The sequence below is a fragment of the Kineococcus rubinsiae genome, assembly GCF_011839805.1.
Taxonomy (GTDB): domain Bacteria; phylum Actinomycetota; class Actinomycetes; order Actinomycetales; family Kineococcaceae; genus Kineococcus; species Kineococcus rubinsiae.
The window spans coordinates 1-102,182 of sequence record NZ_VWPY01000011.1 but is presented as its reverse complement, the minus strand read 5'-3'; the positions used below and the strand labels follow the sequence as shown (position 1 = coordinate 102,182).

The 102,182-nt window shown below is 75.0% G+C and carries 99 protein-coding genes, 3 tRNA genes, 1 other RNA gene, 1 pseudogene and 1 riboswitch; of the genes and pseudogenes, 61 read left to right on the top strand and 43 right to left on the bottom strand.

Annotated features, from left to right (window positions below; genetic code table 11):
* Window positions 1–174: 174 nt before the first annotated feature.
* Window positions 175–723 (bottom strand): RNA polymerase sigma factor, encoded by a 549-nt coding sequence (locus F1544_RS08785; protein ID WP_167584307.1) that lies wholly within the window; start codon window positions 721–723, stop codon window positions 175–177.
* A 96-nt stretch (window positions 724–819) separates the two neighbouring features.
* Between F1544_RS08785 and F1544_RS08780 the strand changes: the two genes are divergently transcribed.
* Window positions 820–1,182, top strand: coding sequence for an HIT domain-containing protein (locus F1544_RS08780; protein WP_167584305.1), 363 nt, complete (start codon window positions 820–822; stop codon window positions 1,180–1,182).
* A gap of 30 nt (window positions 1,183–1,212) precedes the next feature.
* On the opposite strand, the gene F1544_RS08775 is transcribed toward F1544_RS08780, so the two are convergent.
* From F1544_RS08775 to F1544_RS08765, 3 genes are all read right to left on the bottom strand, one after another.
* Window positions 1,213–1,635, bottom strand: coding sequence for a VOC family protein (locus F1544_RS08775; protein WP_167584303.1), 423 nt, complete (start codon window positions 1,633–1,635; stop codon window positions 1,213–1,215).
* An 87-nt stretch (window positions 1,636–1,722) separates the two neighbouring features.
* The gene (locus F1544_RS08770) at window positions 1,723–2,808 is read right to left on the bottom strand and encodes an alkene reductase (RefSeq protein WP_167584301.1); all 1,086 of its coding nucleotides are present in this window, start codon (window positions 2,806–2,808) and stop codon (window positions 1,723–1,725) included.
* Between the two features lie 73 nt (window positions 2,809–2,881).
* Window positions 2,882–3,760 (bottom strand): aminotransferase class IV, encoded by an 879-nt coding sequence (locus F1544_RS08765; protein WP_208971518.1) that lies wholly within the window; start codon window positions 3,758–3,760, stop codon window positions 2,882–2,884.
* A gap of 88 nt (window positions 3,761–3,848) precedes the next feature.
* Here F1544_RS08765 and F1544_RS08760 point away from each other — a divergent pair, with 88 nt between their 5' ends.
* A complete protein-coding gene (locus F1544_RS08760) occupies window positions 3,849–5,045 on the top strand; it encodes an AI-2E family transporter (RefSeq protein WP_167584297.1) in 1,197 nt (398 codons plus the stop codon).
* Window positions 5,046–5,098: 53 nt separating this feature from the next.
* On the opposite strand, the gene F1544_RS08755 is transcribed toward F1544_RS08760, so the two are convergent.
* On the bottom strand, window positions 5,099–5,689 hold the full coding sequence (locus F1544_RS08755; protein ID WP_167584295.1) for a TetR/AcrR family transcriptional regulator: 591 nt from the start codon (window positions 5,687–5,689) through the stop codon (window positions 5,099–5,101).
* A 61-nt stretch (window positions 5,690–5,750) separates the two neighbouring features.
* Here F1544_RS08755 and F1544_RS08750 point away from each other — a divergent pair, with 61 nt between their 5' ends.
* Window positions 5,751–6,650 (top strand): oxidoreductase, encoded by a 900-nt coding sequence (locus F1544_RS08750; RefSeq protein ID WP_167584293.1) that lies wholly within the window; start codon window positions 5,751–5,753, stop codon window positions 6,648–6,650.
* A 78-nt stretch (window positions 6,651–6,728) separates the two neighbouring features.
* A complete protein-coding gene (locus F1544_RS08745; RefSeq protein WP_167584291.1) occupies window positions 6,729–7,769 on the top strand; it encodes an NAD(P)-dependent alcohol dehydrogenase in 1,041 nt (346 codons plus the stop codon).
* Window positions 7,770–7,805: 36 nt separating this feature from the next.
* On the opposite strand, the gene F1544_RS08740 is transcribed toward F1544_RS08745, so the two are convergent.
* Window positions 7,806–8,249 carry a MarR family winged helix-turn-helix transcriptional regulator gene (locus F1544_RS08740; protein WP_167584289.1) on the bottom strand — a complete coding sequence of 148 codons (444 nt, stop codon included), beginning with the start codon at window positions 8,247–8,249 and terminating at the stop codon, window positions 7,806–7,808.
* A gap of 60 nt (window positions 8,250–8,309) precedes the next feature.
* On the opposite strand from F1544_RS08740, the gene F1544_RS08735 reads away from it, so the two are divergent.
* Window positions 8,310–8,678, top strand: coding sequence for a VOC family protein (locus F1544_RS08735; RefSeq protein ID WP_167584287.1), 369 nt, complete (start codon window positions 8,310–8,312; stop codon window positions 8,676–8,678).
* Between the two features lie 32 nt (window positions 8,679–8,710).
* Here the strand turns inward: F1544_RS08735 and ppk2 are convergent, their stop codons facing one another.
* Window positions 8,711–9,511 carry a polyphosphate kinase 2 gene (gene ppk2, locus F1544_RS08730; RefSeq protein WP_167584285.1) on the bottom strand — a complete coding sequence of 267 codons (801 nt, stop codon included), beginning with the start codon at window positions 9,509–9,511 and terminating at the stop codon, window positions 8,711–8,713.
* A gap of 314 nt (window positions 9,512–9,825) precedes the next feature.
* Between ppk2 and F1544_RS08725 the strand changes: the two genes are divergently transcribed.
* From F1544_RS08725 to F1544_RS08685, 9 genes are all read left to right on the top strand, one after another.
* Window positions 9,826–10,908 carry a PhoH family protein gene (locus F1544_RS08725; protein WP_167584283.1) on the top strand — a complete coding sequence of 361 codons (1,083 nt, stop codon included), beginning with the start codon at window positions 9,826–9,828 and terminating at the stop codon, window positions 10,906–10,908.
* Between the two features lie 7 nt (window positions 10,909–10,915).
* On the top strand, window positions 10,916–11,452 hold the full coding sequence (gene ybeY, locus F1544_RS08720) for an rRNA maturation RNase YbeY (protein ID WP_167584281.1): 537 nt from the start codon (window positions 10,916–10,918) through the stop codon (window positions 11,450–11,452).
* A 7-nt stretch (window positions 11,453–11,459) separates the two neighbouring features.
* The gene (locus F1544_RS08715; protein ID WP_167584339.1) at window positions 11,460–12,887 is read left to right on the top strand and encodes a hemolysin family protein; all 1,428 of its coding nucleotides are present in this window, start codon (window positions 11,460–11,462) and stop codon (window positions 12,885–12,887) included.
* Window positions 12,880–13,836: a GTPase Era gene (gene era, locus F1544_RS08710; protein WP_167584279.1), complete on the top strand. Its 957-nt coding sequence runs from the start codon at window positions 12,880–12,882 to the stop codon at window positions 13,834–13,836. The genes F1544_RS08715 and era overlap by 8 nt, the downstream gene beginning before the upstream one ends.
* A gap of 4 nt (window positions 13,837–13,840) precedes the next feature.
* Window positions 13,841–15,937 carry a phage holin family protein gene (locus tag F1544_RS08705; protein WP_167584277.1) on the top strand — a complete coding sequence of 699 codons (2,097 nt, stop codon included), beginning with the start codon at window positions 13,841–13,843 and terminating at the stop codon, window positions 15,935–15,937.
* The gene (locus F1544_RS08700; RefSeq protein WP_208971517.1) at window positions 15,934–16,824 is read left to right on the top strand and encodes an MBL fold metallo-hydrolase; all 891 of its coding nucleotides are present in this window, start codon (window positions 15,934–15,936) and stop codon (window positions 16,822–16,824) included. Before F1544_RS08705 ends, F1544_RS08700 begins: the two co-directional genes overlap by 4 nt.
* 29 nt (window positions 16,825–16,853) lie before the next feature.
* Window positions 16,854–16,962: riboswitch (SAM riboswitch) on the top strand.
* 64 nt (window positions 16,963–17,026) lie between these two features.
* The gene (locus tag F1544_RS08695; protein ID WP_373368066.1) at window positions 17,027–17,833 is read left to right on the top strand and encodes an ABC transporter ATP-binding protein; all 807 of its coding nucleotides are present in this window, start codon (window positions 17,027–17,029) and stop codon (window positions 17,831–17,833) included.
* A gap of 106 nt (window positions 17,834–17,939) precedes the next feature.
* Window positions 17,940–19,001 (top strand): aliphatic sulfonate ABC transporter substrate-binding protein, encoded by a 1,062-nt coding sequence (locus F1544_RS08690; protein WP_308469956.1) that lies wholly within the window; start codon window positions 17,940–17,942, stop codon window positions 18,999–19,001.
* Entirely contained in the window at window positions 18,998–19,807 is an 810-nt protein-coding gene (locus tag F1544_RS08685) for an ABC transporter permease (protein WP_167584275.1), read from the top strand. Before F1544_RS08690 ends, F1544_RS08685 begins: the two co-directional genes overlap by 4 nt.
* 36 nt (window positions 19,808–19,843) lie before the next feature.
* Here the strand turns inward: F1544_RS08685 and F1544_RS24195 are convergent, their stop codons facing one another.
* Window positions 19,844–20,605, bottom strand: coding sequence for a trans-aconitate 2-methyltransferase (locus tag F1544_RS24195; protein ID WP_167584273.1), 762 nt, complete (start codon window positions 20,603–20,605; stop codon window positions 19,844–19,846).
* Between the two features lie 57 nt (window positions 20,606–20,662).
* Between F1544_RS24195 and F1544_RS24190 the strand changes: the two genes are divergently transcribed.
* The 5 genes from F1544_RS24190 (at window position 20,663) to F1544_RS08655 (ending at window position 26,245) form a co-directional block, all read left to right on the top strand.
* A complete protein-coding gene (locus tag F1544_RS24190) occupies window positions 20,663–20,845 on the top strand; it encodes a hypothetical protein (RefSeq protein WP_167584272.1) in 183 nt (60 codons plus the stop codon).
* 238 nt (window positions 20,846–21,083) lie between these two features.
* The gene (gene leuA / locus F1544_RS08670) at window positions 21,084–22,823 is read left to right on the top strand and encodes a 2-isopropylmalate synthase (protein ID WP_167584270.1); all 1,740 of its coding nucleotides are present in this window, start codon (window positions 21,084–21,086) and stop codon (window positions 22,821–22,823) included.
* 149 nt (window positions 22,824–22,972) lie between these two features.
* The gene (locus F1544_RS25795; RefSeq protein ID WP_167584268.1) at window positions 22,973–24,571 is read left to right on the top strand and encodes a GGDEF domain-containing protein; all 1,599 of its coding nucleotides are present in this window, start codon (window positions 22,973–22,975) and stop codon (window positions 24,569–24,571) included.
* Between the two features lie 4 nt (window positions 24,572–24,575).
* Window positions 24,576–25,334, top strand: a complete 759-nt coding sequence (gene recO, locus F1544_RS08660) for a DNA repair protein RecO (RefSeq protein ID WP_167584266.1) — start codon at window positions 24,576–24,578, stop codon at window positions 25,332–25,334.
* Window positions 25,335–25,378: 44 nt separating this feature from the next.
* Entirely contained in the window at window positions 25,379–26,245 is an 867-nt protein-coding gene (locus F1544_RS08655) for an isoprenyl transferase (protein WP_167584264.1), read from the top strand.
* 53 nt (window positions 26,246–26,298) lie between these two features.
* Here F1544_RS08655 and ppc read toward each other — a convergent pair whose 3' ends face one another.
* The 3 genes from ppc to F1544_RS08640 all read right to left on the bottom strand — a co-directional run bounded on the left by ppc (window position 26,299) and on the right by F1544_RS08640 (window position 30,217).
* Window positions 26,299–29,160, bottom strand: a complete 2,862-nt coding sequence (gene ppc, locus F1544_RS08650; RefSeq protein WP_167584262.1) for a phosphoenolpyruvate carboxylase — start codon at window positions 29,158–29,160, stop codon at window positions 26,299–26,301.
* 236 nt (window positions 29,161–29,396) lie between these two features.
* Complete coding sequence (locus F1544_RS08645; RefSeq protein ID WP_167584260.1) at window positions 29,397–29,678, bottom strand: HU family DNA-binding protein; 282 nt, start codon at window positions 29,676–29,678, stop codon at window positions 29,397–29,399.
* A 134-nt stretch (window positions 29,679–29,812) separates the two neighbouring features.
* Window positions 29,813–30,217: a Fur family transcriptional regulator gene (locus F1544_RS08640; protein ID WP_167584258.1), complete on the bottom strand. Its 405-nt coding sequence runs from the start codon at window positions 30,215–30,217 to the stop codon at window positions 29,813–29,815.
* Between the two features lie 181 nt (window positions 30,218–30,398).
* Here F1544_RS08640 and F1544_RS08635 point away from each other — a divergent pair, with 181 nt between their 5' ends.
* The 7 genes from F1544_RS08635 (at window position 30,399) to F1544_RS08605 (ending at window position 37,940) form a co-directional block, all read left to right on the top strand.
* Window positions 30,399–31,790, top strand: a complete 1,392-nt coding sequence (locus F1544_RS08635; protein ID WP_167584256.1) for a glycine--tRNA ligase — start codon at window positions 30,399–30,401, stop codon at window positions 31,788–31,790.
* A gap of 109 nt (window positions 31,791–31,899) precedes the next feature.
* On the top strand, window positions 31,900–32,871 hold the full coding sequence (locus F1544_RS08630) for an ABC transporter ATP-binding protein (protein ID WP_167584254.1): 972 nt from the start codon (window positions 31,900–31,902) through the stop codon (window positions 32,869–32,871).
* Entirely contained in the window at window positions 32,868–33,665 is a 798-nt protein-coding gene (locus F1544_RS08625) for an ABC transporter permease (protein WP_167584252.1), read from the top strand. Before F1544_RS08630 ends, F1544_RS08625 begins: the two co-directional genes overlap by 4 nt.
* A 44-nt stretch (window positions 33,666–33,709) precedes the next feature.
* Complete coding sequence (locus tag F1544_RS08620; protein WP_167584250.1) at window positions 33,710–34,867, top strand: sensor histidine kinase; 1,158 nt, start codon at window positions 33,710–33,712, stop codon at window positions 34,865–34,867.
* On the top strand, window positions 34,864–35,472 hold the full coding sequence (locus tag F1544_RS08615; RefSeq protein ID WP_167584248.1) for a response regulator transcription factor: 609 nt from the start codon (window positions 34,864–34,866) through the stop codon (window positions 35,470–35,472). Before F1544_RS08620 ends, F1544_RS08615 begins: the two co-directional genes overlap by 4 nt.
* Window positions 35,473–35,541: 69 nt before the next feature.
* A complete protein-coding gene (locus tag F1544_RS08610; RefSeq protein ID WP_208971514.1) occupies window positions 35,542–36,870 on the top strand; it encodes an HNH endonuclease in 1,329 nt (442 codons plus the stop codon).
* Window positions 36,867–37,940, top strand: coding sequence for an NAD(P)/FAD-dependent oxidoreductase (locus F1544_RS08605; protein ID WP_167584246.1), 1,074 nt, complete (start codon window positions 36,867–36,869; stop codon window positions 37,938–37,940). Before F1544_RS08610 ends, F1544_RS08605 begins: the two co-directional genes overlap by 4 nt.
* 12 nt (window positions 37,941–37,952) lie before the next feature.
* On the opposite strand, the gene F1544_RS08600 is transcribed toward F1544_RS08605, so the two are convergent.
* Complete coding sequence (locus F1544_RS08600; RefSeq protein WP_167584244.1) at window positions 37,953–38,951, bottom strand: LacI family DNA-binding transcriptional regulator; 999 nt, start codon at window positions 38,949–38,951, stop codon at window positions 37,953–37,955.
* A 300-nt stretch (window positions 38,952–39,251) separates the two neighbouring features.
* On the opposite strand from F1544_RS08600, the gene F1544_RS08595 reads away from it, so the two are divergent.
* From F1544_RS08595 to F1544_RS08565, 7 genes are all read left to right on the top strand, one after another.
* Window positions 39,252–40,295 (top strand): substrate-binding domain-containing protein, encoded by a 1,044-nt coding sequence (locus F1544_RS08595; protein WP_167584242.1) that lies wholly within the window; start codon window positions 39,252–39,254, stop codon window positions 40,293–40,295.
* Window positions 40,296–40,324: 29 nt separating this feature from the next.
* On the top strand, window positions 40,325–41,350 hold the full coding sequence (locus F1544_RS08590; RefSeq protein WP_167584240.1) for an ABC transporter permease: 1,026 nt from the start codon (window positions 40,325–40,327) through the stop codon (window positions 41,348–41,350).
* On the top strand, window positions 41,347–42,129 hold the full coding sequence (locus tag F1544_RS08585) for an ATP-binding cassette domain-containing protein (protein ID WP_167584238.1): 783 nt from the start codon (window positions 41,347–41,349) through the stop codon (window positions 42,127–42,129). The genes F1544_RS08590 and F1544_RS08585 overlap by 4 nt, the downstream gene beginning before the upstream one ends.
* A complete protein-coding gene (locus F1544_RS08580) occupies window positions 42,126–42,530 on the top strand; it encodes a universal stress protein (protein ID WP_167584235.1) in 405 nt (134 codons plus the stop codon). The genes F1544_RS08585 and F1544_RS08580 overlap by 4 nt, the downstream gene beginning before the upstream one ends.
* A gap of 62 nt (window positions 42,531–42,592) precedes the next feature.
* Window positions 42,593–43,096: an ATP-binding transcription factor AbmR gene (abmR, locus tag F1544_RS08575; RefSeq protein ID WP_167584232.1), complete on the top strand. Its 504-nt coding sequence runs from the start codon at window positions 42,593–42,595 to the stop codon at window positions 43,094–43,096.
* A 16-nt stretch (window positions 43,097–43,112) separates the two neighbouring features.
* Complete coding sequence (dusB, locus tag F1544_RS08570; protein ID WP_167584229.1) at window positions 43,113–44,309, top strand: tRNA dihydrouridine synthase DusB; 1,197 nt, start codon at window positions 43,113–43,115, stop codon at window positions 44,307–44,309.
* A complete protein-coding gene (locus tag F1544_RS08565; RefSeq protein ID WP_167584226.1) occupies window positions 44,302–45,558 on the top strand; it encodes a deoxyguanosinetriphosphate triphosphohydrolase in 1,257 nt (418 codons plus the stop codon). The genes dusB and F1544_RS08565 overlap by 8 nt, the downstream gene beginning before the upstream one ends.
* Before the next feature lie 125 nt (window positions 45,559–45,683).
* Here F1544_RS08565 and F1544_RS08560 read toward each other — a convergent pair whose 3' ends face one another.
* From F1544_RS08560 to F1544_RS08550, 3 genes are all read right to left on the bottom strand, one after another.
* Entirely contained in the window at window positions 45,684–46,406 is a 723-nt protein-coding gene (locus tag F1544_RS08560; protein ID WP_167584222.1) for a DUF4190 domain-containing protein, read from the bottom strand.
* A gap of 77 nt (window positions 46,407–46,483) precedes the next feature.
* Window positions 46,484–47,089: a CoA-binding protein gene (locus F1544_RS08555; RefSeq protein WP_308469955.1), complete on the bottom strand. Its 606-nt coding sequence runs from the start codon at window positions 47,087–47,089 to the stop codon at window positions 46,484–46,486.
* Window positions 47,086–48,432 (bottom strand): O-acetylhomoserine aminocarboxypropyltransferase/cysteine synthase family protein, encoded by a 1,347-nt coding sequence (locus F1544_RS08550; protein ID WP_167584219.1) that lies wholly within the window; start codon window positions 48,430–48,432, stop codon window positions 47,086–47,088. The genes F1544_RS08555 and F1544_RS08550 overlap by 4 nt, the downstream gene beginning before the upstream one ends.
* Before the next feature lie 54 nt (window positions 48,433–48,486).
* On the opposite strand from F1544_RS08550, the gene dnaG reads away from it, so the two are divergent.
* The 3 genes from dnaG to F1544_RS08535 all read left to right on the top strand — a co-directional run bounded on the left by dnaG (window position 48,487) and on the right by F1544_RS08535 (window position 51,369).
* A complete protein-coding gene (gene dnaG, locus F1544_RS08545) occupies window positions 48,487–50,373 on the top strand; it encodes a DNA primase (RefSeq protein WP_167584216.1) in 1,887 nt (628 codons plus the stop codon).
* 146 nt (window positions 50,374–50,519) lie between these two features.
* Window positions 50,520–50,592: transfer RNA gene (locus F1544_RS08540), tRNA-Asn, on the top strand.
* Between the two features lie 93 nt (window positions 50,593–50,685).
* Window positions 50,686–51,369, top strand: a complete 684-nt coding sequence (locus tag F1544_RS08535) for an HNH endonuclease family protein (protein ID WP_167584213.1) — start codon at window positions 50,686–50,688, stop codon at window positions 51,367–51,369.
* Between the two features lie 10 nt (window positions 51,370–51,379).
* Here F1544_RS08535 and F1544_RS08530 read toward each other — a convergent pair whose 3' ends face one another.
* Genes F1544_RS08530 through F1544_RS08520 form a run of 3 tightly spaced genes read right to left on the bottom strand, consistent with a single transcriptional unit; the run spans window position 51,380 to window position 54,039 of the window.
* Window positions 51,380–52,387, bottom strand: coding sequence for a 1-aminocyclopropane-1-carboxylate deaminase (locus tag F1544_RS08530; RefSeq protein WP_167584211.1), 1,008 nt, complete (start codon window positions 52,385–52,387; stop codon window positions 51,380–51,382).
* Window positions 52,388–52,415: 28 nt separating this feature from the next.
* Entirely contained in the window at window positions 52,416–53,069 is a 654-nt protein-coding gene (locus F1544_RS08525) for a GntR family transcriptional regulator (RefSeq protein WP_167584209.1), read from the bottom strand.
* A 52-nt stretch (window positions 53,070–53,121) separates the two neighbouring features.
* On the bottom strand, window positions 53,122–54,039 hold the full coding sequence (locus F1544_RS08520; protein ID WP_208971513.1) for a MurR/RpiR family transcriptional regulator: 918 nt from the start codon (window positions 54,037–54,039) through the stop codon (window positions 53,122–53,124).
* Between the two features lie 110 nt (window positions 54,040–54,149).
* On the opposite strand from F1544_RS08520, the gene F1544_RS08515 reads away from it, so the two are divergent.
* The 4 genes from F1544_RS08515 (at window position 54,150) to F1544_RS08500 (ending at window position 57,481) form a co-directional block, all read left to right on the top strand.
* Window positions 54,150–55,580, top strand: coding sequence for an MFS transporter (locus tag F1544_RS08515; protein WP_167584205.1), 1,431 nt, complete (start codon window positions 54,150–54,152; stop codon window positions 55,578–55,580).
* The gene (locus F1544_RS08510; protein WP_208971512.1) at window positions 55,577–56,128 is read left to right on the top strand and encodes a hypothetical protein; all 552 of its coding nucleotides are present in this window, start codon (window positions 55,577–55,579) and stop codon (window positions 56,126–56,128) included. Before F1544_RS08515 ends, F1544_RS08510 begins: the two co-directional genes overlap by 4 nt.
* On the top strand, window positions 56,125–57,354 hold the full coding sequence (locus F1544_RS08505; RefSeq protein ID WP_167584203.1) for a metal-dependent hydrolase family protein: 1,230 nt from the start codon (window positions 56,125–56,127) through the stop codon (window positions 57,352–57,354). Before F1544_RS08510 ends, F1544_RS08505 begins: the two co-directional genes overlap by 4 nt.
* Before the next feature lie 53 nt (window positions 57,355–57,407).
* A tRNA-Ile gene (locus F1544_RS08500) sits at window positions 57,408–57,481 on the top strand.
* Between the two features lie 215 nt (window positions 57,482–57,696).
* Here F1544_RS08500 and F1544_RS08495 read toward each other — a convergent pair.
* Together F1544_RS08495 and ilvA are read right to left on the bottom strand one after the other, a co-directional pair.
* Window positions 57,697–57,957, bottom strand: a complete 261-nt coding sequence (locus F1544_RS08495) for a glutaredoxin domain-containing protein (RefSeq protein WP_167584201.1) — start codon at window positions 57,955–57,957, stop codon at window positions 57,697–57,699.
* A gap of 40 nt (window positions 57,958–57,997) precedes the next feature.
* Window positions 57,998–59,320 carry a threonine ammonia-lyase IlvA gene (gene ilvA / locus F1544_RS08490; RefSeq protein WP_167584199.1) on the bottom strand — a complete coding sequence of 441 codons (1,323 nt, stop codon included), beginning with the start codon at window positions 59,318–59,320 and terminating at the stop codon, window positions 57,998–58,000.
* Between the two features lie 134 nt (window positions 59,321–59,454).
* Between ilvA and efeU the strand changes: the two genes are divergently transcribed.
* Genes efeU through F1544_RS08470 form a run of 4 tightly spaced genes read left to right on the top strand, consistent with a single transcriptional unit; the run spans window position 59,455 to window position 63,226 of the window.
* A complete protein-coding gene (gene efeU / locus F1544_RS08485; RefSeq protein ID WP_167584197.1) occupies window positions 59,455–60,297 on the top strand; it encodes an iron uptake transporter permease EfeU in 843 nt (280 codons plus the stop codon).
* Between the two features lie 47 nt (window positions 60,298–60,344).
* Complete coding sequence (efeO, locus tag F1544_RS08480) at window positions 60,345–61,502, top strand: iron uptake system protein EfeO (protein WP_308469954.1); 1,158 nt, start codon at window positions 60,345–60,347, stop codon at window positions 61,500–61,502.
* Window positions 61,503–61,549: 47 nt separating this feature from the next.
* Window positions 61,550–62,812: an iron uptake transporter deferrochelatase/peroxidase subunit gene (efeB, locus tag F1544_RS08475; protein WP_167584195.1), complete on the top strand. Its 1,263-nt coding sequence runs from the start codon at window positions 61,550–61,552 to the stop codon at window positions 62,810–62,812.
* A 39-nt stretch (window positions 62,813–62,851) separates the two neighbouring features.
* The gene (locus F1544_RS08470) at window positions 62,852–63,226 is read left to right on the top strand and encodes a VOC family protein (RefSeq protein ID WP_167584193.1); all 375 of its coding nucleotides are present in this window, start codon (window positions 62,852–62,854) and stop codon (window positions 63,224–63,226) included.
* Window positions 63,227–63,236: 10 nt separating this feature from the next.
* On the opposite strand, the gene F1544_RS08465 is transcribed toward F1544_RS08470, so the two are convergent.
* The 4 genes from F1544_RS08465 to F1544_RS08450 all read right to left on the bottom strand — a co-directional run bounded on the left by F1544_RS08465 (window position 63,237) and on the right by F1544_RS08450 (window position 66,375).
* Entirely contained in the window at window positions 63,237–64,094 is an 858-nt protein-coding gene (locus F1544_RS08465) for a hypothetical protein (protein WP_167584191.1), read from the bottom strand.
* Between the two features lie 143 nt (window positions 64,095–64,237).
* A complete protein-coding gene (locus F1544_RS08460; RefSeq protein WP_167584190.1) occupies window positions 64,238–65,077 on the bottom strand; it encodes an aldo/keto reductase in 840 nt (279 codons plus the stop codon).
* A 169-nt stretch (window positions 65,078–65,246) separates the two neighbouring features.
* On the bottom strand, window positions 65,247–65,891 hold the full coding sequence (locus tag F1544_RS08455) for a hypothetical protein (RefSeq protein WP_208971510.1): 645 nt from the start codon (window positions 65,889–65,891) through the stop codon (window positions 65,247–65,249).
* A gap of 67 nt (window positions 65,892–65,958) precedes the next feature.
* Window positions 65,959–66,375 (bottom strand): hypothetical protein, encoded by a 417-nt coding sequence (locus tag F1544_RS08450; RefSeq protein WP_167584188.1) that lies wholly within the window; start codon window positions 66,373–66,375, stop codon window positions 65,959–65,961.
* Window positions 66,376–66,678: 303 nt separating this feature from the next.
* On the opposite strand from F1544_RS08450, the gene F1544_RS08445 reads away from it, so the two are divergent.
* Window positions 66,679–67,191, top strand: coding sequence for a DUF3145 domain-containing protein (locus F1544_RS08445; protein WP_167584186.1), 513 nt, complete (start codon window positions 66,679–66,681; stop codon window positions 67,189–67,191).
* 76 nt (window positions 67,192–67,267) lie between these two features.
* On the opposite strand, the gene F1544_RS08440 is transcribed toward F1544_RS08445, so the two are convergent.
* From F1544_RS08440 to F1544_RS08420, 5 genes are all read right to left on the bottom strand, one after another.
* Window positions 67,268–68,518, bottom strand: coding sequence for a beta-ketoacyl-[acyl-carrier-protein] synthase family protein (locus tag F1544_RS08440; RefSeq protein ID WP_167584184.1), 1,251 nt, complete (start codon window positions 68,516–68,518; stop codon window positions 67,268–67,270).
* Window positions 68,519–68,660: 142 nt separating this feature from the next.
* Window positions 68,661–68,906 carry an acyl carrier protein gene (locus tag F1544_RS08435; RefSeq protein ID WP_166605810.1) on the bottom strand — a complete coding sequence of 82 codons (246 nt, stop codon included), beginning with the start codon at window positions 68,904–68,906 and terminating at the stop codon, window positions 68,661–68,663.
* 126 nt (window positions 68,907–69,032) lie between these two features.
* On the bottom strand, window positions 69,033–70,109 hold the full coding sequence (locus F1544_RS08430; RefSeq protein ID WP_167584182.1) for a beta-ketoacyl-ACP synthase III: 1,077 nt from the start codon (window positions 70,107–70,109) through the stop codon (window positions 69,033–69,035).
* On the bottom strand, window positions 70,106–71,071 hold the full coding sequence (locus F1544_RS08425) for an ACP S-malonyltransferase (RefSeq protein ID WP_167584180.1): 966 nt from the start codon (window positions 71,069–71,071) through the stop codon (window positions 70,106–70,108). Before F1544_RS08425 ends, F1544_RS08430 begins: the two co-directional genes overlap by 4 nt.
* A gap of 175 nt (window positions 71,072–71,246) precedes the next feature.
* On the bottom strand, window positions 71,247–72,449 hold the full coding sequence (locus F1544_RS08420; protein WP_308469953.1) for a PucR family transcriptional regulator: 1,203 nt from the start codon (window positions 72,447–72,449) through the stop codon (window positions 71,247–71,249).
* A 279-nt stretch (window positions 72,450–72,728) separates the two neighbouring features.
* On the opposite strand from F1544_RS08420, the gene F1544_RS08415 reads away from it, so the two are divergent.
* Window positions 72,729–73,406, top strand: a complete 678-nt coding sequence (locus F1544_RS08415; protein ID WP_208971509.1) for a tetratricopeptide repeat protein — start codon at window positions 72,729–72,731, stop codon at window positions 73,404–73,406.
* A gap of 99 nt (window positions 73,407–73,505) precedes the next feature.
* Here the strand turns inward: F1544_RS08415 and aceE are convergent, their stop codons facing one another.
* Window positions 73,506–76,259 carry a pyruvate dehydrogenase (acetyl-transferring), homodimeric type gene (gene aceE, locus F1544_RS08410; RefSeq protein ID WP_167584317.1) on the bottom strand — a complete coding sequence of 918 codons (2,754 nt, stop codon included), beginning with the start codon at window positions 76,257–76,259 and terminating at the stop codon, window positions 73,506–73,508.
* A gap of 107 nt (window positions 76,260–76,366) precedes the next feature.
* On the bottom strand, window positions 76,367–77,251 hold the full coding sequence (fdhD, locus tag F1544_RS08405) for a formate dehydrogenase accessory sulfurtransferase FdhD (protein ID WP_167584178.1): 885 nt from the start codon (window positions 77,249–77,251) through the stop codon (window positions 76,367–76,369).
* Window positions 77,252–77,446: 195 nt separating this feature from the next.
* On the opposite strand from fdhD, the gene F1544_RS08400 reads away from it, so the two are divergent.
* From F1544_RS08400 to F1544_RS08375, 6 genes are all read left to right on the top strand, one after another.
* On the top strand, window positions 77,447–77,875 hold the full coding sequence (locus tag F1544_RS08400) for a DUF3052 domain-containing protein (protein ID WP_167584176.1): 429 nt from the start codon (window positions 77,447–77,449) through the stop codon (window positions 77,873–77,875).
* An 11-nt stretch (window positions 77,876–77,886) separates the two neighbouring features.
* Entirely contained in the window at window positions 77,887–78,336 is a 450-nt protein-coding gene (locus F1544_RS08395) for a redoxin domain-containing protein (RefSeq protein ID WP_208971508.1), read from the top strand.
* A 46-nt stretch (window positions 78,337–78,382) separates the two neighbouring features.
* A tRNA-Val gene (locus F1544_RS08390) sits at window positions 78,383–78,455 on the top strand.
* Window positions 78,456–78,511: 56 nt separating this feature from the next.
* Window positions 78,512–79,396, top strand: a complete 885-nt coding sequence (locus tag F1544_RS08385; RefSeq protein WP_167584174.1) for a Nif3-like dinuclear metal center hexameric protein — start codon at window positions 78,512–78,514, stop codon at window positions 79,394–79,396.
* Window positions 79,397–79,404: 8 nt separating this feature from the next.
* Entirely contained in the window at window positions 79,405–80,148 is a 744-nt protein-coding gene (locus F1544_RS08380; RefSeq protein ID WP_167584171.1) for a zinc ribbon domain-containing protein, read from the top strand.
* Complete coding sequence (locus tag F1544_RS08375; protein ID WP_167584136.1) at window positions 80,145–81,275, top strand: bifunctional RNase H/acid phosphatase; 1,131 nt, start codon at window positions 80,145–80,147, stop codon at window positions 81,273–81,275. Before F1544_RS08380 ends, F1544_RS08375 begins: the two co-directional genes overlap by 4 nt.
* A 9-nt stretch (window positions 81,276–81,284) precedes the next feature.
* On the opposite strand, the gene F1544_RS08370 is transcribed toward F1544_RS08375, so the two are convergent.
* From F1544_RS08370 to F1544_RS08360, 3 genes are read right to left on the bottom strand one after another with little or no spacing between them, the layout of a single operon-like run.
* A complete protein-coding gene (locus F1544_RS08370) occupies window positions 81,285–81,848 on the bottom strand; it encodes a hypothetical protein (RefSeq protein ID WP_167584169.1) in 564 nt (187 codons plus the stop codon).
* Window positions 81,849–81,871: 23 nt separating this feature from the next.
* Window positions 81,872–83,020, bottom strand: coding sequence for an ArsB/NhaD family transporter (locus F1544_RS08365; RefSeq protein WP_167584167.1), 1,149 nt, complete (start codon window positions 83,018–83,020; stop codon window positions 81,872–81,874).
* A 1-nt stretch (window position 83,021) separates the two neighbouring features.
* A complete protein-coding gene (locus F1544_RS08360) occupies window positions 83,022–83,777 on the bottom strand; it encodes a YaaA family protein (protein ID WP_167584165.1) in 756 nt (251 codons plus the stop codon).
* Between the two features lie 39 nt (window positions 83,778–83,816).
* Here F1544_RS08360 and rnpB point away from each other — a divergent pair.
* Window positions 83,817–84,202, top strand: an RNA gene (gene rnpB, locus F1544_RS08355) — RNase P RNA component class A.
* Between the two features lie 26 nt (window positions 84,203–84,228).
* On the opposite strand, the pseudogene F1544_RS26835 reads toward rnpB, so the two are convergent.
* From F1544_RS26835 to F1544_RS08340, 3 genes and pseudogenes are all read right to left on the bottom strand, one after another.
* Window positions 84,229–84,636, bottom strand: a pseudogene (locus F1544_RS26835) (RidA family protein); the annotation flags it as partial.
* Window positions 84,637–84,698: 62 nt separating this feature from the next.
* Window positions 84,699–86,039 (bottom strand): NtaA/DmoA family FMN-dependent monooxygenase, encoded by a 1,341-nt coding sequence (locus F1544_RS08345; protein WP_167584163.1) that lies wholly within the window; start codon window positions 86,037–86,039, stop codon window positions 84,699–84,701.
* Entirely contained in the window at window positions 86,036–87,229 is a 1,194-nt protein-coding gene (locus F1544_RS08340) for an LLM class flavin-dependent oxidoreductase (RefSeq protein WP_167584160.1), read from the bottom strand. Before F1544_RS08340 ends, F1544_RS08345 begins: the two co-directional genes overlap by 4 nt.
* A gap of 250 nt (window positions 87,230–87,479) precedes the next feature.
* Between F1544_RS08340 and F1544_RS26245 the strand changes: the two genes are divergently transcribed.
* A complete protein-coding gene (locus F1544_RS26245) occupies window positions 87,480–88,904 on the top strand; it encodes an AAA family ATPase (RefSeq protein ID WP_167584158.1) in 1,425 nt (474 codons plus the stop codon).
* A 15-nt stretch (window positions 88,905–88,919) separates the two neighbouring features.
* Here F1544_RS26245 and F1544_RS08330 read toward each other — a convergent pair whose 3' ends face one another.
* From F1544_RS08330 to map, 6 genes are all read right to left on the bottom strand, one after another.
* Entirely contained in the window at window positions 88,920–90,398 is a 1,479-nt protein-coding gene (locus tag F1544_RS08330) for a glycosyltransferase family 39 protein (protein WP_167584156.1), read from the bottom strand.
* Between the two features lie 144 nt (window positions 90,399–90,542).
* Window positions 90,543–92,150, bottom strand: a complete 1,608-nt coding sequence (locus tag F1544_RS08325; RefSeq protein ID WP_208971507.1) for an alkaline phosphatase D family protein — start codon at window positions 92,148–92,150, stop codon at window positions 90,543–90,545.
* A 106-nt stretch (window positions 92,151–92,256) separates the two neighbouring features.
* Window positions 92,257–93,252, bottom strand: coding sequence for an LLM class F420-dependent oxidoreductase (locus F1544_RS08320; RefSeq protein ID WP_167584311.1), 996 nt, complete (start codon window positions 93,250–93,252; stop codon window positions 92,257–92,259).
* Window positions 93,253–93,345: 93 nt separating this feature from the next.
* Window positions 93,346–94,101 (bottom strand): polyphosphate--glucose phosphotransferase, encoded by a 756-nt coding sequence (gene ppgK, locus F1544_RS08315; RefSeq protein ID WP_208971521.1) that lies wholly within the window; start codon window positions 94,099–94,101, stop codon window positions 93,346–93,348.
* Between the two features lie 229 nt (window positions 94,102–94,330).
* Complete coding sequence (locus F1544_RS24170; RefSeq protein ID WP_167584152.1) at window positions 94,331–94,522, bottom strand: PspC domain-containing protein; 192 nt, start codon at window positions 94,520–94,522, stop codon at window positions 94,331–94,333.
* A 91-nt stretch (window positions 94,523–94,613) separates the two neighbouring features.
* Window positions 94,614–95,486: a type I methionyl aminopeptidase gene (map, locus tag F1544_RS08305; RefSeq protein WP_167584150.1), complete on the bottom strand. Its 873-nt coding sequence runs from the start codon at window positions 95,484–95,486 to the stop codon at window positions 94,614–94,616.
* 97 nt (window positions 95,487–95,583) lie between these two features.
* On the opposite strand from map, the gene F1544_RS08300 reads away from it, so the two are divergent.
* The 7 genes from F1544_RS08300 (at window position 95,584) to F1544_RS08270 (ending at window position 101,903) form a co-directional block, all read left to right on the top strand.
* Window positions 95,584–95,763 carry an SPOR domain-containing protein gene (locus F1544_RS08300; RefSeq protein WP_167584148.1) on the top strand — a complete coding sequence of 60 codons (180 nt, stop codon included), beginning with the start codon at window positions 95,584–95,586 and terminating at the stop codon, window positions 95,761–95,763.
* Between the two features lie 166 nt (window positions 95,764–95,929).
* Window positions 95,930–97,192 (top strand): toxic anion resistance protein, encoded by a 1,263-nt coding sequence (locus tag F1544_RS08295; protein WP_167584146.1) that lies wholly within the window; start codon window positions 95,930–95,932, stop codon window positions 97,190–97,192.
* A gap of 8 nt (window positions 97,193–97,200) precedes the next feature.
* Window positions 97,201–98,094, top strand: coding sequence for a hypothetical protein (locus tag F1544_RS23425; protein ID WP_208971504.1), 894 nt, complete (start codon window positions 97,201–97,203; stop codon window positions 98,092–98,094).
* 8 nt (window positions 98,095–98,102) lie between these two features.
* Window positions 98,103–99,092: a hypothetical protein gene (locus F1544_RS08285; RefSeq protein ID WP_167584144.1), complete on the top strand. Its 990-nt coding sequence runs from the start codon at window positions 98,103–98,105 to the stop codon at window positions 99,090–99,092.
* Window positions 99,093–99,119: 27 nt separating this feature from the next.
* Window positions 99,120–99,926 carry an AIM24 family protein gene (locus F1544_RS08280; protein ID WP_167584142.1) on the top strand — a complete coding sequence of 269 codons (807 nt, stop codon included), beginning with the start codon at window positions 99,120–99,122 and terminating at the stop codon, window positions 99,924–99,926.
* Between the two features lie 114 nt (window positions 99,927–100,040).
* Complete coding sequence (locus tag F1544_RS08275) at window positions 100,041–100,616, top strand: TerD family protein (RefSeq protein WP_167584140.1); 576 nt, start codon at window positions 100,041–100,043, stop codon at window positions 100,614–100,616.
* A gap of 150 nt (window positions 100,617–100,766) precedes the next feature.
* Window positions 100,767–101,903, top strand: a complete 1,137-nt coding sequence (locus tag F1544_RS08270; protein WP_167584138.1) for a DUF475 domain-containing protein — start codon at window positions 100,767–100,769, stop codon at window positions 101,901–101,903.
* Window positions 101,904–102,182 lie beyond the last annotated feature (279 nt).

Sequence of the window (102,182 nt, the reverse complement as noted above, 5' to 3'; positions counted from 1 at the left end):
CGACGGCCGTCCAGGCCCGCGAGGCGCGGCGCCGGGCGCGGGCCCGGCCGCGGATCTCGCCGAGCCGGTCACCCGGGGCGGCGGCGTCCGCCCGGGCGGCCATGGCCTCGCGCAGCGACCGCACGGTCGGGTCCTCGTCGCCGGGCAGCGGGCCGGCCGGGGTCGTGTCCTTGCTCATGAGCGCTCCTCGGTGGTCGCCACGGCGGCCCGCAGGGCGCTGAGGCCCCGGTGCGCGTGGGTCTTGACGGCTCCCCGGCTGATGCCCAGGGACTCGGCGATCTCCTGCTCGGAGAAGTCGGCGTGGTAGCGCAGCACGAGCACCTCGCGCTGGCGCGGGGCCAGCGCGTCCAGGGCCGCGAGGACCGTGCGGTGCTCGGCGGAGCGCACCGCACGCTCCTCCGGGCCCTCGGGCTCCGGGTCGGGCAGCGGCCGGCGGCGGTCCTCGACCTCGCGATGGCGCAGCACGTCGCGGGCCCCGTTGACGACCGACTGCCTTAGGTACGCGACGGCGCTCGCGCGGTCGTCCAGGCGGCCCCAGCGGCGGTGCAGCGCGACGAAGGCGTCCTGCACGACCTCCTCCGCGCTGGCGCCGTCCTTGACGAGCAGCAGGGCGAGGCCGACCAGGCGCCGCCAGTGGGAGGCGTACAGGACGGTCACGGCCGTGTCGGCGTCCCAGGCGCGAGGGTCCTCGCCGGGTGCCGCCGCGGCGGCCCGGTCACTCACGTCGTGCTCTCGCAGGTGTTGCACCACGGTAGGACGGGCGACGGTCACTCACGGTTGACATCCAACCCGAGGAGATCACGACTACCCTCGCCGGGCATGAGCGGCACCCGGGCGGAACGCGCCCCCGACGACCTGTTCCTGCGCATCGTCGCGGGGGAGGTGCCCGCCGAGATCGTGCACGCCGACGACCTCGTCGTCGCCTTCCGCGACGTGAACCCGCAGGCGCCCCTGCACGTGCTGGTGATCCCGCGGGAGCGCTACGAGACCGTCGCGGACCTCGCGGCCGCGGCCCCCGCGACGTTGGCCCGCCTCGTCGCGGTGGCCCAGCAGATCGCGGACGCCGAGTCCGGCGGGGAGTTCCGCCTCGTCTTCAACAGCGGTGCGGGCGTGGGGCAGTCGGTCTTCCACGTGCACGGCCACGTCCTGGGTGGACGCGACTTCACCTGGCCGCCCGGCTGACCCCACGCCGTCACACCTTGCGCCGCAGGGTCAGTCCCGCGCGGCGGACAGCTCCAGAGCGATGCCGTCGGGGTCGCGGAACTCCAGGATGAGCATGCTCCCGAGGTCCTTGACGCCCTCGTGCGGGGCGCCGACCTCGTCGAGCAGCGCGACCGCGGCGTCGAGCTCGGCGGGCGAACCCACGGTGAGGGACAGGTGGTCGAGCCCCACCCGGTCCTCGGAGAAGCCGTCGCCCTCGGGGGCCACGGGGCGCAGGCCCAGCAGGCCGCCGGGGACGGCGTAGATGATCCCGCCGAAGAGGAACCCGAGGGAGGCGCGGGTGGCCTCGTCGGCGTCCGCGGGGACCTCGAAGGCCACGGGCCAGCCGAAGAGCCGGTCGTAGAAGGCGCGCGAGGCGGCGAGGTCGGTGACGGTCAGCCTGACGTGGTTGAAGCCGGTCGTCGTGATGGTCATGGGCGCACCCTCGCACGCGCACCCCGCCCACGCGCGGGGGCCCGCCACCGCTGCACGCGGTGACGGGCCCCAGCCGGTGCGGGTCGCTCAGGCGTCCTGGTGGGCGTCCTCGAGGAACGGGTAGTCGGTGTAGCCGGTCGCGCCCTCGGCGTAGAACGTCGAGGGGTCGGGCTGGTTCTCGGCGTGCTGACCCTCCCAGCGCTCGACCAGGTCGGGGTTCGCGATGGCCATGCGCCCCACGGCGACGGCGTCCGCGACGCCGTCGGCCACGAGGGCCACGGCCTCCTCGCGGCTCGTGACGACGCCGAACCCGCTGTTGGCCATGAGGGGGCCGTTGAAGCGGCGGCGCAGCTCCTGCACCAGCTCCCCGGCCGGCTCGGCGTGCAGGACGCTGAGGTAGGCGAGGTTCAGCGGGGCCAGGCCGTCGACGAGCGTGCCGTACGTGGCCAGCACGTCGGCGGGGTCCTTCTCGAAGGCGTCCTGGATGTTGTGCGCGGGCGAGATGCGCACGCCGACGCGGCCCCCGCCGATCTCGGCGGCGATGGCCGTGGCGGCCTCGAGCGTCAGGCGGGCCCGGTTCTCCGGGGTCCCGCCGTAGACGTCGTCGCGCTGGTTGGCGGCGGGGGAGAGGAACTCGTGCAGCAGGTAGCCGTTGGCGCTGTGCAGCTCGACGCCGTCGAAGCCGGCGTCCACGGCGCGGCGCGAGGCCGCGACGAGGTCGCGCACCGTGGCGCGGACCTCCTCGGTGCTCAGCGCGTGCGGCACCGGGAAGGGCAGCTTCTCCGTCGCGGTGTGCACCTCGCCCTGGATGGCGATGGCGCTCGGCGCGACGATCCGCCCGCCCGTGATGTCGGGGTGGGAGACGCGGCCCGCGTGCATGACCTGCAGGACGATCCGCCCGCCGCGGGCGTGCACGGCGGCCGTGACGGCGCGCCAGCCCTCGACCTGCTCGTCGGTGACGATGCCCGGCTGGCCGACGTAGCCCTGCGACTCGTGCGACGGGTAGGTGCCCTCGGCGACGATGAGGCCGAAGCTCGCGCGCTGGGCGTACTGCTCGGCCACGACGGGACCGGGGACGCCCTGCTCGCCGGAGCGCAGTCGCGTGAGCGGGGCCATGACGACCCGGTTGGGCAGCTGCAGGTCGCCGAGGGCGACGGGGGAGAACAGGTTCACGGTGCGGGGGCCTTCCGTCTGGAGCAGGTGGTCGTCTCTTCAACCACCTGGGCCGCCGGACTGTTCCGCGGGCTCAGCCCTCGAGCCAGGACCGGACCGACGCGGTCACCTCGGGCCGGCGCGGCAGCACGCGGCCGTCGAGGGTGGCGACCTCGACCGCGCCGCGGACGCTGGAGACCAGCCAGAGCGCGTCCGCGCCCTGCAGGTCGGCCACCGTCGCGGTGCGCTCGGCGGTCGGGTGGCCCGCCGCCTGCGCGCCCGCGAACACCGCCCGCTGGGTGGTGCCCGCGAGGATCCCCGTGGCGCCCGGCGGGACGGTCCGCAGCTCCGAGTCCGCGAGCCACAGCGCCGTCGCGGTGGGGCCCTCGAGGACCTCACCGGCGGGGGTGGTGAACAGGACGTCCTGGGCGCCGCGGCGGGCGGCCTCGCGCAGCGCGGCGGTGTTCACGGCGTAGGACAGCGTCTTCGCGCCGCCGAGCAGCCACGGCGCGGCGGCGTGGGCGGCGAGCGCCGTGCCGCGGTCGAGGGTGACGACGTCGACGCCCGTGGCCCGCTGGGTGACGATCTCCGCCGCGACGGGGCGCAGGGTCGCGAGGCCCGTCGGCCCGCCGCCCGGGGTGCCGCGGGTCAGCAGCAGCCGCAGGGCGGCCTCCTGGCCGTCGGCCAGCTCGGTGCAGACCTCCTCGGCCAGGGCGGTCCACGCGTCGCGGTCGGGCCGCGGCAGGTCCAGCGCCCGGGCGGAGCGCTCGAACCGGTCCAGGTGCGCCGCCAGGTGCAGCAGGCGCGGCGGGGTCCCGCCCAGCACGCGCAGCGTCTCGAAGCAGCCGTCCCCGCGGCCCAGGCCCAGGTCGTCGGCGCCGACGACGGCCGCGTCCCAGGCCACCTCGCCGGTCCCCAGGACCGCCGTCCGCCGCCGCACGCCCGTCTGCACCGTCTCGTCTCGAAGGATCACGGGCCCATCCTGCTCGACGCGACGGTCCGCTGCGCAGGAACGGGTCTCGACTCGCGGGCGCCGTCGTCCCCCCTCACCATCGTCCTTCGTGAGCGAGAGCACAGGAACCCCCCGCGACGTGACGGCCCTCGGCGGCATCTCCGACGAGCGGGCACCGTCCTCGGGCACCGTCCGCACCATCCTGACCACCATCGGCCTGCTGCTGGCGACCGCGCTGGTCCTGTACGTCGTCCTGCAGACGCTGCAGGTGATCACCTGGATCATCGTGGCGGCGTTCTTCGCGGTCGCCCTGTACCCCGTGGTCGGCTGGGTCGAGCGGAGGCTGCTGGGCGGCAGGCGCCGCTCCCTGGCCACGCTGATCGTCTTCGTCGTGATCGTGCTGCTGCTGGCGGCGGTCGGCACCGTCTTCGTCGTCCCGCTGGCGCAGGAGGGCACGAAGTTCGCCGGTCAGCTGCCGCAGCTGGTCGACGACGCGCGCGCCGGCCGTGGCCCGGTCGGGGACCTGCTGCAGCGCACCCACGCCCTGACCTACGTGCAGGACAACCAGGACCGGATCCGGTCCTTCGCCACGGGCCTGACCACCCCCGCGGCGGGCGTCCTGAGCGGCGTCGCGACCGGGGCCGCCGGGGCCGCGTCGATCTTCGTGCTGGCGTTCCTCATGGTGCTGGAGGGTCCCAAGGTCGTCGACGGGTTCACGAACCTGTTCCACCCGCCGACCGCCCTGCGGCTGCGCCACGTCGGCGCGGACTGCGCGAAGTCCGTCACCGGGTACATCTCGGGGAACCTGCTCATCAGCGCGATCTGCGGCGTCCTCACCTACGTCGTGCTGAAGATCGCCGGGGTCCCGTTCGCGGGGCTGATCGCGCTCTTCGTCGCGATCGCCGACCTGATCCCGCTGGTGGGCGCGACGATCGGCGCCGTCGTGGCCGTCGTCGCGGGCCTCGTGCACTCCGTGCCGGCGGGGATCGCGGTCCTGGTGTTCTTCCTCGTCTACCAGCAGCTGGAGAACCACCTGCTGCAGCCGCTGATCTTCTCCCGCACGGTGAAGCTGAACCCGCTCACCGTCATCGTGGCGATCCTGCTGGCCGTCGAGCTCGCGGGCATCCTCGGTGCGCTGCTGGCCATCCCGATCGCGAGCATCGCCCAGGTCATCGCCCGCGACGTGTGGGACCACCGCCGCGGCCGCCCGAAGGCCGAGGTCACGGTGGGGGAGGACGAGCGGCCGGTGGACGCCGGGCCGGCGGAAGCCCGGCTCCCGGGCGCGGGCGCGCACCCGGCCCGCTGACGCGGACCGCTCAGCCGAGGAGTTCCAGCGGAGGCCGGTCAGCGGGGGGTCGTTCAGCGGGGTGCGGCGCCGCGCAGCCCGGCCGCGCAGACCCCCTCGATCAGCTCACCGCGCCGCTCCGCCGGCAGGACGCCCGCGGTGAGCAGGGACGCCAGGCCGTGCAGCCCGGCGTACAGGGGGATGCCGACGTCCTCGCCGTCGCCCGCGGCCAGGGCCCCGCAGGCCTGGCCCTCGGCGACCAGGCCGAACAGGGGCCGGAAGGCCGCGTCGGCGGCGACCGCGACCGCCTCCGCCCCCGGCCGCTGCTTGCCGCGGAACATCAGCGCGAGCAGCTCGGCGTGCTCGGTCGCGAAGTCCACGTAGGCCGTGGCGACGCGGACGTAGCGGGCGGCGAAGGCGTCGTCGTCGGGGAGGAGGGCCCCGCGCAGCTGGACCCCGAGGCGGGCGAAGCCCTGCTCCGCGAGCGCGTCCAGCAGGGCGTCGCGGTCGGCGAAGTGCCGGCGCGGGGCGGCGTGGCTGACCCCGACCTCGCGGGCCAGCTCGCGCAGCGACAGGGCGTCGACCCCCTGCTCGACCACCGTGCGCTCAGCACGGTCCAGGAGCTCCTCGCGCAGGTTGCCGTGGTGGTACGCGCGGGTGGCCATGGGCCCAGGGTAGCGAGATGTTGCCGTTGACTGCTTTGTAGACGGTGGCTACATTGAGGTCATGCCCTCTCCCGCGTCCTCCCACCCCGTCCTCCCCGACCTCAGCGGCCGCACCGCCGTCGTCACCGGCGCGAACTCCGGCCTCGGGCGCATCACCGCCCGCGAGCTGGCCCGCGCCGGCGCCCACGTCGTCCTCGCCGTGCGCGACCCGGCCCGCGGCCGGGCGGCGACCCACGACTTCCCCGGCTCCTTCGAGGTCCGCCGCCTCGACCTGGCGGACCTCGCCTCCGTCCGCGAGTTCGCGGCCGGGTGGTCCGGCGACCTGCACCTGCTCGTCGACAACGCCGGGATCATGGCGGTGCCGCAGGGGCGCACGGCGGACGGCTTCGAGTCGCAGTTCGGCACCAACCACCTCGGCCACTTCGCCCTGACGAACCTGCTGCTGCCGCACGTGCGCGAGCGCGTGGTCGTCGTCTCCTCCGGGCTGCACCGCTCCGGCCGGATCGACCTGGCGGACCTGAACTTCGAGCACCGCCGCTACTCGCCGTACGCCGCCTACGGCCAGTCGAAGCTCGCCAACCTGCTGTTCGTCCTGGAGCTGCAGCGCCGTCTGTTCGAGGCGGGCTCGCCCGTGCTGGTGACCGCGGCGCACCCGGGCTGGGCGGCGACCAACCTGCAGTCCCGCACCGGCAACCCGGTCACGGGCGCGCTGATGCGGGTCGGCAACCGGTTCCTCGCGCAGAGCGAGGAGGGCGGTGCCCTGCCCACGCTGCACGCCGCGACGGCGGACGTCCCGCCCGCCGGCTACGTCGGCCCCTCGGGGTTCCAGGAGATGCGCGGCATGCCCACGCTGGTGGGCCGGTCCGCGGCCGCCGCCGACGGTGCCGTGGCCCGGGAGCTGTGGACCCGCTCGGAGGCGCTGACGGGCGTGAGCTTCCCGCTCACCCCGGTCGCCGGCTGAGCGCCGGCCTGGCGCCCGCGCGTGCGGCGGGGCCCTCCCGGTGGGAACCTCGCGGCACCCCGAGGCGAGGAGCAGGCCGTGCGCGCAGTCCAGTACCGGGAGATCGGTGCCCCGCCCGAGGTCGTCGAGGTCGAGAGGCCCGTGCCCGGGCCGGGGCAGGTCCTGCTCGAGGTGACCGCCGCGGGCATCTGCCACTCCGACGCGTTCGTCATGGGCCTGCCCGCGGAGCAGTACACCTACGGCCTCCCGCTGACCCTGGGGCACGAGGGGGCGGGGCGCGTCGCCGAGCTCGGCCCCGGCGTGCAGGGGCTCGAGATCGGCACGTCCGTCGTCGTCTACGGCCCCTGGGGCTGCGGGACGTGCCACGCCTGCGCGCAGGGCCGGGAGAACTACTGCCCGCGCGCCGCGGAGCTCGGGATCCAGCCGCCCGGGCTGGGGGCGCCCGGGGCGCTCGCGGACCTCCTGCTCGTGGACTCCGCGCGCCACCTCGTCCCGATCGGGGACCTCGACCCCGTCGCCACCGTCCCGCTCACCGACGCCGGCCTCACGCCGTACCACGCGATCAAGCGGTCCCTGCCGAAGCTGCGGGCGGGCTCGACGGCCGTCGCCATCGGCACGGGTGGGCTGGGGCACCTGGCCATCCAGCTGTTGCGGCACCTGTCGCCCGCCCGCGTGGTCGCGCTCGACGTCAGCGAGGAGAAGCTGGCCCTGGCCACGGCCGTCGGCGCCCACGACGTCGTGCTGTCCACCGCGGACGCCGCCGCGGAGGTGCGGGCCCTGCTCGGGGGCCGCGGCGCGCAGCTGGTCCTCGACTTCGTGGGCGTGGACCCGACCATCGCGACGGCCCTGGCGGTGGCCGACGTGGACTCCGACGTGACGATCGTCGGGATCGGCGGGGGCACCGCGCACCTCGGCTTCGGCACCGTCCCGTTCGAGGCTTCGGTCAGCGTGCCCTACTGGGGCAGCCGTTCCGAGCTCATCGAGCTCGTGGAGCTCGCCCACGCCGGGGTGCTCGACGTGCACACCGAGGTGTTCTCCCTCACCGACGCGCCGCGCGCCTACGAGCGCCTGCACGCGGGGACCCTCGACGGGCGCGCGGTGGTCGTGCCCTCGCTCTGACCTGGGCTGGTCCAGCACGCCGCTGTCCACGCGGTCTCAGCCGCCGTCGCGCAGGGCGTCCACCATGCTGCGCAGGGCCCGGAACGCCGCGGCCTGCTCGGGCTCGCCCATGCCCGCCAGCATCCGGGCCTCGACGGAGCGGACCGCCGCGGTGGCCCCCTGCAGGCTGCGGCGCCCGCGGGGGGTCAGCCGCGTGGGGAGCACCTTGCCCACGGGCGCCCTGGCCGGCCGGGTCACGAGGCCCTCCTCCTCCAGGGTCTGGAGCAGGACGTTCATCGACTGCCGGGTCACGAACGCACCCCGCGCGAGCTCGGAGTTCGACAGGCCCGGCCGCTGGGCCAGCAGCTCGAGGCAGGAGTAGCGCGTCACGCTCATCCCGAGCGGGCGCAGCACGTCCTCCATGGCGGCGCGCAGCGCGCTCGACGCCTCCTTGAGCAGGTAGCCCAGCGAGGTCTCGAGGTCGACGCCGTCTTGACTCATGTCAGCATCCTGACATACCGTCTTCGTGTCAGGAACCTGACACGAACCGGAGGAGAACCCGTGCCCGTCACCGGCCCCGACTTCATCTCGCTGCAGGCGAGCGACCTCGACGCCTCGCAGGCGTTCTACGAGCAGTACCTCGGCCTCGTCCGGTCACCGGCCGGGCCGCCGCACGCCGTCGTCTTCCAGACCACGCCGATCGCGTTCGCCCTGCGCGACGTCGTCCCCGGCACCGACCTCGCCGCCGGCCCCCGGCCCGGCCTGGGCGCGGGGATCTGGTTGCACGCCAGCGACGTCCAGGCAATCCACGACACCCTGCGCGCCGACGGCCACCCGATCGTCTCGGCCCCGGTGGACGGCCCCTTCGGCCGGACGTTCACCTTCGCCGACCCCGACGGCTACCACGTGACGCTGCACGACCGCGCCTGACGCAGGCGCCCGCGCAGGCTCCAGGGCAGGGTTCAGCGCAGGTCCCCGGTCACGTCGGGGACGTGGCGGGAGCTCTCGCGCGGCGGGCGCCGGTAGTCCTCCCCGGTGGGCCGCGGCCCGAGGACGAGCTCCAGGGGTTCCACGGGCTCGTAGGGGACCTGGCTCAGCAGGTGGCTCAGGCAGTTCAGGCGGGCGGCGCGCTTGTCGTCGGCCTCGACGACCCACCACGGCGCCTCGGGGATGTCGCAGCGCGCGAACATCTCGTCCTTCGCGCGCGAGAACTCCACCCACCTCTTGCGCGACTCGACGTCCATCGGGGAGAGCTTCCAGCGCCGCATCGGGTCCTCCAGGCGCGACTGCAGGCGGCGCTCCTGCTCCTCGTCGCTGACGGAGAACCAGTACTTCAGCAGGACGGTGCCGTCGGCGACCAGCATCCGCTCCAGCTGCGGCGCCTGGTCGAGGAAGAGGGCGAGCTCCTCCTCCGTGCAGAAGCCCATGACCCGCTCGACGCCGGCGCGGTTGTACCAGGAGCGGTCGAACAGCACGATCTCCCCGCGGGTCGGCAGGTTCGCGACGTAGCGCTGGAAGTACCACTGACCCTTCTCGCGCGGGTCCGGCGCCGGCAGCGCGACCACGCGGGCCGAGCGGGGGTTCAGGTACTCCGTGATGCGCTTGATGGTGCCGCCCTTGCCCGCGGCGTCGCGGCCCTCGAAGACCACGACCACGCGCGCCCCGCTGCGGCGCACCCACTCCTGCATCACGACGAGCTCGGCCTGCAGGCGCAGCAGCTCCGCCTCGTAGGCCTTCCTCGGCACCCGTTCGACCTTCGCCACGTCAGTCCTCCTCGACCCTGTGCGAACCCTCCTCACACCCTGGCACGCCGACCGGGCGCGAGGAGGGCCCGTTCGACCTCCGACGGCAGCCCGTGCGCGGCGCGGTCGGGGCGCCGGGTCGACCCCGCGCTCGGGGGCGGGCCGCGCCCCGCGGGGGCGCCGCCGGCCCAGTGCGGGAGGGCGCCGGCGGCGGGCGTCCTCCCCGCGGCGGGAGCAGCCCGCCGTCAGCCCGCGCCCGGGCGCCTCCTGATCGGTAGACTGAGCCCGTCGACCCATCCCCTCTCCGCGGAGGCGAACGGCCCGCCAGGGCGCCCATGAACAGCACCGACCGACCCACCTCCTCCTCCGGCGACGCCGCCGTCCAGCCGCCCGCGACGGCCCGGCACACGATCGTCGTGCCCCCCGAGGTCTCGATGGTCTCCCTGCTGGGCGCCCGCGACGAGCTCCTGCGGGTCCTCGAGCGGTCCTTCCCGCGCACCGACGTCCACGCGCGCGGCAACGAGATCACCGTGACCGGCGCGGCGGGCGAGGTCGCCCTCGTCGAGCGCCTCGTGGACTCCATGACCTCGGTCCTGGCGTCCGGGCAGCAGCTCTCGCCCGACGCCGTGGAGCGCTCCGTCTCGATGCTGCGCGCCCAGGCGGCGGGGACGGGCGCCGAGCGCCCCGCCGACGTCCTGACGCTGAACATCCTCTCCAGCCGCGGTCGCACGATCCGGCCGAAGACGGTCAACCAGAAGCACTACGTCGACGCCATCGACGCCAACACCATCACCTTCGGCATCGGCCCCGCCGGTACCGGCAAGACGTACCTGGCGATGGCCAAGGCCGTGCAGGCGCTGCAGGCCAAGCAGGTCAACCGCATCGTCCTGACCCGGCCGGCCGTCGAGGCGGGGGAGCGGCTGGGCTTCCTGCCCGGCACGCTCACGGACAAGATCGACCCGTACCTGCGCCCGCTCTACGACGCGCTGCACGACATGCTCGACCCGGACTCGATCCCGCGGCTGATGGCGGCCGGGACGATCGAGGTCGCGCCGCTGGCCTACATGCGCGGGCGCACCCTGAACGACGCCTTCATCATCCTCGACGAGGCGCAGAACACCTCGCCCGAGCAGATGAAGATGTTCCTCACCCGCCTCGGGTTCGGCTCGAAGATCGTCGTGACGGGTGACGTCACGCAGGTCGACCTGCCCAGCGGCACCACGTCGGGCCTGCGGATCGTGCGCGAGATCCTCGCGGGCGTCGACGACGTGCACTTCTCGGAGCTCACCAGCAGCGACGTCGTCCGGCACCGCCTGGTCGCCGACATCGTCGAGGCCTACGAGCGCTGGGACGAGTCGGGCTCGCCCGTCGTGCGCGAGCGCGCCGAGCGCAACGCCGCCCGCAACCGGGCCCGGTGACCCGGGCGTGAGCGTGGACGTCGTCGACGAGAGCTCCTTCGCCGAGGGCCGCGGCGTCGACACCGTGGAGGTGTCGCGCCTGGCCCGGCACGTGCTCGAGGAGATGCGCGTGCACCCGCTGGCGGAGCTGTCGGTGCTCCTCGTGGACACCGAGGCCATGTCGCGGCTGCACGTGCAGTGGATGGACGAGCCGGGCCCCACCGACGTCATGTCCTTCCCCATGGACCAGCTGCGGCCGGGCCGGGAGGGCGGCACGTCGGAGCCGGGGCTGCTGGGCGACGTCGTCGTCTGCCCGCAGGTGGCGGCCGAGCAGGCCGCCGCCTCGGGGCACGCCACGGCCGACGAGGTCCTGCTGCTCGTGACGCACGGGATCCTGCACCTGCTGGGCTACGACCACGCCGAGCCGGAGGAGGAGCGGGAGATGTTCACGCTCCAGCGCCGCCTCGTCCTGGGCTTCCTCGCGAGCATCGGGCGCCCCGGCGACCCGACCCCGACCGTCGGGCACCGCGCCCTGTCGGGCCCGCCCGCCGGCTCGAAGGACTGACGTGGCCGTGGGCGCCCCCGCCGTCCCCCTCCTGCTGCTCGCGCTGGTCCTCGTCGTCGGCGCGGGCCTCATCGCAGCCGCCGAGTCGGCCATCGCCGGCACGTCGCGCCGCCGCGCGCGCGAGCTGGAGGCCGACGAGCGCCAGGGCAGCGCCGCGCTGCTGCGCGTCCTGGAGTCCCCGGCCCCCGTGCTCACGGTGTGCACGCTGCTCCGCGTCGTCGCCGAGACCGCGGCCGCCGTGTGCGTCACGGTGGTCGTCGCGAGCGCCGTGGACTCGTGGTGGCTGGTCCTGCTGCTCGCGGGGCTCGGCATGTCGGCGCTGGACTTCGTCCTCGTCGGCGTCGGCCCCCGCACCCTCGGGCGCCTGCACGCCGAGACGGTGGGCCTGCTGGCCGCGCCGGTCCTCGGCCCGCTGAGCCGCCTGCTGGGCCCGGTGGCGCAGCTGCTCGTGCTCATCGGTAACGCCGTCACCCCCGGCCGCGGGCTGCGCCAGGGCCCGTTCGGCTCGGAGGCGGAGCTGCGCGAGATGGTCGAGCTGGCCGGGGAGAGCTCGGTCATCGAGGCCGGCGAGCACCGCATGATCCACTCGGTCTTCGAGCTCGGCGACACCCTCGTGCGCGAGGTCATGGTGCCCCGCACGGACGTGGTGTCCGTGCGCCGCGGCACCGGCCTGCACGACGTCGAGGCCCTGCTGCTGCGCTCGGGCTACTCCCGGATGCCCGTCGTGGGCGACGACGCCGACGACGTCATCGGCATCGTCTACCTCAAGGACGTCGCGCGCCGCTTCCACAGCGACCCGGCGGCGGCGCGCGCCGACGTCGCCGAGGCCGTGGCCCGGCCGCCGGTCTTCGTGCCCGACAGCCTGCCGGTGGACGACCTGCTGAAGCAGATGCAGCGCGACACCACGCACGTGGCGATCGTCGTGGACGAGTACGGCGGCACGGCGGGCCTGGTCACCATCGAGGATGCGATCGAGGAGATCGTCGGCGACATCGCCGACGAGTACGACCGCGAGACGCCGGAGGTGGAACCGCTGGAGGACGGCGGCTACCGCGTCTCCACGCGGCTCGGGGTGGACGACCTGGGCGAGCTGTTCGACCTGGAGATCGACGAGGAGGAGGTCGACACCGTGGGCGGACTGCTGGCCAAGGCGCTCGGCGAGGTCCCCGTCCCGGGGGCCGCCGCCACGGCGCACGGCCTGCGCCTGGAGGCCGACCGCCAGGGCGGGCGCCGCAACCAGGTCCGCACCGTCCTGGTGCACCGCGTCGAACCCGACCCGGAGCCCGAGGAGGACCGCGAGCCGACCCGCGCGGAGCGCGCCGAGGCCCGGGCCGAGGCCCGCGAGGAGCAGCGCGTGCACCGCCAGGAGCAGCGCAACGAGCAGAAGCACGAGCAGCGCCACGAGGCGCGTGGACGGGAGCGTTCCGATGTCTGAGCCGCGACGGCCGGAGCAGGCGCGCCCCGCGCACCGCTCCGGGTTCGCCTGCCTGGTGGGCCGCCCGAACGCCGGGAAGTCGACGCTGACCAACGCGCTCGTCGGCCAGAAGGTCGCGATCACGTCCAGCCGGCCCCAGACGACGCGGCACACCATCCGCGGCATCGTGCACCGCCCCGACGCGCAGCTCGTCCTGGTCGACACCCCGGGCCTGCACCGCCCGCGCACCCTGCTCGGCAAGCGGCTGAACGAGCTCGTGCACGAGACGCTGTCCGAGGTCGACGTCGTCGCCCTGTGCCTGCCGGCCGACGAGAAGATCGGCCCGGGCGACCGGTTCATCGCCCAGGCCCTCGCCGCGGCGCCGCGCTCGACCAAGGTCGCACTGGTGACCAAGACCGACAAGGCGTCCAAGCAGCAGGTCGCGGAGCAGCTGCTCGCGGCCACGCGGATGGGTGAGGAGCTGCTCGGCGGCTTCGCCGACGTCGTGCCCACCTCGGCCGTGCGCGGCGAGCAGGTCGACGTCGTCGCCGACGTCCTGCTCTCCCACCTGCCGGTGGGGCCGCGGATGTACCCCGACGACGACCTCACCGACGAGCCCGAGGCCGTCATGGTCGCCGAGCTCGTCCGCGAGGCCGCGCTGGAGGGCCTGGGTGACGAGATGCCGCACTCCCTGGCCGTCGTCGTCGAGGAGATCGCGGCGCGCGAGCCGCTGCCCGGTCAGCAGCCCGAGGACGCCATGCTCGACGTCCACGTCTGGCTGTACGTGGAGCGCGACAGCCAGAAGGGCATCATGATCGGCCGCGGCGGGGCCCGCCTGAAGGACGTCGGCACGCGCGCGCGCCGCTCCATCGAGGCGCTGCTCGGCTCGAAGGTGCACCTGGACCTGCGGGTCAAGGTCGCCAAGGACTGGCAGCGCGACCCCAAGCAGCTGCAGCGCCTGGGCTTCTGAGCCCGTGGCACGGCGGCGCTGGTGGCCGAGCGGGACGCGCTGGGTCCTGACGGCGCGCGACGCGCGCGACGGGCTGCTGAGCCTGGTGCCGACGGCGCTCGCGCTGTGGGTGACCGTGCACGTCGTGGCGGGCGTGGAGTACTCCTCGCCGTTCTGGCTGCTGGGCTCCGCGGCGGTGCTGGGCGTCGGCGACCTCGTCGTGCGGCCGCTGCTGGGCCCGCTCGTCGCGGTGGTCGGGCCGCTGGCCACGGTCCTCGTGGGCGTCGTCGTGCAGCTGCTGCTGCTGCACACCGCGCTGACCGCCGTGCCCGGCCTGGACCTGACGTCCCTGGGCGTGCTGTGGCAGGTCTACCTGGTCACGGGGCTCGTGGCCGTCGTCGCGCGGTGGCTCGTGGGCGCCAACGACAGCCGCTGGGTGGTCTCGGAGATCCTGCACCGCGGCGGCCGCGTCCGCCCGCAGCACCCCGGCCCGCCCGGGCTGTTGGTCGTGCAGATCGACGGGCTGTCCATGCCGCTGCTGCGGTTCGGCATCCACGCCGGGACGCTGCCCACCCTCGCCCGCTGGCTGCGCTCGGGGACGCACCAGGCCGTCGGCTGGCGCGCGCAGCTGCCCTCGACGACCCCGGCCAGCCAGGCGGGCCTGCTGCACGGCTCGACGCTGGACGTGCCCGCGTTCCGCTGGTGGGACCCGGAGCTGCGCCGGGTCCTGGTCTCCAACCGCCCCGCCGACGCCGCCGTCCTGGAGCGGCGCGCGCGGGCCGCCGCGCACGCCGCGGGCCGCACGGGCCTGCTGGCCGAGGACGGCGCGAGCATCGGCAACGTGTTCTCGGGCGAGGCCGGCCACGCCCACCTGGTGGTCTCCACCTCGCGCGCGGGGGGTTCCGGGCGGCCCTACCTGCGCTACGTCGTGCGCCCGTTCGTCCTGGCGCGCAGCCTGGTCCTCACCGTCGGCGAGGTCGTCAAGGAGCTCTACCAGGGCTGGCAGCAGCGGGCCCGCCGCGTCGAGCCCCGCATCCGCCGCCGCGGCTGGTACGTCCTGCTGCGGGCGCTGAGCAACGGCCTCCTGCGCGACCTCAACGTCTCCCTCGTGGCCGAGGAGCTCGTGCAGGGCCGCCCCGTGGTGTTCGTGGACTTCGTCGACTACGACGAGGTCGCCCACCACGCCGGCGTCGCCCGCGCGGAGTCCCTCGACGCGCTGTCCGGGGTCGACCGGGTCCTGCAGACGCTCGCCGACGTGGCCGCCGTCTCGCCGCGGGAGTACTCCCTCGTCGTCCTGTCCGACCACGGCCAGTCGCAGGGCGAGACGTTCGAGCAGGTGGCCGGACGCCGCATCACCGACGTGGTCGCGGACCTGCTGCGCCGCACGGCCCACGAGCACGAGCCGCGGGTCACCACGGCCGCCGGGGCGGAGGTCCGCGGCCGCGTGGACGTCCTCGTCAGGGACCTGGGCCCGCACGCCAGCGCCGAGCGCGCCGAGGCCCGCCACGAACCGGACACCGACGCCGACGCGGGCCCCGACGCGGCCGTCCTGGTCACCGCCGGCTGCACGGCCCTGCTGAGCGTCCCCGACGCCCCCGGCGGCCGGCTGCCGCTGGAGGCGCTCGCGCAGCGCTGGCCGGCGCTCGTGCCGGGCCTGCTGGCCACGCCGGGCGTCGGCTTCGTGGCCGGCCGCCGCGGTGACACCCTCGTGGCCCTGGGTGCGGCGGGCGAGCACGACCTCGTGACCGGGCGGGTGACGGGCGTCGACCCCCTGGCGGTGGCGGGCCCGCGGGCCGCGGGGGAGGTGCGCCGCGTGCTGGAGTTCTCCACCGCGCCCGCGCTGCTGGTGCACTCCTCCATCGACGCGGCCACGGGCGAGGTGCACGCCTTTGAGGAGCAGGTCGGCTCCCACGGCGGCCTGGGCGGCTGGCAGAACGACGCCGTGCTGGTGCACCCGGCGGCGTGGGCCGTCGACGCCGACCTGCTCGACCGCAGCGTGCCCGGCGAGGAGGTCCTCGTGGGCGCCGAGGCCGTGCACGACCAGCTGGTGCGCTGGATGCGCACCGCGGGCGTGCGCCGGGCAGGCAGCCCGCAGGCGACCGGAGGGGTGGAGGCGACGTGAGCGCCGTGCTGCGCTGGCTGGGGCACTCGACCGCCACCCTGGACGCCGCGGGCGTCCGGATCGTCACCGACCCGGTGCTGCGCAAGGGCCTCGCCCACCTGCGGCGCCGGCCGCCGCTGTCCCCGCGGGAGGACTCCGCGGGCTGCCAGCTGGCGCTGGTCTCCCACCTGCACCACGACCACTGCGACCTGCCCTCGCTGCGGCGGCTGCGCGCCGACTGGGTCGTGGCGCCCCCCGGCGCGGGTCCGTGGCTGCAGCGCCGGCTGGGCCGCGGCCCGAGCACCGTCGTGGAGGTCGCGGTGGGCGAGCAGCGCACGCTGCCGCTGCGGCGCAGCGTTGGCGGCCACGTCGACGTCGTCGTGACGGCGCTGCCCGCTCACCACGCGGGGCACCGCACGCTCGGCGGGCTGGACGGCGCGCCCCCGCACGGCGAGGCCGTCGGCCACCTCCTCCGGGTGCCCGGCGCGCTGCCCGGGCGGGACCCGGACGACCTGCTGCTGTGGGCCGTGGGGGACACCGGCGAGTTCCCCGGCGACACCGCGGTCCTGGCTGCGGGCGGCCGCGCGCCGGACGTCGCGCTCGTGCCCGTCGGCGGCTGGGGCCACACCCTCGGCCCCCACCACCTGGACCCGCGGCAGGCCGCCGACCTCGTCACCCGCGTGCGCCCCGGCCTGGCCGTGCCCGTGCACTGGGGGACGCTGCACCCCGTCGCGCTGGGCCGCACCATGGGCGACCGCTTCGTCGAGCCGGGGCGCCGGTTCGCGGCCGAGGTCGCGGCGGGCGGCACGAGCACCGCGGTCCTCCTGCGCCACGGCGAGGTGCTGCGCCTGGACGCCACCGGCCGCGTCGTCGGCCGGGCACCCCTGGACGGCCCCCCCACGGTTTGACAGCCGCCGGGGCCTCGCCTTTGATGGGGCAACCATCCAGAGCGGCCGAGAGACCTGGCTCGACGACGCCGCAGCAACCTCCTTGGGACCCCGCACGGGACCCCTCGCGGACGGTGCTCACGCCAGGACCGATGGAGGAGCTGTGCCCGCCGTACCCGCTGACCGCTTGACCCTGCCCCAGCCCTCCCGGGCGACGTCCCCCGTGGGCGCCGCGCCGGGCGCCCCGACGGGGATCAGCGCCGCCGCGGTCACCCTGCGCGGGGTCGGCCGGGAGTTCCCCACCGCCTCGGGCTCCCACCGCGTCCTGGACGCCGTCGACCTCGACGTCGCGGCGGGCAGCACCGTCGCCCTCCTCGGCGCCTCCGGCTGCGGCAAGTCGACGCTCCTGCGGATGGTCGCGGGCCTCGACCGCCCCACGTCCGGAGCCGTCGAGGTGGCCGGCACGCCCGTGCGCGGGGTCTCCGGCCGCGCGGCCGTCGTCTTCCAGGAACCCCGGCTGCTGCCCTGGCGCGACCTCGCCGGCAACGTCGCCCTGGGCCTGCCCCCGGGGACCCCGCGCGCCGAGGGCCGCGCCGAGGTGCTGCGCTGGCTGGAGACCGTGGGCCTCGAGGGCTTCGCGGGGCACCGCCCGCGCCGGGTCTCCGGCGGCATGGCGCAGCGCACCGCCCTGGCCCGCGCGCTCGTGCGGCGCCCCGGCGTGCTCCTGCTCGACGAGCCGTTCGCCGCGCTCGACGCCCTCACCCGGCTGCGGATGCAGGACCTCCTCGACGACGTCCAGCGCGGCACCGGGGCCACCGTCCTGCTCGTCACCCACGACGTCGACGAGGCCCTGCACCTGGCCGACCGGGTCGTCGTTCTCGGGGTGCCCGAGGAGGGCGCCGGGGCCCGCGTGGTCCGGGACGTGCACGTCGAGGCCCCCCGGCCCCGCGACCGCGCCGACGCCGACCTCGCCGCCCTGCGCGTCGACCTGCTCGACCTGCTCGGCGTCCCCCGCGCGCAGCGCCGCTGACCCCGCGGCGGGCCGCACCCCGGCCCGCCCCCTGCACCACCCCGCTCGACCCCCTGTGCCGCACCACCCCCGCTCCGCGCCCCCGCGCGTCACCCCTGGAGAACCCGTGTCCCTGCGCCCCACCCCCACCCGCCCCGCGACGATCGGCTCCGCGACGATCGGCCGCCGGGGCGTCCTCGGCGCCGTCCTCGGCGGTCTCGCCCTCACGGCGACCGGCTGCGTGCAGGGGGAGAGCTCCTCGGGCACCGCGCCCGCCGCGGCCGCGAGCTCCTCGGGCGCCTCGGCCGGCGGCACCGTGCGCCTGGACTTCGCGCTCTACAACCCGCTGAGCCTCGTGGTGAAGCAGCAGAAGATCCTCGAGGACGCCGGCCTGACCGTGCAGTGGGAGCAGTCCGCGGGCAGCAACAAGGCCAACGAGTTCCTGCGCAACGCCAACCTCGACGTCGCGTCCACGGCCGGTTCCGCCGTGCTGCAGGCGCGCGCCAACGGCTCGCCCGTGAAGAGCATCGCCGTCTACTCCCAGCCGGAGTGGACCGCCCTCGTCGTCGGCAAGGACTCCCCGGTCGAGGACGTGCCGTCGCTGCGCGGCAAGAAGATCGCCGCCACCACGGGCACCGACCCGTACTTCTTCCTGCAGCAGGCGCTGGCCCAGGCGGGGGTCGCGGCGGGCGACGTGGAGATCCTCAACCTGCAGCACGCCGACGGCCGCGCGGCGCTGGAGCGCGGGGACGTCGACGCGTGGGCGGGGCTGGACCCGAACATGGCCGGTTCGCAGCTGCAGGCCGGCTCGACGCTGCTGTACCGCAACGTCGACTTCAACACCTACGGGATGCTCAACGCCCGCGAGGACTTCCTCGAGAAGTCCCCGGAGCTCGCGCAGCAGGTCGTCGACGCCTACGCGCAGGCCCGCACCTGGGCGCTCGCGAACTCCGCGGACTTCGCGGCCCTCTACGCCGAGGCCGCGCAGCTGTCGCCCGAGGTGGCCGCGCTGGTGCTGGAGCGCACCCGCCTCGACGGCGACCTCGCCCCCGGCGACGCGCAGCGCACCGTGCTCACCGGGATCATCCCGCTGATGGTGCAGATCGGCGGGGCCTCCTCAGAGGACGTCGTCAGCAAGGCGCTCGACGGGCTGCTCGAGCCGAGCTTCGCCGACGAGGCCGCCGCGTGAGCTCGGCCACGCGCCCGGCGCCCGCCGCGGTGGGGGTGCCGGCCGCGCGCCGCCGGCCGCGCGGCGGGTCGTGGCTGCTCGGGGCCGTCGTGCCCCTGCTCCTGCTCGTCGCGTGGCAGCTGTCCTCCACGCTGGGGATCTTCTCCGCCTACCAGCTGCCGCCCCCGCTGACCGTCCTGGACGCCGCCCGGCGGCTGTGGCTGAACGGCACGCTGCAGACGAACATCGCGATCAGCGTGCAGCGCGTGCTGATCGGGTTCGCGATCGGGGCGTCGCTCGGGGTCCTGCTGGGCGGGCTGACCGGGTTGTCGCGCACGCTCGACCGGATGCTGTCGCCGACGCTGGGTGCCGTGCGCGCCGTCCCGTCCCTGGCGTGGGTCCCGCTGCTGGGCCTGTGGATCGGGCTCGGCGAACCGCCGAAGATCGTGCTGATCGCGATCGGCGCGTTCTTCCCCGTCTACACGACGGTGTTCTCGGCGCTGCGCCACCTCGACCCCGCCCTGGTCGAGGTGGGTCGCGCCTACGGCCGCCGGGGCATCGGGCTGTTCACCGAGATCCTGCTGCCCGCCACCGCGCCGTCGCTGCTGTCCGGGCTGCGCCTGGGCCTCGCCCAGAGCTGGCTGTTCCTGGTCGCGGCGGAGATCATCTCCTCCTCGGTCGGCCTGGGGTTCCAGATGACGAACGGGCAGAACCAGGGCCTCACCGACCAGCTGCTCCTGGCCATCCTGCTGCTCGCGCTGCTGGGCAAGCTGTCCGACGTGGTGCTCTCCCTGGTCGAGCGCCGGATCGCCCGCAACCGCAGCTGAGGGCGGACCGCCGCGGGATCAGGATCCTGCGGAGGTTCAGGGCCGGCGGGCGACGAGGAACGTCCGCAGGAACGGGAAGGGCGTGCCCCAGGGGCGCGGGGGGTAGGCCTCGCGCAGCAGGGCGCGGTACTGCGCGGTGAACGCCGCCGCGTCCGCGTCGTCCAACGCCCCCAGCACGGGGCGCAGTCCCGTGCCCCGCAACCACTCCAGGACGGCGTCCTCGCCCTGCAGGACGTGCTGGTACTCCGTCTGCCAGACGTCGGCCTCGAGACCCGCGCCGGCCAGCAGCTCCAGGTAGGCCGGCGGGGAGGCGACGGGGTCGTCGCCGCGCAGGACCCCGGCCAGGGCGTCCGCCCACTGCGGCGACGCGGCCAGTTCGCGCATCAGCCGGTGCGACGGCGCCGCGAAGGAGCTCGGCACCTGCACCGCCAGCCAGCCGCCGGGCGCCAGCTCGCCGGCCCAGCGCGCCAGCAGCTGCTCGTGGCCCGGCACCCACTGCAGGACCGCGTTGCTCACCAGCACGTCGGTGCCCCGGGCGTCGACCTCCTCGGCCCGCCCCGCGGAGAACTCCACGCCGGCGTCGCGGGGCGCGCGGGCGACCATCTCGGGGGAGGAGTCGACGCCGCGCACGCGGGCGCCCGGCCAGCGCCGCGCCAGCGTCGCCGTGAGCTCCCCGCTGCCGCAGCCGACGTCGAGGACCTCCCGCGGGGCGTCCGCCCCCACCCGGGCCAGCAGGTCGTGGAAGGGCCGGCTGCGGTCGTCGGCGAAGCGCGCGTACTGCGTCGGGTCCCACTGCACGGGCCACAGCCTGCCCCTCGGGCGGCGCGCACGGGGCAGCGGGTACAGGGTGGGCCCATGACCGACGCCCCGAACGAGAGCACCGACACGACGACCGAGCAGGACCCCGACGGCGACCCGGGCCAGCTCAACCCGCGCGACGAGCGCGGCGTGGAGAGCGAGGACGGTGTCGCCGCCGACACCGCCGCCGGCGACGCGGACCCCGACGGCGACCCGGAGCAGCTGAACCCGCGCACCTGACACCCGCAGCACCCGCCGGCGGCACCACCGCCACCACCCGCAGGACCAGCAGCACCGGAGGAGGCTCGCCGCCGCCTCACGTGGACGCCCTCCCCGCCCGGCGCGTAGGGTGACCACGTGATCCGAGCGGCGAGCCTCCTCCTTCGCTGCCGCGGCGGGGCCTGCTAGGCCGGTCTCCCTGCCGCGGGACCTCGTCGTGCGCGCCGGCCGACACCGCTCGAGGCCCCCGCACCAGGAGATGAAGACCGTGCAGAACACCCAGACCCCCTCCGCGATGCCGATCGCGAAGTACGTCCCGTTCCACGAGCAGATCGCCGTCGACCTGCCGGACCGGACGTGGCCCGACCGCCGCATGGAGACCGCCCCCCGCTGGTGCGCCGTCGACCTGCGCGACGGCAACCAGGCGCTGATCGACCCGATGAACTCCGAGCGCAAGCTGCGCATGTTCCAGCTGCTCGTCGACATGGGCTACAAGGAGATCGAGGTCGGGTTCCCCTCGGCCAGCCAGACGGACTTCGACTTCGTCCGCACGCTGATCGAGGACGGCCTGATCCCGGACGACGTGCGCATCCAGGTCCTGACCCAGGCCCGCGAGCACCTCATCGAGCGCACCTACGAGTCGCTGCGCGGCGCGAAGCAGGCGATCGTCCACCTCTACAACTCCACCTCGGTGCTGCAGCGGCGCGTGGTCTTCGCCTCCGACGAGGACGGCATCGTCGACCTGGCCCTGCAGGGCGCCCGGCTGTGCCGGAAGTTCGAGGAGTCGATCCCAGAGACGGCGGTCTCCTACGAGTACTCCCCGGAGTCCTACACGGGCACCGAGCTGGAGTTCGCGCTGCGCATCTGCAACGCCGTGGTCGAGGTGTTCGAGCCGACCCCCGAGCGCAAGGTCATCGTGAACCTGCCCGCGACGGTGGAGATGGCGACGCCCAACGTCTACGCCGACTCGATCGAGTGGATGTCGAGGAACCTGGCGCACCGCGAGAACGTCATCCTCTCCCTGCACCCGCACAACGACCGCGGCACCGCGGTGGCCGCGGCCGAGCTCGGCTACCAGGCCGGCGCCGACCGCATCGAGGGCTGCCTGTTCGGCAACGGCGAGCGCACCGGCAACGTCTGCCTGGTCACCCTGGGCCTGAACCTGTTCAGCCAGGGCATCGACCCGCAGATCGACTTCTCCGACATCGACGGCATCCGCCGCACGGTCGAGCACTGCAACCAGCTGCCGGTGGCCGAGCGCCACCCCTACGGCGGCGACCTCGTCTACACGGCGTTCTCCGGCTCCCACCAGGACGCCATCAAGAAGGGCCTCGAGGTCATGGAGCGCGACGCCGCGGCCGCGGGCGTCACGGTCGACGAGATCCCCTGGGCGGTGCCGTACCTGCCCATCGACCCGCGCGACGTGGGCCGCACCTACGAGGCCGTCATCCGGGTCAACAGCCAGTCCGGCAAGGGCGGGGTCGCGTACCTGCTGAAGAGCGAGCACCAGCTCGACCTGCCGCGCCGGCTGCAGATCGAGTTCAGCCGCGTGGTGCAGGAGCGCACCGACGCCGCGGGCGGCGAGGTCTCCGGCGCGGAGATCTTCTCGATCTTCACCGACGAGTACCTGCCCTCGCCCAGCGGCACCCCGGACTGGGGCCGCTTCGCGCTGCGCTCGACGCGCTCGGTCAGCGAGGTCGACGGGGCCGACGCCCTCGAGGTGACGCTCCTGGACGCGGGCCGCCCTGTGACGGTGCACGGCACCGGCAACGGCCCGATCGCCGCCTTCTGCGCGGCGCTGGCCTCGCTGGACGGCGTGGACGTGCGCGTCCTGGACTACGCCGAGCACGCGCTCTCGGCCGGTGGCGACGCGCGCGCCGCCGCCTACGTCGAGTGCGCCGTCGAGGACCGCGTGCTGTGGGGCGTCGGGGTCGACCCCAACATCACCACGGCGTCGCTGAAGGCCATCGTCTCGGCGGTCAACCGCGCCCTGCGCTGAGGCCCGTCGCGTCGGCACGGGCGGGCAGTCGCCGTGATCGGCTGTCAGGGGCTCGTCGCCCGTGAGAGTGTGCGGGAGGATGCTTCTGTCATCGACCGATCACAGCCCGTGCCGACGCGGGTGATGTCCCGGAGGGAGTCCTGATCCCAGTGGCGGCAGGCGAAGGGGCCCTGGAGCCCCTGAGCTCCTTCGGGCCCTTCGACGCGCTGGCGGAGTGGGCCCACCGGCTCTACCTCGACGGCTACGGGGAGCGGGCCGTCACCGCGGCTCGCGAGGGCCTCGTGCTCGTCGAGGCGGCCGGGGACGAGCGCACCGCCCGCTACCTGCAGTTCGTCTGCGGGGTGGCCCTGCACCAGCTCGGCCGCTGGAGCGAGGCGAGCGAGGAGGCCGGGCACCTGCTGCGCCGGCTGGGCCCGGACGCCGACCCGCTGTGGCGCGCGAAGGCGCTGGCCCTGCTCGCCGAGGCGCGCGTCGACCTGGGCATGACCGCCCTGGCGATGGACCACCTCGCCGAGGGCCGCATGATCGTGGCCCGTCACCCCACGGGTGACTACAGCCACCTCTCGGCCACCATGTCGGTCGCCCTGGCCCTGCGGGCGCTGGCGCTGTACGAGCCCGCCGACGAGCTGATGCTGCAGATGCTCGAGGCGGCCTACCCGTCGGCGAGCGTGCGGCTCAACGTCGCGCAGGAGGCCGCGGTCCTGCAGGTCTCCTGGGGCGCGATGCTCGAGATCGTCGGGCGCGCGGACGAGGCGCGCCCGCACTACGTCGTCGCGCTCGAGCGGGCGGCGCGGATGCGCGCGCTGGCCCTCGACGTGGGCTACCCGGAGATGCTCGCGCGCGCGGAGGTCATCGAGGGCTACGTGCTGCAGCGCGCCGGCGACCTCGACCTCGCCGAGGCGCGGCTGCGGCCCGCGATGGCCGCCTTCCGCCTGCGCGAGGAGCTGGCGGAGACGCAGATCGCCCGGATCGGCCTGGCGCTCGTGCTGGGCCAGCGCGGGGCGTTCTCGGCCGCGGGGCCGCTGCTGGCCGACGTCGTGCGCAGCTCCTCCACGACCCAGCTCGACGTCTGGGGGCTCACGGCCCTGTCGGCGCAGGGCCGCAACGCCGTGCGCGAGCAGGGCCCGCACACGGCCGTCGCGCCCCTGCAGACCCTGGTCCGCACGGCCCTCGCCCGGCTGTGGGAGGACCGCGAGAGCCGGTTCGAGTCGCTGCAGGACCGCATCCGGCTGCGGCAGATGGCCCAGGAGAGCGACCGCCTCGGGCGGGCCGCGCTGGAGGACCCGGTCACGGGCCTCGGCAACCGGCGGCGCCTGCAGCAGGTGCTGGAGCGCCCCGACCGCCGCTTCAGCGCCGTGTTCGTCGCGCTCGACCGCTTCAAGCTGGTCAACGACGAGCAGAGCCACGAGGTCGGCGACGACGTCCTGCGCCGCTTCTCCAAGCTGCTGGTCCAGCGCTGCCGCGGCGAGGACGTCGTCATCCGCTACGGCGGCGACGAGTTCGTCGTCCTGCTGCCCGCCGAGGCGCCGGCCGGCGGCACGGACGAGGGCGTGGACCCGATGACGGTCGCGGAGCGGCTGCTGGAGGCCGTGCGCGAGGAGCCGTGGTCGGACCTCTCCCGGGGCCTGAAGCTCACGGCCTCGATCGGGGTGAGCGGCCCGGCGCCTGCGGCGGAGGCGCTCTCAGCTGCCGACGCGGCCTGCGCGGCGGCCAAGCGCGCGGGGCGGGACCGGGCTGTGCGAGCCTGAGGGCATGGGCAGGGAACCGAGCATCGGGGGGTCGAGGAGCTACCGCGACGAGGCGGTCGTCCTGCGCACCGCGAAGCTCGGTGAGGCCGACCGGATCATCACGCTCCTGACGCGCCACGGCGGCCGGGTCCGGGCCGTGGCCAAGGGCGTGCGGCGCACGTCCTCGCGCTTCGGCGCCCGACTGGAGCCCTTCACGACCGTCGACGTGCAGCTGCACCGCGGCCGGTCGCTGGACATCGTCACGCAGGTCGAGGTCCTCGCCCCCTACGGCCAGGTCATCGCCGCCGACTACGCGCTCTACACCGCGGGGCACGCGCTGCTGGAGACCGCCGAGCGCTTCACCGAGGTCGAGGGGGAGTCCGCCACCCAGCAGTACCTGCTGCTCGTCGGCGCCCTGCGCACGCTCACGCGCCGCGAGCACGAGTCGACCATGGTCCTCGACGCGTTCCTGCTGCGCTCGCTCGCGATCGCCGGGTACGCGGCGAGCTTCGTGGACTGCGCCCGCTGCGGGGCGCCCGGCCCGCACCGCGCCTTCGCCGTGGCCGTCGGCGGGGCCGTCTGCCCGTCCTGCCGCCCGCCGGGCTGCGCGGCGCCCGACCCGCGAACCCTGCAGATGCTCGCGGCCCTGCTCAGCGGGGACTGGGACGTCGCCGAGCAGGCCGACGCGCGCTGCCGCAAGGAGGGCAGCGGGCTCGTCGCGGCCTACCTGCAGTGGCACCTCGAGCGCGGCATCCGCTCGCTGCGCCACGTCGAACGGGTCTGAGCCGCGGTCGTGACGGCGGGCTCGCGCGTGGAAGGCTGAGCGCCGTGGACACCCCTGCCCGCCGGACGGGCTTCGGCCGACGGCGCCCCGCGCCCGCCCCCGAGCGCGTCGCGGTCGAACCGCCGCCGCCGCACCCGTCCGGCGCCCGGCCGCCGCAGCTGCCGCCCGAGCTCGTCCCGCACCACGTCGCGGTCGTCATGGACGGCAACGGCCGCTGGGCGAACTCCCGGGGCCTGACCCGCAACGAGGGGCACCAGCGCGGCGAGGCGTCGCTGCTGGACGTCGTCGCGGGCGGCATCGAGGTCGGCGTGAAGCACCTGTCGGCGTACGCGTTCTCCACGGAGAACTGGAAGCGCAGCCCCGACGAGGTCCGCTTCCTCATGGGGTTCAACCGCGACGTGATCCGCCGCCGCCGCGACGAGATGCACCGCTGGGGGGTCCGCGTCCGCTGGGCGGGGCGCCGTCCCCGCCTGTGGCGCAGCGTGGTCGACGAGCTGGAGGCCGCGGAGGAGATGACGAGGGACAACGACGTCCTGACCCTCACGATGTGCGTGAACTACGGCGGCCGGGCCGAGATCGCCGACGCCGTGCGCTCCATCGCGGAGCAGGTGCGGGCGGGGACGCTCGACCCCGCGAAGATCACCGAGAAGACCGTCGCCCGCCACCTCGACGAACCCGACATGCCGGACGTCGACCTGTTCTGGCGCTCGTCGGGGGAGCAGCGGACGTCGAACTTCCTGCTGTGGCAGTCCGCCTACGCGGAGATGGTGTTCTCCGACGTGCTGTGGCCCGACGTGGACCGGCGCTCGCTCTGGGCGGCCATCGAGACCTACGCCCAGCGCGACCGCCGCTACGGCGCGGCCCGCGACGCGCCGACGGCGCCGGACGCCCCGCGGGAACCTCCCGCGTGACCCCCGGCGCCGCCCCACCGTCCTGGCCGTGACAACGGCTGCGCGGCAGCGGCTCAGCCGGTGTTGCGCATCCCCGCGGCGATGCCGTTGATGGTCAGCAGCAGCGCCCGGCGCAGCGCCGGGTCGGGCTGGTCGCCGGCCGCGCGGGAGCGCCCGAGCAGCGTGACCTGCAGCGCGTGCAGGGGCGCCAGGTAGGCGTCGCGCAGCTCGAGGGTCCGCTTGAGGACGGGCGCGCCCTGCAGCAGCTCGTCCTGGCCCGTGAGGAGCAGGACCTGCTCGACGGTGCGGGCGTGCTCGGCGCGGATGACCTCGAACGGCGCGCGGTCGTCCGGGCCGACGAGCTCCTCGACGTAGTGCGCGGCGATGCCGAGGTCGGTCTTCGCGAGCGTCATCTGCACGTTGGACATGAAGCTGCGGAAGAAGTTCCACTTCTGGAACATCTCCGCGAGGGTGTCCGCGCGGCCCGCCTCGCGCGCCGCGGCCAGCCCCGAACCCACCCCGAACCAGCCGGGCACGTTGATGCGGCTCTGGGTCCAGCCGAACACCCACGGGATGGCCCGCAGGTCGGCGAGCCCGCCCGGGCCGCCCGGGCGGCGGGAGGGCCGGGAGCCGATGTTGAGGTTGCCGAGCTCCTCCACGGGGGTGGCGGTGAGGAAGAACGGCACCAGCCCCGGGTCGCCGACGAGCCCGCGGTAGGCCTCCTGGCCCTTGGCGGCGACGAGGTCCATCGTCGTGTCCCAGCGGTCGATGACCGAGCGCGGCTGCAGCGACGTGCGGTGCAGCGTCGAGGCCTCCAGCGCCGCAGACACCGCGACCTCGAGGTTGTGCCGCGCCAGACGCGGCTGCACGTACTTGTCGGAGATGACCTCGCCCTGCTCGGTGACCTTGATGGGCCCGTCGAGCGTGCCGTAGGGCTGAGCGAGGATCGCCTCGCCCGTGGGGCCGCCCCCGCGCCCGACCGAGCCGCCGCGGCCGTGGAACAGCCGCAGCACCACGCCGTGGCGGCGGGCGACGTCGCGCAGGGCGCGCTGGGCGCGGTGGATCTGCCAGCGCGACGCGGCGATCCCGGCGTCCTTGGAGGAGTCGGAGTAGCCGAGCATGATCTCCTGCACGTCGCCGCGGGCGGCGACGACGCGGCGGTAGGAGGGGTCCGAGAGCAGGCCCTCGAGCAGCTCCTCCGCGGCCTCCAGCTCGGTGACGGTCTCGAACAGCGGCGCGAAGCCGATGCGCGCCACGTCGGCGCCCGCGCCCGAGCCCTCCGCGAGGTCGACCAGGCCCACCTCGCGGGCGAGGACGACGACCGCGAACAGGTCGTCGATGCCCTGGGTCATCGAGACGATGTAGGTCTCGATGGCGTCGTCGCCGTAGCGGTCCAGCGCCGTGCGGATGGTCGTGAACAGCTGCACGACCTGCGCCGGCGTCCCGGTGAGGGTGCGCGCCGCGGCGCCGATGAGCGGGCGGTGGCCCGTGAGCTCCTTCGACAGCAGCGCCCGGCGCGCGGGCCGGTCCAGCTCCGCGTAGGGGGTGTCCAGCTCGTCGAGGCGGTCGTAGATCGCCGCCAGCGCCGCGTGGTGCTTCTCGGCGTGCTCGCGCACGTCGAGGGTGGCCAGGCCGAAGCCGATGGCGCGCACGACGCGGACGAGGCGGGTCACGGTGCCGTCGGCCGCGAGGTCGCCGTCGCCGGCGCGCAGCGAGTCGGCGATGAGCTGCAGCTCGGCCACGAGCTCGTCGGCGCCGGCGTAGTCGTGCCCGTCGACGTGCTCGGACCCGGCGCGCAGCCGCGCCCGGGTGCCCTCGAGCTTGGCCAGGACGTAGGAGAGCTTGAAGCGGTAGGGCTCCTCGCCGTTGATGCGGGCGCGGTCGCTGGCCACCTGGGGCAGGGCCTCGGCGTCGGCGGCGAGGGAGGCCGCGAGCTCGGGGGTGACGGCGACGATCTTCGTGGAGGACGCGAGCTCGGTGCGCAGCACCCGCACCTGCGAGGCCAGCAGGTCCAGCGCCGTCTCGTGCTGCAGCTGCAGCACCTCGAGCGTGACCTCGGGCGTGACGTTGGGGTTGCCGTCGCGGTCGCCGCCGACCCAGCTGCCGAAGCGCAGCGGGCGCAGCTGCGTCCCCGGTCCGGCCTCCGCGTCGGGCACGAGGCCGATGCCGGCAAGGCCGACCTCGAGGTCCTCGAGCAGGTCGGGCAGCACGTCGGTCGCGAGCGAGCGCAGGTAGTGCAGGGCCGAGCGGGCCTCGTCGGCGGGCCGGGGGCGCTCGACGCGCAGCTCGTCGGTCTGCCACAGCAGGTCGACGTGCTCGGCGAGGCGGCGGCGGCTGCGGGCCGCGTCGGCCGGGCTCTGCTGCGGGTCCTCGAGCGCCTCGATGACGCCCGTGAGCCGCAGGAGCAGGACGAGCACGGAGCGCCGGCTGGACTCGGTGGGGTGGGCCGTGAAGACGGGCCGCAGCTGCAGGCGGGCCACGATGCGCAGCGCCTCGTCGCGGTCGAGGTCACCGGCCGCGACGGCCGCCTCGAGCCGCTCCAGGACGGCCGGCAGGCCGCCGCCGCTCTGGCGGGACAGCTCCAGGCCGCGGTGCAGCTGCTCCGAGGCGTTGGCGAGCTGGAAGTAGGCCGTGAAGGCCCGGGCCAGGACGATCGCCGTGGCGTCGTCGACGCCGGACAGCAGCTGCGCGAGGTCGCGGCCGTCGTCGTGCTGGCGGGCCAGGGCGCGCACCCGCTCGACGAGCTCCAGCAGCTCGGGGCCCTCGTGCCGCGTCAGCGACTCGCCCAGCAGCTCGCCGAGGCGGCGCACCGAGGCGCGCAGGGCGGCGTGGCCCGCGTCGGAGGAGACCCCGTCCAGGGACGCGTCCAGGGACGGTCCGTCCCCGTCGAGACGCGCCGAAGGGTCCTGGGTCCTCGTGTGGTCCTGGGTCGTCATGTGGTGCTGGCCCTCGCCTCCGTGCCGGTGCGTGGGTCGACGCTGACGCCGTCGCACAACCGAACCTGCTGACACCGGCCGGGGGCCGGTGCGGTGCAGTCTGCTGGGTCGGTGGCCCGCGCGGGAAGCGGGGGCCACCCGGCGCGCCGCGCGCGGCGCACCCTTGTCGGGGCGGGAGACGAGGGCCGGGGGTGGCGCGGGTCAGCGGCGCACGTGCGCCGCCCCCGCGCCGGGGGTCACTCCTTGCCGCTGGCGGCGGCCTTGAGCTTGGAGCCGGGGGTGAGCTTCGCGCCGAAGGAGGCGGCGATCTCGAGGGTCTCCCCGGTGCGGGGGTTGCGGCCCGTGCGGGCGGCGCGCTCGACGCGCTCCACGGTCATGAGACCGGGCAGGCGGACGTCCTCGCCGCGGCCGACGGCGTCGACGAGGACGTCGCCGAGGGCGTTGATGACGGAGTCGGCGTCGGACTGCGTCACGCCGCTGCGCTCTGCGAGGGCGCTGATCAGTTCGGTGCGGTTCACGGTGTTCTCCCGGTGTCGTCTGGTGGCGTGCCCAGCGAGATTATCGCCGGTCACACGCCGTTGCGGTCATGTGCGGTCCGTCACGGCGCGTCGGGGTCGACCCGCCGGGAGCGGATGGTCGGTGGAACAGGTGCTCAGGCGGGCTCCGCGGCGCTGCACGGGGCGCAGACGCCGAAGACCTCCACGACGTGCTCGACGGCGGTGAAGCCGTGCTCGCTGCCGACGCGGAGCGCCCAGCTCTCCACGGTGGGGCCCTCCACCTCGACCGTGCGCCCGCAGCGCCGGCACACCAGGTGGTGGTGGTGGCCCGTGCTGCAGCGGCGGTAGATCGACTCCCCGTCGTCCGTGCGCAGCACGTCGACGTCGCCGTCCTCGACCAGCGCCTGCAGGGCCCGGTAGACGGTGGCGAGGCCGACGGCCTCGCCCCGCTCGCGCAGCCGGGCGTGCAGGTCCTGGGCGGAGAGGAAGGAGTCGGCCTCGTCGAGCAGGGCCGAGACCGCCGAGCGCTGCTTGGTCGAACGGCGCTGGACCGCGGTCATGGACGTCCCCTCCTCGCCTGCGCCGGACGTGGTGTCCCGGCGCGCCGACTCTACGGCACCCCGCCGCGCCGCCCGCCGCGCGAGAACCCGGGGGAGCGGCGGCCCGTCCGGCGCGTAGCCTCGGAGCCCGCTCCGTCAGCCGGCGGAGCCCACCGCCGACACCCAGCCGGATGGAGCCCCCGTGGCACAGCAGTCCGCGTCCCGCCTCGACGCCGTCACCAACCTCGCCAAGCGCCGGGGGTTCGTCTTCCCCGCGGGGGAGATCTACGGCGGCACCCGGTCCGCGTGGGACTACGGCCCCCTCGGCGTCGAGCTGAAGGAGAACATCAAGCGCCAGTGGTGGCGCACCGTGGTCTCCACCCGCGACGACGTCGTGGGGCTCGACTCCTCCGTGATCCTCCCGCGCCGCGTCTGGGAGGCCTCGGGCCACGTGTCCGTCTTCACCGACCCGCTGGTGGAGTCCCTGGTCACGCACAAGCGCTACCGCGCCGACCACCTCATCGAGGCCTACGAGGCCAAGCACGGGCACCCCCCGGAGAACGGCCTGGCCGACGTCGTCGACCCCGACACGGGCCTGCGCGGGCAGTGGACCGAGCCGCGGGAGTTCTCGGGGCTGATGAAGACCTACCTCGGCCCCGTGGACAACGAGGAGGGCCTGCACTACCTGCGGCCCGAGACCGCGCAGGGCATCTTCGTGAACTTCGCCAACGTCATGGGCTCCGCGCGCAAGAAGCCGCCGTTCGGCATCGGCCAGATCGGCAAGAGCTTCCGCAACGAGATCACGCCCGGGAACTTCATCTTCCGCACCCGCGAGTTCGAGCAGATGGAGATGGAGTTCTTCGTCGAGCCCGGCACCGACGAGGAGTGGCACGAGTACTGGCTGGCCGAGCGCATGCGCTGGTACACCGACCTCGGCATCGCGGCGGACAACCTGCGCTTCTTCGAGCACCCGGCCGAGAAGCTGTCGCACTACTCCAAGCGGACCGTGGACATCGAGTACCGCTTCGGGTTCCAGGGCTCGGAGTGGGGTGAGCTCGAGGGCGTCGCGAACCGCACCGACTACGACCTCTCGACGCACTCGAAGGAGTCCGGCGTCGACCTGTCCTACTTCGACCAGGCCAAGGGCGAGCGCTGGACGCCCTACGTGATCGAGCCCGCGGCGGGCCTGACGCGCTCCCTCATGGCGTTCCTCGTCGACGCCTACTCCGAGGACGAGGCGCCGAACACCAAGGGCGGCGTGGACAAGCGCACCGTCCTGCGCCTGGACCACCGCCTCGCCCCGGTCAAGGCCGCGGTCTTCCCGCTGTCGCGCAACGAGTCCCTCTCGCCGAAGGCGCGCGACCTCGCCGCGGAGCTGCGTCGGTCCTGGAACGTGGAGTTCGACGACGCGGGGGCGATCGGGCGCCGCTACCGCCGCCACGACGAGGTCGGCACGCCGTTCTGCATCACGGTGGACTTCGACACCCTCGAGGACGAGGCCGTCACCATCCGCTCGCGCGACAGCATGGCGCAGGAGCGCGTCGGGCTCACCCAGGTCACGTCCTGGCTGGGTGCGCGGCTCATCGGCGCCTGAGGTCCCCGGGTGCCCCTCCCGGGAGGGGCACCCGTCGTGACATCCGTCATGGTCACGGCGTGACGGCGGGCCCGGGGCGGGGCCCGCCGTCGCCGACAGGATCGTCGGCATGGACACCACGACCGCCGCCCCGACCGCGGGCCGGCTGCGCACCGCCGTCCCCGCCGCCCCGGCGGGCACCGTCCCCGCGCTGCACCTGGCGGGCATCACGAAGCACTTCGGCGCCGTGCAGGCCGTCGACGGCATCGACCTCGTCGTGCAGCCCGGCGAGGTCGTCGCGTTCCTCGGCCCCAACGGCGCCGGGAAGACCACGACGATCGACATGGTGCTGGGGCTGTCCGAACCCAGCTCCGGTGAGCTGTCGGTGTACGGCACCACCCCCCGCGGCGCGGTGGCCAACGGCTGGGTCTCCGCCGTCATGCAGTCCGGCGGGCTGCTGAAGGACCTCAGCGTCGCCGAGACCGTCGAGCTCACCGCCAGCCTGTTCGCCCGCACCCAGCCCGTCGACGTCGTGCTGCGCCGCGCGGGGATCGCCGACATCGCCGGCCGCCGCGTCGGCGGGTGCTCGGGCGGGCAGCAGCAGCGGCTGCGCTTCGCCATGGCCCTGCTGCCCGACCCCCGCCTGCTCGTGCTGGACGAACCCACGACGGGCATGGACGTCGAGGGCCGCCGCGCGTTCTGGGCGGCCATCCGCGACGACGCCCGCCGCGGGCGCACGGTGCTGTTCGCGACGCACTACCTCGAGGAGGCCGACGCCTACGCCGACCGGATCGTCCTCGTGGCGGGCGGCCGCGTCGTCGCCGACGGGACGGCCGCCGAGGTCAAGGCGCTGTCCACGGGCCGCACGGTGCGCGCGACGTTGCCCGGCGTCCGGCTCGGCGACCTGGCCGGCATGCCCGGCGTCGACGAGCTCGACGTGCACGGCGACACCGTCCTGGTGCAGGCCAACGACTCCGACGCGGTCGCGCGGTGGCTGCTCACGCAGACCGCCGCGCACGACCTCGAGGTCACCTCGCGCGGTCTCGAGGACGCGTTCATCTCCCTGACGAGCACCACGAGCACGGACGAGGTCCCCCGATGAGCACCCTGACGCCCACCACCAGCGCCACCGCCGCCACCGCCGCCGCGGACCCCGCCGCGGTCGACGTGCCCCGCTCCCCGCTGAACACCACCTACCTGCGCCTCGACGTGCGCCGCGTCCTGCGCAACCGGCGCACGCTCGTCTCCACGATCGTCATGCCGGTCGTGTTCTACGTCATCTTCGGCGTCGGGCAGGAGGACGCCGCCAGCCGCGCCTACGTGATGATCAGCCTCGGCGTGTACGGCGCCATGGTGGCTGCCACGAGCGTCGGCGCCTCGGTCGCCGTCGAGCGGGCCAGCGGCTGGAGCCGGCAGCTGCGCCTCACCCCGCTGCGCCCGGCCACCTACGTCGTCACCAAGGTCCTGGCGGCCGCGACGATCGCCCTGCTGCCCGTGGCCGTCGAGTTCGTCGTCGGGGCGGTCTCCGGCGCCCGGATGCCCGCGCGGGCGTGGGTCGTCGGCGGTGTCGTCGCGTGGCTCGGGTCGCTGGTGTTCGCCGCGCTCGGGCTCGCCGTCGGCTACCTGCTGCCGTCGGAGAACGCCATGCAGATCCTCGGGGCGGCCATGTCGGTGCTGGCCATGCTCGGCGGCCTGTTCGTGCCGCTCTTCCTCTTCCCCCACCTCATGCAGCGGATCGCCCAGTTCACGCCCGCCTACGGCGTGGGGGTCCTCGCCCGCTACCCGCTGACCCACGACGGGTCCGTCCTCGGGGGCGTCGTGAACGTCGTCGCCTGGGCGGCCGTCTTCAGCGTCGGTGCCGCGCTGCTGTTCCGCCGCGACACCGCGCGGGTGTGAGCGCCGCACCGCCGGCGGACCGGGTGCTCTGGCAGAGTCCTGGCGTGGCTCCCGCCCCGTCCGCCGTGCCGGCCCGGTCCCTCGTCGAGACCCCGGCCGTCGCGCCGATGCTGTTCCCGCGGTGGCGCTACGGGTGGGTGTTCGCCGCGGTCTGGCTGCTGTTCCTCGTCGAGCCGTTCGAGGACGCGCTGGGCAATCCCGACCGCGCGCTGGCCGTGCTGGGCACCGCGAGCGTCGTGGTGTTCGGCCTCGCCTACGTCCTGCTGTGGCGGCGCTGGCAGCAGGGCCGCTCGACGGGCACGCTGGGCGCCTCGCCGCGCGAGGCCACGTTCGGGATCGCGCTGCTGCTCGCACTGGGAGCCGCCGTGGTCCCGGCGGCGGGTGCCTCCGCCGCCAACACCCTCGTGTTCGTCTGCGCCTACGCGGCCTTCGCGGTCTCCCTGCGCGTGGCGGGCGTCATCGTCGTCCTCGTCACCGGCGGACTGCTGGTGGCGGCGCGGCTCGTGCCCGGCTGGGGCGGGGTCACCGGGACGGCGGCCGGCACGGTGCTCGCGAGCGTCGCCGTCTACGGCGTCTCCCGGATGATCAGCCGCGGGCGCGAGCTCGCCGTCGCCCAGCAGGACCTCGCGCGCCTCGCGGTCGCGGAGGAGCGCAGCCGGTTCTCCCGCGACCTGCACGACCTGCTCGGGCACTCCCTGACGGTCATCACCCTCAAGGCCGAGCTCGCCGGGCGGCTGATGGACCTCGACCCGGCGCGCGCGGCCGCCGAGGTCGCCGACGTGGAGCGTCTGGCGCGCACCGCGCTGACCGACGTCCGCGCCGCGCTGGAGGGCTTCCGCGAGGTCACGCTCGCCACCGAGCTCGCGGGGGCCCGGCAGGCGCTCGCCGCCGCGGGCATCGAGGCGGACCTGCCGGGCGCCGTCGACGAGGTCCCCGGGGAGCTCGCGGAGCTGTTCGGCTGGGTCGTGCGCGAGGGGGTCACGAACGTCGTGCGGCACTCCGGCGCTCGGCACTGCCGCGTCGAGCTCACCGCCGCCTCGGTCGCCGTCAGCGACGACGGCACCGGACCGCGGCCGGGTGCGGGCGACGGGCACGGGCTGAGCGGCCTGGCCGACCGCGCGCGCAGCGCGGGCGGGACGCTGACGGTCGGCCGCTCCGCCGAGGGCGGGTTCCGGGTGGAGGTCGCGGTGGGGCAGCCGTGATCCGCCTGCTGCTGGCCGACGACCAGGCGCTGGTGCGGGGCGCCCTCGCGGCCCTGCTGTCGCTGGAACCCGACCTCGAGGTCGTCGCCGAGGTGGACCGCGGCGACCTCGTCGTCGCCGCGGCCCGCGAGCACCGTCCCGACGTCGCGCTGCTCGACATCGAGATGCCGGGCCTGGACGGCATCGCCGCCACCGCTGCGGTGCGCCGGGCCGTGCCCGCCACCCGGGTCTGCATCGTCACGACGTTCGGCCGCCCCGGGTACCTGCGCCGCGCCATGGAGGCCGGTGCGTCGGGTTTCGTCGTCAAGGACACCCCGGCCCGCGAGCTGGCCGACGTGGTGCGCCGCATCGCCACCGGCCTGCGCGTCGTCGACCCGGCGCTCGCGGCCGAGAGCCTCGTGACGGGCAGTTCCCCGCTCACCGCGCGCGAGCAGCAGGTGCTGTGCGCCGCGCGGGAGGGCGGCACGGTGGCCGACCTCGCGCACGCCGTCGGCCTCAGTGAGGGGACGGTCCGCAACCACCTCTCGGCCGCGATCGGCAAGACCGGTGCCCGCACCCGCGCCGAGGCCGTCCGCCTGGCCGACGCGAACGGCTGGCTGCTGTAGAAGTCGACTCTCGTTGCGGCACAGGGAAACCTGTTGAACCGAGAAGCCGATTGCCGTAGGATCGAACACGTGTCCACGACGTGCGCGACGGCTCTCGACCAGGTGGTCGACGGGTTGTTCGACGCCGTTTCCGCGGGCCTCTCCGACGCTGAACTGGTGGACGTGATCGCCGCCGCGGAACGCGCGAAGCGGGCGCTCGCCGCGGTGCAGGCCGAGGCGACCGCGGAGTTGTCTCGCTCGGTCCGCGCCGACGAGGTGGCGGCCGGAGTTCCCGCAGTGAAGCGCGGCCGGTCGGTGGGGCCGCAGGTCGCGGCCGCGCGGCGGGTGTCGCCGCACCAGGGTGGGCGTCTCGTCGGCGCCGCTCTCGCCCTTGTCGATGACCTGCCGGAAACGCTGGCGGCGCTGCGAACGGGGGTGGTGGAGGAGTGGACCGCCACCAAGGTCGTCCAGGCGACCGTGTGCCTGGCTCGGGAGGACCGGAGCCGCGTCGACAATGCTCTCGCTGGAGAGTTCTCCCGTCCCGGCGTCGGTGCCGCGTCCGTGATCGGGTCCGCGCGGGCCCTGGCTCAGCAGGTCGACCCGGCGTCCGCGGTGGCTCGCGTGAGGAAGGCGGCCAACGAGCGGTGCGTGTCGATCCGCCCGGCGCCGGACACGATGACCTACGTGACCGCGCTGCTGCCGGTGGCCGACGGGGTCGCCGTCCACGCGGCTCTGCTGACGGCCGTCTCGACGCACGCCGCCACCCGTCAACCCGGTGACGAGCGAGGCCGCGGTCAGGTCATGGCCGACACCCTCGTGTGTCGGATCACCGGCCGGGACCCGCACACCGACCCCGTCCCGATCGTGGTGCACCTCGTGATGCCGACGGACACGCTGCTGGACGCGGGTGACGTGTCCGCAAGCGTTCCGGGCCACGGTCCGGTGCCGGCCTCGATCGCTCGAGAACTCCTCGCCACCGCCTCCGAGGCCGGTCAGGCGTGGGTGCGGCGGTTGTTCACCAGCCCGGACACGAGCCAGTTGGTCGCCCTCGAGTCGAAGCAGCGGACCTTCCCCGCCGGCCTGGCCGCGTTCCTGCGGGCCCGGGATCAGCGCTGTGCCACCCCGTTCTGCGACGCCCTGATCCGCCACCTCGACCACGTCGAACCTCACGCCCGCGGCGGTCCGACCACCGCGGACAACGGACAGGGGCTCTGCGAGGCCTGCAACCACACCAAGGAACTCCCCGGGTGCCGCTCCGCCCGGGACCCCGACACCGGAACCACCACCCTGACCACCCCCACCGGGCACGCGTACGCGAGCTCACCACCGCCGGTGCTCGGTCACCCGGCGCTGCCCACCGAGCGGTACGCGTCGGGGATCGAGGCGGACCTGCGCCGGCGACTCGGGCTGGCCGCGTGACCTCGGCGGGCGACGGACCGCACGTGGTGGTCGTCGGCGCAGGGATCGTCGGTGCTGCGACCGCCTACGAGCTGACGCGCCTCGGCGCCCGCGTGACGATCGTCGAGCAGGACGTTCCCGCGGCCGGGGCGACGGGGAGTTCCTTCGGCTGGGTCGGCCGGCACGGCCGCTGGCCCGGTGGGGCGGCGGACCTGCGGGACCACGTCCTGCCGCAGTGGCGCCGGCTCGAGCAGGAGGTGCCCGGCGTGCGGGTGCGCTGGTCGGGGTCGCTGTCCTGGCCGCCCGGGCACCACCCGGTGGGGGAGCCGCCCGAGGCGGACGCCGACCTGCTCGGCGCCGCGGAGGTCCGCACCCTTGAACCCGCGCTGCGGCGGCCCCCGGAAGCGGCCGTGCACGTCCCGGGGGACGCGGCCGTGGACGCCGGCGCGGTCACCCGCGCCCTCGTGGCCGCGGCAGTCGCCGGCGGAGCGCGGCTGCTGACCGGGGTGGAGGCCCGGCTGGACGTGAGCCCGGGCGGCGCGCGCGTCCTCGGCGTGGCCACCGACCGCGGACCGATCGCCGCCGACCACGTCGTCGTCGCGGCCGGGGCCGGGACGCGCGTCCTCTGCGCGGCCGCGGGGGTCGACGTCCCCGTGGCCGCCTCACCCGCGACGCTGCTGCGCTTCCGCGCCCCCTCCGCCCGCGCGCCCTCTGGCCGGCTGCGCGCCGTCCTCTCGTGCCCGGAGCTGGAGGTCCGCGCCGACGGCGACGGCTCGCTCCTGGTCAGCGCCGCCGACGGCGACCCGTCGCCGGCCCACCTCGACGCCCTCGCGACCGCGACGGCGGCCCGGATCCGGGCGACGCTGCGCGGCACCGACGACCTCCGGCTCGAGGCCGCGACCGTCGGGCCGCGGCCGATGCCCGCCGACGGGGCGCCGATCGTGGGTCCCGCCCCCGGCGTGGCGGGCCTGTTCGTGGTGGTGGCGCACTCCGGCGTCTGCCTCGCGCCCGTCCTGGGCCGCGAGGTCGCGCGCGAGGTCGTCACCGGTGCCGAGTCGGCCCTCCTGCGCAGGTGCCGGTTCGGCCGGTGAGCGGGGAGCGCGTCAGGCGCAGCCGCAGGACGTGCGGTGCCGGAACGCCGGCTCGATCCGCTCGCGCCGGGCGGCCAGCGCCGGGTCGGCCATCCGCTCCAGCACGAGGCTGACCGCGCGCCGCGCCATCCCCGGGACGTCCTGCGCGATCGTCGTCAGCCGCGGTTCGACGATGTCCGCCCACTCCGGGTCGTCGTAGGCCACGAGCGCCACGTCGGTCGGCACCCGCAGACCCAGCGTCCGCAGACCGCGCAGGGTCCCCACCGTCATGGCGTTGTTGCCCACGACGACGGCCGTCGGGCGCTCGCGCCGGCTGAACGCGGCCTCGACGGCGAGCTGCGCGGTGGCCGCCTCGCTGTCGCCCGCGAGGACCAGCGACGCGTCCGCGTCCAGGCCCCGCTGCGCCACGACGCGCTCGTAGCCCGCGCGGCGCTCCGTGGTGGAGCTCAGCCCGTCCAGGCCCGCGACGAAGGCGATGCGGCGGTGCCCGAGGTCGGCGAGGTGACCGGTCAGCAGGGCCGTCGCCTCGGTGTTCTCCGGCGCCACCTGGTCCACGTCCGCGGTCGCGAACCGGTCCAGCAGCACGACCGGGACCCGGTTCGCGGCGAGGAACGGCAGGGCGTGGGTGTCCGCGGCCGCCGAGGGGGCCAGCAGCACGCCGTCCACCTGGCGGTCCACGAGCTGACCCACCGCCCGCAGCTCCTCGCCCGCCTCGTCGTGGGTGTCGGCGAGCACGAGCGTGTAGCCCGCGGCCCGCGCCTCGGCCTCGATGACGCGCACCAGGTCGGCGAAGTGCGGGTTGGAGACGAACCGGCTCGCCAGCCCCAGGGTCGTGGTGCTGGACGTCGCCAGGGAGCGCGCCAGCGCGTTCGGCCGGTACCCGGTCGCCGTGATGGCGTCCAGGACGAGCTGCCGGGTCGGCCCGCTCACGTTGCGCGTGCCGTTCAGGACGTGCGAGACCGTCGAGGGGTTGACCCCGGCCAGCCTCGCGACGTCGGCCATCGTCGCCATCGACGTTCTCCTCTTCCGCGGACAGGAACTGATGGTGACCTGAAGACAACCGCTTGCGCAAGGCCTTGTCACGATTCGGACAAGCGCTTGCCTGACGGTGGGTGACGGCCCTACAGTCGGCGCACCCGGTCAGGCAGAGCAGCCCGCACCGGTCGCCGGACACCGTCGCGAAGGAGCACCCACCGTCCGGTGCAGCACCCCGCGCCACCGTGCCTAGCAGCGTCCACAGACCGCCGCCACGCCCCGCCCGAGCCGCCGCCGACACCGGTCGCGGGTCGTGAGCTCCCCGAGAGGAACCCCATGAACGTCTCCACCCGCACCGCCCGCTCCCTGGCCGCCGCCGCCGTCCTGCTCGCGCTGCCGACCGCGCTGGCCGGGTGCTCGAGCACCAAGACCGGGGGGACCTCTTCCGGGGACAGCGGCGGGACGATCAAGATCGGTCTCGTGACGAAGACGGACTCCAACCCGTACTTCGTGTCCATGCGCGACGCCGCCACGAAGGCCGCCGAGGCCGGCGGGGCCGAGCTCATCGCCAAGGCCGGCACGGCCGACGGCGACAACGACAGCCAGGTCGCCGCGGTGGAGAACCTCATCGCCTCGGGCGTCAAGGCCATCCTCATCACCCCCAACGACTCCAAGGCGATCGTGCCCACGCTGGAGGCGGCCCAGAAGCAGGGCATCTTCGTCGCCGCGCTGGACACCCAGACCGACGGCAACAAGGGCGTCGACGCGACCTGGGCGACCGACAACACCAAGGCCGGCGAGCAGCAGGGCGCCTACGTCAAGGCGGCGCTCGCGGGCAAGACCCCCGTGCTCGCCATGCTCGACCTGCAGCCCGGTGTTTCCGTGGGCGACCAGCGCCACTCCGGGTTCCTCACCGGCATCGGCCTGGCCGACGGCAGCCCGGACATCGCGGGCACGCAGGACACCAACGGCGACCAGGCCAAGGGTCAGACCGCCATGGAGAACCTGCTGCAGAAGAACGACCAGATCAACGCCGTCTACACGATCAACGAGCCCGCCGCGATCGGTGCGGCGACCGCGCTGAAGAACGCCGGCAAGACCGACCAGGTCGTCGTGGGTTCCATCGACGGCGGCTGCGCCGGCGTCACCGCCGTCAAGGACGGCCAGATCGCCGCCACCGTCATGCAGTTCCCGTCGAAGATGGCCGAGGAGGGCGTCAAGGCCGCGCTCGCCTTCGCCAAGGACGGCACCAAGCCGACCGTCCCCGCCTCCGGCTACATCGACACGGGCGTCCAGCTCATCACGGACAAGCCGCTCGGTGGCCTGGAGGCGCAGGACACCGCGTGGGGCCTGGAGAACTGCTGGGGCTCGGCGTCCTGATCTCCCTGCGACACGACTGAGAGGCACCCATGTCCGAACAGCTGCAGCAGGCCGGCGCCAAGGCCGCCGAGGTGCCCGACACCTCGGGAACCCGCGCCGTCACCATCGTCGACCGCGTGTTCCGCAACCCCGTCCTCGGACCCCTCGCCGCGCTGATCCTGGCGTGCCTGGTGTTCTCCGTCCTCACGGACAACTTCTTCAGCGCCGACAACTTCTCGCTGATCCTCCAGCAGTCCGTCGTCGTCGGAACCCTGGCCCTGGGCCAGACGATCATCATCCTCACGGGCGGCATCGACCTCGCCAACGGCGCCATCATGGTGCTCGGCACCCTGGTCATCGCGAAGATCGCCGCGGACAGCCTCAGCCTCCAGCTGCCGGCCCTCGCGGTCGGGCTCCTGGTCTGCGCCGCACTGGGGATGGTCTCCGGCCTCATCGTCTCGAGGCTCGGGCTACCACCGTTCATCGTCACCCTCGGCCTGCTGACGATCCTGCAGGCGGCCTCGCGGCTCTACACGAAGGAGACGGTCCTCGTCGACAGCGGCCCGCTGACGTTCCTGTCCAGCGGCACCTACCTGTTCGGCTACTTCCGCATCACCCTCGGCGTCATCGTCGTCCTGCTCAGCGTCGTCGTCCTGCACTACGCGCTGACGCGCACCGCGTGGGGACGTCACGTCTACGCGGTCGGCAACAACGAGCTCGCCGCCAAGCGCACCGGCATCAACACCCAGCGAGTGCTCATCTCGGTGTACGTCCTCGCCGGTGTCCTCTACGCCCTCGCGGCGCTGCAGGCGTTCGGGCGCAGCCCGGCCACCTCGCCGAACGCGTTCCCCACGGCGAACCTCGACACCATCACGGCCGTCGTCATCGGCGGCACGAGCCTCTTCGGCGGTCGCGGCACCGTCCTCGGCAGCTACCTGGGCGCGCTCATCGTCCTGGTGCTGCAGTCGGGCCTGACCCAGGCGGGCATCGACCCGCTGTACCAGAACATCGTCACCGGCATCCTCGTCATCGCCGCTGTGGCGCTCGACACCGTGACCCGGAAGAAGGCCCGATGAACGACATCGTCCTGGAGGCGCGCGGGATCGTGAAGCGGTACGGCCACGTCACCGCCGTGGCCGGCGCCGACTTCGACCTGCGCGCCGGGGAGATCCTCGCCGTCATCGGCGACAACGGAGCGGGCAAGTCCAGCCTCATCAAGGTGCTGTCCGGGGACGTCGTCCCGGACGCGGGGGAGGTCCTGCTCGACGGCAAGCAGGTGCACTTCAAGAGCCCGCACGACGCGCAGCTCGCCGGCATCGAGACCGTCTACCAGGACCTCGCCATGGCGCCGGCCCTGGACATCGCGACCAACCTGTTCCTCGGCCGCGAACTGCGCCGCAAGGGCCCGCTGGGTTCCGTGCTGCGGATGCTGGACGTCAAGGAGATGCGCGCCCAGTCCCGCAAGCAGATGGACGCGCTCGGCATCACGACGCTGCAGTCGATCACGCAGCCCGTCGACAGCCTCTCCGGCGGTCAGCGCCAGACCGTGGCCGTCGCCCGGGCCGCCGCCTTCGGGCGCCGCGTCGTCATCATGGACGAACCGACCGCCGCGCTCGGCGTGCGCGAGTCCAAGGGCGTGCTGGACCTGATCCGCCGCATCCGCGACACCGGGATCCCCGTGGTGCTCATCAGCCACGACATGCCCGCGGTGTTCGAGGTGGCCGACCGCATCCACATCCACCGCCTCGGCCGGCGCGCCACCGTCGTGCGCCCCGGCGACCACGAGATGAACGAGGTCGTCGGGATCATGACGGGGGCCCTGCCGCCGCCGGCGATGGTGGCGGAGGCGTCGTGAGCGTCGTCGTCGGGTACGTGCCGGACCGCACGGGCTTCCTCGCGGTCACCGAGGCGATCCGCCAGGCGCGCTGGCGCGGGTGCGCGGTCGTCGTCGTCAACATCGTCGACGAGGCCGGGTTCACGCGCCCGACCGCGGCCGACGAGGTCGACATGGACGCGGTCGAGCAGCGCCTCGCCGCCGAGGGCGTCGAGCACCGCATCGAGCACCGCTCGGCCGCCTCGGGCTCGGCCGCCGAGGTCATCCTCGACGTCGCCGAGACCGCCGGTGCGGAGCTCGTCGTCGTGGGGCTGCACCGCCGCTCGCCGGTGCGCAAGGCCCTGCTCGGCAGCACCGCCCAGCGCGTCCTGTTGGACGCGCCGTGCCCCGTCCTCGCCGTCCGCGCCCCGGACGTCGTCTGACCCCCGCTCTCCCCTGAGCAGAACGGGTTGACGGACCACTGCTACAAGCGTGTAATCGCGTAATGGATGACATCGCAGCATGGTTCGCCGGCCGCCTGCCGAGCGAGTGGTTCACCGGGGAGCCCGAGGTGACCGTCGACCGCGAGGAGATCGTGGTCGTCGGTCGCCTCGAGGCCCCCGACGTCGCGGAGGGCGCCTCCGAGGGGGCCGCCGCCGCGGCCGCGGCGGGGCGCGCGACCCGGTTCCGCGAGGACACGCGGGAGCAGCGCATCCGCATCGCGCGCGAGGGCGAGGAGCTCTTCGACCGCAAGATCGCCTGGGGCGTGGACTGCGGGGAGAGCCGCGTCCTGTTCACGACCGTCGCCGTCCCCGTCATGACGCGCCTGCGCCAGCCCGAGCGGCGCACGCTGGACACCCTCGTCGAGGCCGGGATCGCCCGCTCGCGCTCCGAGGCGCTGGCCTGGTCGGTCCGCCTCGTCGCCCAGCACGAGGGCGACTGGATCGAGCAGCTGCGCAGCTCGCTCGTGGCCGTCCGGGAGGCGCGTGCGGCAGGTCCCTCGGTCTGAGCGTCACAATGGGGGGGTGAGCCTCCTCGACACCCCGCAGCGCACGGCCGGGACCGCGACCCCCGCGCCCGCCGTGGCGCCGCTGCGCATCGGCCCGCACACCTCGACGACCCCCGTGGTGCTCGCCCCCATGGCGGGCATCACGAACTCCGCGTTCCGCCGCCTGTGCCGCGAGCACGGCCAGGGCTTCTACGTCAGCGAGATGGTCACGTCCCGCGCCCTGGTGGAGCGCAGCGCCGAGTCGATGCGCCTGGTCACCTTCGACGCCGACGAGCAGCCCCGCAGCCTGCAGCTGTACGGCGTGGACCCGGTCACGGTCGCCGCGGCCGTGCGGATGGTCGTGGACGAGGACCTCGCCGACCACGTCGACCTCAACTTCGGCTGCCCCGTGCCCAAGGTGACCCGCAAGGGCGGGGGAGCGGCGCTGCCCTGGAAGGGCGGGCTGTTCCGCTCCATCGTCGCGGGCGCCGTGCGCGAGGCCTCCAAGGCCGGCATCCCCGTCACGGTGAAGATGCGCAAGGGCGTCGACGACGACCACCTCACCTACCTCGACGCGGGCCGCGCGGCCGAGGCCGAGGGGGTCGCCGCCGTCGCGCTGCACGGCCGCACCGCCGCGCAGCACTACTCCGGCCAGGCCGACTGGGAGGCGATCGCCCGCCTCAAGGACGCCGTCACCACGATCCCCGTGCTGGGCAACGGCGACGTCTGGTCCGCCGAGGACGCGCTGGAGCTGGTGCGGCGCACGGGCTGCGACGGCGTCGTCGTCGGCCGCGGCTGCCTCGGGCGGCCCTGGCTGTTCGCCGACCTCGAGGCGGGTTTCGCCGGTCGCCCCGAACGCCACCGGCCCGGCCTCGACGTGGTCACCGCCACCATCCGCCGCCACGCCGAACTGCTGTGCGAGCACTTCGGCGACGAGCTGCGCGGCTGCCGCGACGTCCGCAAGCACGTCGCCTGGTACTTCAAGGGCTACGCCGTCGGCGGGGACCTGCGCGCCCGCCTCGCGCTCGTCGACACCCTGGACGCCCTCGACGAGCTGATCGCCACCATGGACCTCACCCAGCCCTACCCGGGTGCCGCCGCGGAGGGTTCGCGCGGGCGCGCCGGTTCCCCGCAGCGCGTCGCGCTCCCCGAGGGCTGGCTCGAGGACCGGGAGCTGTCCGGGGCCGCGCTCGAGGTCGTGCGCCAGGCGGAGCTGGCCGTCTCCGGTGGCTGAGCCGGACCACCCGGGCTACGCCCCGGCCGACGTCGAGCGCTGGGCGCCGGAACCCCCGAAGACCCACGGGCGCACCGCGTTCGCGCGCGACCGGGCCCGCGTCCTGCACTCCTCGGCGCTGCGCCGCCTCGCCGCGAAGACCCAGGTCGTCGGGCCCGGCACGGACGACTTCACGCGCAACCGCCTCACGCACTCCCTCGAGGTCGCGCAGGTGGGCCGGGAGCTCGGCGCGGTGCTCGGCTGCGACCCCGACGTCGTCGACACCGCCTGCCTCGCGCACGACCTGGGGCACCCGCCGTTCGGCCACAACGGCGAGCGGGCGCTCGCGGGCATGGCCGCCGACATCGGCGGCTTCGAGGGCAACGCGCAGACGCTGCGGCTGCTGACGCGGCTGGAACCCAAGACGGTCGCCGACGACGGCCGCCCCGTCGGCCTGAACCTCACGCGCGCGAGCCTCGACGCGGCCACCAAGTACCCGTGGGCCCCGGGCGACGCCCCGCGCCCGACGGCGAAGTTCGGCGCCTACCCCGACGACCTCGAGGTGTTCACGTGGCTGCGCGACCGCGCCCCGCGGCACCGGCCGTGCGTCGAGGCCCAGGTCATGGACTTCGCCGACGACGTGGCCTACAGCGTCCACGACGTCGAGGACGCCGTGGTCGCGGGCCACGTGCGCCTGCAGTGGCTGGCGCAGCCCGAGACGCGGCAGCGCGTCGCGGCCATCACCCGCGACTGGTACCTGCCCGACGTGGGCGACGACGAGGTGGCGGACGCGCTCCAGCGCCTCGGCGCCCTGCCGTTCTGGGCCGCGGAGCGCCCCGGTGAGGTCTTCGGCGGCCGGCGGCACCTCGCGGCGCTGAAGGACATGACGAGCCAGCTCATCGGCCGCTTCGCCGGTGCGGCGCAGGCCGCGACGCGCGCGGCCCACGCCGACGGGCCGATCACCCGCTACGCCGCCGACGTGGTCGTGCCCGCGGGCACCGCGCTCGAGGTCGCGGTCCTCAAGGGCGTCGCGGCGACGTTCGTCATGAGCACCCAGGAGCGGCAGCCGTTCTACGCCCGGCAGCGGGAGCTGCTCAGCGAACTGCTGCAGCGGCTGCTCCAGCGGGCGCCGGAGGACCTCGAACCCCCGTTCCGCGAGGACTACGACGCGGCGGCCGACGACGCGGCCCGGCTGCGCGTCGTCGTCGACCAGATCGCCTCGCTCACGGACGTCTCCGCGGTCGCCTGGCACGCCCGGCTGCGGCCCTGACCCCTGCGGCCCAGACCCTCGGGTCCGCGAGACCGAAGGTGACACTCCCTGCCGTGATCATGCAGGTAATCCCTGCATGATCACGGCGGGGAGGGGCGGGTCCCCGGTTCCCTGACGGACGGCCCTCAGACGGACGGCACCTCGGCCGCCGGAGCGTCGAGCGTGCCGGTGGTGAGCGAGCCGGTGAGGTCGTCGTCCCCGCCGGTCACCAGGCACGCCACGTCGCGGCGGCCCGCGTCCCACGCGGTGGGCAGCGGCAGGAAGTAGTCGTAGCCGACGGTGGCGGTGTCCACGCCGGCGGCGTCGAGGGCGCCGGCCACCACGTCGGAGCACTGGGCGTCGGCGGCGGAGTCCACCGCGTCATCGCCCGGGTAGGCGCCCGTCCCCGGCAGCGTGACCACCTCGACGACCTCGGCCTCGTGGCTCGACCCGCAGTCGACGCCGAGGACGGCGTCGGTGTCGTCTGGGTCGCCGTAGTCGAGGCAGTCGCCCACGGCGAGGTCGTCGATGAGCACGCGGGAGGAGTCGTCGGCCCAGGAGCCGGGGGATGCGGCCGACCGGGCCAGGTTCGCGATCCCCGCCACGGCCCCGACCGCGAAGGCCGCGACGAGCACCAGGCCGGCCACGAGGCTGACGGCGCCGAGCACGACGCCCGCGACCGCCATGCCGTGCCCCGCCGCACCGCTGCGCCGCGTGCGCTGCAGGCCGACGAGGCCCAGCGCGAGCGGGACGGCGCCGAGACCGGCGAGGCCCGTGACGAGCGAGGCGATCGCGAAGCCGTCCGTGCCGCGCGGGCCCGGGGGAGCCCACGGGCCGCCGGGGGGCGGGGAGGAGGGGAACGGTTCCACCGTCCCCATGCTACGGAGCGCCGCGGGCCGGAACCGGTCCGCGGAGCCCGCGCCCGCCCGTCCGGAGCAGTCGCCCCTCAGCGACCGCGGCGGCGGGAGCTGATGACGCCGGTGTCGAACCCGGCGAAGTGCAGGCCGCCGTGGAAGCGCGCGTGCTCGATCTTCAGGCAGCGGTTCATGACGACGTCCAGCCCGGCTTCGGTCCCGCGGCGGGCGACGTCCTCGTCGTAGAGGCCGAGCTGCAACCACAGGGCGTGGGCGCCGACGTCGATCGCCTCGTCGAGGACGGCCCCGAGCTGGTCGGGCCGGCGGAACACGTCGACGATGTCGGGCACGCCCGGCAGCGCCGCGAGGGAGGGGTACGCGGGCCGGCCGAGGATCGTGTCCTCGTTCGGGTTGACGAACCACACCTCGAAGTCGGAGCTCGCGAGCAGGTAGGTCGAGACGAAGTACGAGGCGCGCGAGGCCTTGTTCGACGCCCCGACGATCGCGACCGTGCGGCTGCGTCGCAGGATCCGCAGCCGCTCGCCCGGGCGGGGCGCGGTCCACGCGCCCGCGCTGCCGTCGACGGGCGCGTCGTGGGAGCTCGTGGCCGGGGCGACCGGCGCCGACGGTTGCGCCGCAACGGTTCCCGTGTCGCCGATGGAGCCCAGGGTCACGTCGGTGGGGTCGGTGGTGCTCACGCGCCGGCCCCCTTCGTCGCGACGGTGAGGGCTTGGTCGAGGTCCCACAGGACGTCGTCGACGTCCTCGAGGCCGACGCTGATCCGGATGAGGTCCTCGGGAACCCCGGCCGAGGCCAGCTGCTCCGGGCTGAGCTGCTGGTGGGTCGTGCTCGCGGGATGCAGCACGAGGGTGCGCGCGTCGCCGATGTTCGCCAGGTGCGAGCAGAGCTGGCACGCCTCGATGAACCGCTCGCCCGCGGCGCGACCGCCCGCGACGCCGAAGGAGAACACCGCCCCCGGGCCCTCGGGCAGGAACCGCTGCGCGCGGTCGTGGTGCGGGTGCGACGGCAGGCCGGAGTAGCGGACCCAGCTCACGCGCTCGTCCGCCTCGAGCCACTCGGCGACCCGACGGGCGTTGGCGACGTGCTCGCGCATGCGCTGCGGCAGCGTCTCCACGCCGAGCAGCAGCAGGAACGCGCTGTGCGGCGACAGGGTCGCGCCGACGTCGCGCAGCTGCTCGCTGCGCAGCTTGGTGAGGAACCCGTACTCGGCGAAGTTCCCCCACCACGACAGGCCGCCGTAGCTGGTGACGGGTTCGGTCATCTGCGGGAACCGGCCGTTGTCCCAGGGGAACGTCCCGGCGTCCACGACGATCCCGCCGAGCGTGGTGCCGTGGCCGCCGAGGAACTTCGTCGCGGAGTGGATGACGATGTCCGCGCCGTGCTCGATGGGGCGGCACAGGTACGGCGTGGCGGTGGTCGCGTCGACCACCAGCGGGACGCCCGCGGCGTGCGCGACGTCGGCCAGGGCGCGGATGTCGGCGATCACCGTGGAGGGGTTGGCGACGAGCTCGGTGAACACGAGCTTGGTCTTGTCCGTGATGGCCGCGGCGACCGCCTCGGGCTCCGGGTCGACGAAGACGGTGTCGACGCCGAAGCGGCGCAGCGTGACGTCGAGCTGCGTGACCGTGCCGCCGTAGAGGTTGTTGGAGGCGACGATGTGGTCGCCCGCGCCCGCGAGGGCGGCGAAGGTGAGGAACTCCGCGGACTGCCCGCTGCTGCACGCCAGCGCCCCGAGGCCGCCCTCGAGCGACGCCATCCGCTCCTCCAGGGCCGCCACGGTGGGGTTGGAGATGCGGCTGTAGATGTTGCCGTACTTCTGCAGCGCGAAGAGGTTGGCCGCGTCGGCCGCGTCCTCGAAGACGAAGCTCGTCGTCTGGTAGATCGGCACCGCGCGGGCGCCGGTCGTGGGCTCCGGGACGGCACCGGCGTGCACCGCCCGGGTGCGGAAGCCCCAGGTCCGGTCGCTGGTGACGTCGCGGCGTGCGGCACCGGTCTGCTGGCTGGCAGCGGGATCGTTCACAGGGCGATCCTGCCACCCGGCCGGGTCGCCGCCGACCCACCTACACTCGGGCCCGTGCCCGGCCGCATCCACCCCGACGACCTCCTGGCGGTCAAGGAGACCGTCAAGATCGAGGAGGTCGTCGGCGCCCAGGTCGCGCTGCGTCCCGGTGGGGTCGGCTCCTTCAAGGGCCTGTGCCCCTTCCACGACGAGCGGACCCCCAGCTTCACCGTGCGCCCCGTCGTCGGGCGCTGGCACTGCTTCGGCTGCGGCGAGGGCGGCGACGTCATCGAGTTCGTCCAGCGCATCGACGGCCTGGGCTTCACCGAGGCCGTCGAGCGCCTCGCCTCCCAGGTCGGCATCACGCTGCGCTACGTCGACGACGCGGGCCGCGCGGGGCAGCGCCCCAGCGGGGCCGGGGGAGGCCAGCGGCAGCGGCTGCTGGAGGCCCACCGGGTCGCGGAGGAGTACTACTGCGCGCAGCTGGAGGCCGAGGGCCCGGCCGACACCGCGCGGCGCTTCCTCGCCGAGCGCGGCTTCGGGCGGGCCGAGGCCGCCGGCTTCGGCGTCGGCTTCGCGCCCTCCAGCGGCGAGGCCCTGCTGAAGCACCTGCGCGGCAAGGGCTTCACCGAGGACGAGCTGATCACCTCCGGCCTCGCGGCCCGCTCGCAGCGCGGCAGCCTCTACGACCGCTTCCGCGGCCGCCTGGTGTGGCCGATCCGCGACGTCAGCGGCGCGACGATCGCCTTCGGGGCGCGCCGGCTCTTCGACGACGACCGCATCGAGGCCAAGTACCTGAACAGCCCCGAGACGCCGATCTACAAGAAGACGCACGCCCTGTACGGCCTGGACCTGGCCAAGCGCGACATCGCCCGCCGCAAGCAGGTCGTCATCGTCGAGGGCTACACCGACGTCATGGCCTGCCACCTGGCCGGGGTGACGACCGCGGTCGCGACCTGCGGCACGGCCTTCGGCGAGGAGCACGTGCGCATCGTGCGGCGCATGCTCGGCGACGCCGACGGCTCCGGCGAGGTGGTCTTCACCTTCGACGGCGACGCCGCGGGCCAGAAGGCCGCGCTGAAGGCCTTCGAGCTGGACCAGCGCTTCTCCTCGCAGACCTACGTCGCGGTCGAGCCGGGCGGCGCGGACCCCTGCGACCTGCGCCTGGCGCAGGGCGACCAGGCCGTGGCCGCCCTCATCGCCGCGCGCGTGCCGCTGTTCGAGTTCGCGATCCGCTCGACCCTGGAGCGCTTCGACCTCGACAACGAGGCCGGCCGCCTCGCCGCGCTGGACGCGGCCGCCCCGATCGTCGCGGGCATCCGCGACGTCGGGCTGCAGCACCGCTACGCCGTCAACCTCGACCGCTGGCTGGGCTTCCTCGACGAGCGCTTCGTGCTCGACCGGGTCCGCCGCCACGGCGGCCGGAGCCGCGAGGGCGGCCCCGGGGCACCCCAGCGCCGCGAGGCCTCCGCCCGCGCCCGGGTCGATCCGCTCGACCCGGTCGCGCGGCTGGAGCGCCACGTCCTGGCCTGCGTCCTGCAGCACCCCTCGGCCGTGGCCACCGACTTCACGGCCCTGGAGGACGGCGCCTTCACCGTGCCGGCCCACCAGGCCGTGCACGACGCCGTCACGGCCGCCGGGGGGCCGCTGGAGGCCCCACCGGGCACGGCGTGGGTCTCCACCGTCCTGGAGTACGCCGCCGGCCCCGTCGCGGGCCTCGTGCAGGAGCTCGCGGTGGTCGACCTGCCGGTGCCGGCGGAGTCCGAGGTCGAGCGCTGGGGGCGGTCGATGATCGCGGCGCTCGCGCTGCAGTCGGCGACCCGCTCGGTGGCCCAGGCCCGCCGCGCCCTGCAGCGCCTGGACCCGCAGGCGCAGGCCGAGGAGTACGCCGCGGCCTCCACCGAGCTGTTCCGCCTGGAGGCCCTGCGCCGCGCGCTCCAGGAGCGCTCGCAGGGCGCCTGACCGGGGCACCTCAGGTCCGGGTCGCCGGCGCCGACAGACAGGTGCAGGGCGGCCGTCCACGGGTCGGCGACGCGAGCGTCGCGGACGGGCTGGTACGGTTGACCTGCTGTGGCCGAGGGAACCCGAACGGGTGAGAGCGGCTGTGGTCCCGCCTAGCTCAATTGGCAGAGCAGCCGGCTGTTAACCGGCAGGTTACTGGTTCGAGTCCAGTGGCGGGAGCTCCACGGAGCACCGGCAGGGGGTGCGCGACTCACGTCGCGCACCCCCTGTCGTCGTGTCGGGGGGATCGTGCGGGACGACGGAGGGTGACCAGTGGCGCAGCGCGGACGCAGCGGCGCCGTGGCCGCGATCCTCGTCCCGCTGCTCCTGCTCCTGCTGGTCCTCGTGCTGCTGCGCGGCTCCGGCGGGGAGACCGGCCCGACCGCCCCCGGGGGCAGCGCGTCCGCCGCCCTCACCGGGCTCGAGGTCGCCCCCGCCGGCTCCTCCCGCGGCTACCAGCGCGACCGCTTCGGCCCGGCCTGGGCCGACGTCGACGGCAACGGCTGCGGGACCCGCGACGACGTCCTGCGCCGCGACCTCACCGACGTCCGCACCCGCGCCGACGGGTGCGTGGTGCTCACCGGGACGCTCGACGACCCCTACTCCGACGCCGTGATCTCCTTCCGCCGCGGCGCGGCCACGAGCGCCGAGGTGCAGGTCGACCACGTCGTGGCGCTCTCCGACGCGTGGCGCACGGGGGCGTCGGCGTTCTCCGCCCAGCGGCTGCTGGAGTTCGCCAACGACCCGCGGGAGCTGCTCGCCGTCGACGGCTCGCTGAACTCCGCGAAGGGCGACGACGACGCCTCGCAGTGGCTGCCGCCCGAGGGCGAGTGCGCCTACGTCGCGCGCCAGATCGCCGTGAAGCGGACCTACGGCCTGTGGGTCACGCCCGCCGAGCACGACGCCATGGCCGACGTCCTGGCCGGCTGCCCCGGCGAGCCCCTGCCCGCGTCCTGACCCCGGCGGGTCAGCGGAAGAGGGCGCTGTAGGCGTTGAGGGCCGGCTGCCCGCCGAGGTGGGCGTACAGGACGGTCGAGCCCGCGGGGATCCGCCCGTCCTGCACCAGGTCGATCAGCCCCGCCATCGACTTGCCCTCGTACACCGGGTCGAGGACGACGCCCTCGAGCCGGCCGGTCAGGCGCATGGCGTCGAGCGTCGAGGCCACGGGGATGCCGTAGGCGTCGCCGGCCCAGCCCTCCAGGACGGTGATCTCGTCGTCGCGCAGGTCGCGGCCGAGGTCGATGAGGTCGGCCGTGCGCCGGGCGATCCGCTCGACCTGGGCGCGGGTCTCGGCGATGCGGGCCGAGGCGTCGATGCCGATGACCCGGCGCGGGCGGTCCTGCCCCGCGAACCCCGCGATCATCCCGGCGTGCGTGGACCCCGTCACGGAGCACACGACGACGGTGTCGAAGAAGATCCCGAGCTCCTGCTCCTGGCGCTGCACCTCGTACGCCCAGTTCGCGAAGCCCAGGCCGCCGAGCTCGTGGTCGGAGGCGCCCGCGGGGATGCCGTAGGGGGTTCCGCCGCGCTCGGCGACGTCGGCCAGCGCCTGCTCCCACGAGCTCTTGAACCCGATGCCGAAACCCTCGTCGACGAGGCGGACCTCGGCGCCCATCAACCGCGACAGCAGGATGTTGCCGACGCGGTCGTTGACGGCGTCGGGCCAGTCGACCCACTGCTCCTGCACGAGGACGGCCTTCATCCCCAGGGACGCGGCGACCGCGGCGACCTGGCGCGTGTGGTTGGACTGGACGCCCCCGATCGAGACGAGGGTGTCCGCGCCCTTCGCCAGCGCGTCGGGCAGGAGGTACTCGAGCTTGCGGGTCTTGTTGCCGCCGTAGGCGAGACCGGAGTTGACGTCCTCGCGCTTGGCCCAGACCTGCACGTCGCCCAGGTGGGCGCTCAGGCGGGGCATCGGGTGCACGGGGCTGGGGCCGAACGTCAGCGGGTGGCGGGGGAACTGCTCGAGACGCACGGGAGGGCTCCAGTTCGGGGGAAGGGTTTCAGAGGAGGTCGAGGAAGGGGTCGAGCGTCAGCCAGTTCTCGCGCGCCAGCCGGCCCGCCGTCTCGGCGTCGCGGGCCAGCGCGTGCCGGGTGATGGCGGCGTGCTGGGCGACGGACCCGCGCCCGGACAGGGTCGAGAACCGCGCGCGCTCGATCCGCCGCAGCAGCGGGGTCGCCTGGTCGAGGGCGGAGCGCAGCAGCGGGTTGCCCGCCACCGTGACGAAGACGTCGTGGAACGCGTCGTCCGCGGCGAGCGCCGCGTCCGGGTCCCCGGCCGCCAGCGCCGCCGCGAACTCGTCGTTGCTGCGGTGCAGGGCGTCGGCGTGCCCGGCGTCGAGGTGCGGGACGGCTTCGGTGACGGCGAGCTGGTGCAGCGCCGCCGCGAGGGTCTGCGCGTGCCGCGCGGCGCGCGCGTCCCACGGCGCGACGACCGTGGAGTGCCCCGGGCGGGTGCGGACGAGCCCCGCCTGCTCCAGGCGCGCGAGGGCCTCCCGGATCGGCGTGCGGCTGATGCCGAGCCAGTGCTCCAGCTCGGGGTCGCGCAACCGCTCACCCGGCGCCAGCGTCCCGTCGACGATCGCGTCGCGCAGCGCCCGGTAGGCGTCCTCACGCAGGAGGGAGCGCCGGTGGGCGGCGTTTTCGGGAACCGGCATGCAACATATTGCACGCAGCCCGGTCGTCCCCTGTCAACCTGCGCGGTGGGCGTCAGGGGCGGCGGGGGGCCCGGTCGAGGATCCCGAACGCGTCCCAGAGCCCGTCGGCCGCCTCGACGCTGGCCCGGGTGCGGGCCGGGTCCAGCGTGGCGAGCTCGGCGCAGACCGCCTGCACCACGGCGAGGGCCGGCGTGAGGGACGGGAAGAAGGACACGCCCTCGGCCGGGACGAGCAGGACGTGCCGGGCCGCGGCCGCGAGAGGACCGCTCGCCGAGTCCGTGACGCTGCAGACGGTCGCCCCGCGCTCGGCGGCGGCCTGCGCGGCCCGGACGGCGCTGGTGTAGAGCCGCCAGAAGCTGACGGTGACGACGACGTCCTCGGGGCCCACCCGGGCCAGGGCGTTGACCATCGACGCCGAGGCGCCGTCGTGCAGCTGCACGTCGTAGCCCGCGAGCCCCGCGTTGTGCGCCAGGGCGATCCCGACCGCCGCGTAGCTGCCGGAGGCGATGACCAGCGTGCGCCGGGCGCCCGCGATGGCCCGGGCCACGGCGACGACGGCGGCGGGATCGGTGCTGCGCGAGAGCACCGCGAGGTCGTCGACGTCGCGGCGCAGGGACGCCGCCGAGGCCGCGTCGGTGAGGCTGCCGTGCTCGGCGGCGACCTGCGGGGCGCTCAGCGAGGACAGGTAGCGGGCCCGCAGCTCCTGCTGCAGCGCCGGCCACCCGTCGAAGCCGAGCGCCTGAGCGGTGCGGGTCACCGTGGCGACCGTCGCGCCGGCGAGCTGGGCGACCTCCGCCGCGCCGCCGTAGGAGGCCGTGCGGGGCTTGGTGTGCAGGACGTGCACGACGGCGCGCGACTTCGTCGACAGCCGGCCACCGGGGGCGCGGGAGGACAGCCACGTCTCGAGGCCGTCCTCGCGGCCGGCCGGGTCCGGCGTCACGGGTTCGTCGGGCGCGGGCTCGCTCGTCACCCGGCGCACGTTACGGCAACATTTCCTGCAAGAACCATTGCAGAACATCTATGAGTGACCCTACGTTTGCGGACACTGCCCCTCGTTCCACCCGTGCCCGAGGAGACTCCGTGAACCTGCTGCAACGGCTCGACCGGCTGCCCCTGAGCCGTCCGCACTACGTCCTGCTCCTCATCGGCGGCCTCGGGTACACCTTCGACGGCCTCGACGGGGCCGTCGTCGCGTTCCTGCTCCCGTCGGTCCGCGAGCAGTGGGAGCTGACCAGCGCGCAGTCCGGCATCATCGGCTCCGCCACGCCGATCGGCTACCTCGTCGGGGCCACGATCGCCGGCCTGCTGGCCGACCGGATCGGCCGCCGCCGCGTGATGATGTGGGCGCTGGCGTTCTACGCGGCGTTCACCCTCGTGGCCGCCGCGTCGCCGAACTTCTCGTTCTTCGTCGGTGCCCGCATTCTCGCGGGCCTCGGCACGGGCGCCGAGAGCGCCATCATCGCCCCGTTCCTCGCCGAGTTCGTCCCCGCCAAGCGCAGGGGCTGGTTCATCGGCGCCCTGGCCGGGTTCTTCTCCTTCGGCTACGTCCTCGCCGCCCTGCTCGGCCGCTTCGTCGTCGAGGGCGGCGGTGACGGCTGGCGCTGGGCGCAGGTCCTCACGGCGCTGCCCGTGGTGCTGCTGCTGTGGTGGCGGCGCTCGCTCCCGGAATCGCCCCGCTACCTCCTGCTGCGGGGCCGGGTCGCCGAGGCGGAGACCGTCGTGGTCGGCATGGAGCGCAGCGTCGAGCGCGCCACCGGCCGTCCGCTGCCCGCCGTCGAGGCGCCGGTCGGGGTGACGGCGACGCGACCCGCGGTGCAGCAGGCCAGCCCCACGCTGCTGTCCGCCCTGCGGTTCCTGTTCAGCCGCGCCATGGCGCGGCGCACCGCCGTCGTCTGGCTGCTGTGGTTCGTGGCCACGTTCTCGTTCTACGGGTTCTTCAGCTGGATCCCCACGCTCCTGGTCGACCGCGGCTTCACCGTCACCAAGAGCTTCGAGTTCTCCATCATCATCTACCTGGCGCAGATCCCCGGGTACTTCTCGGCGGCCTGGTGCAACGAGCGCTTCGACCGCCGGCGCACCATCGCGGCCTACCTGATCGGTGCCGCGCTCAGCGCCTTCGCCCTCAGCCAGGCCGACAGCGCGGTGACCATCGTCCTCGCGGGTGCCGTGCTGTCGTTCTTCCTCAACGGCACCTACGCCGGGTTGTACGCCTACACGCCCGAGGTGTTCCCGACCTGGATCCGGGCGACCGGCACGGGCCTGTCCAGCGCCTTCGGCCGCTTCGGCAGCATCAGCGCCCCGGCCCTCATCGGGTTCTTCTACGTCTCGCTCGGGTTCGGGGGCGTGTTCACCATGGTCACCGCGGTCCTCGTCGTCGGGGTCGTCGCGGTGCTCGTGTTCGGGCTCTCCACGGCCGGTCGGTCGCTGGAGGAGCTCACCGAGACCGACGCCGTCCACGCCGCGCAGGAGGACGTGCTCGGTACGCCGACGGTCGGGGGGACGCGCGCGTGAGCGACACCGGAACCACTCCGACCACCGCGCCGCGGACGACGATCACCCGGCCGGAACGGGCGGGGGAGAACGCCCCGGGCTTCGACGTCGTCGAGGCCGCGGCCCAGGCCGGCCTCGGCGTGCGGCTGTTCACCGTCCTGGCGTGGGACGACGAGCGGGCTGCGTTGCAGCGCATCCACACCTCCCACCCGGTGGAGTACCCCGTCGGCGGGGAGAAGTTCATGCCGCGCGACGCGCCCTGGCCGCAGCAGGTGCTCGTGCAGCGCCGCCCCTACCTCGGGCGCACCCCGGCCGAGGTGGCCGCCGTCTTCGCCGACTGGCCCACCATCGAGGCGCTGGGCTGCGGGGCGACGCTCAACGTGCCCGTCGTCGACGACGGCCGGACGCTGGGTTCGCTCAGCCTCCTCGACGCCGAGGGCCGCTACGACGAGTCCTCGGTCCCGGCGGCGCTGCGGCTCGCCGAGCTGGCCCGCGAACCCCTGCGGGCCTGGCACGCGGCCCGCGCCACGACCGCCCCGACCACCGACCCCGGAGGAACCCCCCGATGACCGACAGCCTGCTCGTGCGCGGCGGCGACGTCCTCGACCTCGTCGCGGGGGAGTACCTCGCCGGCCACGACGTCCTCAGCCGCTCCGGCCGCGTCGTCGAGGTCGGGCGCGGCCTCAGCGCACCCGACGACGCGCGGGTCGTCGACGCCACGGGCCTGCGCGTCCTGCCGGGCCTCGTCGACTGCCACGTCCACGTCACCGCCGCGACCGCCGACCTGGGTGCACTGCCGACGTGGGCGCCGAGCTACGTCGCCGCCCACGCGGGCCGGTTGATGCGCGACATGCTGCACCGCGGCTTCACCACGGTGCGGGACACGGGGGGCGCCGACTTCGGCCTCGCCCAGGCGCAGGCCGAGGGTCTCGTCACCGGGCCGCGCCTCGCGTTCGGCGGCAAGGCCCTGAGCCAGACCGGCGGGCACGGCGACGTCCGGGGCCCCGGCGCCGACGCGCAGGAGGAACCCGGCTGCTGCGCGAGCATGGGCCGGGTCGTCGACGGCGTCGAACCCCTGCGGGTCGCCGCGCGCGACGAGCTGCGCAAGGGGGCCCACCACCTGAAGGTCATGGCCGGCGGGGGAGTGTCGTCCCCGACCGACCGCATCGACTCCACGCAGTACTCCCTGGACGAGCTGCGCGCCGTCGTCGCGGAGGCGGAGGCCGCGAACCGCTACGTCGCCGCCCACGCCTACACCGCGCGGGCCATCGACCGGGCCCTGGAAGCGGGCATCCGCACCATCGAGCACGGCAACCTCCTCGACGCCCACAGCGTCGAGCTGTTCCTGGCCCACGACGCCTTCCTCGTGCCCACGCTCGTGACGTACTGGGCGCTTAAGGAGGAGGGGCGGGAGTTCGGGCTGCCGCAGGACAGCTGGGAGAAGGTCGACGCCGTCCTCGACGCCGGGATCGGTGCGCTGCAGCTCGCCGCCGCAGCGGGCGTGAAGATCGCCTACGGCTCCGACCTGCTCGGCGGGATGCAGCGCCACCAGTCGCAGGAGTTCCGCATCCGCGCCGACGTGCTGCCGTCGCTGGACGTCCTGCGCTCGGCCACCACCGTGGCCGCGGAACTGCTCGGCATGGTCGGCGAGGTGGGGGTCCTCACCCCGGGTGCCCACGCCGACCTCGTCCTCGTCGACGGTGACCCCCTGCAGGACGCGGGCATCCTCGCCGACCCGGGCAAGCACGTCCCCGTGGTCGTGCAGGCCGGGCACGTGGTCCTCGACCGCCGCTGAGTCCCGGCCGCTACCCTGGCGCGGGCGGCGCCCCGTTCCGCGGCGGCGCCCTCGGGGCGGTAGCTCAGTCGGTCAGAGCAGGGGACTCATAATCCCTCGGTCGTGGGTTCGAGCCCCACCCGCCCTACGGCTCCGGCGGCAGGGCCGCGGCCGCCCTCCCGGTGCGGGGCGACCGTCACCGCCGGACGGTGCCGACGGCTCGGGCCGCTCCAGCTCGTCGCGGCGGGGCGACGCACGACGGGGAGCACGTCGGCCGCGGACCCGCGGGTCCGCGTCACCGACGGTCCGGTTCTACTACGCCCCGCGCGGGACGGCGCGCTGAGGACGTGTCGGCGGTCGGCGTCAGGCGACGCGGGCCATCGCGACGAGGACCTGCGGCAGCGTCGGGACGCCCTCGGCGCGGAAGACCTCGGTGCCCGCGTCGTCGCGGACCACGACGGTCGGGGTGGTGCGGATGCCCGCGGCCTCGGCGCGGTCGACCTGCTCGGCGACGTCCACGTCGACGACCCGCACCGCGGGGACCAGCTGCGCCGCCCGCGCGAGGACGCGGCGGGTGCTGACGCAGGGCCCGCAGAACGCGGAGGAGAACAGCTCGACGGTCACACCGGTGCAACCCCGCTGCGGCCTGGGGCCTTCCGCGGGCTCAGAGCAGGTAGCGGAAGAGCGGTTCGCCCGCGGCCACCGGCTCGAAGCTCGCGGGGGAGGCGTCCATGCGGGCCAGCAGGGCGGGCAGGTCGTCGGGGTGCGCGATCTCCAGACCGACCAGCGCCGGGCCCGTCTCGCGGTTGCTGCGCTTGACGTACTCGAACAGCGTGATGTCGTCGTCCGGGCCGAGGACCTCGTCGAGGAAGCGCCGCAGCGCCCCGGGCTCCTGCGGGAAGTCGACGAGGAAGTAGTGCTTGCGGCCCTCGTGGATCAGGGCGCGCTCGACGATCTCGGCGTACCGGCTGACGTCGTTGTTGCCGCCGGAGACGACGCACACCACGGACGACCCAGGCTCGACGGTGATCGCCTCGGCCAGCGCGGCCGTCGCCAGCGCCCCCGCGGGCTCGGCGATGATCCCGTCGGTCTGGTACATCGCCAGCATCTCCCGGCAGATGCGGCCCTCGTCCACCGTGACCAGCTCGGTGCCCGACGCCGCGACCACGGGGTGGGTGGAGGTGCCGACCCGGCGGACGGCGGCGCCGTCGACGAAGGTGTCGAGCTTCGCCAGGGTCACGGGGCCCCCGGCGGCGACGGCGGCCGCCATGGACGCGGCACCCGCGGGCTCGACCCCGACGACGCGCACGCTCGGGTGCCGCTCGCCGATCCACGCCAGGACACCCGCGAGCAGACCGCCGCCGCCGACCGGCACGACGAGCACGTCGGGCAGCTCGCCCTGCGCGGCCAGCACCTGCTCGACCACCTCGATGGCGACGGTGCCCTGACCGGCCACGGTCCGCGGGTCGTCGAAGGCGGGCACCAGCGTGGCGCCCGAGGAGGACGCGTGCTCCTTCGCGGCGGCCGCGGCGTCGTCGTAGGTGTCCCCGATGACCACCGTCTCGACGAACTCCCCACCCAGCTTTGCGATCCGGTCCCGCTTCTGCCGCGGCGTCGTGCGGGGCAGGTAGACGCGGCCGTGCACCCGCAGGGCCGCGCACGCGTAGGCGACGCCCTGGCCGTGGTTGCCGGCGCTCGCGCACACGACGCCGATGGCCCGCGCCCCGTCCTCGAGCTGGGCGATGAGGTTGTAGGCGCCGCGCGCCTTGTAGGAGCGGACGACCTGCAGGTCCTCGCGCTTGAGCCAGATGCGCGCCCCGGTCTCCTCCGAGAGCCGCACGCTGGCCTCGAGCGGGGTCGTCGCCACCACGCCGACCAGGCGCCGGGCCGCCGCCTCGACCGTGGCCGCGTCCACGACGGCGCCGGGCGCGGCGACCGCCGGGGACGTCGCCAGGGTGTCCGCGGCGGCAGGGGAGTCGGGCGTCATGGGTCCATGGTCGCGCCGCGCCCCGGGTGAGGTGCACCACAGGCCCCCCCGGGGGGTGCTGGAGATGGCAAGGCTGCCCTATCCTCGGCAAGCCTCACCTCACCTGGTGCGGCGTCCTGCGGAAGGGGTCGCACGTGCTCGCCACCTTCGTCATCGGGCTCCGCGAGGGGCTCGAGGCGGCGCTCGTCGTCGGCATCGTCGCGGCCTTCCTGCGACAGCGCGGCGAGGTCCGTGCCGTGCGCTACGTGTGGATGGGCGTGCTGGCCGCCGTGGTGCTCTGCGCCGGTGCCGCCCTCGCGCTGCAGGCGTACTCCCAGGGCCTGCCCCAGCGCCAGCAGGAGCAGCTCGAGACCGTCGTCGGCCTCGTCGCCGTCGCGATGGTCACCTACATGATCTTCTGGATGACCCGGCACGCCCGGTCCATGAAGGGCGACCTCGAGCGCGCGGCCGACACGGCGCTCGCGAGCGGGTCGTCGTGGGCGCTGGTCGCCATGGCCTTCCTCGCGGTGCTGCGCGAGGGCCTGGAGACGTCGGTGTTCCTCCTCGCCACCTTCCAGAACTCGCGCGACAACGCGCAGGGCGCCCTGGGTGCGGCCCTCGGCGTGGTCCTCGCGGTCGCGCTCGGCTACGGCATCTACCGCGGCGGTGTGAAGCTGAACCTGACCCGGCTCTTCCGCGCCACCGGCGTCCTCCTCGTGGTCGTCGCGGCCGGCATCGTCATGGGCGCCGCGCACACCGCCTACGAGGCGGGCTGGCTCCTCGCGGGCCAGCAGCAGGTCCTCGACCTCTCCGCGCTCGTCGAGCCCGGCACCGTGCGGGCCGCGCTCCTGCAGGGCGTCCTCGGGTGGCAGCCCCGCCCGACGCTCGCGGAGGTCCTCGGCTGGGTCGTCTACGCCGTCCCGATGCTCCTGGTCGTCCTGTGGCCGCGCGCGCGCCGCACCGCGGGCGAGCGCGCCCCGCAGCCCGTCTCCGCCTGACCCACCCCCTCGTGCGCCCGAGCGGCGCCGCTCTGAAAGGCCCTGCCGTGCTCCGCACCCCGCCGTCCCGCCGTCCGCTGCTGGCCCTCGCCGCGGCCGGTCCGCTGCTCCTGCTCGCCGCGTGCGGCGGCGGCGCGCAGGCCGAGGGGCCGGCGGCGGGCGGCAACGTCGTCCAGGTGACCATGACCGACGACGGGTGCACCGCCGAGCCGAACACCGTCGCGGCCGGCTCAGCCACCTTCATGGTCACCAACGACGGCGCGTCCGCCGTCACCGAGGCCGAGCTGGTCAACGCGGGCGGCCGCATCCTCGGCGAGCGCGAGAACCTCACCCCGGGCCTCGAGGCGGACTTCTCCCTCGACGTCCAGCCCGGCACCTACAGCATCCAGTGCCCCAACGCGGCCACCGAGCTGACGCCCTTCACGGTCACGGGCGCCACGGCCTCCGCCGCCGGCACCGCGGACCCGCTGTTCACCGCCGCGACCACCGGCTACCAGGCCTACGTCCAGGAGCAGATCGCGCAGCTCGTCCCCGCGACGCAGGCCTTCGCCGCCGCCGTCGAGGCGGGGGACGTGGCGTCCGCCAAGGCCCTCTACGGCCCGGCGCGCCTGCCTTACGAGCGCGTCGAGCCCGTCGCGGAGAGCTTCGGCGACCTCGACCCCGCCATCGACGCGCGCATCGCCGACGTCGAGGACCCCACCACGTGGTCGGGCTTCCACCGCATCGAGCAGGCCCTCTGGGTCGACGGCACCACGGCCGGCATGGCGCCGGTCGCGCAGAAGCTCGTGAGCGACGTGACGCAGCTGCAGACGCTGGCCGCGGACGTCACCTTCCAGCCCGCCGAGCTCGCCAACGGTGCCAGCGCCCTGCTCGACGAGGTCGCCAGCAGCAAGGTCACCGGCGAGGAGGAGGCCTACTCCCACCTCGACCTGCTCGACTTCGCGGCCAACGTCGAGGGCGCGCGCAAGGCCTTCGACCTGCTGACGCCCGCGCTGACCGTGACGGACCCCGAGCTCGTCACGACCATCACCCAGCGCTTCGACGACGTGACGACGGGCCTCGCGCCCTACCAGCGCGGCGACAGCTGGGCCCCCTACACCGAGCTGAGCACCGAGCAGGTCCGCCAGCTCGCCACCGCGGTCGACGCCCTCGCCGAGCCGCTGTCCACCGTGTCCGGCAAGGTCGTGGCCGGCGCCGGGAAGTGACCCCGGCTCGCCGAGCCGGGGACGTCGCAGCAGCAGGAGGAGGGGTCGTGAGCGGGGTCCGCCCGACGCGTCGCGGAGTGCTGACGGGTGCCGCCGTCGTGGGTGCCGCCGGCATCGGCGCCGGCAGCGTGGCCTTCGCCGGCCGCTCGCCCGAGAGCACCGCGAACGCCGCCACGCGCACGGTCGCCTTCCACGGCGCCCGGCAGGCCGGCATCACCACCCCCGCGCAGGACCAGCTCGTCTTCGCGGCCATCGACGTCACGACGACGGACGCCTCGGCGCTCGCCGACGTCCTGGCCCGCTGGACCGAGGCGACGCGCGCCATGACCACCGGGGCCCACGTCGGGGGTCCCGACGGCATCGGCACCGACCCCGACGAGCCCGCCGCCGACACGGGCGAGGCCTACGAGCTGCACGCCGCGAACCTCACGGTGACCCTCGGGTACGGGCCCTCGCTGTTCGACGGCCGCTTCGGTCTGCAGGACAAGCGACCCGCTGCGCTGCAGGAGCTGCCGCCGCTGCCGGGCGAGCAGCTCGACCCGACGCGCTGCGGCGGGGACCTGTGCCTGCAGGCCTGCGCCGACGACCCGCAGGTCGCGTTCCACGCCGTGCGGAACCTCCTGCGCATCGGCCGCGGCGTCGTCGCGGTCCGGTGGATGCAGCTCGGCTTCGGCCGCACCGCGTCGACCGCGGCGGGCCAGGCGACGCCCCGCAACCTGTTCGGGTTCAAGGACGGCACCGCGAACGTGCGCGCCGAGGACACCACCGACCTCGACGCCGGCATCTTCGTCGGCGGCCCCGGTTCACCGGCGGTCGACCAGGAGTGGATGCGCGACGGCACCTACCTCGTGGCCCGCCGGATCCGCATGCTCATCGAGAGCTGGGACCGGGCGACGCTCGGCGAGCAGGAGCGCGTCGTCGGGCGCACCAAGAAGACCGGGGCGCCGCTGACGGGCAGCGAGGAGTTCGACCCCCTCGACCTCGACCGCACCGCGCCGAGCGGCGAGCCCGTCATCGACGTCAAGGCCCACGTGCGCCTCGCGGCGCCCGAGACCAACGGCGGCGCGAAGCTGCTGCGCCGCGGCTACTCCTACACCGACGGCCTCGACCCGGTTACGGGGCAGCTGGACGCCGGCCTGTTCTTCATCGCCTTCCAGAACGACCCCGAGTCGCAGTTCGTCGCGATCCAGCGGCGGCTCGGCGCGCACGACGCCATGACCGAGTACGTCAAGCACGTCGGCAGCGCCGTGTTCGCGTGCCCGCCCGGCGTCGGCCCCGACGGCAGCTGGGGCGACGGCCTGTTCACCTGACCCCTGGTCAGAGCGTTGCGGCGCAGCCAGGATGGCCCGGTGACCGCGTCCTTCGGGGCCGTCGTGATCGGCACGCCCGACCCGCCGGCGCACGCCGCGTTCTACGCCGCGCTGCTCGGGTGGGAGACCGTGGCGTCGGACCCCGGCTGGGCCCGGCTGCGCGCACCCGAGGCGGAGCGCCCCGGGCTGAGCTTCCAGCGCGAGGCCGCCGACGTGCCCCCGACGTGGCCGTGGCGCGAGGGCGGGGTCGCCCTGCAGGCCCACCTCGACGTCCTCGTCGACGACCTCGAGGCCGAGCAGGCCCGCGCGGTCGCGCTGGGCGCGCGCGTCGAGGAGCACCAGCCGACGCCGGGGGTGCGCGTGCTGCGCGACCCGCACGGGCACGTGTTCTGCCTGTTCCTGCCCGGCGCCTGACGCCGGGGGGTCACTGGGGTTCGTCGGCGCCCTCCGCCTGGTTACCGCAGCCGACCGTGCGCGCGTTCTCGACGCGGGGGTCGTCCGCGGCGAGGCCCTCGGCGACGACGGTCGTCGCGCCGTTGGCCGCGCGGCGGCCGGAGTCGCTCAGCTCGACCGCGGTCCGGGTCACGCGGAACGTCCCGCCGCCCGTGTCCTCGGCGTCCAGGCCCGCGAGCTGCAGGTCCTCCTCGTCGCCGCCCGCGACGCAGCCGACGCCCGTGCCGTAGCCGGTGAACCCCAGGTCGAACGTGTACTGCTCGCCCTCGGCGTTCTGCGTGGGCACGAGCGCGCAGTCGACGACGGCGTACAGCGCCACCGAGCGGCCGGTGTTCAGCAGCACGATCGCGGGGCCCGCGGGCTGGAGCTTCTGCCCCAGCGAGGACGCCGCCTGCGGGGCCGCGCTGGTGAAGGTCGTGGAGAACGTCGCACCGGAGGCCGTGGTGATGCCGAGCGTGCGGTCGGGGGTGTCGGCCAGCCACACGGTGTCCGCCTCGCCGTCCAGGTCGACGTCGCCCGTGACGGCGGTCCCGGCCCCGGCGGGGGCCTCCGCGCCGTTCGGCGCGCAGCCCGTCCCGCCACCGGCGCCCGGGGCGTCCGGCGTGCCGTCCGCGGTGGACGAGCTCGAGGACGGGGCGCTGGAGGTCGGCGAGGCGGCGGAGGTGGACGAGGCGGAGGACGTCGGGGACGTCGAGGCGCTGGTCGAGGACGCGCTCGGGCTCGCGGCGGCCGGCTCCGTGGCGTCGTCGGAGCCGCACCCGGCGAGCAGGGTCGCCACGGCCAGCAGCGAGGACGCGGTCAGGAGGCGGGAGCAGCGGGGAGCGGTCACGCGATCGACCGTGCCACCGCACGGGCGGTGAGGGCAACCGACTCCCCGGGGAGGGGTGTCACGGACTCGACACGTCCTCGACCGGACGCAAGACGGCGCCGCCCCCGGTGGGGGACGGCGCCGTCAGCGGGACGCGGTGAGGCTCAGGCGCCCATGTTCATGGTGTCCGGGTGCGCGCCGACGCGGCCGTCGCGGTCCAGGCCGGAGAGCGACGCGCGGTCGTCCTCGGTCAGCTCGAAGTCGAAGAGGTCGATGTTCTCGCGGATGCGCTCCGGGGTCACCGACTTCGGGATCACGAGGTTGCCGATCTCGATGTGCCAGCGCAGCGTGACCTGCGCGGGGGTCTTGCCGTGCGCCGCGGCGATCGCCTTGATGGCCGGGTCGTCGATGACACCCTTGCCCGAGGACAGCGGGCTGTAGGCCTCGGCCACGATCTGGTGGCGGGCCATCTCCTCGCGCAGCGCGACCTGCTGCAGGAAGGGGTGCAGCTCGATCTGGTTGACCGCCGGGACGACCTGGGTCTCGGCCAGCAGGCGGTTCAGGTGGTGCGGCTCGAAGTTCGAGACGCCGATGGCGCGGACGCGGCCCTCGGCGTACAGCTTCTCGAACGCCTTGTAGGTGTCGACGTAGGCGTCCTTCGCCGGCACCGGCCAGTGGATGAGGTACAGGTCCACGGTGTCGAGGCCGAGCTTCTCGAGGCTCGCGTCGAAGGCGCGCAGCGTCGAGTCGAAGCCCTGCTCCGCGTTCCACAGCTTCGTGGTGACGAACAGCTCGTCGCGGGCGATGCCGGACTCGGCGATGGCCTTGCCGACGCCGCGCTCGTTGCCGTAGATGGCGGCGGTGTCGATGTGCCGGTAACCGGCCTCCAGCGCGGTCGCGACCGCGGGGGTGACCTCGTCGTCGCCGACCTGCCAGACGCCGAAGCCCAGCTGGGGGACGGTGACGCCGTTGTTCAGGGTGATCTGGGGGACCGCAGCGGTCATGGGTGCAGGAGCTCCTCATCGGGGACGGGTGGCGTCGGGCCGGGAAGCGCCTCACGGCGCATCGCCGCTCGTAGCGGCTTCAGTTGGGACCCGGGGCTACCACGGCCCGACGCCTCCACCAGTGTAACGAGGAGGCCTCGACACGCCATCGCGGACGCGTGGCGAGCGCTCAGCCCAGGTCGCCGTCGCGCCAGCGGCGGGCGGCGGACTCCAGCTGCTCGGCGGTGCGCACGAGCCGTCCTGCGGAGCGGGTCAGGCCGGACGCGTCCTCCTCCTCACCGCCCACCCGGGGGTCGTCGGCGTGGTGAGCGCGGCCGACGGCCACGACGCGGCAGAAGGCCGCCGCCCGCTCCAGGGTGACCGCGAAGTCGCCCTCGGCCACCCCCGTGAGGACCGCGTCCAGGACGGCGGCGACCTCGGCCGGGCCGGGCGGGTCGGCGACGCCCGCGACGACCTCCATCACGGGGGCGTGGCGGCGGCCCTCGGCGAACTGCTCGGCGACCGAGCGGGGGGCGCGCTGCACCCAGGTGCGCAGGACGTAGAGCCGCCAGAGGGCCCCGGCGAGGGAGTCGGCGGGGGCGTCGGCCCACAGCTCGGCGATGACCTCGAGGCCCTCGTCCTGCGCCAGGCGCACCACGCGGCGGGTCACCTCGGCGTCGGCGGCCGAGCGGGCGCCGTGCACGAGGGCCGAGGCGGCCGCGTGGGCGGCCTCCTCGCGGGCCTGCGGGTCGACGCCGCCGGCCATGGCGAGGATCGCGTCGTCGCCGGGGAGGGCGGGGCGGTGGTGGCGCCGCTCCGGCTGCTGCTCGGGCACGTGCCGATGGTGCCACTGCGCGGCGGACGCGGCGTCCGCAGGCCACCCGGGGGTGTGCCCCGGGAGGTCAGTGGCGGTAGGGCGAGGGCGGCGCGGCCAGGACGGCGCGGGGGCAGTCGGCCAGCCGCAGCCCGCCGTGACCCAGCGCCTCGTCGCACAGCGACTCCACGCTCCAGCCGAGCTGGCTGCCGAACAGCGTGACGGTGACGCGGTACACGGTGATCTCGTACTTCGTCGGGGTGCCGTAGGCGACGTGGATGCGGCCGATCAGCTCGGCGCCCGCGTCGTTCTCCGGGCCGTTCCACGGCCGGTCGTAGCGGCTCCAGAGGCTGGGGCCGGCCTCCCAGACGCCACCGTTCTGCACGTCGCGCAGCGCCAGCTCGACGAGGACGCGGCGGGCGGCGTCCTCGGGCACGATCGCCGCGGGCCGGATGACCTCGGAGACCTCGCCGGCACGGACGGCGGCGAGCTGCGGGTCTGCCACGGTGCGGTGCCTCTCCTCGGACGGGGTGCCGGGCGGCGCCCGGTCCCCTCCCATCGGCAGGTGCCCCGGGTCACCTGAGCCGGGCCGGGACTCCCGCAGGAGCGCCGCGGGGGTGTCGTGGGACCGCCGCGGGGCCGTCCGGGGCACGGTTCGCGGGGGAGGTGGTGCGTCGTAGGCTCGGTGGGGCATGATGGCCGAGAACGGAAGGCACACCGAGTAGTCAGTCAGTCACCGCTTGTTGCTCCGCTGGGGTGCGAGGTCGTTGGGGAAGACGTCCCTCACACCGACGCAGAGGAGAACGGCATGTCCGGTGCGACGACTCGCGGCGTGCTCTTCGTGCACTCCGCACCACGAGCGCTCACTCCGCACATCGAGTGGGCCGCCGGTGGTGTCCTCGGCGTGCGCCCGTCCTTCGACTGGACGGGCCAGCCGATCGCTCCCGGCTGCCTGCGCGCGGAGTACTCGTGGCAGGCCCCGCAGGGCACCGGTGCCCTGCTGGCCTCCGCGCTGCGCGGCTGGGCCCACCTGCGCTTCGAGGTGACCGAGGAACCGAGCGCCGGCTGCGACGGCGGCCGGTGGAGCCACACCCCGGCCCTGGGCATCTTCCACTCCGTCACCGACGTGCACGGCAACGCCCAGGTCCCCGAGGACCGCGTGCGCGCCGCCCTCGACCTGCTCTCCGGCCCCGCGGCGGACCCCGACTCCGCGCGCCGCGCGCTCGCGCTGGCCGTGGGGGAGCCGTGGGACTCCGAGCTCGAGGCGTTCCGCCACGCCGGGGACGACACCCCCGTGCGCTGGCTGCACCAGGTCGGCTGACCGCCGGTCCTCGTCCCGACGTGCGACGGCCCCGCAGGATCCTCCCTGCGGGGCCGTCGTGCGTGCCGGTGGCGGCTCAGACCGAGCGGAACACCAGGCTCGAGTTGTGCCCGCCGAAGCCGAAGGCGTTGTTGAGGCCCACGAGCTGACCCTCGGCCGGCAGCGGCCGCGGGTCCTTGCGCACGACGTCGACGGAGATGTCGGGGTCGATGTCGTCGACGTTGATCGTGGGCGGCGCCAGCCGGTCGCGCAGCGCGAGGATCGTGAAGATGCTCTCCACGGCCCCGGCCGCCCCGAGCAGGTGGCCCGTCATCGACTTCGTCGCCGACACGGCGATGTGCTCGAGGTCGTCGCCCAGCGCCAGGCGCAGGCCGTGGTCCTCGGCGATGTCCCCGACCGGCGTGGACGTGGCGTGCGCGTTGAGGTGCACGACGTCGGCGGCCGTGGTGTCGGCGTCGCGCAGCGCGTCACCGATCGCCCGGCTGACCCCGAGGCCCGCGGGCTCCGGGGCGGCGATGTGGTGCGCGTCGGCGGAGAGCCCCGCGCCCAGCAGCTCGGCGTGGATGCGCGCCCCGCGGGCGCGCGCGTGCTCCTCGGCCTCGAGGACGAGCATGCCCGCGCCCTCGCCGAGGACGAAGCCGTCGCGCTGGGTGTCGAAGGGCCGCGACGCGCGCTGCGGGTCCTCGTTGCGGGTCGACATGGCGTGCATGGCCGCGAAGGAGGCGATGGGCAGCGGGTGGATCGCGGCCTCGGTGCCCCCGGCGATGACGATGTCGGCGCGCCCGGAGCGGATCATCTCCAGCCCGTAGGCGATCGCCTCGGCGCCCGACGCGCAGGCGCTGACGGGCGTGTGGGCCCCGGCGCCGGCGCCGAACTCGAGGCTGACGGCGGCCGTGGAGCTGTTGGCCATGAGCATCGGGACGGTGAGCGGCAGCACCCGGCGGGCGCCGCGCTGGCGCAGCGTGTCGTAGGCGGTCAGCAGCGTCCAGATGCCGCCGATGCCGGTGCCGACGACCGAGCCTAGGCGGACCTTGTCGACCTCGGGCGCACCCGCGTCCTTCCACGCCTCGCGCGCGGCGATGACGGAGAACTGCGCCGACGGGTCCAGGCGCTTGGTCTCCTGGCGCGTCAGGACGTCGACGGCCTTGACCGCCGCCTGCGCGGCGAAGGTGATCGGCAGCTCGATCTCGTCGATCCACGAGTCGGTGATGGAGGCCGCACCGGAGGTGCCGGCGAGGGCGGCTTCCCAGGACGAACGGACGTCGCCGCCCAGCGGCGTCGTCATTCCGAGGCCGGTGACGACGACGCGGCGAGCGGTCGCGGTCATGTCGGTCAACTCCTTCTCGAACGGTGCGGCGGTGAGGTTCCCGGGCGGGGGTCCCTCGTGCGGGGGGCTCCTCGTGCCGAGGTGCCGCGTGCGGCGGCGCCGCCAGCCGGCCCGGTGAGGGGCCGGCCGCCGGCGGCGGGTCTCAGCCCTGGGCCTGGGAGATGTAGGCGACGGCGTCGCCCACGGTGCGGAGGTTCTTGACGTCCTCGTCCGGGATGCGGACGGAGAACTTCTCCTCGGCGTTCACGACGATCGTCATCATCGACAGCGAGTCGATGTCGAGGTCGTCGGTGAACGACTTGTCGGCCTGCACGCTGTCGGTGGGCAGGCCCGTCTCCTCGTTGACGATCTCGGCGAGGCCGCTCAGGATCTCCTGCTCACTGGCCATGCGGTGCTCCTTCGGTGGTGGGCGACCGGGAACCGGACCGCCACGTCGGCCTGGGGCGCCGGTGCTGCGTCCCAGGGGTCTGGAGGGTCCCCCGCGCGGAGGCGGACCTCGTGGCGGGGGAGGGGGTCACGGCAGCCTGACGACCTGTGCCGCGTAGGAGAGGCCGGCGCCGTAGCCGATGAGCAGGGCCAGGCCCCCCGACGGCGCCTCGCCGTCGGCGAGCGCGCGCTCCATGGCCAGCGGCACCGAGGCCGCCGAGGTGTTGCCCATCTCGACGATGTCGCGGGCCACGTGCACCGAGTCCGGCAGCTTGAGCTGCTTGACCATGGCGTCGATGATCCGGCCGTTCGCCTGGTGGGCGACGAAGACGTCGAGGTCGGCCGCGGTGATGCCCGCGGCGTCCAGGGCCCGCTGCGCCACGGGCGCCATCTGCCACACGGCCCAGCGGAAGACGGTCTGGCCGGCCTGCTCGAGGTAGGGCCACGTGTCGTCGGGCGGCGTCTCCTCGCCGACGGGCTCCGCGGCGGCGACCACGGCGACCTCGTCGGGCACCAGGCGCTGAGGGGCCTTGCCGGCCCGCACGTCGAGCCAGGAGAACTTGGAGCGGATGACGTCGGCCTGGCCGCCGTCGGAGCCCCACACGGTCGGGGCGATGCCGACCTCGTCGGAGGGCCCGATCACGACCGCGCCCGCGCCGTCGGCGAAGAGGAACGCCGTCGAGCGGTCGTGCGGGTCGGTGAAGTCGGACAGCTTGTCGACGCCCACGACGAGGACGTGCTCGGCGGTCCCACCGCGCACGAGGTCGCTGCCGACCGCGACGCCGTGGCAGAAGCCCGCGCAGCCGGCGGAGACGTCGAAGGCCGCCGCGGGGGTCGCGCCCAGGCGGTGCGCCAGGACGGCCGCCGCCGCGGGGGTCTGGTACGGGTGCGAGACCGTCGCGACGATGACGGCGCCGAGGTCGCTGCCGGTCAGGCCGGCGGCCGCGAGGGCCTTCGCGGCCGCGTCCTCCGACATGTCCACGACGCTGACGTCGGGGGCCGCCCAGCGGCGCGTGACGATGCCCGTGCGCTGGCGGATCCACTCGTCGGAGGAGTCGATCCAGGTGCACACCTCGGCGTTGTCGATGATGCGCGGGGGGCGGTGCGCCCCCACGCCGAGGATCCGGGCCTCCCGGTGCGGTGCGGTGCTCAGCCGGGGGCTCACCGGCCCACCTCCACTGTCGTCGTGGCGTGGACGCCGCCGCCGTGCTCCGCGATCATGGTCCGCGCCCTCTCGAGGTCGTCTGGGGTCTTCAGCGCCAGGACGTCCACCCCCTTGAGCGAACGCTTGGCCAGGTTGGTCAAGGTACCCGCAGGCGGGACCTCGATCAGCCCGGTGACGCCCAGGGCGGCGAACGCCTGCTGGCACAGGTCCCACCGCACGGGGCGGCTGACCTGCGCGACGAGGCGGCGCAGGACCTCGCGGCCGTCGCTCACGAGCTCGCCGTCGGCGTTGGCCGCGAGGGGCACCGACGCCGTGCCGGGCTCCAGCCCGGCGGCCAGGGCCTCCAGCGTCCCGACGGCGGGCCGCATGTGCTCGGTGTGGAAGGCGCCCGCGACCTGCAGCGGGATGACGCGGGCCTTGGCGGGAGGCGCGGCGGCCAGCGCGGCGAGCGCCTCGACGGTGCCCGCGGCCACGACCTGCCCGCCGCCGTTGGCGTTGGCGGGCGTCAGCCCGTGCGCGGCGAGGACGGCGGCGACCTCGTCCGGGTCCCCGCCCAGGACGGCGCTCATGCCGGTCGGCGTGCTCGCGGCGGCCGTGGCCATGGCCCGGCCGCGCTCGCGGACCAGGACCAGCGCCTGCTCGGGGCTCAGGGCCCCGGTGGCGGCGGCGGCCGTCAGCTCGCCGACGGAGTGGCCGGCGACGGCGCCCGCGACCCCGGCGAGCTCGGCCGGGGAGGCCACGAGCTCCCGCAGCCCCAGGAGCCCGGCGGCCACGATGAGCGGCTGCGCCACGGCCGTGTCGCGCAGGGTGTCCGCGTCCGAGACCGTGCCGTGCGCGACGAGGTCGTCCCCCACCACGGCCGAGGCCCACCGCAGCCGGTCGGCGACGCCTGGCAGCTCGAGCCACGGGGCGAGGAAGCCGGGGCTCTGGGAGCCCTGACCGGGGAAGACGAAGACGAGCACCAGCCCACCCTCTCGCGCCGGGCCCCCGCACCCTGGTCACGACGCTCACCGACTTCGAGGACGACCGTTGTAGGGATCCTCCAAGTATGGCGGGGGCCGACGGGGGAACGACCCACCCAGCGTCAGCACCGGTCGGCGCAGCGTCAGGGCTCCGGAGGTGCGCCCGAGGGTGGTCTCAGCCGGGCCCGCGGTGCCCGCCCGGCCCCGGGACCTGCGACAACCGGCCCAGCGCCAGGGCCGTCTGCAGCACGAAGCGCTCCCGCGGGGAGCTCGGCGCCCACCCGCAGACCTCCCCGACGCGGCGCAGGCGGTACCGGACCGTGTTGGCGTGGACGAACAGCGAGCGCGCGCAGGCCTCGAGGGAGCCGCCGTGCTCGAGGTAGGCCGTCAGCGTCTCCAGCAGCGCGCCCCCGGCCTCCTCCAGCGGCCGGTAGGCCCGGTCCACCAGGGCGCGGCGGGCGGTCGCGTCGCCCGACAGCGCCCGCTCCGGCAGCAGGTCGTCGGCCAGCACGGGCCGGGGTGCGAGGGGCCAGGCGCGGCACGCGACCACCCCGGCGAGCGCGGCGCGGGCCGAGCGGGCCGCGACCGGCAGCGACGGCACGGTGGGGCCGATGACGACGGGGCCCTCGCCGAACTCCGTCGTCGCCAGGAGCTCCGCCGTGGCCAGCACGTCGCTCAGCCCGGACAGCACCACGACGAGCCGCTCGCCCTGGACGCCGACGAGGGCCTCACCACCGGCCGCGCGCACGGCCTTGCGCACGCGCGGGACCACGCCGGCCGGGGCGTCGTCGCTGGAGGCGCCCATCACCACGGCCGTCGGGCGGTCCAGGCGCCAGCCCAGCGCCGAGGCGCGGGAGGCGATGGTCTCCTCGCCGTCGCCGCGCAGCACCGCGTCGACGACGAGCGCCTCCAGCCGCGCGTCCCAGGCCCCGCGCGACTCCGCGGCCCGCGCGTAGACGGCGGCCGCGGCGAAGGCCACCTCGCGGGAGAAGCGCAGCAGCGACTCCCGCACCCGCGGCAGCTCCGCCGGTGCCTGGTCCCCCACGACGTCGTCGACGCCCTCCTCGACCACGGTGATGGCCGTGCGCACGAGCTCGACCGTCTGCTGCAGCGTCACCGAGCGCGTCAGCTCCCGCGGGACCGTCCCGAAGACGTTCCGGTCCATGAGGCCCACGGGGTCCGGGTCGCCCAGCCACCGCAGGAAGTCGGTGTAGCCGTTCTGGGCCACGAGGCCCACCCAGGAGCGCTCGTCCGGCGGCAGCCCGGCGTACCAGGGCAGCTCGTCCATGCGCGCCGCGATCGCCGACGCGAAGGTGCCGGCCGCCGCCTCGAGCCGGCGGACGGTCGCCGCGGACAGCTCGGGCGGGGACGAGGACACCTCGCGAGCCTATGCACGCGCGGGCGCCCGCGTCGCCGCCCCGGGCCGCGGGGACGGCGCGAGCGGCCCCCCGACGAGGACGGGCCGCGGAGATCGCCCTGGGCTAGGGTTCGAGCGCGGCGTCCCTCCCGCAGCAGGCCGTCCGACCACCGGGGGAGGCCCTGCACCGGCCGTCCGCGAGGAGCGGCCGGGGAGCCGCCGGCCCACCCCTCGCGGGGAGCCGGACGGCCGCGGGGAGGCGCTGTGCGGAGCCGACGGGGACGCCACGGAAGGGGACGCATGGGACTGCTCGATCGATGGCGCCGGGGAAGCTCCGCGCCGCAGACGACCGATCCGCTGCCGCGCCGTGCCGCCGCCCGGCTGCGCCGCCGCCGGCCCGAGGCCGCCGGCATCGGGGGCGAGGCCGCGCTGCGCGAGACGCTGCGCGAGGACCCCAACGACGAACGGGCGTTCGCGAGGCTGGCCGAGACGGTCCGCACGCGCGCGGCCGAGGGCCACGACGCCACCACCCCCTCCAGCGGTGAGGCCCGCCGGGCCGCCGACAACGCCGTGTGGGCGCTGGCCGAGGAGCTGGCGCAGAGCCCCAAGGCGTGGCGGCCCCTGCTGGAGCTGGGGCGCCTCTCCCTCACCGACGACCGCGAGGGCGCGCTGCGCCGCCTCGGCATCGCCGCCGAGCGCGACCCGTCGGGCCGGGCGCTCGCCGAGGCCCTCGCGATCCTGCGCGAGGCGGGCATGCCGAACGACGCCCTCGGCCTGGGCGTCGGGCACTGGCGGCCCCGCGAGCACGACGTCGAGGCGGGCCGGCACCTCGTGGCCGCCGCGATCGACTCCGGCCGCCTCGGGGAGGCTCGGCGGCACCTGCGGGCGCTCGCCGACCACCCGGACCAGGGGCGGGTCGCGCCGCTGCGGGCGGAGCTCGAGGAGGCCATCACGCGCGCCGACAAGGCCCGGCCCTAGCCGCACGCAGCACCGCCGCGCCGGGGCACGCAGCACCGGCCCAGGACGACGAAGGCCCCGCACCGTCACCGGTGCGGGGCCTTCGTCGTCGTCAGCGGATCAGCTCTCGCCGCCCGCGTTGCCGCTCGTGCCGGCCTTCACGTCGTGCAGCTCGTACTTCTCGATCGCCTGCCCCGGCGCGCGCCAGTCGACCTCGCCGCGCTTGGCCAGCATCTCCAGCGCCCGCACCGCGACGGAGGGGCCGTCGATGTGGAAGTAGCGGCGCGCCGCCGCCCGCGTGTCCGAGAGGCCGAAGCCGTCGGCGCCCAGCGAGGCGAACTCGCCCGGCACCCACTGCGCGATCTGGTCGGGCACCGCGCGCATCCAGTCGCTCACGGCCACGACGGGGCCGGGGGCGTCCTTCAGCTTCTGCGTGACGTAGGGGACCTTCGACTCGTCGCCCGGGTTGAGGAAGGCGTGCTCGTCGCAGGCCAGTCCGTCGCGGCGCAGCTCGTTCCAGCTCGTCACCGACCACACGTCGGCGACGACGCCGAAGTCGTCCTTCAGCAGCTGCTGGGCCTCCAGCGCCCACGGGACACCCACGCCCGAGGCGAGCAGCTGGGTGCGGGGGCCGTCGCCCTCGCCGGCCTTGACGCGGTGCAGGCCGCGGACGATGCCCTCGACGTCCACGTCCGCCGGCTCGGCCGGGTGGACCATCGGCTCGTTGTAGACCGTCAGGTAGTACATGACGTTCTCCGGGTCGTCGCCGTACATGCGGCGCAGCCCGTCCTTGACGATGTGCCCGATCTCGTAGGCGTACGCCGGGTCGTAGGCGACGACCGCGGGGTTCGTCGAGGCCAGCAGCAGCGAGTGCCCGTCGGCGTGCTGGAGGCCCTCACCGGTCAGCGTCGTGCGCCCGGCGGTGGCCCCGATGAGGAACCCGCGCGACATGGTGTCCGCGGCGGCCCAGAGGTTGTCGCCCGTGCGCTGGAACCCGAACATCGAGTAGAAGACGTAGACGGGGACCATCGGCTCGCCGTGCGTGGCGTAGGCGGAACCCGCGGCCGTGAACGCCGCGAGCGCGCCGCCCTCGTTGATGCCGACGTGCAGGATCTGCCCCTGCTCGGACTCCTTGTAGGCCAGCATCAGCTCGCGGTCGACGGAGGTGTACTGCTGCCCGTGCGGGTTGTAGATCTTGATCGTCGGGAACAGCGAGTCCATGCCGAACGTGCGGGCCTCGTCGGGGATGATCGGCACGACGCGCTTGCCGAACTCCTTGTCCCGCATCAGGTCCTTGAGCAGGCGCACGAACGCCATGGTGGTGGCGATCTCCTGCTTGCCCGAGCCCTTGGCGGCGATCTTGTAGGCGTCGTCGCCGGGCAGGTGCAGCGGCGCGTGCTGGACGCGGCGCTGCGGCACGGGGCCACCGAGGTCGGCGCGCCGCTTGCGCAGGTACTGGATCGACTCGTCCGCGTCACCGGGGTGGTAGTACGGCGGGCGGTACGGGTCCTTCTCGAGCTGCTCGTCCGAGATGGGGATGCGGAGCGAGTCGCGAAGGAGCTTGAGGTCCTCGAGCGTGAGCTTCTTCATCTGGTGCGTGGCGTTGCGGCCCGCGAAGTGCGGCCCGAGGCCGTAGCCCTTGATGGTCTTGGCGAGGATGACCGTCGGCTGCCCGGTGTGGTTCATCGCCGCCTGGTAGGCCGCGTACACCTTGCGGTAGTCGTGGCCGCCGCGCTTGAGGGACCAGATCTCGTCGTCGGACATGCCGGCGACGATCTTGGCGGTGCGCTCGTCGCGCCCGAAGAAGTTCTCCCGGACGTAGGCGCCGTTCTCCGCCTTGAACGTCTGGTAGTCCCCGTCGGGGGTCTTGTTCATGAGGTTGACCAGCGCGCCCTGGTGGTCCGCCGCGAGCAGCGTGTCCCACTCCCGGCCCCAGAGGACCTTGATGACGTTCCAGCCCGCACCGCGGAAGAACGCCTCGAGCTCCTGCACGATCTTGCCGTTGCCGCGCACCGGGCCGTCGAGGCGCTGCAGGTTGCAGTTCACGACGAAGGTGAGGTTGTCGAGCTCCTCGTAGGCCGCGAGCTGCGCGAACCCGCGCGACTCCGGCTCGTCCATCTCGCCGTCGCCGAGGTAGGCCCAGACGTGCTGCTGCGAGGTGTCCTTGAAGCCACGGTGGTGCAGGTACTTGTTGAACTGCGCCTGGTAGATCGCGTTCGCCGGGCCGAGGCCCATCGAGACGGTCGGGAACTCCCAGAAGTCCGGCATGAGGCGCGGGTGCGGGTAGGACGAGAGCCCGTTCGGCGCCGCGGAGACCTCCTGGCGGAACCCGTCGAGCTGCTCGGCGGTGAGCCGGCCCTCGAGGTAGGCGCGCGCGTAGACGCCGGGGGAGGCGTGGCCCTGGATGAAGATCTGGTCGCCGCCGCCCGCGTGGTCCTTGCCGCGGAAGAAGTGGTTGAAGCCGACCTCGTACAGCGTCGCGGACGACGCGTACGTGGAGATGTGGCCGCCGACGCCGATGTCCGGGCGCTGCGCGCGGTGCACCATGACCGCCGCGTTCCAGCGGATCCAGGCGCGGTAGCGGCGCTCGACCTCCTCGTCGCCGGGGAACCACGGCTCCGACTCGGGGCCGATGGTGTTGATGTAGTCCGTCGCCGTCAGGCTCGGGACCCCGACCTGCTGCTCACGCGCGCGCTGCAGGAGCTGGAGCATGAGGTAGCGCGCGCGGAGCTTGCCGCGCTCGTCGACGACACCGTCGAGGGAGGCCAGCCACTCGGCGGTCTCCTCCGGGTCGATGTCGGGCAGCTGCGAGGGCAGGCCGTTGAGGATGGGGCCGCCGGCGGGGCCGTTCCCCGCGTCGTCGCGTCTGGCCACGGTGGTGGTCCTCCCGCTGGAGTAGGTGGGCCCGCGGTCAGCGGGCACGGCCCCAGGTTAGGCGTCCCGCGCCCCGCCGTCCGCGCCAGGTCGGGCGGGACCTGTCCTCAGGTGCCGCCGACGGCCGCGACGGCGGCCGCGACCGGCTGTGCGGTGGCCCCGCCGACCCGCACGCGGTGCCCGCCGGCGTAGACGTTGGCGGTCGGGGGGCGCAGGAAGCCGACGAGGGTCATGCCCGTCTCGCGGGCCAGGGACACGGCCAGCGACGACGGCGCCGACACCGCGGCGAGCACGGGGACGCCCGCCACGGCCGCCTTCTGCACCAGCTCGAAGCTCGCCCGGCCGCTGACCAGCAGGATGCGCGAGCGCAGGGGCACGCGGCCCTCCCGCAGCGCCCAGCCGACGACCTTGTCGACGGCGTTGTGCCGGCCCACGTCCTCGCGCAGGCACTCCAGGCGCCCGTCGGCGGTGAACAGCCCCGCGGCGTGCAGCCCGCCCGTGCGCTCGAAGGCGGCCTGCGCCGAGCGCAGCACGTCGGGCAGGGACGCGAGCAGCTCCAGGGGGACGCTGACGTCGTCCTCGGCGAGCGGGTGGACGGTGCGGTCCAGGACGTCGTCGACGCTCGCGGTGCCGCAGACGCCGCAGGCCGAGGTCGTCGTGAAGGGCCGCGCGACCCGGTCGGTGACCAGCCGGCTGCCCGGGCGGGGCGTGACCTCCACCACGTTGAAGGTGGGCTGACCGTCCTCGCCGAGGTCCGTGCAGTGCCGCATCGCGGTCACGTCCCCGGCCCCGGAGACCAGGCCCTCGGCGTGCAGGAAGCCCAGGACGAGGTCGAAGTCGTCCCCCGGCGTGCGCATCGTGACCGTCAGCGGCTCCCCGGAGACGGTGATCTGGAGCGGTTCCTCGACCGCCAGCGTGTCCGGGCGCGGCGTCCGCGTCCCCGCCGCGGCGTCGAGGCGTTCGGTGCGCGTGCGCGTCGTGACCCGTCCCATCCGCCCAGGCTGTCACGCCTGGCGGGTGCCGCACGGCGGGCGGGTCGAGGTCCCGGCGGCGGGGTCCGCGAGGGCCACGCCTTGCGCGCCGGGGGGGTTCTCCGCTGGACTAGGCCGTCCAGAGGCGTCGGCGCGACCCGTCGGCGCCCACCGCGGTCCCCTCCGGGCGGACCTGAGGGAGAGGTAGGACAGCAGGTGAGCGCGACCGCGGACCCTGCCGCCGACCAGGCAGCAGTGGCCAAGCTGGGCTTCAAGCCCGGCCAGCTCGTCCAGGAGCTCGGCTGGGACGAAGGCGTCGACGACGACTTCCGCCGGGCCGTCGAGGACACCGTCGGCAGCGAGCTGCTCGACGAGGACGCCGACGAGGTGGCCGACGTGGTCATCTGCTGGTTCCGCGACGGTGACGGCGACCTCGTCGACGCCCTCGTGGACACGGTGACCAACCTCGCCGACGGCGGCATCGTCTGGCTCCTGACCCCGAAGAAGGGTCGCCCGGGCCACGTGCCCCCCGGCGAGATCGACGAGGCGGCCCCCACGGCGGGCCTCCACGCGACCAGCAGCGTCAGCGCCTCGGGCAACTGGGCCGGCACGCGCATGACGACGCCCAAGAGCGACCGCCGCTGAGCCTGCCCCTGGTGCCCGCGGACACCGTCCTCCGCGACCAGCACGGATCCGCGGTGCGGCTCGGGGAGCTGTGGGCCGAGGGGCCCGCGCTCCTCGTGCTCGTGCCCGCGGCCTTCTCCACGCACTGCTCCGCCGAGCTCGGGGCGCTGGCGGCCTCGGTCGCCGCGTTCGACGACGCCGGCGTCCAGGTGGCCGCCCTGTCCTGCGACCCCGTGCCGTCCCTGCGCGCGTGGTCGGAGGCCGGGGACTACCCGTTCCCGCTGCTGTCGGACTTCTGGCCCCACGGCGCGGTCTCGCGGGCCCTGGGCGCCTTCGACGAGGAGCTCGGCGTCTCCTGCCGGCTCTCCGTGCTCGTGGACTCCGCGGGCACGACGTGGTGGTCGCTGCGCCACCCGCACGACCGGGCCCGCACGCTCCAGGAGCACCTCGGTGCGCTGGAGCAGCTGCCCCGCCGCGGCTGAGCCCGGCGTACGGTGGAGCGGCCCGCGCCGCTCGCGCCCGGGCCGGGGGCCTGTAGCTCAGTTGGTAGAGCACCGCGCTTACACCGCGGCTGTCGTCGGTTCGAGCCCGGCCGGGCCCACCTCCTCCGGCGTTCCCCCGGCGCCACCGCGGTCCGGCGCCCTAGGGTGCTGAGCCGTGTCGACCCCTCCCGCTGACCCGCCCGCCCCCACCCTCGCCGAGGTCGTCGAGGCGCTGGAGACCCGCCACCCGCTCGCGTGGGCGCAGTCCTGGGACGCCGTCGGGCTCGTCGCGGGCGACCCGGACGCCCCCGTGCGCACCGTGCTGCTCGCCGTGGACCCCGTCGAGGAGGTCGTCGACGAGGCGATCGCCCGGGGCGCCGACCTGCTGCTCGTGCACCACCCGCTGTTCCTGCGTCCCGTCACGTCGGTGGCGGCGACCACGCCCAAGGGCCGCGTCGTGCACCGCCTCCTCGCGGCCGGCTGCGCCCTCTACGTCGCGCACACCAACGCCGACGCCGCGAGCCCCGGCGTCTCCGACGCCCTCGCGCGCATCCTGGACCTCGACGACCTGGTCCCGCTGGAACCCCTGGCCGCGCACCCGGACCACCCCGAGCTGGGCATCGGCCGCGTCGGCACGCTCGCCGAGCCCGTGCGCCTGGGCGACTTCGCCGACCGGGTCGCCGAGGTGCTGCCCGCCACCGAGCAGGGCGTGCGGGTCGCGGGCGACGCCGACGCCCTGGTCCAGCGCGTCGCGGTGTGCGGCGGCTCGGGCGACAGCCTGTTCGACGCGGTGCGCGCCAGCGGCGCCGACGTCTTCGTCACGGCCGACCTGCGCCACCACCCGGCGGGGGAGGCGCGCGAGACGGCGACCTCGGGGCCGGGGGACGGGCGCCCGCACCTCGTCGACGTCGCGCACTGGGCCAGCGAGTGGCCGTGGCTCGCGGGCTGCGCGGACCGGCTGGTGGCGGACCTGGCCTCGCGCGGCCGTACGGTTGGGGCCCACGTGTCCACCACGCGCACCGATCCCTGGACGCTGCGCGTCCCCAGCCGAGGAGAGTGACCGCTCGCGTGCCCAAGGCCCCGGCGATCGACCAGCAGAAGCTGCTGGACCTGCAGACCGTCGACTCCCGCCTCGCGCAGCTGGCGCACCGGCGCGCGACGCTGCCCGAGCAGAAGGAGCTCGACGCGCTGCTCGCCGAGCAGCGCACCGTCGCTGACACCGGCGTCGCCGCCCGCACCGTCGTCTTCGACGTCGAGCGCCTCGTCGCCAAGGCCGAGGCCGACGTCCAGCTCGTCCGTGACCGCGTGGCGCGCAACACCAAGCGCCTCGAGTCCGGCGCCGGCAGCGCCAAGGACCTGCAGCTCCTGCAGCACGAGCTCGAGTCCCTCGGCCGCCGCCAGGGCGTGCTGGAGGACGAGGAGCTCGAGGTCATGGAGCGCCTCGAGCAGGCGCAGGCCGCCGCCGCCGAGGTCGCGGCGCGCGAGGCCGAGCTCGCGGCGTCCGTCGAGGCCGTCACCCTCCGCCGCGACGAGGCGCTGACCGCCATCGCCGACGAGGAGCGCGGCACGGCCGCCCGCCGCGAGGCCGTGGCGATGGGCATCGACGTTCCCCTCGTGCAGCTCTACGAGAAGGTGCGCGCCCGCAACGGCGGCGTCGGCGCCGCCCTGCTGCGGGCCCGCCGCTGCACGGGATGCATGTTCGAGCTGTCCTCCTCCGACATCTCCGACCTGCGCTCCACCGCACCGGACGAGGTCGTCCTGCACGAGGAGTGCGGGCGGATCCTCGTGCGCACGGAGGAGTCCGGGCTGTGAGCCCCGCCCGCGGCTCCGGGCGGACGTTGCGCGTCGAGGCCGACGGCGGCTCGCGCGGCAACCCGGGCCCGGCGGGCTTCGGGGCGGTCGTGCGCGACGCCGCGAGCGGCGAGGTGCTGGCCGAGGTCGCCGAGTCCATCGGCCGCGCGACGAACAACGTCGCCGAGTACCGGGGGATGCTCGCGGGGGTCAAGGCCGCCCTCAGCATCGACCCCGACGCGACGCTGGACGTGCGGATGGACTCCAAGCTCGTCGTCGAGCAGATGTCCGGCCGCTGGCAGGTCAAGCACGAGGACATGCGGCGGCTGGCGAGCGAGGCCCGCGCCCTGCTGCCCGCGGGCCGGGTCACCTTCGGGTGGATCCCGCGCGCGCAGAACTCCCACGCCGACCGCCTCGCCAACGAGGCCATGGACGCCGCGGCGGCCGGGCGCGAGTGGCAGCGGACGACGACACCGGCGGCGGCGCAGGCGGAGACGACCGCCCCCGCCGCGGTGAAGGCGCCCGGCCCGGCACCGGACCGCGGGCAGCCGCTGACCCTGGTCCTCGTCCGGCACGGCTCGACCCTGCACACCGAGGAGCGCCGCATCTCCGGCCGACACGGCAGCGACCCCGAGCTCACGGAGGCGGGTCTCGCCGAGGCGGCCTCGGCGGCGGCGTGCGCCGAGGTGGTCGGCGCCGACGTCGTCATCAGCTCCTCGATGCGCCGCGCCCGCCAGACGGCGGAGGTCATCGCGGGCTCCGTCGGCGCGGAGCTGCTGGTCGACCCGCAGTGGGACGAGACCGACTTCGGCGAGTGGGACGGCTCGCGCGCCGTGGAGGTCGTGCGCCGCTGGCCCGCCGAGTACGCGGCGTGGGCGGACTCGCCCGACGTCGCGCCCCCCGGCGGGGAGTCGCTGCGCGCGGTCGAGCAGCGCGTGCAGGTGGCCCGGGAGCGGCTCGTCGCGCGCTGGGCGGGGCGGCGCGTCGTGCTCGTCAGCCACGGCGACCCGGTGCGGGCGCTGCTGCGCGCGTGCCTGGGGGCGCCCGCCTCGGTGCAGCGCTCGATCCACGTCGACCCGGGCTCGCGGAGCCTGCTGCGGCTCTGGGCGGACGGGACGTCCGAGGTGCTGGCCGTCAACCGCGTCTGAGGGGCCGGTCTAGCCCTCGCGGCGGCGGGCCACGAGCGCGGCCACGACGGCTGCGACCTCCTCGACGCTGCGGCGGTCGGTGCTGATGACGGGCCCGTGCCCGGCCAAGGCGGGGGCCGCGCGTTCGTAGGCGGGGATGCGGGCGAGGCGCCGGGCGCGCGCCGAGGGGTTCCCCGCGTCCCGCGTGATGCGCCGGGCGAGCTCGGGGGCCGAGGCGTGCAGCGTGACGTGCAGGACGTCCAGGCGCGTGCGGAGGTCGTCGAGCAGGGTGTCGAGGCGGTCGGGGTCCAGCACGGTGGCGGCGACGACGACGAGCCGGTCCTCGCGGTGCGGGGGTGCGGTGTGCGCGAGGACGCAGGCGCCCACGAGGGCGGCCCGCGCGGCGGACACGCTCGCGGGGGGCAGCGACGCGACGTCCGGCACGAAGCGGCGCGGCAGCCGGTCCACGACCCGCCCGAGCCGGGTCGCCACCCGGGGCAGCTCGACCGCGCGCGTGCCCGGCACGAGCGCCCGCAGGGCCGCCGCCGTGCTGGAGCCCCCGACGCCGTGCGGACCGTTCAGCCACACGAGCACCCCGGAAGACTAGGGCCGGGTGCTCAGGCCGTCAGCTGGAGCGCCGCGGTCGCGGCGACGACGCAGACCACCGCGCCGAGGAGGCCGAGGGCGGCGAAGCGGGGCAGCGAGATGCGCACGCCGCGGGCGCGGCAGCGCTCGAGCCACAGCAGCGTCGCGAGCGACGCCCAGGGCGTCACGAGCGGCCCGAGGTTGACGCCGATGAGGACGGCGACGAGCCGGGACGCGCTGCCCGCCAGCGGCTCGACGGCCAGGTAGGCGGGCAGGTTGTCGACGGCGTTGGCCGTGAGCGCCGACGTGGCCGCGAGCCGCAGGTGCGCCCCGAAGCCCTCCCCGGTGCCGGCGACCGGCGCGAGCAGCCGGTCCAGGCCGTGGGCCTGCAGCGTCTGCACGACGAGGAACAGCCCGGCGACGAGGACCACCGTCTGCCACGGCAGCAGCGCGGGGCGCAGCGCCTCGCGCCGCCGCCACGCGAACACCGCGATCAGGACGACGGCCGCGATCCCGGCGGGGATGGCCGGCGTGATGCCGCTGACGAAGGCGGGCGCCAGCAGGCAGCAGACGACGGCCGCGGTGCGGAACAGGACCGGGTCGCGCGGCTCGGCGGGCGGCGGCTCGCCGTAGGTGCCGCGCAGGCGCCGCCGGTAGACGAGACCGAGGACGAGCACGGCGCCGAGCAGGCCGGCGAGGAACGGCGCCCAGGACAGCCCGACGAAGGTCGCCACCCCCGAGTCGCCGAAGGCCGCGAGGCGGTCCAGCGCCAGCAGGTTGGTGAGGTTGGAGACGGGCAGCAGCAGCGACGCGGTGTTGGCCAGCCACACCGTCGTGACCGCGAAGGGCAGCGGGTCCAGGCGCAGCTGGGCCGCCAGCGCCAGGACGACGGGCGTCAGGAGGACCGCCGTGGTGTCCAGGGACAGGACCACCGTCGCGAGCGTCCCCAGGGCGACGACGAGCAGCCACAGCAGCCACGTGCGGCCCCGCCCGGCGCGCGCGGCCAGGCGCGCGGCGGCGTCGAAGACCCCGGCCGCGTCGGCGAGCTCGGCCACGACCGTGACGGCGACGAGAAAGGCCAGGACGGGCCCGGCCCGGCGGCCGACCTCGAGGGCCTCGTCCATGCTGAGCAGACCGGTGACGGCGCACGCCAGCCCCGCGAGGCCGGCGATCCACCACACCTCAGGCGCCCGTCGTGGGGGCCTGGACCTGCAGCGTCCACGGGGTGCCGGGGCGGGCGGGGGCGAGCAGCTCGACGTCGAACGCCTCGCCCACCGCCCCGGCCAGGGCGGCGACGGAGCGCGGTGGCCGGCCCGGGCGGGTCAGCAGGTGCCGGGCGACGAGCCCGCGGGTGTGCTTGGCGGCGTGGGAGACGACCTGCCCGCCCGAGAGCACCCGCACGGCCGCGGTCCGGGCCGCCGTCGCCGCGTCGGGCGTCCAGGCGGCCGCGTACGCGGCGGAGCGGCAGTCGACGACGACGCCCGGTTCCTGGAGCACGCCGGTGAGGTGCCGCCGCCAGAACGCGGCCAGCGGCCCCGGCCCCGGCAGGTCGGTGCCCATCGAGAGGCGGTAGCCGGGCACGCGGTCGCGCGGGTGCAGCGCGCCCCACAGCGCCGAGACGACGAGCACCCGCCGGGCCGCGGCCGCGGGCAGCGACGGCAGGTCGAGGGCGTCGTAGAGGACCCCGCGGTACACGGCGGCCGCGGGGGCCGCGGGCCGGTGGCGCAGCGTGGTGTTGGCCGCGACGACGTCGGCGAGGCCCTCGCTCGTGCCGAGCACGGCGGTCGCGTCGGGCCGCGCGGAGACCGCGACGAGCGCGTCGAGCACCTGCTCGCGGGCCTCGGTCAGCGCGGGGAAGGACAGTCGGTCGAGGGCGACCGGGCGCCCGCGCGCGGGCCCCGCCCACTTGGTCTCCGACGGGGGGAGCAGCACGAGCACGATCGGCGAGCCTACGTCCTGGGCTAGGCTGCTCGTGGACGAGTCGGCCGGGCGGTCGCGTCGGGCCGGGAGACCGGTCCGCCGAGGAAAGTCCGGACTCCGAAGGGCAGGGTGGTGGGTAACACCCACCCGGGGTGACCCGCGGGAAAGTGCCACAGAGAACAGACCGCCACCTCCGCGCGAGCGGGGGCGGTAAGGGTGAAACGGTGGTGCAAGAGACCACCAGCGCGCCGGGTGACCGGCGCGGCTCGGCAAACCCCACCCGGAGCAAGACCAGACAGGCAGCGTTCGAGGGCGGCCCGCCCGAGCTGCCGGGTAGGTCGCTGGAGGCGTGCGGCAACGCACGTCGTAGAGGGATGACCGCCGCCGCCCGCACCGAGAGGTGCGGGCGGGCACAGGATCCGGCTTACAGGCCGGCTCGTCCACCCTCCCCGTCCGCGGGTCCCGCGGCGGTGACCGCGATCGCCTCGACCTCGACCAGCTGGTCGGGCCAGCCCAGGGCGCTGACCCCGAGCAGGGTGCTGGGGGCGTCGTGCTCGCCGAAGGCGGCCCGCACCACGTCCCACACCGCGCCGAGGTCGTCGCGCCGGGCGGAGACGACGAAGACGGTCGACTTCACGACGTCGGACAGCTCCGCCCCGGCCGCGCGCAGGGTGGCCACGAGGTTGGCCATGACCTGCTCCGCCTGCGCGACGAAGTCACCCGCGGCGACGGTGCGCCCCTCGGCGTCCAGGGGGCAGGCGCCCGCGGTCCAGACGGTCCGGCCGGGGCCCGTGACGGCCGCGTAGGCGTAGGGGACCTGGCCGTCCAGCCCGGCGGGGCGGACGAGGGAGATGGCGTCGTCGCTCACCCGGCCCATCCTGGTCGAGGCCGCCGGGACGGTCACCCGGGTTTCCGGCGGCGTCCCGGCGGGGTCGTACCTCAGAGGGGGCGGCCGTCCAGGCCCAGGTGACCGCGCAGGGTCGTCGAGGTGTACTCGCTGCGGAACCGCCCGCGCTCGCGCAGCAGCGGCACGACCCGGTCGACGAAGTCGTCGAGCCCGCCGGGGTTGATGTGCGGGGTGAGGACGAAGCCGTCGCAGGCGTCCGCGTCGAGGAAGGAGATCATCTCCTCCGCCACGGCCTCGGGGGTGCCGACGAAGCTCTGGTGGCTGGACATCTCGGCCGCCGTCTCCCGCAGCGTGAGCCCGCGGCTGCGGGACAGCTCCCGCCACTGCGCGCTCACCGCGGCGCGGTCGATGCGCCGCGACGCCGCCCGGCCCTGCGACAGCAGCTCGCCCTCGACGGGCTCGACGTCCGGCAGCGGACCGTCCGGGTCGAGGTCGGACAGGTCCCGGTTCCAGACCTGCTCCGCGAAGGCGATCGCGTTGGCGGGCGTGACCTGCTGGAAGCGGATGTGCTGCGCGCGCTCGGCGGCCTCGGCCGCGGTGTCCCCGAGGACCCAGGACACCGCGGGCAGCACCTTGACGTCGTCGCCGCGGCGCCCGGAGCTCACGGCCCGGCCGCGGATGTCGGCGACGAAGGCCTGCCCGGCCTCCCGCGTGCTGTGCCGGCTGAAGATGACGTCGGCCGTGGAGGCCGCGAACGTCCGGCCCTCCTCGGAGTCGCCGGCCTGGATGATCACGGGGCGGCCCTGCGGGCTCGGGGGCAGGGTCGCCCGGGCCCGGACGTCGAACTGCGGGCCGGTGTGCACGACCTCGCGCACGGCCTCCTCGCGCAGGAACGCCCCGCTCGCCCGGTCGCCGAGCACGGCGCCCTCGCCCCAGGAGCCCCAGAGCTCCTTGGCCAGCTCCGCGAACTCCGCGGCCCGCGTGTACCGCTCGTCGTGGGCGAGGTAGCCGCCGCGGCGGAAGTTCTCGCCCGTGAAGGCGTCGGAGGAGGTGACGATGTTCCAGCCCGCGCGCCCGCCGCTGAGCAGGTCGAGCGTGGCGAAGCGCCGCGCCAGCTCGTACGGCTCGTTGAACGTGGTGTTCACCGTCGCGGCGAGCCCGAGGCGCTCCGTGACGGCCGCCAGCGCGCTCAGGACGGCGATGGACTCCGGCCGCCCGACGACGTCGAGGTCGTGGATGAGGCCCTTCTGCTCGCGCAGCCGCAGGCCCTCGGCGAGGAAGAAGAAGTCGAACGTGCCGCGCTCGGCCGTGCGGGCCATGTGCTCGAAGGAGGAGAACGCGACCTGGCTGCCGGCCGCAGGGTCCGCCCAGACGGTCGTGTGGTTCACGCCCTGCAGGAAGGCCGCGAGGTGCAGCTGACGGGGCCCGCTCACGCCGGCACCTCCGCACGGGCGTAGCGGCTGGCCGGCCGCGGCAGGCCGAGGCGGCTGCGCAGGGTCGAACCGGGCGGGGTGGAGCCGGGTGGGGCGTCGGTGAGCAGTCCGGCGGCGGCCAGGCGCGGCGCGAGGTCGCGCGCGATGCGGGGGAGGTCGTCGGCGAGCACGGCCGGGCGCAGCTCGACGCCGTCGAGCCAGCCGCCTGCGGTCGTCGACGTGCGCACCAGCTCCGCGGCGAGGGCCTCGGCCGTCCCGACGAACACCGGGGCGTCGTCGGTGCCGAGCGCGTCGAGCTCCTGCGCCCGGCGGCGCGCGTGGTCGTCGTCGTCGCCCAGGACGACGCGCAGGCTCGCGAGCACCCGCAGCTCGCGGCCCTCCGCGCCGGCGCGGACGAGGCGGGCGGGATCCTGCGTCCCCGCCAGGTCGCTGCCGCCGAGCAGCACCAGGTCGGCGCGCAGCGCGGAAGCCCGCCACCGCGCGGACCCCGGGCGCTCGCCGGCGGGCAGGCGCACGGCGACGACCGGGCGGCCCTGCGGCGTCCGGGGGACGATCGAGGGCCCGCGGACGGTGAACGCGCCCGTGAGCCCGTCCGGTGCGGGGTCACCCGTGCGCACGGGCGCGTCGACGTAGTGCAGGCGCTCGCGGTCCACGAAGCGGCTGGTGGCGACGTCGCGGACCTCGGCGTCGTCCTCCCAGCTGTCCCAGAGCCGGGCCACAGCCTCGACGACGTCCTCCGCCTGGCCCCAGACGACGTCGGCCGGTGCGGGCGCGCGCCGTCCGATGGCCGCGGCGGAGGCGGCGTCGGTGGAGACGTCGACGACGACGCCGGCACGGCCCTCGCTGACGAGGTCGAGGGTGGCCGTGGCGGTGGAGACGTGGAAGGGCTCGGTGTGCGTGAGCGTCACGGTGGGCAGCAGGCCGATCCGCGACGTCTGCGGCCCGAGCCAGCAGGCCGTGGCCAGCGCGTCGAGGCGTCCGCGGACGCGCCCGGGCTCGTCGGGTTGGAGCGCGAGGGCGTCGTCAAGGGTGGCGAAGACCAGACCCGCGCTCTCGGCGAGCACGGCGGCGTCGCGCGCGGGGCGCCCGTCGAAGGCGGTCAGGTCGGAGGCGGCCGCCAGGCGCCAGGCGCCGGGGGCGTCACCGGCCCCGTCCAGGGACGTGCCGACGGCGTACGGGGGGGTGCTCATGGGTCTCCTCGGGCTCCGCGCGGGCTGGGCGGCACGGCACCGCGGGGCCTGACCCGGCCACGGGGGCCGGAGGGGTCAGGGGCGCAGCCGTGGCCGGGACGAGCCCGGACACGAGGAGGAGCCGACCCGGCACAGGTCGATGTGCTCGCGACGCACCAGTCGCAGGCTCGTGCGGTCCACCCCCCGAGCCTAGGCCACGGGTCCGCGGAAACCGCTGGGGCGGTGGCGTCCGCCGCACCATGATGATCGCGTGGACCAGCAGCAGCAGGAGTTCGTCGCGACGTTCCGGAGCTTCCTCGAGGAGGTCGTGCAGAGCGCGCGGGCCGAGTCGGTGGACGGCGAGCCGTCGGTCGCGGACGTCGTCGCGGAGCACCTCGGCGCGCCCGTCAAGCAGCTGCCCGTGGTGCGCGAGGACGTCGCGGAGCACCAGTTCGTCGACGCCGACGTGGCGCTGGCCGCCCTCGCGGAGGCCGGCGGCGGCGAGCGGGTCCTCGGGGTGGGCGGCGGGGACCAGCGCCACCACTCCAGCTTCGGCGACCTGCTGGGCAACACCTACGGCCGGTTCTCCACGGCGGCCGTGGACCACGTGAACCTGCCCACCGGGCCGGACAGCGACCGCCGCGCGGTCGCCTTCGGCGTGCGGCTGCTGCGCTTCGAGGGCGTGCCCGTCGCGGTGCTCCAGCGCTCCGCACAGCGCCAGTACGGCCGCGAGCCCGGCCTGGAGGTCGTCGCCGCCGACCCGGACGTCGTGCCGCGCCTGCTCGAGGAGGTGCGCCGGCTGATGGTCGAGCGCAGCGTCCTGCGCGGGCAGGTCGTCTCGTTCGGGGGCTCGCCCTACGACCCGGCCAGCGGGGGCATCACGTTCCTGCGCCGCCCGGACGTCGCGGCCGCGGACGTCGTCCTGCCGCCCGGTGCGCTGGAGCGGATCGCCCGCCACGTCGTGGGGGTCGGCGCGCAGCGCGAGCGGCTCACCGCGGCCGGGCAGCACCTCAAGCGCGGGGTGCTCCTGTACGGCCCGCCCGGCACCGGCAAGACGCTGACCGTGCGGCACCTGCTGTCCCGCTCGCCCGGCACGACGTCGATCCTGCTGTCGGGCAGCGCGCTGCGCTTCGTCACGCTGGCCGCCCAGCTGGCGCGGGCGATGCAGCCCGCGCTGATCGTCCTGGAGGACTGCGACCTGGTGGCCGAGGACCGCAGCATGCACACGGGCGACCAGCCGCTGCTGTTCGAGCTGCTCGACGCCATGGACGGGCTCGACGGGGACGCGGACGTCGCGTTCCTGCTCACCACCAACCGCGCCGACCGGCTGGAGGAGGCGCTCGCCCAGCGGCCCGGCCGCGTCGACCTGGCGGTGGAGGTGCCGCTGCCCGACGAGCGCGCGCGCCGGCACCTGCTCGCGCTCTACGCGCGGGAGCTGCCGCTCTCGCCCGCCGCGCTGGAGGACGCGGCCGTGCGCAGCGCGGGCGTCACGGCGTCCTTCACCAAGGAGCTGCTGCGGCGCGCGGTGCTGCTCGCGGCCACCGACGACCGCGAGGTCGCCGACGCCGACCTCGCGGCGGCCCTGGACGAGCTGCTCTCCGACGCGGAGTCGCTGACCCGCAGCCTGCTGGGCAGCGGGGGGACCAGCGTCGAGGTCGGGGACGACGGCGACGAGGGGGACGACGGGGTCGGCTGAGGGGCGCCCAGCGGGTCAGGGGGCGGCGGCCGCCGTCGTCCAGAGCTCCACGCGCATCTGGCCGCAGTCGGTGGTGGCGACCTGCGCCCGGCCCGTCTGCACGGCCCGCAGCGAGTCGGGGAAGACGACGGGCCACGGGTCGCGGAGCCGGACGCCGACGAGCCAGACGCGGTCCCACCCCGCGAGGGCGGCAGCCCGCTGCCCCGTCGGCAGGTCGTCCCCGCCGATGGAGACGCTGCGCGCCGGGTCCGTGGCCAGCAGCACGTCGGTCACGGGGACGCCCGCGGGCAGGTAGTAGCGCAGCATCGGGCGGGTCGTGTTGCCCAGCAGCACGACCGCGTCGCCGGGCCGCGCGCCCGCGGCGACGGCACCGGTCGCGCACGGCATGTCGTCGGCGACGTAGGGCAGCCGCCGCTCGGCGAGCAGGTGCGGGACCTGTCCGGCCACCGTCAGCGCCACCACGCCGGCTGTCAGCGCGACGGCGGCGCGGGGCGCGCGCAGCGCCCGGGTCAGCCACCGCCGCAGGCGGGGGGCGCCCAGGCCCGCGAGGACGGCGAGCCCCGGGGCGGCCGCGGTCGTGTAGCGGGCCTCGAAGAGCTGCCCGGCGGCCGCCGAGGCCACGACGCCCGCGACGGGGGCGAGGGCCCACACGAGCACCAGGGCGAGCGTCGCGGGCTGCCGGCGCAGCTGCGCCAGGCCCGCCACGACGAGCACGAGCAGCCCCGCGAGCGCGGGGCGGCTGCCGGCGTAGGACGTCCAGAGCGCGACCGTCTGCGCCAGCAGCGGGAAGTCGGGGCCGATCCGGCCCGGTGCCTGCGAGAGCCCCACCGCGACCATCGCCACCGTGACGACCGCGGCGGGCAGCGCGCCGACGAGGACGCGCCGCCGCGAGCGGCGCCCGGGGGCGACGAGCGCGACGGCGAGCAGGGCGGCCACCGCGGGCGCCCCGCTGAGCACGTGCAGCGCCGCAGCCACCGTCGCCGCGGCCGACCAGAGCAGCGTCCAGCGGGCGCGCGGGTCCTCGCGGTCGCGCAGCAGCCCCCAGGCGGTCGCGGCGACGGCGGCCGTGATGACGGGGTAGGGGCGCGCCTCCTGGCTGTGGTCGACGACCACGGGCGCGAGGACGGCCAGCACCCCGGCCACCGCACCGGCCGCCGGCCCCGCGAGGCGGCGGGCCACCAGGGCCGCGAGGACGGCCACGAGGACGGTGGCCGCCACGCCGGGCAGCCGGAGCCACAGCGCCGACTGCGAGACCTGCACCCACGGGTGCTCGACGGCGTACCAGAGGCCCATCCCGGCGTCGGTGACGCGGAGCCCACCGAGCATCACGTCGTAGTCGCGGACCGCCGTCGACAGCGTGTAGAACTCGTCGCGCCACAGCGGCTTCGCGGTCAGGCGCCAGAGCGACGTCACCACGGCGACGGCGACCGGCAGCGCCCACCACCACGACCGCGCGACGGTCCGCCCCCGGCCGGGGCGGGTGGTGGGCGGCACCGGCGCCCGGCCCGTGTCCCGGTCCGTGCCCGTGCCCGTGCTCAGCGCTGGTCCTCGGCGGTCGTCACGGCCGCCAGGCTGGCACGACCCGGCGGCCGGGGCGCGCGGGCGCGCTCGTGGGGGCCGGCCTGGCTGGGCGGGGCGTCAGTCCTGCGGCTCGAGGGTCGTCGACCAGAGCGCGGCACCCACGACGTCGCGCAGGGTCACGGTGAGGGACCCGCCCTCCTCGATCTCGACCTCGCCGAAGTACTGCGAGCCCTCCAGCGGCGACGTGTTCTGCCGCGGCGGGACGCCCTGGAAGCGCACCTCGGGACCGAAGGTGGCGTCCAGCGCGCTCGGCCCGAACGACCCCGCGTGCAGGGGGCCCGAGACGAACTCCCAGAACGGGTCGAACTCCGTGAAGGCGGCGTGCGCCGGGTCGTAGTGGTGCGCCGCGGTGTAGTGGACGTCGGCCGTGAGCCACACGTGGTTGCGCACGCCGCGACGCTTCAGCTCCCGCAGGATCCAGGCGATCTGGCGCTCGCGGCCCAGCGGGACGCCCGGGTCGCCCTGCGCCACGGCCTCGATGCCGTCGGTACCGGTCGCGGAGTCCGGCACGACCAGGCCCAGCGGCATGTCGGCCTGCACGACCTTCCAGGTCGCCCGCGACGCGGCCATCGCCTCGACGAGCCAGCGCGCCTGCTCGGCGCCGAGGATCCCGCCCTCGGGGCCGACCCCGCCGGGGACGGCCCCGTCGGCGTTGGAGTCGCGGTAGGAGCGCATGTCCAGGACGAACACGTCGAGCAGCGCGCCGTGGTGGAAGGACCGGTACACGCGGTCGTCGCGGCGCGAGGAGATCGGCACGTGCTCGCGCCAGGCCTGCTCACCCCGGCCGCGCAGGACGTCGATGCTCTTCTCGGTGTACTTCGGGTCCTCGATGATCTGGTGGGGGTACCAGTTGTTGTGGACCTCGTGGTCGTCCCACTGGTTCACCTGGGAGGTGCGGGCGAAGAACTCCTTCAGCCCGTCGTCCTCGAGGTTGTACTGGAACGCGCCCCGGAAGTCGTCGAGGGTCTGCGCGACGTGGGACTTCGCCTCGGTCACGACGTTGCGGTACGTCCGGCCGTCGGGCAGCAGCACGTCGCCCGTGATGGGACCGTCGGCGTAGATCGTGTCGCCGGAGTGCAGGAAGAAGTCGGGCTCGCGCGCCGTCATGGCGCGGTAGATGGGGAAGCCGCCGAGGTCGGGGTTGCGGCCCCAGCCCTGGCCGGCCTGGTCGCCGCTCCAGAGGAAGCGCACCCCCTGGCGCTGCCGGCGGCCCGGCGCCGTGCGCAGGGAGCCCTCCAGGGAGGCGCCGTCCGGCCGGTGCGCGTCCGGGTCCCCGAGCACCACGCGGTAGTCCACGTCGGAGCCCTGCGGCAGCCCGGTGAGCTCGACCCGGCCCGTGAAGTCGCTCGCGGCGGTGAGGACCGGCCCGCGCACGGTGCGGCAGGAGCGCCGGAAGTCGCCGGTGGGCGAGACCTGGACGAACATCCGCGCCGGGCGGTCGGCCCGCGTCCACACCACGGCCCGCGAGGACGTCACGTCCCCGGACTGCACGCCGTGGGTCAGCTGCGGCGCGTGGCGGCGCAGCAGAGCGGGGGACGCCGACGCGGTCGAGGCGGGCAGCAGCAGCCCCGCCCCGGCCAGGGCGAAGGCGCCGCCGCCCCGCAGCAGGGAGCGGCGGGGCAGGCGGGAGCCGTCGGGGGAGGGGAGCGGCAGGGCAGTGGGCACGAGGACCTCCGTGGTGGGCGTGCCGCCACCCTCGCGGGCCCCGAGGGGTCCTGGGTGACGGGCACGCCAACCGCGGGTGAAGCTCCTGCTCCCGGGCGGGGTGGTCTCAGCCGCGCAGCGCGGGGACGACCTCCCGCTCGAACAGCTCGATGCCGCTGGTGTCGGTGGCGGCCTCGGGGAAGTACACGATCGGGTAGGTCATGCCGGCGTCGACGACGGGCCTGAGGGCCTCGACGATCTGCTCCGGCGTCCCGACCCCGGGCACGCCCGGCGCGAAGTTCGCCATCTCCCGCTCGACGGCCTCGGGGGAGACGTGCTTATCGAGCTGGGCGCGGCGGAACGCGATGCGCTCGGCCACCTCCTTCTCGTCCCGGCCGATGGCGATGTTGTAGTTCGCCGAGCGCGTGATCGAGGACAGGTCGCGGCCGAACTCCTGCAGGTGCCCGGCGAGGACCTCGGACTTGTGGGTGAACGTCTCGAGGTCACCCGCGAAGTTCGTGTACTGCGCGTACTTCGCGGCGTAGCGCAGGGTCTTCTTCTCCCCGCCGCCGGCGATCCACAGCGGGATCCCGCCGTCCTGCAGGGGCAGCGGACGGCTGATGGCGCCGTCGGTCTGGTAGTGCTCGCCCGCGAACGTCGAGGTCCCGTCCTTCCAGAGCTGCGCCATGATCTGCACGCCCTCCTCGAGCATGGCCAGGCGCACGCCGGCCCCGGGGAACCCGTAGCCGTAGGCGCGCCACTCGTGCTCGTACCAGCCGGCCCCGATGCCCATCTCGACGCGGCCGCCGGAGACGACGTCGATCGTCGCGGCGACCTTCGCGAGGTAGGCGGGGTTGCGGTACGCCATGCAGGTGCACATCTGGCCGAGGCGCACGCGCCGCGTCGAGGCGGCGAAGGCGGCCATCAGCGTCCACGCCTCGTGCGTGGGCTGGTCGGAGGGCTCGGGGACGGTGTGGAAGTGGTCGTAGACCCAGAGGGACTCCCAGACGTCCGAGGTGTCGGCGTGCTGGGCGATCGAGTTCATGGCCGCCCACTGCTGGGCGGGGTCGATGCCGGAGAGGTCCTGCCGCCAGCCCTGGGGCACGAACAGGCCGAACCGCAACGATGCGTTCTCAGTCATGTGATGACTCTAGGGGTCCTGCGGCAACGACCGGGAGAGCGCTCCCGTGCGGGTCGCGCCGCCCGGCCGGCCGGGTCAGCGCTTCGCGGCCGCCTGCGCCGCCAGCGACGCGGCCCCGATGATGCCGGCGTCGTTGAGCAGGTGGGCCGGGACGATGGGGGTGCGCAGGTCGAGCAGGGGCAGGAACTTCTCGTGCTTCTTGCTGACCCCGCCGCCGACGACGATGAGGTCCGGCCACAGCAGGTCCTCGAGGTGGGAGTAGTAGCGCTGCAGGCGCTTCGCCCACTGCGACCACGACAGGTCGTGGCGCTCGCGGGCGGAGTCCGCGGCCTTCTTCTCCGCGTCGTGCCCACCGATCTCGAGGTGGCCGAGCTCGGTGTTCGGCACGAGGCGGCCGTCGACGATGAGCGCGCTGCCGATGCCCGTGCCGAGCGTCGTGACCAGCACGACGCCGTGGATGCCCTTGGCCGCGCCGAAGGTGACCTCCGCGAAGCCGGCCGCGTCGGCGTCGTTGACGACGATCACGGGGCGGCCGAGCGCGTCGGAGAACAGGCTCTCGGCGTCGGTGCCGATCCAGCTCTCGTCGACGTTCGCGGCGCTGCGGGCGATGCCGTGCTGGATGACCGCGGGGAACGTGATGCCGATCGGCTCGTCGCCCTGCAGGTGCTCGCCGAGCTGCTCGACGACCTGCGCCACCACGGGCGCGATCGCGGACGGCGTCGCGGGCTGCGGGGTCTCGATGCGCACGCGCTCCGCCGCGAAGGTGCCGGCCGCGAGGTCGACGGGCGCGCCCTTGATGCCGGAGCCGCCGATGTCGATGCCCAGGCCCAGCTTCGGCCTGGCCGTGCTCGTGCGGCGGCGCGACGGGCTCGCCGGGCGGGCCGTCCCCGTCGCGGGGCTGCTCGTCGCCGGCGCGCCGGCGTCCTGCGGGGTCTCGCTGCTGGTCTCGGTCACGAGGGCAGAGCGTAGGGGGACGCGCCCCGGCCCGCCCGGCCCCCGCCCCGATCCGTCCAGGCCCGATCCGACCAGCCCTCGTCAGCGCGGGCCCGATCAGCGCGGCTCAGCTGCGGGTGTCCTTGGGCAGGACGATCCACAGGACGGCGTAGACGAGGACCTGCGGGCCAGGCAGCAGGCACGAGAGGACGAAGAGCAGGCGCACGACGTTGCTGGAGACGCCGAAGCGGCGCGCCAGGCCGGCGCAGACGCCGGCGATGACCTTGCCGTGCTGGGGGCGGGACAGGGTGGTGTTCACGTGGGTGCGCTCCTCGTGCTCGAAGGGGTGGTGGCCGTTCGCCGGGCCCAACGCGCACGCGGGCCCCGGCGTGCCCCGCGGGCGGACGGGCTCAGGGCAGGGTCAGGACCTCGGCGCCGGTCTCGGTGACCACGAGCGTGTGCTCGAACTGCGCGGTCCGGCGGCGGTCCTTCGTCAGCACCGTCCAGCCGTCGTCCCACATGTCCCACTCGTGGGTGCCGAGGGTGAGCATCGGCTCGATCGTGAAGACCATGCCGGGCTCCATGACGGTGTCGTGCGCGGGCGCCGCGTCGAAGTGCGGCACGACCAGGCCCGAGTGGAACGCCGGCCCGACCCCGTGACCGGTGAAGTCGCGCACGACGCCGTAGCCGAAGCGCTTGGCGTAGGCCTCGATGACCCGCCCGACCACGTTGAGCGCCCGGCCCGGGGCGACCGCCCGGATGCCCCGGCGGGTGGCCTCCTCGGTGCGCTCGACGAGCAGCCGCGACTCCTCGTCGACGTCGCCGCACGTGAAGGTGGCGTTGGTGTCGCCGTGCATGCCGTCGAGGTAGGCCGTGATGTCGACGTTGACGATGTCGCCGTCGCGCAGCACGGTCGAGTCGGGGATGCCGTGGCAGATGACCTCGTTGAGGCTGGTGCACAGCGCCTTCGGGAACCCGCGGTAGCCCAGCGTCGAGGGGTAGGCGCCGTGGTCGCAGAGGAACTCGTGGCCGATCCGGTCCAGCTCGTCGGTGGTCGTGCCCGGGACGACGTGGCGGCCGACCTCCTGCAGCGCCTGCGCGGCGAGCCGGCTCGAGGTGCGGATGCGCTCGACGCCCTCGGGGTCGATGACGTTCGACCCGCGGTAGGGCGCCGGGGAGGGCCGGTCGACGTACTCGGGGCGGGCGATCGAGGCCGGGACGGACCGTCGCGGGCTGACCGTCCCGGGGACGAGCGGGGTGGCGGAGGACGTGCCCGGAGTCATCCCGCGAGTCTAGGTCGGGCGGTCCGGGACGGGTCGTGGCCGGCTCCCGTGCGGGGGGTCGCGTGCGCCGGGCGGGGGGTGCGAGCAGGATGAGGTCATGAGCGAGGCGAGCTTCTTCTACAACGTGCGCACCGGAGCGGTGGAGGAGGTCGACAAGCGCGACAAGGCGCAGGACCTCATGGGCCCGTACCCGACCCGCGAGGCCGCGCAGCACGCGCTGGAGACCGCGCGCGACCGCACGGAGGCGTGGGACCGGCAGGACGCCGAGGACGACTGAGGGGGCGGGCGCCGGGGCGGGGCCTCCGACCGGCGCCCGACGCGGGAGTCCTCCGAGGGGGGGATGCCACCGGCCGCAGCCGTGCGCTGGAATCGGAGGCGACCGCCACGGGCCGACCTAGGATGGGTCGCCACGTGCGGGAGCCGAGGACGAGGGGAACCACCTGATGGCGGAGTCGCTGGACCTGAACAAGCCGTTGACCCCGCCGGTCGCGGCGGCGCCCGCGGCCGCGGACCTGCAGCTGACGCCCCCCGCGCCCGTGCCGGTGGTCGCCGACGAGCAGGCCGAGGGCATGATCCCGCTGGACGAGGCCACGCGCGTCGAGCTGAACCGCAAGGCGCAGGCGTTCGTCGCCGACCTCGCGGCGCAGGACCCGCGCAGCCCGGCCTTCCAGAAGAAGGTCGACGACATCACGCGCATGGGGGAGCAGGAGGTCCGCTCCTCCGCGCAGGTCTCCAACCGCATGCTCGAGCGGCCCGCGTCCTCCCTGGCCGGCGCCAAGGGGCAGAAGGCCACCGGCCCCGGTGCCGACGCGCAGGTGAAGGTCGCGAACACGCTGCTGGAGCTGCGCCAGACGGTCACCGACCTCGACCCGGGCCGCGCCGACCTCAAGGGCGCGAAGAAGATCCTGGGCGTCATCCCCTTCGGCAACAAGATCCAGCGCTACTTCGAGCGCTACGCCGACGCGCAGTCGCAGCTCGACGCCATCATCAAGGCGCTCGCCTCGGGGCAGGACGAGCTGCGCAAGGACAACGCGTCCATCGAGCAGGAGAAGCAGAACCTCTGGACGACGATGGGCAAGCTGACCGAGTACGCGACGCTGGCCAAGGCGCTGGACGCCGCCACCGTCGCGAAGGTCGACGAGCTGCGCGGGGCGAACCCGCAGGCCGCGGACGCGCTGACGTCCGACGCGCTGTTCCCGATCCGCCAGCGCCACCAGGACCTGCTCACCCAGCTCGCGGTGAGCGTCCAGGGCTACCTGGCGCTCGATCTCGTGCGCAAGAACAACATCGAGCTCATCAAGGGCGTCGACCGGGCGCAGACGACGACGGTCGCCGCGCTGCGCACGGCGGTCATCGTCGCGCAGGCGCTGGCCAACCAGAAGCTCGTGCTCGACCAGATCAACGCCCTGAACTCCACGACGAACCAGATGATCCTGTCGACGTCGGAGATGCTCAAGCAGCAGACGAGCCAGATCCACCAGCAGGCGTCGACGGCCACGGTGGACGTCGCGACGCTGCAGAAGGCCTTCGACAACGTGTTCGCGACGATGGACGCGATCGACACGTTCAAGCAGCAGGCCGTCGTCAGCATGGCCACGACCGTGGACGCCCTCGAGGGTCAGGTGCACCGCTCGCGCTCCTACCTGGAGCGGGCGCGCAACGGTGAGCAGGGCGGCGGGCCGGCGCTGCCCGGTCCCGCGAGGTGAGCACGCCCGTGAGCGACCGCGCGCCCCGCAGCCTGCGCCGCGCCGCCCCGGGCGAGCTCCCCGCGCGCCGGAGCTCGCGCACCCGCGTGGTCGCGGCGCACGCCCCGGCCGAGGTCGTCAGCCGACGGCTGCGCAGCCCGGTGTGGCGGGCCAGGAACTCCTGGTGGCTGGCCATCCCGGCCGTCGGGCTGCCGTGGCTGTCGTTCCTGTACATGGGGATCACCGCCCGCCGCCCCGCCTGGGTGCTGGCGGCCGTCACCTACTTCGTCGCCGCCGGCGGCTCTCTCGCGCTGCTGCTGTCGTACAGCTGGAGCCTGAACGTGCTCGCCGTGCTGCTCGCGTTCGCGACCTGGGGAACAGGACTGGTGCACTCCGTCGTGTCGAACTCCGCCTGGCTGAGGTTCAAGGCCGCCCTCACGGGGGAGCCGGTCCTCGAGGCCGCCCCCGCCGCCCCGCCCGTCGAGGCGGCGCCCGCCGACCCGGTCGCGGCCATGCAGCACGAGCTGCGCACCGTGGTGCAGACGGTGAACCGCGCGGGCGGCAAGCTGCCCGACGGCGCCGTGCCGACCGTGCGCGAGATCGAGGACGTGCTGCGCCCCCTGCTCGCCCACGTCGCCAAGCGCGGCGCGGACGTCGAGGAGCTGCACAACCTCGAGGCCATCGTCACCGAGTACCTGCCCGGCGCGCTGGAGCACTACCTCGACCTGCCCGAGCGCTACGCGCTCACGCACCGGGGGCCCTCCGGCACCACGCCGGCCGAGGAGCTGCTGTCCCAGCTGCGCCTGCTGCTGGACGGCGCCCGGCAGCTGCAGCAGGCGGTCTACGACCACGACGCCCAGCGGCTGGCCACCCAGAGCCGCTTCCTCGACGCGAAGTTCCGGCGTTCCGACCTGGACCTCTAGGGAGTGGCGTGAGCATCGACCTGCGCAAGGACGACGACGACGGCTCCGAGCCGTCGCGCGTCGCGGGGCCCGGCACCGAGGTGTCGCGCGCCGCCGCTCCCGGTGCCGTCGCCCACGGCGCCGTCGCCCACGGTGCCCGGCGCGCCCCCCGCTCCGGCGAGGAGGACGAGAAGACCCAGATCGAGAGGTACGGCATCGACGAGCGGCGGCTGACGCCCCTCGGCCTCGAGCTGCCCGGGGTCGGGTTCGTCCCCGACGCCGCCTTCCAGGCCGTCCGCTGGGTGGGCCTCGGGACGTGGATCGTCCTGTACTCCGTCCTGCCCGGACCGCTGTGGTTCGTGGGCTTCATCGCCATGTGGATCTGGATCGGCGGCAACGCGGCGTACGCCTCCGCCACCAAGGGGCAGCGCCGCCAGCGGAAGCGGGAGATGCGGGCCCTGCGCCTGGAGGCCCAGGGGGGACCGCCGTCCGGGCTCCCCGTGCGGGCCCGGCCGGCCACGGCCCGCCGCGCCCTCTCGGTGGCCCCCGCAGCCGCGCCGGCTCCCGCCCGGGCGCCCGAGGCCGTGACCGGCGGGCCCCGCATCAGCGCCGCCGAGAAGAGCCTGCTGCGCACCGTCCGCCGCGTCGACACCTCCGACCGCTTCGAGCGCACCGACGTCGTCCTCGTCCACGAGGTCGCCGACCTCCTGGCCCCGCTGCTGGAGCACGCCGCCGAGCGCGACACCGACGCCCTCGTCCGCCACGACCTCGAGACGCTGGCCCTGGAGCACCTGCCCCGCACGGTCGACGACTTCCTCCGCCTGCCCGCGGACGTCGCGCGCACGCACGTCAACGCCGGCGGCGCCACGCCCGCCCAGGAGCTGCGCAACCAGCTGCACCTGCTGCTCGAGGGCTGCGAGGGGCTGCGCGACGCCGTCCACGACGCCGACGTCACCCGCCAGCAGGAGCAGAGCCGGTTCCTCGAGGCGAAGTTCCGCCGCAGCGACCTCGACCTCTGACCGGCAGCGACCTCCGAGGAGGACCCCGTGACGCTCGACCTGCAGCTCGTCGGCAGCACGACGCAGATGGCCGTGGTGAACCTGCGCCCCGGCCAGGTGGTCTACGCCGAGGCCGGCAAGTTCCTCTTCTCCTCCGGCGACGTCGAGATGGAGACGAAGCTCTCCGCGCCGACGGACCCGAACGGCCCGGGCGGGGCCGCCGGCGGCTTCTCCGGCCTGCTGCGCGGGGCGGCCGCAGCCGGCAAGCGGATGCTCGCGGGGGAGTCGTTCGCCTTCCAGCACTTCAGCACCAGCGGCGGGGCGGGGCTGCTCGGCCTCGCGGGCGTCCTGCCCGGGGAGATGCGCCACCTGGAGCTGGACGGCTCCACGACGTGGTTCGCCGAGAAGGACGCGTTCGTGGCCGCCGAGGCCGGCGTGCACTTCGACATCGCCTTCTCGGGCCTCGGCGCGGGCCTCATGGGCGGCGAGGGCTTCATCCTCGAGAAGTTCACGGGCCGCGGCTCGCTGCTCATCGCCGGGGCGGGCGACTTCATCGACCTGAACCCGGCCGACTTCGGCGGGGTCGTGAAGGTCGACACGGGCTGCATCGTGGCCTGGGACGACCGCATCAGCTACGGCGTCGAGCGGGTCGGGCGCCTGAACCGCCAGGGGGTCATGAGCGCCGTTCTGGGCGGGGAGGGGCTGACGCTCGCGACCCTGCGGGGCAACGGCCGGGTCATCCTGCAGTCGGTCACGATCGACGGCTTCGCCAAGGCGCTCGCCAAGAACACGTCCCGCCGGGACGACAGCGGGCCCGCCGGCCTGGGAGGGTTGTTCAGCGGCAGCCGCGACTGACGGGCACTCATCCGCGAGGGTGATCGTTGGACAGCACGCCAGCTCGCGCTGGACCGCAAGGCACGAGGCCGCGCAGGACGCGCGGCACCACGGACAGGAAACGGAGCGCACACCATGGGCGTCAGCCTCAGCAAGGGCGGCAACGTCTCCCTCACCAAGGAGGCGCCCGGCATGACCCGGGTCGTCATCGGCCTGGGCTGGGACGCGAACAGCTTCACCGGCTCGGAGTTCGACCTCGACGCGCAGGCCATCATGGTCGGCGCGAACGGCAAGGTCCCCAACGACGGGTTCTTCGTGTTCTTCAACCAGCTCAAGTCCCCGGAGGGCTCCGTGGAGCACACCGGCGACAACCGCACGGGTGAGGGCGAGGGCGACGACGAGGTCATCAACGTCGACCTGGCCGCCGTGCCGGCGGAGATCGAGAAGGTCGTCTTCACGGTCGCCATCTACGACGCGGACACCCGCAAGCAGTCCTTCGGGCAGGTCCGCAACGGCTTCATCCGCGTCGTGAACGCGGACAGCAGCGCCGAGGTCGCGCGCTACGACCTCACCGAGGACGCCTCGACCGAGACCGCCATGGTCTTCGGCGAGCTGTACCGGGCGGGCACCGACTGGAAGTTCCGCGCCGTGGGCCAGGGCTACGCCGACGGCCTGCGCGGCATCGCGACCGACTTCGGCGTCAGCGTCTGACGCTCGCCCCGGCGAGCGCCTGACGAGCAGCGCACCCTCAGCCGCCCCGCGTCCGCGCGGGGCGGCTGGTTCGCCAGGTCCGCGCAGACCTGGGAGGGTGCTGTGTCCCCGCCCGCGCCCGCGGGCACCCCGGAGTGGAAGAGCTGACGCGTGATCCTCAAGACCTACGGCTGGTCCTTCGCCATCCTGATCGTCGGGCTCGTCCTCGCGGTCATCTACGACGGACCGACCGCCCTGGGCCTCGTGGCCATCCTCTGCGTCCTGGAGATCAGCCTCTCCTTCGACAACGCGGTGGTCAACGCCACGATCCTTCGCCGCATGAACGACTTCTGGCAGAAGATCTTCCTCTCCGTCGGCGTGATCATCGCCGTCTTCGGCATGCGGCTGGTCTTCCCGCTGCTCCTGGTGAGCATCACGGCGAAGCTCGGACCCGTCGAGGCCGTCCGCCTCGCGCTGGAGAAGGGCCCCGTCGAGGAGCCCGGCAGCTACGGCTACCTGCTGAACGAGGCGCACCCGACCATCGCGGCCTTCGGCGGGATGTTCCTGCTGATGCTGTTCCTGGGCTTCATCTTCAGCGAGAGCGAGCACCACTGGCTCGGGCCGGTCGAGCGCTTCCTGGAGAAGCTCGGACGCGTCGAGGCGCTGTCCGTCATCGTCGCCGGGGTCGTGCTGTTCGTGGTCTCCGAGACCTACGCCAGCGACCACGCGCAGACGGTCCTGGCCAGCGGCCTGCTGGGCATGGTGACCTACCTGCTCGTCGACGGCCTCGGCAACCTCTTCAACGTGGACGAGGTCGAGGGTGACGACGAGGAGGGTGCGGCGCAGGACGCCGCGGCGGTCCCCGACCAGCCGCGCGGCTCGCGCGCCCCGTCCGACATCGCGCGCGTCGGCGGCAAGGCCGCGTTCTTCCTGTTCCTCTACCTCGAGGTGCTGGACGCGTCCTTCTCCTTCGACGGCGTCATCGGGGCCTTCGCCATCACCAACGACCCGATCATCATCGCGATCGGCCTCGGCGTCGGCGCCATGTTCATCCGGTCGATGACGGTGCACCTGGTCCGCGAGGGCACGCTCAGCCAGTACATCTACCTCGAGAACGGTGCCCTCTGGGCGATCGGTGCGCTGGCGGCGATCCTGCTGCTGAGCATCGAGATCGAGATCCCCGAGGTCGTCACCGGCCTCATCGGCGTGGCGTTCATCGTCGCGGCGCTGATCTCCTCCATCCTGCACAACCGGGCGCACCCCGAGGACGCGCACGTGGAGCAGAAGGCGCACGCCGAGGCACACTGACAGCGACGCCCGCGGCCGGACCGGCCGCGGGGAGGACGGAGGACGCGGGTGAGCGGGGGGAGCCACCCGGCGCAGGAGGTCCACAACTTCCTCGGCCGGCCCGGACCGCGGCGCAGCACGCGGACGCTGGCGGACCACCTGGCGCCCCGGCCGGTACCCGCGTCCCGCCCGGCACCCGCGTCCCGTCCCGCCCCCGCGTCCCGTCCGGCCCCCGCGTCCCGCCCCGCCCCGGCGTCCCGCCCCGCGAGCGCGGCGGCTGCGCGGCCGGCGCCGGTGGTC

Bases quoted from the DNA above. Each gene is read 5' to 3' on its own strand.
- F1544_RS08585 (WP_167584238.1), top strand. From the start codon at position 41,347: ATGAACGACATCGTCCTGGAGGCGCGCGGGATCGTGAAGCGGTACGGC.
- F1544_RS08445 (WP_167584186.1), top strand. From the start codon at position 66,679: ATGTCCGGTGCGACGACTCGCGGCGTGCTCTTCGTGCACTCCGCACCA.
- F1544_RS08525 (WP_167584209.1), bottom strand. From the start codon at position 53,069: ATGCCGGTTCCCGAAAACGCCGCCCACCGGCGCTCCCTCCTGCGTGAG.
- F1544_RS08640 (WP_167584258.1), bottom strand. From the start codon at position 30,217: ATGACCGCGGTCCAGCGCCGTTCGACCAAGCAGCGCTCGGCGGTCTCG.
- F1544_RS08725 (WP_167584283.1), top strand. From the start codon at position 9,826: ATGAACAGCACCGACCGACCCACCTCCTCCTCCGGCGACGCCGCCGTC.
- F1544_RS08295 (WP_167584146.1), top strand. From the start codon at position 95,930: ATGGCGGAGTCGCTGGACCTGAACAAGCCGTTGACCCCGCCGGTCGCG.
- F1544_RS24190 (WP_167584272.1), top strand. From the start codon at position 20,663: ATGACCGACGCCCCGAACGAGAGCACCGACACGACGACCGAGCAGGAC.
- fdhD (WP_167584178.1), bottom strand. From the start codon at position 77,251: ATGGGACGGGTCACGACGCGCACGCGCACCGAACGCCTCGACGCCGCG.
- F1544_RS08595 (WP_167584242.1), top strand. From the start codon at position 39,252: ATGAACGTCTCCACCCGCACCGCCCGCTCCCTGGCCGCCGCCGCCGTC.
- F1544_RS08755 (WP_167584295.1), bottom strand. From the start codon at position 5,689: ATGGCCACCCGCGCGTACCACCACGGCAACCTGCGCGAGGAGCTCCTG.
- map (WP_167584150.1), bottom strand. From the start codon at position 95,486: ATGACTCCGGGCACGTCCTCCGCCACCCCGCTCGTCCCCGGGACGGTC.
- F1544_RS08440 (WP_167584184.1), bottom strand. From the start codon at position 68,518: ATGACCGCGACCGCTCGCCGCGTCGTCGTCACCGGCCTCGGAATGACG.
- F1544_RS08435 (WP_166605810.1), bottom strand. From the start codon at position 68,906: ATGGCCAGTGAGCAGGAGATCCTGAGCGGCCTCGCCGAGATCGTCAAC.
- F1544_RS08780 (WP_167584305.1), top strand. From the start codon at position 820: ATGAGCGGCACCCGGGCGGAACGCGCCCCCGACGACCTGTTCCTGCGC.
- F1544_RS08750 (WP_167584293.1), top strand. From the start codon at position 5,751: ATGCCCTCTCCCGCGTCCTCCCACCCCGTCCTCCCCGACCTCAGCGGC.
- F1544_RS08275 (WP_167584140.1), top strand. From the start codon at position 100,041: ATGGGCGTCAGCCTCAGCAAGGGCGGCAACGTCTCCCTCACCAAGGAG.
- F1544_RS08740 (WP_167584289.1), bottom strand. From the start codon at position 8,249: ATGAGTCAAGACGGCGTCGACCTCGAGACCTCGCTGGGCTACCTGCTC.
- era (WP_167584279.1), top strand. From the start codon at position 12,880: ATGTCTGAGCCGCGACGGCCGGAGCAGGCGCGCCCCGCGCACCGCTCC.
- F1544_RS08600 (WP_167584244.1), bottom strand. From the start codon at position 38,951: ATGGCGACGATGGCCGACGTCGCGAGGCTGGCCGGGGTCAACCCCTCG.
- F1544_RS08460 (WP_167584190.1), bottom strand. From the start codon at position 65,077: ATGACCGCTGCGGTCCCCCAGATCACCCTGAACAACGGCGTCACCGTC.
- F1544_RS08505 (WP_167584203.1), top strand. From the start codon at position 56,125: ATGACCGACAGCCTGCTCGTGCGCGGCGGCGACGTCCTCGACCTCGTC.
- F1544_RS08340 (WP_167584160.1), bottom strand. From the start codon at position 87,229: ATGAGCACCCCCCCGTACGCCGTCGGCACGTCCCTGGACGGGGCCGGT.
- abmR (WP_167584232.1), top strand. From the start codon at position 42,593: ATGGATGACATCGCAGCATGGTTCGCCGGCCGCCTGCCGAGCGAGTGG.
- ilvA (WP_167584199.1), bottom strand. From the start codon at position 59,320: ATGACGCCCGACTCCCCTGCCGCCGCGGACACCCTGGCGACGTCCCCG.
- F1544_RS08590 (WP_167584240.1), top strand. From the start codon at position 40,325: ATGTCCGAACAGCTGCAGCAGGCCGGCGCCAAGGCCGCCGAGGTGCCC.
- F1544_RS08300 (WP_167584148.1), top strand. From the start codon at position 95,584: ATGAGCGAGGCGAGCTTCTTCTACAACGTGCGCACCGGAGCGGTGGAG.
- F1544_RS08775 (WP_167584303.1), bottom strand. From the start codon at position 1,635: ATGACCATCACGACGACCGGCTTCAACCACGTCAGGCTGACCGTCACC.
- leuA (WP_167584270.1), top strand. From the start codon at position 21,084: ATGAAGACCGTGCAGAACACCCAGACCCCCTCCGCGATGCCGATCGCG.
- F1544_RS08630 (WP_167584254.1), top strand. From the start codon at position 31,900: ATGGACACCACGACCGCCGCCCCGACCGCGGGCCGGCTGCGCACCGCC.
- F1544_RS08625 (WP_167584252.1), top strand. From the start codon at position 32,868: ATGAGCACCCTGACGCCCACCACCAGCGCCACCGCCGCCACCGCCGCC.
- recO (WP_167584266.1), top strand. From the start codon at position 24,576: ATGGGCAGGGAACCGAGCATCGGGGGGTCGAGGAGCTACCGCGACGAG.
- F1544_RS08415 (WP_208971509.1), top strand. From the start codon at position 72,729: ATGGGACTGCTCGATCGATGGCGCCGGGGAAGCTCCGCGCCGCAGACG.
- ppc (WP_167584262.1), bottom strand. From the start codon at position 29,160: ATGACGACCCAGGACCACACGAGGACCCAGGACCCTTCGGCGCGTCTC.